This window comes from Nocardioides sp. NBC_00368, from assembly GCF_036090055.1.
GTDB lineage: Bacteria > Actinomycetota > Actinomycetes > Propionibacteriales > Nocardioidaceae > Nocardioides.
In genome coordinates this window covers 4139581-4253550 of the sequence record NZ_CP107970.1, presented here as the reverse complement: position 1 = coordinate 4253550, position 113970 = coordinate 4139581, and the positions used below count along the sequence as shown (strand labels likewise).

The following is a 113970-nucleotide window of genomic DNA, read 5'->3' as shown; positions in this document are numbered from 1 at the left end:
GCCGTGCTCGGCCGGCTCGAGCTTGTCGAGGTCGTGGAGGAGGTTGTCGATGGTCTCCTTGGCGTCGGACTTGGTGTGGCCGATGAGGCCGACCGGTCCGCGCTTGATCCACCCGGTGACGTACGTCCCGTTGATGTGCTCGCCGTTGATGCCGAGGACGCGGCCGCCATCGTTGGGGATGACGCCGTTCTCGCCGTCGAAGGGCACGTCGGGGAGCGCCTCGGAGAGGTAGCCGACGGCGCGGTAGACGGCCTGGACCGGGGTGTCGGTGAACTCGCCGGTGCCGGAGACGGTGCCGTCGCCGTTGTATTCGGTCTTCTCGCTGCGCAGCGCGACCACCTGACCGTCCTCGCCGAGGATCTCGACGGGGTTCTGCATCATGTGGATGACGATCTTGTGCGGCTTGCCGGCGCTGGGGGCCTCCATGTACTTCAGGAGGATGTCGGCCACGAGCTTGGTCGCCTTGTGGCTCTGGATCGCCTTCTCGCCGGCCTCGTCGATCTCGAAGCCCTCCTCCTCGACGACGACCTCGACCGACGGGGAGTGGGAGAGCTCGCGCAGCTCCATCGGGCTGAACTTGATGTGGGCCGGGCCGCGGCGGGCGAAGACGTGGATCGTCTTGGCCGGGTTCTTCTTCAGGCCCTGGTAGACGTTGTCGGAGACCTCGGTGACCAGCTGCTCGTCGGCGGGCTTGGCCAGCATGCGGGCGACGTCGAGCGCGACGTTACCGGCGCCGAGGACGGCGACCTCCTCGGCCTCGAGCGGCCACTCGCGGGAGACGTCGGGGTGCCCGGCGTACCAGCTGACGAAGTCGGCCGCGCCGTAGGACTGGGGCAGGTCGATCCCCGGGATGTTGAGCTCCCGGTCGGCCATCGCGCCGGTGGCGAAGATGACGGCGTCGTAGAACCGGTGCAGGTCGTCGAGCTTGAGGTCGGTGCCGAAGTCGACGTTGCCGATGAACCGGATGCTGTCCTGGTTCAGGACACGCTTGAGCGCCTTGATGATCTCCTTGATTCGCGGGTGGTCAGGAGCCACGCCGTAGCGAACCAGGCCGTATGGGGCAGGCAGACGCTCGATGACGTCGACGCGCGCACCAGGGTGCTCCTTCGTGAGGATGTCGGCAGCGTAGATGCCGGCCGGGCCGGCACCGACGATCGCAACGCGGATGTCACGCATAAGGGAGTTCAACCTTCCGTGGAGTACTAAGGCAAGCCTAAAGGGGGTCGTGTAACCCTCCGAATCCGTTCCACCAGGTGGTTACGAGGCCGTACGCGAGTTTCACGCTCAATCCTAGAACGTGTTCTCGTTTTGGGTTGATGAGGGGGAGTGATCTCCAACACGTACGGCGCGTCGTCGAGCCTCCTTCGATGGTGTTCCGGAGATCGCCCGGAGTCAAGGCGGATGTGTCGAGCAGCCGGACCGGGCCGCTGTGAACCACAGCACATAGGACGCACACAGTCTCGCCGTAAGACCACCACAGACCCACGTCCGAACCTCGTGGACATGACCCAACTCCTTGACCCGCCGACGAGACCGGCACCCGAGCCGGCGCCCCCGACCAGCCGATGGCGCCCGACCCCTGAGCGAGCGTCGCTGATCCTTCTGCTCGCCCTGACAGCGGTCGCGTACCTGTGGACGCTGTCGGAGTCGGGCTATGCCAACCAGTACTACTCCGCGGCCGCCCAGGCCGGCGGCGAGAGCTGGAAGGCATGGTTCTTCGGAGCGCTCGACGCGAGCAGCTCGATCACGGTCGACAAGCCGCCGGCCTCGCTGTGGGTGATGGGCCTGTCCGTACGCCTCTTCGGGCTCTCCTCCTGGAGCATCCTGGTCCCGCAGGCGCTGATGGGCGTGGCCACGGTCGGCCTGGTCCACGGCCTCGTCAGGAAGGTCGCGCCGTGGCAGGCGGGGATCGCGGCGGGGGCCTTCACCGCGCTGACGCCGGCGGCGGCGCTGATGTTCCGATTCAACAATCCGGACGCGCTGCTGCTCCTGATGCTGGTCGGTGCCGGGTTCTCGACGCTGAAGGCGATCGAGACCGGCAAGGGCAGGTGGATGGTGCTGGCCGGGGTGCTGCTCGGCTTCGGCTTCCTCACCAAGATGCTGCAGGCGTTCCTGATCATCCCGGCGATCGCGGTCGTCTACCTGATCGCGGGCAAGGGCTCGTTCGGCAGGAGGTTGACCCACGGCATCGCCTGCTTCGTCGCCATGGTCGTCAGCGCCGGCTGGTACATCGCGATCGTCGAGCTCATCCCGGAGTCCTGGCGCCCCTACATCGACGGCTCGACCGGCAACTCGCTCCTCGAGCTGACGCTGGGCTACAACGGCGTCGGCCGACTCAACGGCGGCGACTACGGCGGCCTCGGCAACGCGGGCTTCTCCAGCGCCGCCGGAATCCTGCGGCTCTTCCAGGGTGTGTCCGGCGGGATGGTCTCCTGGCTGCTGCCCGCGGCGCTGCTCCTCCTGGTGACCGGCCTCGTCGTGCTGCGCAATGCGCCCCGCACCGACCTGACCCGCGCCACGCTGATGCTCAGCGGCGCCACGATGCTCGTGACCGGCCTGGTCTTCTCCTTCATGGAGGGCATCTACCACGACTACTACGTGGTCGCGCTGGCTCCGTGGATCGCGATCACCGCGGTCGTCGGCACGGTCGTCATGTGGCGCGAGCGCGACAGCCTCCTCGCCCGGATCACCCTGGCGGTCGCGATGGCCGGCAGCGCCGTGTGGGGCTGGGTGCTCCTCGGGCAGTCGGGCGAGCAGCCGTACGACGCGCTGCGCTGGCCGGTCCTGATCATCGGCCTCGGGCTCGCCGCCGCGTTCGTCCTCGCGGACAGGTTCACCCGCCGGGCCGCGGGCGCGGTGCTCGCGGCGGCAGCCGTGACGCTGGGGATCGGGCCGGCTGCGTACGCGATCCAGACGATCGGCACCGCTCACACCGGCTCGATCGTGACGGCCGGTCCCTACCAGAGCGGGATGGGTGGCATGGGAGGCCGCGGCATGCCCGGTGGTGGCCAGTTCAACGGCACTCCGCCGACCGGCACCCCGCCCAACGGCGCGCCCGGCGGGACGAACGGTCAGGCGAACGGGCAGGCGAATGGGCAGGCGAACGGGCAACCTCAGCAGCTGCCCGGCGGAGACGGCGGCATGCGCGGCGGTGGCGGAATGATGGGCGGCGGCGAGGTCGACCAGGAGCTGGCCGAGGCGGTCAGCACCAACGCCGGCAACTACACCTGGGTGGCCGCGACGATCGGCTCCCAGACCGCTGCCGGCCTCCAGCTGGAGACCGGCGAGGCCGTGATGGCGATCGGTGGCTTCAACGGCACCTCGAACAGCATCACGCTCGAGCAGTTCCAGGAGTACGTCGCCGACGGCGAGATCCACTACTTCATCTCCGGCGGCGGGATGGGCGGCATGCGTGGCGGCGGCGAGACCTCCAGCGCCTCCGAGATCAGCGCCTGGGTGGAGGAGAACTTCACCCAGACCACCATCGGCAACAGCACCGTCTACGACCTGGTCTCGACAGGCTCGACCACCGGGACCGACTCGTGACCGCGGGAACGGAGCTCTCTGACGGCGGGTCGGTCCTCGACGAGAAGCGGCTGCAGACGGCGGTCGACCTGGTGATCCCGGTCTACAACGAGGAGAAGGGCCTGGAGGGAGCCGTACGTTACCTCGACGCCTATCTCCGCCGCCTACCCTACGACGCGACGATCACCATCGCCGACAACGCGAGTAACGACGGCACCTGGCTGATCGCCGAACGGCTGGCCGACGAACTTCCCCGGGTCCGGGCGATCCACCTGGACGAGAAGGGCCGCGGTCGGGCGCTCAAGGCTGCCTGGTCCACCTCACAGGCAGAGGTCGTCGGCTACATGGACGTCGATCTCTCGACCGACCTGCGCGCCCTGGCGCCGCTGCTGGCGCCGCTGCTCTCGGGCCACTCCGACCTGGCGATCGGCACGCGGCTCGCGCACGGCAGCCGGATCCAGCGCGGCCCGAAGCGGGACCTCCTGTCCAAGGGCTACAACCTGCTCCTGCATACGGTGCTGGCGGCGCGGTTCACCGACGCCCAGTGCGGCTTCAAGGCGATCCGCCGCGATGTCGCCGAGCAGCTGCTCCCACTCGTCGAGGACGACAGCTGGTTCTTCGACACCGAGCTGCTCGTGCTCGCCTCCGAGGCCGGGCTGCGCATCCACGAGGTCCCGGTCGACTGGGTCGACGACCCGGACTCCCGGGTCGACATCGCTGCGACGGTCAAGGAGGACGTACGCGGCGTCGCCCGGCTCCTCAGGGGACTCGTCTCCGGGCGGATCGACCTGCGCGAGGTGGTCTCGACAGGCTCGCCGACGGCAGTGCCGGAGGCCCGGAAGAAGGGTCTGCCGGAGCAGCTGGTGACGTTCGCGGCGATCGGGGTGATGAGCACGCTCGCCTATCTGGTGCTCTATCTCCTGCTTCGCGTCTCGGTCGGCGCTCAGGCCGCCAACCTGGTCGCGCTGCTGGTCACCGCGGTCGCCAACACCGCCGCCAACCGCCGGCTCACCTTCGGGATCTCGAGACGCCAGGGCATCGTCAAGCACCACGCCGCCGGCCTGATCGCCTTCGGGCTCGGTCTCGGGCTCACCTCCGGTTCGCTCGCCGCCCTGCACGCGGCGGCTCCGGGCGCTGCTCACACGACCGAGCTGGTCGTCCTCTTCGCGGCCAACGCGACCGCCACGCTGCTGAGGTTCGTCATCCTGCGCTGGGTGATGCACTTCCGGGGATAGGCCCGATCTCGATCAGCTGAACGCCTGAGTCCCGATGACGCCGAGCAGCTCGAGCTTCTCCGCGGCATCGGTGCCCTCAGCGGGAAAGTGGGCGAGCAGCTGGACCTCGTGACCCTCGGTCACGAGCACCTCGCAGCGGACGGTCACCGCGCCGACCCGAGGATGCAGGAACGTCTTCCGGTCGGTGCGGCGTACGCCCACCTCGTGCCGCTCCCAGAGCCGTCGGAACTCCTCGCTGGCGGCGAGCAGGTCCTCGACGAGGGAGGTGACGTCGGTGTCGCCGGAGCGGCGGGCGTACGTCGCGCGCAGATCGCTCACGTGGGCCGCGGAGATGCGTGGCCAGTCCTCCTCCGGCATCGCGCGGAACGCCCGGTCGGTGAACCAGCGCCAGACCATGTTGCTCCCGCGCTCGCCCTCCCCGACGAGATGAGCCAGGAGCAGCTCGGCGAGCGGGTTGAAGAAGACGACCTCACCGAGGTCGGTGCAGATCACGACCGGCAGGTCGGTCAGCCGGTTGGCGAGCGCGATCAGCCCGGGACGTACGTGGCCTCGACGCGGAGGCGGAGTCATCCCGGCCAGGTAGTAGAGGTGGTCGCGCTGGTCCTCGTCGCACTGCAGCGCGCGGGCGATCGCCTTCACCACCTGCGCCGACGGCGCCGAGCCGCGGGCCTGCTCGAGTCGGGTGTAGTGGTCGGTGGAGACGCCGGCGAGGATGGCGACCTCCTCCCGCCGGAGGCCGGGCGTGCGCCGCCGCACCCCGTCGGGCAGGCCGACATCGGCCGGGCGGACGAGCGCCCGGCGCCGGCGGAGGAAGTCGGCGAGGCCGTCGCGGTCGATCACGTCTCCCAGTATCAGGGGGTGGTCGAGCCCCAGCCAGGGAGCGCGAGTCCCTGGATGTGCCCGGCCTGCCGTACGCCCCGATCCGCCCGCACGCTGGAGACATGACGACTTCCAACCTCATGTTCAGCAACAGGCGGCTCGGTGCGACCGGGCCCATGGTGACCTCGCCCGCGCTCGGCGGGATGAGCCTGTCCGGTGCGTACGGTGCCGTGGACGACGCCGACGGCGTCGCCGTGATCCATGCCTATCTCGACGCCGGCGGGACCCTCATCGACACCGGGGACTTCTACGGCGCCGGTCACAACGAGATGCTCATCGCTCGGGCGCTGCGCGAGCGCAGCCGCGACGACGTGGTGCTCTCGGTGAAGTTCGGCGCCCTGCTCACCCCGGTCGGGCTGCCGGTCGGATTCGACGGCCGTCCCGAGGCGGTGAAGTCGTTCCTGACCTACTCGCTGCAGCGGCTCGGGACCGATCACATCGACATCTACCGCCCCGCCCGCCTGGACCCGCAGGTGCCGATCGAGGAGACCGTGGGTGCGGTCCACGAGCTGGTGGAGGCGGGCTACGTACGCCACATCGGGCTCAGCGAGGTCAGCGCCGACACCCTGCGGCGGGCCGCCGCGGTGGCCCCGATCAGCGACCTGCAGATCGAGTACTCCCTGCTCAGCCGTGAGATCGAGACCAACGGCATCCTCGACACCTGCAACGAGCTGGGCATCGGCATCACCGCCTACAGCGTCCTCGGCCGCGGCCTGATCGGCGGCAGTGGCGCGCTCGGCGGTGCCCTCGCGCACATGCCGCGCTTCCAGGGCGACAACCTCGACCACAACCGCGCCCTGCTGGTCACCCTGGAGGAGATCGCCGCGGCCAAGGGAGTCACCCTGGCGCAGCTGGCGATCGCCTGGGTCGCGGCCCGCGGCGAGCACATCGTCCCGGTCATCGGCTCGCGTCGGGTGAGCCAGGTCGAGTCCATGGCCGGGGCGAACGCCGTCGAGCTCGACGAGGCCGACCTCGCCCGCATCGACGCCGCGGTGCCCGTCGGTGCCGCGCGCGGCGATCGCTACCCCGCCCAGTTCATGGACCAGCTCGACAGCGAGCGGCCGGCCGCGGGCTGATGCGCGGGTCAGGCGGTGGGATCGGTCGCGCGCCAGCGCAGCGGATCCTCCGCGGACTCCTCGACGACGTGCGCCGCGAGGCCGACCGTACGGCCCACCTGAAAGAACACCTCCGCCGCGGCGTCGGGCAGATCGCAGGTGAGGATCAGCGCGGCGAGGGCTCCGTCGATGTTGGGGCGGCGATCGGTGCGCGCGGCGATCGCGTCCAGGTGCGCCAGGATCGGCGCGGAGCCGTCGACGAGCGCGAGCCGAGCGAGGATCGCATCGGCCCGCGGATCACCCTCGGGATGGCGCCAGTGCCCGAAGCCGGGCACGGGGCTGCTCGGGTCGGCCGGCGGGCCGTCCCGCAGCGCGGCGAGAGCCGACCGGCCGATGCCACCGTGCAGCTGACCGGAGAGCGTGGCGTACCCGGCGACCAGGCAGTCGTACGCCGAGGCTCGCGCCGAGGCCGCGACCCGGGCCGCGACCACCGAGGCGGCCAGGCCGTGGTCGACGAGCGCGACCAGCGTGGTGTTGAGCGTGGCGACCTCCCGAGGGCCTCCCGGACGCCCGGCGACGGCGGCGAAGATCGTCTCGGGCGTCGGTCGGTCCCGGTCGGCGCGGCCGCGGAGCGCGAGCGGTGCCGCCCGGAGCAGGCCCTTGGCGACGCCGGCAGCCGCGGCCGGCCCGACCCACTCGCCGTGGGACCCCGCCCACTGCGCCAGTGCGGGGAGCCGGCGGTCGAGCGGCAGCGCAGCCAGGTGGGCGGGGACCTCGACGGCCACCGAGGGGGTTGGGCCCAGGACGAGATCGGCCACCTCGTCCAACCGGCTCGTCGGCGAGATCGGCGAGGGGCACTCCGCGCAGGAACAGCTCGCCCTCGCGTACCTCGCTCACGTTCGAGCGGACCGAGCGCATCGGCAGCACGCCGAGCGGGGAGCCGGGATGGTGACGGGTGCTGGCCAGCGCGTCGATCTCGGCGCGGTCGAACAGGCTCTCGCCGCCGCTGCGTCGCCGGGTGAGCAGTTGCCGGCTGACATAGGTGTAGAGCGTCGTGCGCTTCACCCCGAGGCGCTGAGCCGCCTCCCGCGTCGTGATCCACTCCGTCACGACCACACTCTCGCCCACGGAACGGCTCCGGCGCCATGTCGACTCGATCGACATCGCGCCACCCGGTCCTGCGGCGGCACGGTGAGCTCTCGACCCGTCCGAGGAGGAGGCGCCATGCTGCCGCTGAACGACCTGACCGACATCCGAGCGAGCTACCTGCTCCACGCCGCCGAGATGTCCACCTCGCCCTGCTATCTCGCCTGGGCGAGCAGCGTCGCCGACGACCCGGAGGTGCTCCGGGTGCTGAGCGACCTGCCGACGCTGAAGCAGCAGGCCAACCTCGTCTTCGCCGCGGCTCGGTGGCACGGCCTGGAGCCCGGGCCCTACGACGACCTGCGGGCGATGCTCCTCGGACCCGAGTGGCCGGCGGTACGCGCGACGATCCTCTCCCGGCGTACGCAGACCAACGAGGTCGCCCGGCTGACTGCGCTGATCCCGGCGCTCGGCATGCTCGGAAACGGTCCGGTCGCCCTCGTCGAGCTCGGCGCCAGCGCCGGGCTCTGCCTCTATCCCGACCGCTACGACTACCGCTGGGACGGCGCGGGCGAGCTCCGCGGCTCGGGCGGGCCGATGCTCCGGATCCCGTCGCTCGGGCCGGTCCCGGTCCCGGTCGCGCATCCGCGTATCACCGCCCGCGTCGGGATCGACCTCAACCCGCTCGACGTCACCGACGAGGAGGACATGAGCTGGCTGCTCACCCTGATCTGGCCGGGTCACGACGAGCGCCGCGACCGTCTGGCCGCGGCGATCGAGGTGACCCGGGCCGAGCCGCCCCGGCTCCTCGCCGGCGACATGCTCGACCGGCTGGACGACGCGCTGGAGATCGCCGCCGCCTCGGGCGGCACCCCGGTGGTCCATCACAGCGCAGCCGCGGCCTACCTGGACGAGCACGATCGAGCCGAGCTCGAGACCCGCATGCGTACGCTCGTGGCGGCCGGCCGCTGCCACTGGATCAGCCTGGAGGGTCCCCGGGTGATTCCGTCCCTCGCCGCCGGGGCGCCCAACCCACCCGACGCGGACCATCACTTCTGTCTCGCGGTCGACGGACGGGCGGTCGGCTGGTTCCGGGGCCACGGTGCGGCCCTCCGCTGGGACTCGAGACCCACCAGCGGGTAAGTACCGCAGTAAATAGTGGGTACTCCCGCATCCGCCGGTGGGTCGCCACGATGGATGCGTAGCGCTCGAGCAGCGGCGGGACCCAGCCGTGAGACCGTGAGGAAGACCACAGGTCTTGGACCGATACAAACGGCCAACCCTGGTGTCCACCTGCTGATCTGCCCTACCGTTACCGGCCGGTAACCAGCACGGTGGGGTTCCGGTCCGGTGCCGGTCATCCATCGGTCACACGCAGATCGGCTGACCGGGATCCCGCCATGCTGGAGACTGAAGACACTGCGCAGCTAGACCCAAGGAGTCGAGGATGCTCATCGGAGTGACCCGAGAGACGAAGCCCGGGGAGACCCGGGTCGCGGCCACCCCCGCGACCGTCAAACAGCTGACCGGTCTGGGCTATGACGTCGTCATCGAGGGTGGCGCCGGGGAGGCGTCCAGCTTCAAGGACGAGGCGTACGCCGAGGCCGGCGCCCGCATCGGCACGGCCGCCGACGCGTGGGGTGCCGACCTGGTCTTCCGGGTCAACGCCCCCTCCGTCGGCGAGGTCGAGCTGCTGAAGAGCGGCGCCACGCTGGTCGCCCCGCTCGCGCCGGCGCAGAGCGGTGAGCTGCTCGACGCCCTGGCCGCCCGCAAGGTCGACGCGTTCGCGATGGACGCGGTGCCGCGTATCTCGCGGGCGCAGTCCATGGACATCCTCTCCAGCCAGGCCAACATCGCCGGCTACCGCGCCGTCGTCGAGGCCGCCCACCACTTCGGCCGCTTCTTCACCGGCCAGGTGACCGCGGCGGGCAAGGTGCCGCCGGCGAAGGTTCTCGTGGCCGGTGCCGGTGTGGCCGGTCTGGCTGCCATCGGCGCCGCGAGCTCGCTGGGTGCGATCGTGCGCGCGACCGACCCCCGTCCGGAGGTCGCCGACCAGGTCAAGTCGCTCGGTGGCGAATACCTGAAGGTCGAGGTCGAGGTCGAGAAGTCGACCGACGGCTACGCCAAGGCAACCTCGGAGGCCTACGACCAGCGCGCCGCGGAGATCTACTCCGAGCAGGCCGAGGACGTCGACATCATCGTCACCACCGCGCTGATCCCGGGACGCCCGGCGCCCCGACTGATCACCGCCGCGGACGTGGCGTCCATGAAGCCCGGCTCGGTCATCGTCGACATGGCGGCTGCGATGGGCGGCAACGTCGAGGGCACGATCAAGGACGAGGTCGTCACCACGCCCAACGGCGTCACGATCATCGGCTACACCGACCTGCCCGCACGCCTTCCCGCGCAGTCCAGCCAGCTCTACGGCACCAACCTGGTGAACCTGATGAAGCTGGTCACGCCCGAGAAGGACGGCGTGCTCGCCCTCGATCTCGAGGACCAGGTCCAGCGCGGCCTGACCGTCGTGCACGACGGCGGCGTGCTCTGGCCGCCCCCGCCGGTCCAGGTCTCGGCGGCCCCCGCGACCGCCGCCCCGGCTGAGGTCGCGGTCAAGGAGGAGAAGAAGCCCCTCTCCGCCGGCGCGAAGCTCGCGCTCGTCGGCACCGGTGCGCTCGCGCTCTTCCTGCTCAACGCGGTCGCCCCGGCCGAGATCACCCGGCACTTCACCGTACTGACGCTCTCGGTGGTGATCGGGTTCTACGTGATCGGCCACGTACACCACGCGCTGCACACCCCGCTGATGTCGGTGACCAACGCGATCTCCGGGATCGTCGTGGTCGGCGCCCTGCTGCAGCTGACCGTCTCGGACAACGTGGTGCTGGTCCTGGCGGGTGTCGCCACCCTGCTGGCGAGCATCAACATCTTCGGTGGCTTCGCCGTGACCCGCCGCATGCTCTCGATGTTCCGGAAGGCCTGAGGTAACACGTCATGGATATCTTCTCGATCGCCGGCGCCGCCTACCTCGTCGCCGCCCTCCTCTTCATCCTGTCGCTGGCAGGTCTGTCCAAGCACGAGACCGCCTCGCAGGGCTGGCTCTACGGCGTCGCCGGCATGGCGCTGGCGCTCATCGCGACCGTCATCCAGGTCGTCGACGCCGGCACCACGACCGCGATCCTGGTTCTGGCCGGCGCCGTCGCCGTCGGCGCGGTCATCGGCCTGTGGCGCGCCAAGGTCGTCGAGATGACCGGCATGCCCGAGCTGATCGCGCTGCTCCACTCCTTCGTGGGTCTGGCCGCCGTCCTGATCGGCTGGAACGGCCACCTCGAGGCAGCCGCCGGCCACATCCACGGTGGCGCCATCCACTCCGCCGAGGTCTTCATCGGCGTCTTCATCGGTGCGGTGACGTTCACCGGCTCGATCGTCGCGTTCCTGAAGCTCTCGGCGCGGATGAAGTCGGCGCCGCTGATGCTGCCCGGCAAGAACGTGATCAACATCGGCGCGCTCGTCGTCTTCGTGATCCTGACCGTCGTCTACGTCATCAACCCGACGCTCCCGCTGCTGATCGCCGTCACGGTCGTCGCGCTGGCGCTCGGGTGGCACCTGGTCGCCTCCATCGGTGGCGGCGACATGCCGGTCGTGGTCTCCATGCTCAACAGCTACTCCGGGTGGGCCGCGGCCGCCTCGGGCTTCCTCCTGAGCAACGACCTGCTGATCGTCACCGGTGCCCTGGTCGGGTCGAGCGGTGCGTACCTCTCCTACATCATGTGCAAGGCGATGAACCGCTCGTTCATCTCGGTCATCGCCGGTGGGTTCGGCATCGAGGCCGGGCCGTCCGGTGACGTCGACTACGGCGAGCACCGCGAGATCAACGCCGAGGACACCGCCGAGCTCCTCGCCGGCGCCTCCTCCGTGGTCATCACCCCGGGCTACGGCATGGCCGTCGCCCAGGCGCAGTACCCGGTCGCCGAGCTCACCCGCATCCTGCGGGACAAGGGCGTGGACGTACGTTTCGGCATCCACCCGGTCGCCGGCCGCCTGCCGGGCCACATGAACGTCCTGCTGGCCGAGGCGAAGGTGCCCTACGACATCGTCCTGGAGATGGACGAGATCAACGACGACCTGGCCGAGACCGACGTCGTCCTGGTCATCGGTGCCAACGACACCGTCAACCCGGCCGCCGCCGAGGACCCGAGCAGCCCGATCGCCGGCATGCCGGTCCTGCGGGTCTGGGAGGCCAAGAACGTCGTCGTCTTCAAGCGGTCGATGGCCGCGGGCTATGCCGGTGTGCAGAACCCGCTCTTCTTCCGGGACAACTCGCAGATGCTCTTCGGCGACGCCAAGACCAAGGTCGACGAGATCGTCGGCGCCCTCGCGCGGGTGCCTGCCTGACCTGGACAAACATGGTCTGACCAGCGGAAACGTGACGCAAGTCTCGCCCTGGTGAATTCTGCCCGGCTCGGGCACGGCACACAGAATGAGTGTCGTGTCCGAGCCGTTCGCAGATTCCCTCGAGTCGATCCGCGTCCCCCACACCCTGCTGGAGGACGCGCTCGGCTACGTGACCAGCATCGTGGTGACCTCGCTGGGTCTCTACCTGATCCAGTCGGTCGGGTCGGTCACCGGCGGCACCGCCGGCCTGAGCCTGTTGGCCAGCTACTGGACCGGGCTGCCGTTCGAGGTGCTGTTCGTTCTGGTCAACCTGCCGTTCTTCGGCCTCGCGCTCTCCAAGAAGGGCACCTGGTTCACGGTCCGGTCGCTGGGCTGCGTCATCGCGGTCTCGGCGATGACGCGGGTCCATGCCGACCTGCTCCCGCTCGACGGCCTCGACACGATCTACGGCGTCGTCGCCGGCAACCTGCTCGTCGGCCTCGGGCTCCTGGTGATCTTCCGTCACGGCGCCTCGCTGGGCGGGTTCAACATCCTCGCCCTGGTGCTCCAGGAGCGGCTCAACCTGCGCGCCGGGTACGTCCAGATGGGCCTCGACCTCGGCGTCATCCTGCTCGCGCTCGTCGTCGTCTCGCCCGCGACCGTGCTGCTCTCCGCCCTCGGTGCGGTCGTCCTCAACATCATCCTGGCGTTCAACCACCGCCCCGGCCGCTACCTCGCCTGACCCACGCGCCGGGTGGCTGTCACAGGCTCAACTTGACGTATGCGCAGACAGGCTTGAGTAATTCCACGAGGCGTTCAGCGCTGTAGCTGATGATGGGCGACATAGCTGGTAGTTGCGTCACCCGTCGGCCGGTCCGGGCAACTCGAAGAGGCCCGGATCCTCGCGACGAGCGCCGGGCCGTGTCGCCGGGTCCACAGGTGCACTGATGCTTGTGATCCGAGCGTCGTAGAGCCAGGAAAGATTGCCCTCCTTCTCCAGGTTCCCTACGACGTGGACGATCTGGCCCTCATCATGAGCCAGCACCGCACGGTGGTAGTCGTTGCCCTGTAACTGCACGCGGACCTTATTAGCCGGATGGCCAGTGAGAGTTGTGATTCCGATGACGCCTGGTCCACTCTCTTCCGCGCGGGTGAGGAGATGGACAGTCCCTTCGGCTGGTGTCTCTGGATGCGGCTCGGGTCTCATCAATCTGACGGCCGCTTGTGCCAGAACGGGCGCCGCATCTGGACTGAACTCAAACGCCCATGTCTGTGCCGGTGTTTCGGGGGCATCCGGCTCCCACGAGACTCGAACGGCCGACTCGTCAGCGTTCGAGGCGATCGCTTGTAGCGCGCGCACAGCCTCGTAAGAAATGGGGTAGTCACCCTCCGTGAACGCTGCGAAGGACTCAGTCGCGCGAAAGTAGTCGAGCGCGTCCGTTGCGGCTTCGAGCGTGGAGAGGAGGGTTTGGGACACGTCGCGTCCGATGACGGAATCGGTCCCCGGGAACAGAGCCGCCTCTTCGACTGGGACGCCTCCGTGGATAGGAACGACTGTCGATGTCGGGACGTACGCTCGCACGACGTAGCTGCCAACCGCTGTCTGCCCCATCATGACCTCGCCGAGGAACCGCTTCGCGAACTGGCCGTAACGATTGCCAAAGTACTTCGCGGGCTCGCGAGCCGACTTGGCGCCGGAAGCAAGGAAGGCGCGCGCGGACTCCAAGAGACTCATTCCGTCGTCCCACCGGATCCAGCCGGGCGGTGCAGCGGTCTCCTTGGCGAAGGAAAATTCATCCGTAGGTGTTGTGAGGATCCGATTCACGACGTCGGTCCCGTCATCGTCGGTTCGGATCGCCTTGATCGCATCTATCGCTTCGACGAGCACCATCTGGTAGTCAGGGGCTTCGGGATTCAACGGTATGACCACGCTGTGCCCAAGTTGGCCGTTCTCGGCTTGGCGCGCGGCGAAACGTGCGTAGAGCCCGGATCGTCCGCCGGTCTGAACCCAATCGGAATCAGTCAGTAGCCGGATGACGCGCTGAGGCGTGACATCGCTCAGATCGAGACCCGTTTCGAACTCACTCATGGCTTCTGTCCCTGCTCGATCCGGTCAAGGATCGCTGTCACGGACGAAGCGTCGAAGACGTTGGACCGTGGGACCTCAACCACAGGCTGCTTCGGAACGTCTGGAGCAACCTGTCCTTCTAGGTTGATCCAGTAGCAGCAATGGCGCAAGGACAAGACGTCGTGAGAAGCCTCGGTCCACGCGCGCTGGTCGGCGCCGACGACCATCACAACGAGGATGTGCTTGATGGTGTCTCGTGGCATCGCAAGCGAGTTGAAGTCCTCGCGTGTTTTGAAACGGAACTTGATGTGGGTCTCGTGCGGTTGGGGGCGGATCGTCGTGGTGCTCTTGAGTTGTAGACGTACGGCAACCTCTTCGAATCCGACGTCCGGTTGTCTCGATAGTTCGACGTCGTACTTGTGCATGTCTCGTTTTCGAAACTCGGCGATTGCGCCCGCCGTGGCTGCAACTGAGGCGACGTACCCTTCCTGCAACTGCTCCATCGCATCGGTGTGGGTTCGCTTGACAACCTTGTATAGATCCGACAATGGCCCACCTCCCGACCCTTAGCAAGGTTAGGGGGCCAGGTGTTTTGTTCGCGGCCTTTTGCAAAGGATTCTTGGACGGGGTACGTCCGCGCGACGTAGGTCTGAGCCCTACCTTTGCGGCCTGAATCCAGATGCGGCGCGACGTCTTCGGCGGCGATGAGGGCTGACGGATCGAGTCTGGTGCGTCGCTCCGGTGGGCCGCCGTGCTCCGGCACGCGAGACATGAGCGAGGTCATGATCCGACAGTAGGCGTGAGCACCGACACTCCTCGCACAAGCGGGCGCTGCGCCGTCTGATGGTCTGGCGGATGGAAGTACACCAGAATTGTGCAGAATGGATGCATGACTGTCGCGAAGCGCGCGCCCCAGCCCGGCGCCGAGGACCTGACCGAGCACCTGCGTGACCGCTGGTCGGTGAGTGTCTTCGACCCGGCCCACGAGCTCGCCGAGGCCGAGATCAGGCTGCTGCTGGAGGCGGTTCGGTGGGCGCCGAGTGCGGGCAACAGCCAGCCGTGGTCCTTCCTGGTCCTGCCCCGCGGGTCGGCCGGGCACCAGACCTTCGTGCCCCACCTCTCCCGCGGCAACTCCGGCTGGGTGCCGCGAGCCTCGGCCGTCGTCGTCGCCATCGCCCAGGTCGGCGCGGACCCGGACGGCAACGGCCCGAAGTGGGCCGACTACTCCTACTACGACCTCGGTCAGGCTGCCGCACACCTCACGGTCCAGGCCGCCTCCCTGGGTCTCTCCTCGCATCAGTTCGCCGGGTTCGATCACGATGCCGTGGCAGCGGCCTTCGGCGTACCGGACTGGTGGAAGGTGATGACCGGCATCGCGGTGGGCCTCCACGGCGATCCCGCCGAGGTCGACCCGCGCGACGCCGAGCGCGAGCGGCGCGAGCGCGTCCGGCGTCCGCTCGAGGAGATCGCGTACGCCGACAAGTGGGGCACGCCCTGGGTGTGATGCCCGCGTGGCCGTCCGGGGAGCGGTCCAAAAAGGTCGTACCCGGCGGGGCATCGTTCTAAGGTTCCGGGGTGGAGAGCGGTCAGTTGGCAGGTCGGCTCCGGCGCGTGGCAGCGGGTCTGCTCGTGCTGGGGCTGCTGGGTGCTGGGCTGATGATGACCGCGCCGACAGCGGTCGCAGCGCCCGACGACGGCGTCGGCGAGTCCTCGCGCACCCGCTATGTGCTCGACGAGAAGGCCAGGACCGTCAAGGTGAAGGCCGAGGTCACGGTCACCAACCAACAGCCGAGCACCGCCACGACCTACTACTTCCTGACCGGTCACGCGATCCCGATCCCGGCGGGCGCGAAGAAGGTCAGGGCGACCAGCAACGGGGCGAACCTGCCGGTGAGCACCGAGAAGGTCAAGGGCACCGGTCTCGAGGTGGTGACGGTGTCCTTCCCGAACCTCTACTACGGCAAGTCGCGCACGATCACCTGGACCTACGAGCTGAAGGGTGCGCCGATCCGGGCGAAGAAGAACCACATCCGGATCGGTGACGGCTACGCCGTCTTCCCCGTGATCGGCCTCGGTGACGACGGGCAGGTGACCGTCGACGTGGTGCTGCCGAAGTCGATGACGTTCACCGCCTCCTCGGGCGACTTCACCAAGCAGACCAAGGGCACGACGACGACCTGGCACTCCGAAGGCGACTTCGTCGACGCCGGTGTCTCGGCCCGCGACCCGAAGGCCTTCGACGAGAAGAAGATCAAGATCGGCGACACGAAGCTGTCGCTGCAGAGCTTCCCGGAGGACAAGGAGTGGCTCGACTTCGTCGAGAAGCGCGTCACCGAAGGCATGCCGGTGCTGGAGGAGCTGACCGGCAACGAGTGGCCCGGGGGTCTGGAGACGATCCGTGAGGACGGCTCGGCGGAGGCGGTCGGCTACGCCTGGTTCGACTCCGACGCCGATGAGATCGTCGTCTCCGAGGACCTGGACACCGCGATCCTCTACCACGAGATGACCCACGCCTGGATCAATCCCGACATCGTCAACGGCCGCTGGCTGAGCGAGGGCCTGACCGAGGTCATCGCACAGCGTGCGACGAAGAACGTCGGCGCCAAGGGGCAGAAGTACGACAAGGTGAAGCGCCGCAGCCAGGCCGCGTTCCCTCTTCTGGCCTGGGACGCCGAGGGGTGGAGCCAGGAGAACGATGCGTACGGCTATCCGGCCGCCTACACCGCGGTCTCGGCCATGCTCGCGGACCTCTCCGACGAGCAGCTCACCCGGGTGATCGACGACGTCTACGACGGCCGCAGCGGCTACGACGCCGCCGCCGACGAGATCACCCGAGGCCGGGTCGACTGGCGCTTCTTCCTCGACATCGTGCAGAGGTACGACACCGACGCCTCTGCGGAGAAGCCGCTGAAGACCTGGGTGCTCACCCGCAACGAGGCCAAGCAGCTCGAGCCCAGGGCCGAGGCCCGCAAGACGTACGCCGAGATCGACCGTGTCAACGGCGAGTGGCTGCCGCCGCAGGGACTCCGCGAGGTCATGGCCGAGTGGACCTTCGAGGACGTGGACGACGTCGTGGGTCTGATCGGTGAGGCGAACGCCGATGCCGCCGCAGTCCAGGAGGCTGCCGAGAAGGCCGATCTGCCGGTGCCCGCAGCGGCCAGGGAGGCCTACGAGGGGGCCAACGAGGAAGCCCTCTACCGTGAGCTCTCCACGACGCTTCCCCGCACCGCCGAGGTGATCACCGAGGTCGGGGAGGCGACGGCCGACGTCGAGGGCATGCAGAACCCGCTCACCGAGCTCGGCGAGCTGGTGCTGTTGCTCGACGTGGGCGCGGCCAGCGCCCGGACCGACCTGAACAACGGCTATCTCGAGGACGCCTCGACCACCGCGGCCGGCGTCCGCGCCCGGGCCGACTGGGCGCTGGTCACCGGACTGGTCGCCCTGCTCGTGCTCGTGGCCGGGGCGTACGCGGTGTTCCGGGTGTTCTGGAACCCGAGGGCGCGGCGTCGGCGGGCGGAGCGCAGGGCCTTCCTCGCGCAGGCGAAGCAGACCCGGAGGGCCGGGGCTCCCTGGGAGCACCAGCCGCCGCCGCAGGCCCTACCGCCTCAGGGGTTCCCGCCGCAGGTCCCACCGCCGCACAGTCCACCGCCGCACAGTCCGCCGCCGCACAGTCCGCCGCCGCACAGTCCGCCGCAGGCGCCGCCGCCGTCAGTCGGTGGCGAGCTCTTCGGCGTACAGCGCGGCCCCCACGGCCCCGGCGGTGTTGAGCAGCTTCGCCGGGATGATCTCGGTGTCCAGTTCGAGCAGCGGCAGGAACTCCGCCGCTTCCTTCGACACCCCTCCGCCGACCAGGAATAGGTCGGGCGAGAAGAGCATCTCCAGGTGGCGGTAGTACTTCTGCAGCCGCTTGGCCCAGTGCTTCCAGGAGAGCTCCTCGCGCTTGCGGGCGACGTTGGAGGCGCGGGTCTCGGCGTCGTGGCCGTCGAGCTCGAGGTGGCCGAGCTCGGAGTTGGGCACGAGCACGCCGTCGTAGAGGAGCGCCGAGCCGATGCCGGTGCCGAGCGTGGTCATGATGACCAGCCCGCGCCGGCCCTTGGCAGCGCCGTAGCGGACCTCGGCCAGTCCGGCCGCGTCGGCGTCGTTGACCACGTGCACGTCGCGCCCGGTGGCCGCGGTGAAGATCGCGTCCGCGTCGGCGCCGATCCACGACTTGTCGATGTTGGCCGCCGAGTGGACCACCCCGTGGCGTACGACGCCGGGGACGGTCACGCCGACCTTCCCGTCGTAGTCCGGGAACTGCGCGAGCAGGTCCACGAAGATCTCGGCGATGGCGTCGGGAGTGGAGTGTTCGGGGGTCGGGATGCGTACGCGTTCCTCGGCGAACTCGCCGGTCGCGAGGTCGATCGGGGCACCCTTGATGCCCGTGCCGCCGAAGTCGATGCCGAAGGGCAGGCTCGTCGTCATGCGGCCATCCTATTTACAACCACCGACGTGACGTACGACACTTGACAGATCATCCTGAATTGTCAAGGGGGCCGACGATGGAGACCGCCAACAGCACAGTGCCGGACGGTTCGACCGAGCAGTGGCGCGACAAGAAGCGCTATCTGTGGCTGCTGGGCCTGGTCGTCCCGATTCTCGGGTTCATCGCGATCGGGGGCTGGCATCTCACCGACATCGGCGCGTTCCTGTGGACCGGACCGATCATCATCCTCATCGTGGTGCCGGCGATCGACCTGTTCGCGGGGCTCGACCAGTCCAATCCGCCCGACGACATGATCGAGGCGCTGGAGAACGACCGCTACTACCGCTGGATCGTCTACTCCTACCTCCCGCTGCAGTACGCCGTCTTCATCGGCGGCATGGCCATCGCCGCCCATGGCGCCCTCGACGGTCACACCTTGAGCATGGTCGACCGGGTCGGGCTCGCGATCTCGGTCGGCTGCGTCGGCGGCATCGGCATCAACACCGCCCACGAGCTCGGTCACAAGCGCGAGGACGTGGAGCGCTGGCTGTCCAAGATCGCGCTCGCGCAGAGCTTCTACGGCCACTTCTACATCGAGCACAACCGCGGCCACCACGTCCGCGTCGCGACCCCCGAGGACCCGGCCTCCTCGAAGGTCGGCGAGTCCTTCTACGCCTTCTGGCCGCGCACGGTCTCCGGCTCGCTGAAGAGCGCCTGGCGGCTGGAGAAGAAGAGGTACGCCCGCCGGGACCAGCATCCGTTCCGGATCGGCAACGACGTACTCAACGCCTGGCTGATGTCCGCGGTGCTCTGGGGTGCGCTGATCGTGTGGCTCGGGCCGGTGGTGATCCCGTTCCTGCTGATCCAGGCAGTGGTCGGGTTCTCGCTGCTCGAGGTGATCAACTACATGGAGCACTACGGGATGCTGCGGCAGAAGACCGGCCGGCGCTACGAGCGCGTCGACCCCAGCCACTCGTGGAACTCCAACAACATCGCGACCAACGTGCTGCTCTACCACCTGCAGCGCCACAGCGACCACCACGCCAATCCCGTACGCCGCTACCAGACCCTGCGCGACTACAAGGAGTCTCCGGTGCTGCCGACCGGCTACGCCGGGATGATCCTGCTCGCGATCCTGCCGCCGGTCTGGCGCCGGGTGATGGATCCACGGGTGCTCGCGCACTTCGACGGCGACATGTCGCGGGCCAACATCCTGCCGCGCAAGCGCGAGAAGATCCTGGCGAAGTATCCGCCGCCCGCCGCCGACCGGGCCGAGGCCGGTGACGACACCGTCGCCCAGGTCATCGCGGCCGAGGTGCTGGCCGCGCGCTGCCCCGGCTGCGGCTACACCTACCGCGTCGAGGAGGGCAACGAGTCCGAGGGTTTCGCCGCCGGGACCGCCTGGGCGGACGTCCCCGACGACTGGTGCTGTCCGGACTGCGGTGTCCGGGAGAAGGTCGACTTCGTTCCGCTGGCGTCGGACTCGGTCGAGTCCTAGGGGCCGGGCGCACTAGACTCTGGCCCCATGGCGGCCGGAGTACCTGAAACCACCCGTCAGCGGATCCTCGACGCTGCCGTCGAGATGACGACCGAGACCGGGTGGGCGAGCGTGACGATGTCGCGCATCGCCGAGCGCTGCGGCGTCAGCAGGCAGACCGTCTACAACGACATCGGCGCCAAACCGGCCCTGGCCAAGTCGCTGATCCTGCGTGAGCTGGAGCAGTTCCTCGCCGTCGTGAGCGCGGCCTTCGACGAGGAGGACGACTTCCTCGGGGCGATCCGGCAGGCGACGTACGGCGTGCTCGACCGTGCCCAGGACAACAAGCTGCTGCACGCGGTCGTCTCGGCCACCCACGGCGCCGACACCGAGCTGCTGCCCTACCTGACCAGTCACAGCGAGGGGCTGCTCGGCTACGCGATCGAGATCATCCACCAGCACATCGACAAGTTCGACCATGGGCTCAGCGACCATCAGGCCGATGTCGCCATCGAGATGGTCGTGCGGGTCGTGCTGAGCCACGTCATGCAGCCCACCAAGTCGCCCGACGAGACGGCCGACGACATCGCCTGGCTGGCTTCGCGGGTCCTCGGCTGAGTTGGGTCGTCACCAACCCTCGCCTAACCTTCCTGCGGGGAGGTGACTGGATGCGACAGGTCTCGTTGAGAGCGGCCGCGGCGATCGGGGCGGTCCTCGTGGTGACCCTGGCAGCCTGTGCGGGCGAGCCGGCGAAGCCGGCCACCCCGAGCGGCAGCGCGAGCGCGAGCGGGGCCACGAAGGACGAGAGCCCTGTCGCCGACCCCTCGCACGCCGTGGAGATGCCCGGCAAGCGTGAGGGCACGCTGCACTCCACCGACCTGCTGATCCTCTCCGAGGACACCCTCTCGTCCGGCGACGTCAAGAAGATCCGGTCTCTCGACGGTGTGTCCGGGGTCGAGCAGATCTCGATGGCCCAGGTCAGTGTCGAGGGACGGCTGGTGAAGGTGGTCGCGGTCGACCCGTCGACCTACCGCAACTTCGCCCCCTTCCAGAGCGCCGACTCCGACGAGGTCTGGCAGCGCGTCGCCGGTGGTGAGGTGGCGATCGACCCCGAGCGCCAGGACGAGCTCCCGGCCGACAAGGACGGGTTCGTCCAGCTGGGGTCGAAGAAGGACGCGACCAAGGTCCACGTCGGTGCGTACGCTCCCCAGCCCCCGGGCCTCGCCGCCGCCGTGGTCAACCACAAGTGGGGCGAGGAGATGGGCATGGAGAAGGGCAACGCGCTCATCGTCTCCACCGCCGCCATCGCCCCCAACCGGGTCGTCGCCCCGATCCAGAAGGTCGTCGGCTCGGACGCCTCGGTCCAGCGCCTCGACGTCGTCGCCCGCGCCGGCCTCGACCCCAACGCTCCCCAGAAGGCCTACGTCGTCGGCACCGTCGCCGAGGCCGTCGGCAACTACACCTACCGCGCCAACGGCGACGGCACCATCACCCCCGCCTCGAGCTGGGTGAGCTCCCACATCGTGACCGCCCAGGTGCCGATCCTCGGCTCGGTGACCTGCAACAAGGTGATGATCCCGCAGCTGCGTGCGGCACTGCAGGAGGTCGTCGACCGCGGCCTGGCCAAGAAGATCATCCCGTCGCAGTACGCCGGCTGCTACTACCCCCGCTTCATCGCCAACACCACCCAGCTCTCCAACCACGCGTTCGGCACCGCCGTCGACCTCAACACCGCCGGCAACCAGCGCGGCACCGTCGGCGAGATGGACCGCACCGTCGTCTCCATCTTCGAGCGCTGGGGCTTCACCTGGGGCGGCAACTGGAAGTGGACCGACCCGATGCACTTCGAGATGAACCGGATCGTCAAACCTGGCTAACCCCGGGGTAGTTGCCCACCCGCTTGGGACGCCGCATCTACGCTGGGGCCTGTGACGATTCTTGATGACGCCCGCCCGGGCATGGACGACAGCATCCGGCCGCAGGACGACCTGTTCGGGTTCGTCAACGGCACCTGGCTCCGAGAGGTCGAGATCCCGGCCGACCGGTCCAGCTGGGGGCCGTTCGTGATGCTCGCCGACCAGGCCGAGAAGGACGTGCGCGCGATCATCGAGGAGCTCGCGGCGTCCGGCGGCGAGCCGGGCAGCGACGCCCAGAAGATCGGCGACCTCTTCGCGAGCTTCATGGACGAGGCGGCGGTGGCGGAGCGCGGCGTACGGCCGCTGGATGGCCTGAGGGCTGCCGTCGACGGGCTCCGCGACGCGGACGACCTGGCAGCCTTCCTGGGCGAGGTCGAGCGGATCGGTGGCCACGGCCTGTTCGGGTCCTACGTCGACAACGACGACAAGCAGTCCGACCGCTACATCTTCAACCTGCTCCAGGGTGGCCTCGGGCTGCCCGACAAGGACTACTACTTCGACGAGAAGTTCGCCGAGGTGCTGGGGAAGTACGCCGGCTACCTCGAGCGGCTCTATGCGCTCGCCGAGCACCCCGACCCGCGTGCGGCCGCCGAGACGATCATCCGGATCGACACCCGCCTGGCCGAGGGTCACTGGGCGCGCGAGGAGACCCGTGACAAGCAGAAGACCTACAACCTGCTGACCCTCGCCGAGCTGCGCGAGCTGGCCCCCAACTTCAACTGGGACGCCTACATCCGCAACCTCTCCGGCTCGAAGCTGACCACCGAGGCGGTGCTCGGCGAGGTGGTCGTGCGGCAGCCGTCCTACTTCGCCCACCTCTCCACCGTGCTCGGCGAGGTCGACATCGACGACTGGAAGCTGTGGCTCTACTTCCACGTGCTGCGCTGGGCCGCGCCCTACCTGACCGACGACTTCGTCGAGACCAACTTCGACTTCTACGGGCGCACCCTCAACGGCACCCCTGAGCTCCGGGAGCGCTGGAAGCGCGGGGTGGCGATCGTGGAGGGCGCGATCGGCGAGGCGGTCGGCAAGGAGTACGCCGCGCGGCACTTCCCGCCCGAGGCGAAGGCCCAGATGGACGAGCTCGTCCACAACCTCCTGGAGGCCTACCGCAAGTCGATCTCCGAGCTCGACTGGATGGGCGAGGAGACCAAGGAGAAGGCCTACGAGAAGCTCGACAAGTTCACGCCGAAGATCGGCTACCCGAACAAGTGGCGCGACTACTCGGCGCTGCAGATCAGCAAGGACGACCTGATCGGCAACGTCTCCGCGGCGAGCATCTTCGAGACCGACCGGCAGCTCGGCAAGCTCGGCGGCCCGGTCGACCGTGACGAGTGGTTCATGCTGCCGCAGACGGTCAACGCCTACTACAACCCCGGCACCAACGAGATCTGCTTCCCGGCCGGCATCCTGCAGCGGCCCTTCTTCGACAAGGACGCGCACCCGGCGGAGAACTACGGCGGCATCGGCGCCGTGATCGGTCACGAGGTCGGCCACGGGTTCGACGACCAGGGCGCGCAGTTCGACGGCGACGGCAACATGCAGGACTGGTGGTCGCCGGAGGACAAGGCGGCCTTCGAGGTGAAGACCAAGGCGCTGATCGAGCAGTACTCCAAGCTCTCCCCGCGGGACCTGCCCGGCGAGTTCGTCAACGGTGCCCTCACCGTCGGCGAGAACATCGGCGACCTGGGCGGCCTGACGATCGCCCACACCGCCTACATGCTGGCGACCGGTGGCTCGGCGGAGATCGGCGACCGGCAGCGGCTCTTCCTCAACTGGGCCTACGTGTGGCGTACGGTGCGCCGCAAGGAGCAGGCGCAGCAGTACCTCACCATCGACCCGCACAGCCCGCCCGAGTTCCGCGCCAACATCGCGCGCAACCTCGACGAGTTCCACGAGGTCTTCGGCACCGCTCCGGGCGACGGTCTCTGGCTCGATCCGGAGGAGCGCGTTCGGATCTGGTGACCCGTGCGGGTAGGGGTATTGGTCAATATTCGATAACAACGTAAAGGAGTTACGCGGGAAGGCGGCTTCATAAATCCGCATTGCAGGAAATTGTTTCTCCGCGCTATCGATTCCGGTGCAAGGATTCCCCCAATCCTGGTCCCCACAATCGAGGAGAACCCCCACGATGCGTATCGTTCGAGTAGCGGGAGCGGCGACCGCTGTCGCTGTTGCAGGAACTGCCTTCATCGCCTCTTTCGGGAGTCCGGCCGGCGCCACCCCTGCCGGCTCCGCCTCCACCGTCACGCCGACGAGCGTCACGGCGACCGGCCTGGCTGCCCAGCAGGTCATCGACGACGAGTCGATCGCGGACAAGGCCATCAGGGCGCTGAGCAGCAAGCCGTCGACCTGGAAGGTCGGCGCGGGCCAGGAGCTCGAGCCGGTGGTGACCCTGAAGGACACCACCGGCGCCACCCACGTACGGATGAACCGCACCTACGAGGGGCTCGAGGTCGTCGGCGGCGATCTGGTCGCCCACCAGAACAGGTCCGGTGCGGTGACCTCGGTCTCCCAGGGGCTGGCGACGATGCTCGACCTCTCGGTGAAGCCGACCGTCACCTCGTCCGCGGCGACGCGGGCCGCGCTGACTCTGGACGCGGTCACCAAGACGATCACCGATCTTGCGGTCGAAAAGAAGTACGCCCCCGAGCTCGTCGTCGACGCGGTCGACGGCTCGCCGACGCTGGCCTGGCGGGTGACCACCAAGGGCAAGCAGGCCGACGGCACCCCCTCCCGCCTGGCGACCTATGTCGACGCGGGCACCGGCACCGTGGTGCGCCGGGTCGAGGGCATCCACACCATCGACGGTGAGGGCAACACCCTCTACTCCGGGACCGTCCCGCTCCAGGTGAAGCAGAACGGCTCGACGTACGAGCTGCGTGACGAGACCCGTGGCGGCACCTACACGACCGACATGAAGAACGCCGAGGACAGCCTGCTGTGCCAGCTTCTCGGGTTCGGGTGCGCGGCGGGCACCGTGGTCACGAGCCCCACGACCACCTTCGGCAACGGCTCCAACGCCGACCGGGCGACGGCGGCGGCGGACGCGCAGTACGGCACCAACGTCACCTGGGACTACTTCAAGAACGTCCACGCCCGCGACGGCATCTTCGGCGACGGCTCGGGCTCCTACAACCGGGTCCACTACGGCAAGAACTACGTCAACGCCTTCTGGGACGGCGAGAAGATGACGTACGGCGACGGCGACGGTGTCGGCTACGGACCGCTGGTGTCGCTCGACGTCGCCGGCCACGAGATGACGCACGGCGTCACCGAGAACACCTCCGGCCTGGAGTACTCCGGTGAGTCCGGCGGCCTCAACGAGTCGACCTCGGACATCTTCGGCACGGCGGTCGAGTTCTACGCGAACAACGCCGAGGACAAGGGCGACTACCTGATCGGCGAGTCCTTCATCCTCGACGGCGGCGACCCGCTGCGCCGGATGGACAACCCGTCCTCCGACGGCAACTCGGTCAACTGCTGGTCGTCCTCGACCGGCAACCTCGACGTCCACTACTCCAGCGGCGTCGGCAACCACTTCTTCTACCTGCTCTCCGAGGGGTCGGGTACGAAGACGATCGGTGGCGTCGAGCACTCGAGCACGACCTGCGACGGCTCGACGATCACCGGCATCGGTCGCGACAAGGCCGAGAAGATCTGGTTCCGTGCCAACTCGACCTACTTCACCTCGACCACCGACTACGCCGGGGCGCGCGACGCGACGGTGAAGGCGGCGTCCGACCTCTACGGCGCCTCCAGCGCCGAGGTCACGGCCGTCGAGGCGGCGTGGACCGCGGTGTCCGTGAGCTGACCTCCCAACAGAACCGGTCTCGACGGCGCCGTCCCATCCAAAGACGGCGTCGTCGACCGCTTTTGGTAACTAAAGTACGAATTCGGGCGTGTGGTTATGCCGGTGCGGCGATTGGACGCATACTGGAGACGCCGGGCCGGTTCTGCGGGTCCCCGTGGGGGAGGACCAACAGCGCCGGCTCGGCGTTATTTCCATCGCCCGGTGAATAACGGTTCGCGTGGACGGTTCGTCCCTGTCTACCCTGGAGACATGTACTCCGGTATCGCCTACATGCGCCTGCGCTCCGTCGCCTGACGGCGGCGCTGCGAGGCATACTCACGCCGCTGTCCGGCCATAGCCGGGTAGCTGCTTCTCGCTTCCCGGCTCCCGTACGCGAGCTGGAAGTTCATTTTCGTGTCTGTACAGACCCATCACACCTCTGCCCATCTGCGCGCCGAGGACATCTCGGTCACCCGGGGCGGTCGCCCCGTCCTGCGCGACGTCTCCCTGACCGTCTCCGCCGCCAACCGGTCCCGGCTGGCCGTCGTCGGTGAGAACGGCCGTGGCAAGACCACACTGCTCCATGTCCTGGCCGGACTGCTCGTCCCCGACTCGGGGCGGGTTCAGCGACACGGCAGTCTCGGGATCGCCCATCAAGCGCTGGACGTACGTCCTGGGGACACCGTCGGCACCCTCACCTCCGCCGCTCTGGCGGAGTCCTACGAAGCGCTCCGGATGCTCGATGTGGCTGCCGAGGCGCTCGCCGAGGACCCGACGGACTCCGCGGGGACGTACGCCGCCGCGCTGGAGCGCGCGACCGCGCTGGACGCCTGGGACGCCGAGCGCCGGGTGCAGATCGCGCTGGAGGCACTCGGCGCGTGCACCGATCACGGGCGGGAGCTGGTGACGCTGTCGGTCGGGCAGCGCTATCGGGTGCGGCTGGCCTGCCTGCTCGGGGCGCACCATGACCTGCTCGTGCTCGACGAGCCGACCAACCATCTCGACGCCTCGGGGCTGGCGTTCCTCACCGAGCGGATCCGGACCCATGCCGGCGGGGTCGTCCTCGTCTCCCACGACCGCCTGCTCCTCCGCGACGTCGGCGTCGAGTTCCTCGACCTGGATCCGAGCGAGGACGGCCGGGCCCGGACGTACGCCGGGGGATATCAGGGCTGGCAGGAGGGCCGGCGGCGCGAACGTGAGCGCTGGGAGCAGGACTTCGCGGCGCAGCAGGAGGAGCACCGACGGTTGCAGGACTCGGTGTCGGCGGCCCGGGACCGGCTGAGCACCGGCTGGCGCCCGCCCAAGGGGACCGGGAAGCATCAACGACAGACCCGCGCTCCCGGGTTGGTGCGCTCCTTCAACCGCGACCTCGCGGCACTCGAGGCGCACCGCATCTCGGTGCCGGAGCCGCCGGTGTCGCTGCGGTTTCCGTCGCTCCCGTCGGATGTCGGGGGCACGCTGCTGCGGGCTGATGACATCAAGGTGTTCGGTCGGCTGTCCGCGCCCGTCTCGCTTGCGCTCGACGCCGGCGAGCGGCTCCTCGTCACCGGCCCGAACGGGGCGGGCAAGTCGACCCTGCTGCAGGTGCTGGGCGGCGAGCTGGTGCCTTCGGCCGGGTCGCTGTGGGTCTCGCCGGGGGCGCGAGTGGCACTGGTCGGTCAGGAGGAACCGGACTGGACACCGGGGCTGACCGCGGCCGAGATCTATACGGAGCACTGCGGACGGCTGGTCGCCGCCGGGGTGGTGCCCGAGCGGGCGGTCGTCTCGCTCCGGTCGACGGGGCTGATGGACGCGGAGGCGCGGCGTACGCCTGCGGCGCGGTTGTCCCAGGGGCAGCAGCGACGGCTCGAGCTGGCGCTGCGGCTGGCCTCGCGCCCGCACCTGCTGATCCTGGACGAGCCGACGAACCACCTGTCGTCCGGGCTGGTGGACGAGCTCACGGTTGCACTGCGGGCCACGTCGGCAGCGGTCGTCGTGGCCACGCACGACCGGCAGATGCTGGCCGATCTCGCCGACTGGCCGACGTTGGCGCTGGGAAGGTAGTCGGTGGTCCCTGGTAGACCTGGGTGCATGACTGATCCCGCCAGTGACGTACGTGCTCGTGCCGAGGCGCATCTGCGTGCCCTGGTGGGCCGCGATGACGCCACGCTGCGTGAGGACCAGTGGTCGGCGATCTCGGCGCTCGCCGTCGAGCGTCGCCGGACGCTGGTCGTGCAGAAGACCGGGTGGGGGAAGTCGGCGGTCTACTTCGTGGCGACGCTGCTGCTCCGTGAGGCCGGTCTCGGGCCGACCGTGATCGTCTCGCCGCTGCTCGCGCTGATGCGCAACCAGATCGCGGCGGCGCAGCGGGCCGGGATCCGGGCGGTGACGATCAACTCGACCAACCCCGAGGACTGGGTCTCGATCGAGGAGGCCATCCACGCCGGCGAGGTGGACGTCCTGCTGGTCTCACCCGAGCGGCTCAACAACCCGAAGTTCCGCGACGCGGTGCTGCCGCGGCTGGCCGCCGAGTGCGGCTTGCTGGTGGTCGACGAGGCCCACTGCATCTCCGACTGGGGGCACGACTTCCGGCCCGACTACCGCCGGATCCGTACGCTGCTGGCCGACCTTCCGACCGGGATCCCGGTGCTCGCGACGACCGCCACCGCCAACTCCCGGGTGACCGAGGACGTCGCCGAGCAGATGGGTTCGGGGGTTCTCGTGCTCCGGGGGTCGCTGGACCGGGAGTCGCTGCGGCTCGGGGTGGTCTCGCTGAAGACCCCGGAGCAGCGGCTCGCCTGGCTCTCCGACCACCTCTCCGAGCAGCCCGGATCGGGCATCGTCTACTGCCTGACCGTGGCCGCGACCGAGGAGATCGCCGACTATCTGCGCTCGCGCGGTCACGACGTGGCCGCCTACTCGGGACGTACGGAGGCGGCCGAGCGGGCCGAGCTGGAGGAGTCGCTGGCGGCCGGGAAGGTCAAGGCGCTGGTCGCGACCTCGGCGCTCGGGATGGGCTTCGACGCGACCCTCGGGTTCGTCGTCAACATGGGCGCGCCCTCCTCCCCGGTCTCCTACTACCAGCAGGTCGGCCGCGCCGGCCGCGGCACCTCCGACGCCTCGGTCGTGCTCCTCCCCGGTGTCGAGGACCGCGACATCTGGGCCTACTTCGCCTCGCTCGCCTTTCCGCGCGAGGAGCAGGTGCGCCAGACCCTCGGGGTCCTGTCGGAGGCGGGACGGGCGCTGTCGACGCAGGCACTGGAGACCTACGTCGACCTGTCCCGCTCACGCCTCGAGCAGATGCTCAAGGTGCTCGACGTGGACGGCGCCGCGCGTCGGGTCGGTGGTGGCTGGGAGGCGACCGGTGTCCCGTGGGACTACGACGCCGAGCGCTATGCGCGGGTCGCGGAGGCTCGGCGCCGCGAGCAGGACGCGATGCTCGCCTACATCTCGACCGACCAGTGCCGGATGCGGTTCCTGCGCGAGCAGCTCGACGACCCCGGCGCCGTGGACTGCGGGCGGTGCGACAACTGTGGTGGCTTCGCGGTGACCTCGGCGGTCTCCGAGGGAGCGGTCCAGGAGGCGTCGGCCCGGCTGTCGCGGCCCGGGGTGGTCGTGGAGCCGAAGAAGATGTGGCCCACCGGTCTCGACCGGCTCGGCATCTCGCTCAAGGGCAAGATCAAAGAGGGTCCGCTCGAAGGGCGCGCGGTCGCGCGGCTGACCGATCTCGGCTACGGCCAGGCGTTGCGCGACCTCTTCCGCGAGCCCGCCCAGGACGGCCCGGTGCCGGTGCCGCTGGTGAAGGCGGTCGTCGAGGTCCTGGGCGACTGGAAGCCTCGCGTGGGCGGCATCGTCTACGTCGAGTCGGCGACCCGCCCGACCCTGACCCGGGACTTCGCCGACGGTCTCTCGCGCTACCTCCGCGTCCCCGTTCTCGGCTCCTGGGCCATCGTCGACCCCGATGTCGGACCCGGCCAAGGTGCCTCCAACTCCGCCCAGCGCGTCGCCGCCGTCGGCCGCCGCTTCTCGCTCCATGCCGAGGTTCCACCGGGTGTCGACGTACTGCTCGTCGACGATCGCGTCGCGACCGGCTGGACCATCACCCTCGCCGCCCGTGCTCTCCTCGACGCCGGCGCCGGCTCGGTGAGCCCGTTGGTGCTGGCGACGACGACGTAGGGCGCGCCGCCTCAGGTCGCCGGCCGGACGATCCCGTGGTCGTACGCGAAGACGATGGCGGCCGCGCGGTCGCGGAGGTCGAGCTTGGCGAAGATGCGGCCGATGTGGGACTTGACGGTGAGCTCGGAGATGACGAGCCGCTCGGCGATCTCGGAGTTGGTCCAGCCGGAGGCGAGGCCGCGGAGCACCTCGAGCTCGCGGTCGGTGAGTTCGGAGACCTCGACGGTGCTGCTCCCGGAGGGAGCGACCGCGGAGCGGTAGGTGGCCAGGACCCGGCCGGTGATGGCGGGGTCGAGCCAGGCGTCGCCGAGCGCGACGGAGCGTACGGCCATGACCAGCTCCTCGGCGGGCGAGTCCTTGAGGATGAAGCCGGCGGCCCCGGCGCGGAGGGCCCCGGAGACGAGCTCGTCCTCGTCGAACGTGGTCAGCACCAGAACCGGCGGAGCCTCCGGCAGCGCCCGTACCAGGCCGGTAGCGGTGATCCCGTCGACCTGCCGCATCCGCAGGTCCATGACGACGACGTCGGCCGGGTTGGCCTCGAGCGCCGCGACCACCTCCGACCCGTCCCCGCACTCGGCGACGATCTCCAGCCCGTCGCGCCGTCGCAGGATGCGCCGCAGGCCGCTGCGTACGAGTTCCTGGTCGTCGACCACGATCACCCGGATCGGCGCCGAGCCGCTGACCGGCGTCATGCCAGAGCCTTGCGTACGAGACAGTGCGGCGGGATCACCAGGTCAACCTTCCACATCGACTCCTCGGCTCCGGCCGACAGCCGGCCGCGAAGCTGTTCGGCGCGGGCGGCCATCCCGGCCAGCCCGGACCCCTCGCCGACCCCGCGCCGGGTCCCGACGATCGGGTTCTGCACGGAGAGACGTACGCCGTCGGCGACCGCCAACGAGACCGAGACGGGTGCGCCGGGGGCGTGCCGGATGGCGTTGGCGAGGGACTCCTGCAGGATCCGGTAGATGCCCAGGCCGACGCCGGCGTCGATGCGGGACAGGTCGCCGGAGGACGAGAACGTGATCGTCTGCCCCGCACTGCGGCCCTCCTCGACGAGCCGGACCACGTCCGCGGCCCCGGGCAGCGGCGCCGTCCCGGCGCCGGAGGTCGACAGCACCCCGATCGTACGGCGGATCTCGGCCATCGCCCGACGCCCGACGGCCTCTGCCTCGGTGAGCGCGGACACCGCTTCGTCCGGGTCGTCGCCCTCGGCGACGGAGCGTCGCGCCGCGGTCAGATGGAGCAGGGTGATCGAGAGCGAGTGCCCGACGAGATCGTGGATCTCGCGGGCGATCCGGGTGCGCTCGGCCTCCGTCGCGCGGGCGTGCTCCTGCGACCGGGCCTGCCGCTCGGCGCGCAGTGCCCGCATCTGGGCGAGCATGAGCAGCCCGAGGATCCAGCCGACGAAGAGCAGCAGGTAGTGGACCCCGATGCCGCTGGGTGTGTCCGTGGCGAAGACCCCCATCGTCACCGCCGAGGCGATCGCATAGAGGGTTCCGGTCCGGAAACCTTCGCGGATGACCATCTCGAGAGTGAGCGGCACCAGCACCGCGGGCGCGAAGTCGTGCTGCGGCCAGAACGCGGAGGCGGGCTGCGACATCAGCCAGGCCGACCCGGCCAGGGTCGGCACGAGGTCGACGACCCACATGTGGGTCTTGAGCCACTCGCCGCTGGTCGGGATGAAGAAGATGCTCAGCGACGGGACGACGATGACCAGGCCCGCGACGACCATGTCGCCGGCGACGTCGCGCTGGAGCACCGCCACCGTGACCATCGCGACGAGACCGAACGCCGACAGCAGCGGGGCCCACCAGGGGATGTCGAGATTCTTGCTACGGCAGCGCCGTTCCAGGAAGTCACGCACGTCGCGAGCGGAGTCCTGGACACTCATGCCGTTCAGTCTAGAAACGCGTGAGTCGTGTCGCATCCGACCGTGGCAGGCGGCCGCTCTCCTACCACGGTAGGAACACAGGTACCTGCCAGCGTGCGATGTGCCCGGGGTCCTCTGGTCAATAGCGTCGAACCATCATCTCAACGACGACGAAGACGGTGAGGACGATGACCTGGAGCCAGACCCATGAGCGCTACCGGCTGCTGAACGAGACGGAGGCGGAGCTGCGCGCCGGCCTCGCGCGCGAGCTGCCGTGGTCGCCGGCCCATGCGGAGGCGTTCGGCACCCCGGAGCGCTTGGCGCAAGCCCTGCGCCACCGGTGGCGGATCCGGTTCCAGGCGCAGCTCGACCCGGCGCTGTCGCAGGAGGACTACGAGGCGACCTTCGCCGACCTGCTGGCCGACCTGGCCCCGCTGATGGGCCGGATCGGCATCCACGAGTTCAGCGAGGAGCTCGCCGATGCCTCGGCGTGATCTGCCACCGATCGAGCGAGGGAGGTCGTACGCCCGCTGGGCCCTCTCCCAGGGCATCAACCGAGCGGTGCTGAGCCTCGCGTCGAGGCGCGGCGACCCGCTCGCCGAGCTGATGTGGTCGCGAGAGATGCCGGACTACGGGCGTCTGCGAGCGCGGGGCCCGATCCACGTCAACCCGTTCATGGCCGGCACCGTGTCGTACGCCGCCGCCAACGAGATCCTGCGCAGCAGCGACTTCGGCGTCGGCGACGGCCAGGGCGAGCTCCCGGTGCCGCTGCGGTGGCTGCTCGGCAAGGTGAGCGCGCCCGACGCGCTGGGCCCGGTCGACCCGCCGTCGATGCTTGCGGTCGACCCGCCGCTGCACACCCGCTACCGCAAGCACGTCTCGAAGGCGTTCACCGCTCGCCGGATCAGCTCGATGGCCGAGATGGTCACCGCTGTCGCCGGCGACCTGCTCGACGAGATCGACCCGCGCGAGGGGCGGGTCGACATCATCGAGGAGTACGCGGCGAAGCTCCCGATCGCCGTCATCGCCGAGCTGCTCGGGGTGCCCGCTGCGGATCGCGCCGACATCCTGCGGTGGGGCGACCAGGCCGCCGCGATCCTCGATCCGGGCTTGTCGTGGCGGGACTATTCGCAGGTCGAGACCGCGATGCGCTCGCTCCATCACTGGTTCGAGGACCACGTACGCCGCCTCCGCGCCGACCCCGCCGACGACCTCCTCAGCGCCCTGGTGATCGCCGGCGACCTCGACGACATCGAGCTCCACGCCCTCGGGTTGTTGTTGCTGGCAGCCGGGTTCGAGACCACCGTCAACCTGATCGGCAATGCCGTCGCTGCCCTCGACGCCCACCCTGAGCAGCGTTCCCTTCTGCTCTCGGACCCGTCCATCGTCGACGGTGTCGTCGAAGAGACTCTGCGCTGGGACCCGCCGGTCATGGCCACCGTCCGCGAGGCCTACGCGGATACGCGCGTCGGGGGCACGGACGTCGCCAAAGGCACCGCCGTCGCCGTGGTCATCGGCGGAGCCAACCGCGACCCCTCGGTGTTCGAGGAGCCCGACACGTACGACATCGCCCGGGCCAACGCCGACCAGCACCTCTCCTTCTCCGCCGGCGCCCACTTCTGCCTCGGCGCCAGCCTCGCCCGCCTCGAAGCCCGCGTAGGCCTCCGCATGCTCTTCGAGCGCTTCCCCACCCTCCGCGTCGACGGCGAAGCCACACGCCGCCCCACCCGCATCCTCCGCGGCTACGCATCCCTGCCCGTCGCCCTGTGAGCCGTGGTGTACTACTCCTACTGAGGCACCCGCCGGGGGTGCGATCGGAAGCCTCGGGAGGGCGGACCATGGGTGACAAGGGTCAGGTCAGCGTCGATGCGGTCAGGTTGGACAATGCTCGACAAGCACTGGATGACGAGCGTCAGCTCGTGATCTCAGAGCGAAAGGCTCTTGTCGATCCCGTTGCCGGGATGTTCGGTGGATCAGCCCGTGGTGAGTGGCTCGCGGGCGTCGTTGCCAAAGGCCACCAGAACATCGATCGGTCTCTTGGCGACACCGCGGAGGGACTGAAGTCGACCAGCGATGGCATTCATGAGGCGATGGTTGCGCTCGAAGGCGCTGACGTCGATGCTGCGATCACCGCGCAGAAGTTTGCTTCGGCGCTTGCCCTGATGAGCAACCCGCTCGTGATCTTCGACAAGGCGGGCCCGGGCAAGTACTTCGCAGTCTGACTGCGTCGGGCAGACGTCAGAGCAGTTCGAATGTCGGCATGACCTCGGCGATGAGAGCGTCCGCACCCTTCCGGTCGATGTCGCTCTTGTTGAAATCCCAGTTGACGGTGATCTGCTGACGGCCGTCCTCGGTCACCGTGGCGTAGCTGTCGTTCCAGGTCCGATCTTTCTCGTACTGAAAGTGATAGAAGAGGGCACCGTTGAGCGTCACGTCGGGAAGGCGCTTCAGGTTCGTGGATCCAGCAGTCGTCAGTCGCTCCTTCTCGTACCCAGCGAGGGTCTCGACGTTGGACGCCATGTCGCCGCCACCCGCGAGGTTGCTGGACAGGAGGTTTCCGAATCCGGGTGAGTAGCCGAGATCGTCCTTCGGAGCGACCATCGACACCGTCTCCGCGCCTCCAGGCTCGACAGCCCAGTTCGGCGGGATGTGGAGTTGGGCCGAGTCGACCGACACTTCTTGCCAATCACTGGGAATGGAGGATGACGTCGGAGAGGTGCTGGCAGCGGCGCTCTCGCTTGGAGTGCTCGGTGCATCCGGGCCGCTTCCGGCGGACGACGCACAACTGGTTCCGGTGAGGGCAGTAGTCAGGATCAGCGCGGTGGCCGCGATCGTCCGAGAGGTCGGCATGGGAAGACTGTAGAGCAATCGAATGGGCAGGCATGATGCCGCGTGCGCCCCATATCGTTTACGTTGTGAAGGGGCTGTCCGGTGCCCCAACTGAAGTCCTCGGGAGGGACGATGACGGTCAAGGGTCCATGGATGGAACGCCTCGGCACGTACGTGCGCGGCAGCGATCCGAGCGCAATCGAGGCGATGATCAGAAGTTGGGAACGCGCCACGGACCGGTTCGATGCAGCGGGCAACGCCATGATCAGCAACGCTGCGCGGGTCGAGGACGGCTTTTCGGACACGTCGTTGTCGGGTCCCGCAGCTCGGCGTGACATGGAGACGTCGGGCAAGGAGACCAACGAGAAGCGCGACGTTCTCGAGGAGGCGACTGCAGCGTTGTGGGTTGTTCGAGACCGGATGAAGGATGCCCAGGAAGCCCACAAGGCGCTTGAGGCGACACTTCCCGCCTCTCACGATCCGGTGCCGCCGGAGTCAACCTTCAAGACGACGCCGGGTGGCGGCACGTCAGTTGCTCAGGCTGAGCTGAACAAGAAGGAGTACACCGAAGCCAAAAACGCCTACGCCGAGCGTGAGGCCGCCATCGCTGACGCCGAGCGCGTCGCTGCGGAAAAGGTCCAGGCCGTCGACGTCTCCGTCGAAGAGGCGGAGCCGAAGGTACGCGCCTTGTACGACGACGGCAGTGACTCCAACGCTTTGCCCCCGGGCACGGCGTCACAGCCGGGTTCGGCGAGCCAGGTCGCCGCGTCCCAGGCGCGGATGTCGAAGTACAACTCCGGGACGCTTTACCCCGACGGGTGGGGTCATGAGCTGATCGCTCAGGAGAAGGCCAACATCGAGGCGCACAAGGCGGAGAACAAGCCCGAGTGGAACGGCACCGAGTGGATCAACGCCGACGGCACGCCCGCGCCCTCGACCTCGTATGCGATGGTCGAGACGGCTGACGGCCTCGCACCCCTGGCTGGCGGCACAGGCGGCATGTCCGCTCTCGCGATCGCCGGTGGCGGCGCCCTCCTCGGCGCCGGCGTGGCCAAGGCCATCGCCAGCAGGTTCGCCGCCGGAGCGTCCGCGAAGGCAGCGACCGCTGGAGCCACCTCCCGGTCGGCCGCGGCCAGGTCCGCAGTTGGTAGGGCTGGCGCAGCGGGTGCCCGTGCGGGAGCCGGCGCTGGCGCTGGGGCCCGCGGTGCGGGCGCGCGTGGCGCGGGAGCCGGTGCGCGAGGCACCGGTGCCGGCGGACGTGGGGCCGGACGCGGCGGTACGGCCGGTCGCGGTGGAGCCGGTGCCGCCGGTGGCCGCGGCAGCAAGAAGAGGGACCAGAACGGCAGCCAGAACCAAGAGTGGGAAGCCGACTACACCGACGACTGGACCGAAACCGCAAGCGACGTCCTCGACCCCAACGCATCCCGCGGGTGGGTTCCGAATGCAACGCAAGGCGACGACATAAGCGACGGCAAGAACCGCCGCAGCTAAAACGCAAAGTTCCGCGCTGTCCACGGCGATCGCCCGACGCCCGTTCGTCGAGCTGGCGCCACGGACAGCGTCAGTGGCATGAGATTGGCGTTGACTGCGACGCTGTGATCGTGCCAACTTTAACTTGGGCCTCGAAGGCTCCTGTTTCCTCGGGTAGACAGGTTTTTCTTGTGTTGGATGTGTTTGAACTGCTGACTTCTGGGGAAGAAGACGAGTAGGAACCACACCGCACGGGGGATTTGCGATGAACGGGTACGAAGTCACGGTCGACGACTTACGACGCACAGCGGGCAAGTACGACGAACTGCGCCAGGACCTTGGCTCATCCAAAATGCCGGACTCGCCCCTGGGGCCGGACCTTGTTGGCCACATCGAGGTCGCTTCCTGGGTGAAGGAGGTGTTGTCGCAAGCCAGGGACGCTCGGCGAGAACTGGGTAAGGGTCTGGGGTCGCTGTCCGAGTACCTCCTCGACAAGGCTCGCCACTATGAGCAAGCCGACCTCGACAGTGCAGATCTGATGCGACCGGGGTCTTGGGCGGAGGGCGGCGGAAGCAGCAAGTTGACGCCGCTGCCGTACCTTCATGGCCGATCACCTGGGAATGTGCAGCCGCTGCCAAACATCTACGGTCAAGACGGTGCGCAGTTCTCACCGTTGACCCCTCCGCCATCGACTGCGCCGAGGGCCGACTGATGGCGCTCCCGAAGGGCGCCGAACTTGGCGCAACCGATGATCCGAAGGCGTTGATCGTTGGTGACGTGGCGGCCGTGGCTGAACAAGCCACGGCGATCCTCGACGAGCAGAGGCGTATCGGGAATCTACTCGACAGGATAGAGGGCCTCGCGGTTCCGACTTGGGAAGGCGGTCTCGGCAAGGCCGGGTACATCTACGAGAAGGCGAGCGAAACCCAGAAGTTCGAGACTTACCGCGAAAGCCTCAAGAGCGTGGGCACGCGCCTGAACACCTACGCGGATGCTCTTGGCCGTGCACAGGACCGCGCGCAAAGCGCGATCGACAAGTGGAACGAGGGCGAAGCGGCAACCAAGAAGGCTTTGGCTGAGCACAATGCGGCCGTCGACGGCTATAACCGCCAGGTCGCTGAGCACAACGCCGCGATCAGGAGCGGCCAGTCGATTCCCTTGATCGGTTTCGCTCACCCGGGACCGTTCGTTGACCCAGGAGAGCCTCTTCGAAAGGATGCTAAAGAGATTCTTGAGGATGCACGAGAAGCTCTCGATCGGGCAGGCGCGTCTGCGACGGAGACCGCACAAGCCAAGGCGGATCTAAAACGTCGAGGCTTCCGAAGCCTGAGGGACGACCTCCGCAAAAAGTTCAAGGAGGCAGGCATTCCTGGCGACCTTCTCGGCGGCAATGGCGAGATACAAGGGTATAAGGTCGACGGCGATACTCTCCAGTTGATCCACGCCAACGGGGAGATCTACGCCTTCCAACTTGAAGAAAAGTGGGAAGAAGGCGTCGGGGAAGTCAAGGTCGCCGGAGAGGGAAAATATACGCTCTACGGTGTTGGCGGCGAAGTCGTAGGAACCTTTAGCAAGGATGGAATCAAGCTAGAAGCCAACGCGCATATTCAAATTGCGCAGGGTGAGCGTGAGTTCAACGTTGAACATGGATACTGGAATGGGAGTGGCAATGCCCAGGGGTCGATCGGAACGGAGTTCAACAACTCCCTGTCGGTCGATAACGGCGGCGTCGATGCGGGGGTCGAGGCTTTTGCTGGCGGCAAAGCGGGTGGAGGGGGTGACGTCACCTTTGGTGGTTTTGGACTCGGTCTAGACGCCGAGGCATGGGCTGGTGCGGGATACGTGGCCGACCTGAACATGTCTTGGGATGGAGGTCGATTCTCTTTGGAGCCGGAGGCGGGCTTCGCGCTCGGGCTCGGGGGAACCGTGAAGCCGAACATCGTCGTCGACTTTCCGGAGATCGCCGCGACAGGAAAGGATATGATTCAAAACCCCAGCGACATCTACGACAAGGTCACTCTGGACTCGGGAGAGTATCTCGATATTGCGCGCGACCCAGAAGACCTCTTGCGCGTCGTGGATAAGTTGCAATATGACCCGATAGAAATGGTCGATACTGGAAAGTCGGTTGTAAAGGCGATCGGAGGGCTTCTCTGATGGGGGTGGGATTGCCGATACCTATAGACGTTGCGCTGCCGAATAAGCGATGGCACTCGGTGGATTCGAAAGAGGTTGGTGCAGGTGACGCGGCTTTCACGGCTGTCCGTGTGGATCCGAACGACCTGAGTTACACACCCGTTCTGAGCGTCAGAGGATCCTTTCGAGTCGATGCCTCTACGCTCGGCATGGTCGCGGACGAGACTTTGCAGTCGATGCGCCAGACTTTGTTGGCCGTTGACTTGGTGAAGCGTACTGAAATTGAATCGGATGGCGCGCCTGCGATTGTGCAGTTGATCGAAATGGACGCAACGATAGATGGATCTCGGTTTGACCTGTATCAGGCGCAGGTTTTTCAGGCGATCGTGGACAGCGAGTTCCCATGGAAGCGGATCATTTTGGTATTCGCTGTCACCTGCAAGTTTGCGCAATGGCCGGTCGTCGGATCCGAGTTCCGCGACTTTTTGGCGGAGGCAAGGATTGTCCCGGGCGCCGAGGAGATGCTCGCTGCGGCGCGAGACTGACCAGGGCTACTTCTCGTCAACCTGGATCTCGTACTTCGCGTCGGTTCCGTCTACGGATGTGACGGTTACGGTGAGGCCGATCTCTTCTCCGCCGGCAGTGAGTGTGCACCGGATGTCGGCGCCCACTTCAGCCTTCAGGTCGCCGGGACAATCAACTTCATCCGGCCGTTGCCCCGCCATTTCTTCAAGTTGATCAGCTACGTTCTTCTCCAAGCTGCGTTCCTGGATGCTGCCGCCGCACGCGGACGATCCAAACAGCACGATGATGGCCAGCGGGAAGGATGCCACTCTTCTTCCGAGCATAGGTGGTCCTTAGGTTAGTTAGACGACGATGGCGCTACTTTGGTCCGAGTCTGGACCTGCGACCCATTAGATCAGAAGCTACCCAAGTTTGGGAGACCAGTGTGTGGCTGCGTGGGATCGACGGGCCGCCCAAGCACCCGTGTCGCTGGCCAACCGGTCCATTCCGAGGTAGAAAGTAGACATGCCGACGCCACTCGCTCAAATGTTGCCGGAGATCGTGACGCTGAATGTCGAGAGTCAACCTTTCAGCTTCTTCGCCCAAGGCACTCAGATCCTTGGCTGGTGGGACGTGGCCAAAGCCACCAGTCTGTATCGCACTGAGGTAACTCACATTGACGAGTCATATCGCCTGATAGTCACCCTGAATGAGCGAAACGGCACGTTCGACTACCAGGATCACAGTTCGGAGACCGAGGCTCACGCAGGCTTCACAGGCGACGGGTTCAGCTTCGGGGCGGAACAGAGTTGGTCATCAGGGAAGATGGTCAAGAAGAAGTGGCATTTTGAGTTCGGCGGCGTCAACCGCTCCACGACTAATGACGGTGATGACACGGTTGGTTTCCAACCTGTCGCGTACTCATTCGAGACGAGTCGGATCAAGGAGCCGCTCTTTAGGTGGCTCGAGTCTCACGGATGGCAGCACGGAAGCGTGCTTGGGAAGCTCTTTGCCCGCTGATCATGCAGCGAGTAGACCGTTGGCGGTCGAGCCCTAGCACGCCTCGTAGACGTACGCCGGATCGTCCTGCCCGACGAGGTCGCGGTCGCGGAGGATGGTGAGCGGGGCGCGGTGGGGGTCGGCGCAGACATCAGCGAAGGCGTGGCCGGCCTCGGCGAGGGAGTCGGGGTACTCGATCTGGAGCACGTGGGAGCCGTAGACGTCGGTGTAGGCGGCACATTCGTGGTAGGCGCCGCATTCTTCGACGACGGCGAAGTCGAAGCCGAGGTCGTCGTGAGCCGGCCGGGCGGCTTCGGCGGCGTTCTTCTGGGCGATCGCGAGGCCGAGGTCGTGAGCGGTGGTCACGTACGCTGAGGCCAGGGCTAAGGCGCCTTCCCGGGAGATCGAGTCGAAGCGGGTCCAAGTGTCGAGGTTGTCGATCTCGACGGCGTCGAAGCCCGACTCCGCGCAGCTCTCGATGACCGGACCGACCATCTCGACGATCGCCGAACGCGCTGAGGCGGTGGAGGGGTCGAGGATGAGCTCATCGGGCCAGTCGGGGTCGCGTACGGGATCGCCGGAGGCGTCGCGGAGCAGCGCTGATGGGTGCTCGGACCAGTCGGCGCCGGGCTGGGTCTGGAAGCCGTTGACGTAGCAGACGTTGTAGGCGCTATCGAGGGGCCCGGCCGTGGCGTCGCGGGCAACCACGTCGATCGGGGTGCCGTCGGACAGTTGATCGGCGATGCCACCGAGCTGGTAGTCGAAGACGCCGTCGGTGGGTGGGAGATCGGGCGCCGTGTCGGCAAACGGCGCCGCGGCGGACCCGCAGGCCACCAAGGCGAACGACCCGACAAGTGCGACGAGGGCCGGGCTGCCAGCGGCAGCCCGGCCCTGCGTACGTGCGCGTGAGCCGATCAGTGGAGCACCGTCGGAGCGGCGGCTCCGTGCTCGGCCTTGCTCTTGGGCAGGAACCACGCCGGGATGAGCGTGGCGAGCACCAGGATCGCGGCGATCACGAAGGTGGTCGAGAAGGCCTCGGCCATCTCGACCGGGATCGCCTTGAAGACCTCCGGCAGCTTGGCCGGGTCGAGACCCAGCGAAGCAGCGGCTTCTCCGACCTTCTGCTGGTTGGCGGGGTCCGCCAGGAACTTCTCCAGACCGCCGGCCGGGACACCGAGCTTGTCGGCGAGGTCGTCCGCGGCGGAGATCGACTCCTTGCCCGACAGGGCGTTCGTGAGCAGCACCGAGAAGAGCGCGGTGCCGGCGGAGGCGGCGACCTGCTGGACGATGTTCACAAGGGTCGTACCGCGCGCGATGGTGTGCTCGCGCAGCGTCGCCTGGGCGGCCGCGAAGGTCGGCATCATCGTCGCGCCCATGCCGAGGCCCATGATGAACAGGGACACGAGGAGGTACCAGTAGGGCGTGGCGTCGTCGAGCCGCGAGAACATGAACATGCCCACCGCGATCGTGGTGAGGCCGCTGAGGACGATCTTGCCCGGGCCGGTGCGGTCGGCGAGCATGCCGGCGAGCGGCATCGTGACCATCGCGCCCAGACCCTGCGGAGCCAGCAGCAGACCGGCGTGGAGGGCGTCCTCGCCGCGTACCTGCTGGTAGTAGAGCGGGAAGAGCAGCGAGGCACCGAAGAACGCCATCGCGAAGATCGACAGGGTGATCACCGCGACGGTGAGCTCCTTGTTGCCGAAGAGGCGTACGTCGATCAGCGGGTGGTCGTTGCGGGACGACAGCGCCCACGGGATGAACGCGGCGATCAGCACCAGGCCCGCGACCATGAAGGAGAGCACCTTGGTGTCCAGGATCGTGCCGGCCTCGGGGATCGAGGAGACGCCGTAGAGGAACAGCGCCAGCCCCGGGGACAGCAGCACCATGCCGAGGAAGTCGAAGGACTGCGACGGCTCGACGTGGTCCTTGGGCAGCGCCCGCCAGGCGTAGACGATGGCGATGACGCCGATCGGGATGTTGATCAGGAAGATCCAGTGCCACGAGGCCGAGTCGATCAGCGCGCCACCGATGATCGGGCCGAGGATCGGGCCGAGGAGCATGGGTACGCCGAGGATCGCCATCACGCGACCGACCCGCTCGGGGCCGGCGGCGCGGGTCAGGATCGTCATGCCGAGCGGCATCAGCATGCCGCCGCCGAGGCCCTGGAGGACCCGGAAGCCGACCAGCATGGGCAGCGTGGTGGCCAGGGCGCACAGCGCCGAGCCGAGCGCGAAGAGCACGATCGCGGTCATGTAGAGGCGTTTGGTGCCGAACCGGTCGGCGGCCCAACCGGTCAGCGGGATCACCGTCGCCAGGGCGAGGGTGTAGCCGGTCATCGTCCAGGCGACCTCGGCAGAGGTGGCGTCGAACTCGCGCTGGAAGGTCTCCAGTGCGACGGAGACAACGGTGATGTCGAGGATCGACATGATCGATCCGAGCACGACGACGCCCGCGACGATGAGCACGCTCTTGTCGAGGTGATCGTCTGGCGCCTTCTCAGGCTTGGCAGAAATGTCTGTCACGGGTTGACAGCCTACGTGTGGGTTGATAGGTCCCCTAGCCATTATTTACTTTTGAATGGTGACCTGACTCACTGCGTCGAGCGGCCGCGGAGAGCATGAACGCCTTGATCACCCGGTAGATCGGCCGGATCAGCCAGCCGGGCAGCGTGCCGTGGCGCTCCTCCTCCCAGACTCGCGCCCGCGGGTGGGACTGCAGCAGCCGGTCGAGCAGCGCCGGGGAGTCTGCCGTCGGAGTGGCGGCGAGCACGTCGATGCGGCACACGTGCTTGATGTTGGCGTACCCGTACTGCGCGGGGTTGACCAGTCGCAACGGCGCCCCGTGATCGCCGTCGAGCGGCCGGCCGTCGAGCCGGTCGGCGAGCAGCACGTCGTCGGCCAGGAGGTCGTCGAGCCGGCCTACGAAGTGCTCGCCGTCGAGGCCGCGGACCAGCACGTGGGTGACGGTCGTGCCGGGTCGGACGGCCGGGGCGACGTACCGCTGATAGACGTCGGCGAAGGCGACGCCCTCCCAGGAGAGGTCGGTCACCGACCAGCCGGCAACGCAGTGGAAGTCGGCGTGGAGCTCGCGACGATCGGCGCCGGTCAGCTCGTCCAGGGCGATCTCGACCGGCGCGGTGAGCGCTCCGCCGAAGACCACCGTCGGATGTGCGGGCACGGTCGGTGGGGGCTGGGCGACGCGTCGCCCGAAGCGCGGGAAGAAGTCGATGCGCCGCTGGCCTGGCGGGAGGACGGCGTGCGGATGGATGGTCTCGGTCATGTCAGCCACCGTGGCAGGGCCTTGGCATGCGGCGCCTCAACCTCTGGGGTCGGCTCCCTCATCCTCGAGGATGAGAAACCCTGTCGGTGGGGACGGCTACGGTCGTGTCCATGTCCTTCGTACCCGTCACCGGCCGCGCCGTCTTCCGGCCCGCGCGGCCGCCGCGGGACTCGGCCGTGGAGTTCGTGGACTCCCGGCGGTCGGTGTCGTTGCCGATGCGGGCGGCGCTGCCGGTCCTGAAGAAGGCGTACGCAGCCTCCGACCTGCATCCCTCGGTCGCTCTGGTCGCGTCGGCAGCACATCTCGGGCTCCGTTTCGTGGCCGCGGGACAGCTGGAACCCGCCGATGGTTCGTGGGCGGTCCGCTACACGCCGGAGGACGAAGAGCGGGTGCGGCTGCTGGCCGAGTCACGAGCCTATGAGGACCTCGACGGCGAGGCCGCCGAGCTGATGGTGCGGGACATCGTGGCCGCGGTGGCGGACGCGGTGCCGACCTCGGCACCGAAGGCGTCCGGGGCGGGTGCGTTCCGGGAGTCGCTGCAGACCCGGCTGGCGCGCTATCGGACCGACGAGGGTCCGGTGACGGCTTCGCTGCCGTCCCTGGTGCGGCTCTCGTTCCGGGTCGAGGCACCGGAGGAGGACCTGCTCGCCGGGTCGCTGACGTTGGTGCCGCAGGTGCACGACGAGGCCGATCCGCTGCACGTGGCCGATGCCGCCCGTCTGTGGGACGAGGCCGACGATCACGGGTTCGGTCCGCGGGCGCGTACGCATGCGCAGGTCGCTCTCCGCGGCGCCGCGGAGGCGTGGCCGGTGCTCGACCAGCTGCTCGACCTGCCGGTGCCCTCGTCGCTGACCCTGTCGAGCGACGAGGTCGTGGACCTGCTCGAGGACGGGGTCGGGTGGCTCAAGGAGCGCGGTGTCGACGTGCTCTGGCCGCGGTCGCTGTCGCGAGACCTGACGACGTCGGTGGCGGTCGACCGGGCGCCGTCGACCTCCACCCGTGCGCGGGAGGACCTGATGCGCGAGTCGCCGCTCGGGAAGAAGGGCCTCTTCGCCTTCCAGTGGCAGGTGGCGCTCGGCGGTGAGCCGCTCGATGCCGCCGAGATGGACGCCCTGGCGGCGGCCGCGGGTCCGATCCTGCGGCTGCGAGGGGCCTGGGCGGTCGTCCATCCCTCGGTGCTCCGTCGTGCGCGCAAGCGGCTGCTCAAGCGGATCACCGGCGGCGAGGCGCTGGCCGTCGCCCTGACCGGTCAGGTGCCGGCGGAGGTCGCCGAGGCGGCGCCGGGCGAGAAGGTGATCATCGGGGCCTCGATCGCGCGGCTGCGTGACGAGGTGATCGCGGCGACCTCGGGTCCTGCCGTCGACGTGCCACCAGAGCTGCAGGCGACGCTGCGCGGCTATCAGGTCGAGGGGCTGACCTGGCTGGCCGGGATCACCTCGCTCGGGCTGGGCGGGTGCCTGGCCGACGACATGGGTCTCGGCAAGACGCTGATGACGATCGCGCTCCACCTGCATCGCCAAGGGATCTCGACAAGCTCGACCACCGGGGGGCCGACGTTGGTGGTGTGCCCGGCGAGCCTGCTGGGCAACTGGGAGGCCGAGCTCGCCCGGTTCGCGCCCGAGGTGGAGGTGCGGCGCCATCACGGATCCGAGCGCGACGTCGAGGGTGCGAGCGGGGTGGTGCTGACGACGTACGGGACGATGCGGCGCGACGTCGAGCTGCTCTCCGCGGTGTCGTGGGGGCTCGTCGTCGCCGACGAGGCGCAGCACGTGAAGAACGCCGCGTCCGCGACCGCGAAGGCGCTGCGCGAGATCCCGTCGCACGCCCGGGTGGCGCTGACCGGCACCCCGGTGGAGAACAACCTGACCGAGCTGTGGGCCCTGCTCGACTGGTGCGTGCCGGGGCTGCTCGGCAGCCGCCTCGCCTTCCGGAGGGCCTGGGCGAGCCAGATCGAGGCCGGTGCGGACGTCGGGAAGGCGAAGGAGTTCGCGGCGCTGGTCGGCCCGTTCCTGCTGCGTCGCCGCAAGTCGGACCCGGGGGTGGCTCCCGAGCTGCCGCCCAAGACCGAGACCGACCATCTGCTCTCGCTGACGCGGGAGCAGGCCGTGCTCTACGAGGCCTACGTGCGCGACGCGATGGCGCGGATCGAGCGGCTCGACGCCGACGACCCGCAGCGGCGCGGGCTGGTCCTGAGCCTGCTCACCGGCCTCAAGCAGATCTGCAACCACCCGGCGCAGTTCCTCAAGCAGGAGTCCGGCCGGATCACGGGCAGGTCGCAGAAGATCGAACTCCTCGACGAGCTGGTCTCGACCGTGCTGGCGGAGTCGGGGGCGGTGCTCGTCTTCACGCAGTACGTCGCGATGGCCCGCCTCCTCGAGGCCCACTGGGCCGCCTCCGGTGTGCAGCACCAGTTCCTCCATGGCGGCACCCCGGTCGCGGAGCGGTCGCGGATGGTCGAGCGCTTCCAGGAGGGCGAGGTGCCGGTCTTCCTGCTCTCGCTCAAGGCCGGCGGGGTCGGGCTCAACCTGACCCGTGCCGACCACGTGATCCACGTCGACCGGTGGTGGAATCCGGCGGTCGAGGACCAGGCGACCGACCGCGCCCACCGCATCGGCCAGACGCGTACGGTCCAGGTGCACCGGCTCATCACCCAGGGCACCGTCGAGGAGCGCGTCGCCGAGCTGCTGCAGCGCAAGCGGGTCCTCGCCGACGCCGTCCTCGGGGCCGGCGAGGCCGCCTTCACCGAGCTGTCCAACGCCGAGCTCCGTGAGCTCGTCAAGCTCGGTCCCCAGAAGCGCCGGAAACGCCGCCGGATCGCGTCATGAGTCTGGCGCTGACCTTCGCTCGCGAGCCGCACCGGCGTGGGATGGTGCGGGTCGAGTCCTGGTGGGGGCGAGCGTTCCTGCGGGCGGTCGAGGAGCTGGCCTACGACGACAACCAGCTCTCCGGAGCCCGCTCGCTGGCCCGCTCGGGGCGGATCGGAGGGCTGGTCGTCGAGGCCGGCCGGTTCGCGGCCGCGGTGGATGACGAGCGCGGGCTGTGGACGGTGACCGGCACGGTTCCGGTGCTGAGTGCAGACGACGTCGCCGCGCTCTCGGAGGTCCTCGGTGCCTCGGCCGAGCGGGCGGAGGCCCTCCTCGTCGGCGAGCTTCCGCTGGACGTGGCCGAGCATGCCGAGGAGGCCGGGGTCGAGCTGGTCCCCTACGGCGACGAGCTCGCGGTGACCTGCACCTGCGGGCACTGGCATGCGGTGTGCGGCCACTCGCTGGCGGTGCTCCACCAGCTTTGCTGGACGGTCGACCGCGACGCCACTGTGCTGCTTCACCTACGTGGCGCGGAGCGCGAGGAGCTGATCGGGCGTCTGCGTCCGGGACCGGAGATCGTCCGAGCGGCTCCGGTCGGCGAGGCGACGCGCGACCAGGTCGATGACGTCGAGATCGCACTCGACGCGGTGCTTCGGGCGCGTCACATGCTGGAGGAGTGACTCGAACGGGTGAATAGCGGCTAACCTGGCGGAATGACCTCGGCTCCGACGAAGACCAGGCGCGAGCAGATCCTGGACACCGCGGCCGAGCTCTTCGCGGCCCGCGGTTTCCACGGAGTGTCCGTCTCCGAGCTCGGTGCAGCCTGCGGCATCTCCGGCCCGGCGCTCTACAAGCATTTTCCGAGCAAGGACGCGATGCTCGCCGAGATGCTCGTCTCGATCTCCCAGGAGCTGCTCCGCGAGGGCCGCGCTCGGGTGAAGGGCGCCTCGAGCACCACCGAGGCCATCGAGGCGCTGATCGACTGGCACGTCGACTTCGCGCTGCGCGACCGGGCCCTCATCGTCGTCCAGGAGCGCGACTGGCAGTCGCTCCCGCACGAGGCGCGGGATCAGGTGCGCACCCTGCAGCGGAAGTACGTCGACCTCTGGGCCGACCAGCTCCGCGACCGCAACCCGTCGCTGGCCCTCGACAGCGCCCGCGCGATGGCCCACGCCGTCTTCGGTCTGATCAACTCCACGCCGCACAACCGGGTCCTCCCCGAGGAGTCCACGCGCGCCGTGCTCACCAAGATGGCCCGCGCCGCCCTCGCCGAGTAGGGGCGACTTCGGAGTGGGACTTGTCACACGAGGTTAATGAACGTTAACCTCGTGCCATGGCGTCCAATCTGCGCGAGCTGACCCTCGAGCTGCGTGAGCGGCTCGAGCGGGTCCGGCAAGGGGGGAGCGAACGCTCCCGGCAACGGCACACCGACCGCGGGAAGCTGCTCCCACGAGACCGGGTGGACGGGCTCCTCGACCCCGGGTCACCGTTCCTGGAGGTGGCTCCGCTGGCGGCGTACGGGATGTACGACGACGGCGACGAGTGGGCGGTGCCGTCGGCGGGAGTGATCGCCGGCATCGGGCTGGTCGCCGGACGCAAGTGCATGATCGTCGCGAACGACGCGACGGTGAAGGGCGGCACCTATTACCCGCTGACCGTCAAGAAGCACCTGCGGGCGCAGACGATCGCGGCGGAGAACAACCTGCCGTGCATCTACCTGGTCGACTCCGGCGGCGCGTTCCTGCCGAAGCAGGACGAGGTCTTCCCTGACCGTGAGCACTTCGGCCGGATCTTCTTCAACCAGGCCAACATGTCCGCCAAGGGCATCCCGCAGATCGCCTCTGTCATGGGCTCGTGCACGGCCGGCGGTGCCTACGTACCGGCGATGAGCGACGAGACCGTGATCGTGCGCGACCAGGGGACGATCTTCCTCGGTGGACCGCCGCTGGTGAAGGCAGCCACGGGCGAGGAGGTCACCGCCGAGGAGCTCGGCGGCGGCCTGGTGCACGCGACGAAGTCCGGCGTCGTGGACCATCTCGCCGACGACGACAAGCACGCCCTCGAGATCGTCCGTGGCATCGTCTCGACGCTCCCTGAGCAGGAGACGCGGACGAGGACGTACGACGAGCCCGTCGAGTCCCCCGAGACCCTCGCCGACGTGGTGCCCGCCGACACCAGGACCCCCTATGACGTACGCGAGGTGATCCGCCGCATCGTCGACGGGTCGAAGCTGCAGGAGTTCAAGCAGCTCTACGGCGAGACGCTGGTCTGCGGCTTCGCCCACATCGAGGGGCAGCCGGTCGGCATCGTCGCCAACAACGGCATCCTCTTCTCCGAGTCGGCGCTCAAGGGCGCCCACTTCGTGGAGCTGTGCAACCAGCGTGGCATCCCGCTGGTGTTCCTGCAGAACATCACCGGGTTCATGGTCGGCAAGGAGTACGAGAACAAGGGCATCGCCCGTGACGGCGCCAAGCTCGTCACTGCGGTCGCCTGCTCCGTGGTCCCGAAGTTCACCGTCGTCATCGGCGGCTCCTACGGCGCCGGCAACTACGGCATGTGCGGCCGCGCCTACGACCCGCGGTTCCTGTGGATGTGGCCCAACGCGCGCATCTCGGTCATGGGCGGCGAGCAGGCCGCCTCGGTCCTCGCGACCGTCGCCGGCAAGCCGGACGACGAAGAGTTCAAGGCGCCGATCCGGGACCAGTACGAGACCCAGGGCTCTCCCTACTACGCCACCGCGCGGCTGTGGGACGACGGCATCATCGACCCCGCCGACACCCGCCGGGTGCTGGCGATGGGGCTCGCGGTCGCGGCCAACGCGCCCACACCCGAGCCCAACTACGGAATCTTCAGGATGTGATGGCCGTGTTCGAGAGTGTTCTGGTCGCCAACCGGGGCGAGATCGCGCGCCGCGTCTTCCGGACCTGCCGCGAGCTCGGCATCCGGACGATCGCGATCTACACCGCGCTCGACGCGGACGCACCCCACGTACGTGACGCCGACGAAGCCGTCGAGGTGGCCTCCTACCTCGACGCCGACGTCGTGGTCGCCGCCGCTGCCGAGGCCGGTGCCGAGGCCATCCACCCGGGCTACGGCTTCCTCTCCGAGCGGGCAGAGTTCGCCCGGGCGGTCACGAAGGCCGGGCTGACCTGGGTCGGTCCGACGCCCGAGGTCATCGAGCAGATGGGCCGCAAGGACGCGGCCCGCGAGATCGCGGTCGCTGCCGGCGTACCCGTGGTTCCGCGCGGTGAGGACAGCCCCTACCCGCTCCTGGTCAAGGCCGCCGCGGGCGGTGGCGGCAAGGGCATGCGGATCGTGCGCTCGCCGGAGGAACTGGACGAGGCGCGGGCCGCCGCCGCCCGCGAGGCGCTGAGCGCGTTCGGCGACGAGACCCTCCTGATCGAGAAGTACGTCGAGCGTGGCCGCCACATCGAGGTCCAGGTCTTCGGCGACACCCATGGGAACGTCATCCACCTCTTCGAGCGCGACTGCTCGACCCAGCGCCGCCACCAGAAGGTGATCGAGGAGGCCCCGGCCCCGACGCTCACCGACGAGCAGCGGAACCTGGTCCTGACCAGCGCCGTCGCGCTCGCGAAGCAGGTCGGCTACACCGGTGCCGGGACCGTCGAGTTCCTGCTCGACGACGCCACCGGCGACGCCTACTTCCTGGAGATGAACACCCGCCTCCAGGTCGAGCACCCCGTGACCGAGGAGATCACCGGTGTCGACCTGGTCGCGCTCCAGCTCCGGGTCGCGGCGGGTGATCCGCTCGGCATCACCCAGGACGACGTACGCGTCGACGGCCACGCCATCGAGGTCCGGGTCTACGCCGAGGACGCCTTCGAGGGCTTCCTACCGCAGGCCGGACGGACCTCGATCGTGCGCTGGCCCGAGAACGCTCGGGTGGAGCACGCCCTGGAGAGCGAGCAGGTGGTCAGCACCGCCTACGACCCGATGCTCGCCAAGGTCATCGTCCACGGCGCCGACCGCGAGGAGGCCCGGGCCGCGCTGATCAAGGCGCTCGACGCGACCGCCGTCCTCGGGCTGACCACCAACACCGGCTTCCTCCGCGTGCTGGCCGCCTCCGACGCCTTCCGCGACGCCGAGATCGACACGGCCTGGCTCGACCGCAACGAGGTGCCCGTTCCGGACTCCGACGTGCCGCGCACCCTCGTCGCCTGGGTGAGCGCGATGCTCGCCGCGGTCTCGGACACCACGACCCCGTTCCGTGCCGACGGCTGGCGCCTCGCCGGATCCCCGGCGCCGACCATCGTCGACCTCGACCGGAGCGTCACCGTCGACCGCCCCTCCGGCCGCGTCGACGACCATCTCGTCCGGCAGATCAGCGCGGCCGACCACGTCCTCGTGGCCGTCGTCGACGGCGTACGCCACCGGGCGGTCGTCAACGTCCAGCCCGGTCTCGCCGAGATCGTCCACCAGGGACACCGCTTCGACTTCACCCCTCCCGACCGCGTCGCCGGGGCCGCCACCCACCACAGCGACGGTGCGGTCGAGGCCAAGATGCCCGGCACGGTCATCGACGTACGCGTCCAGGTCGGCGACCTGGTCGAGGAGGGCCAGGTCCTCGGCGTCCTGGAGGCGATGAAGATGGAGGTCTCCCTCAAGGCCCCGTTCGCCGGCACGGTCACCGTCGTCGGTGCCGCTCCTGGCTCGCAGGTGCCGCTCGGGGCGGAACTTTTCGTGGTGGAGCCGACCGATGTCTGACCGCAGCGCGGGTAACACGTCGTTCGTAGGACCGTCCGGTCGTTCCCAGAGGGCGAGTAGTCCTACGAACAGCGTGTTACACGTGGAACCAACCCAGCAGGAGCCGACTCCATGACCACCCTCCCCGCCGTCGTACGCCACGACGACCTGCCCAGCAGGATCACGATCTACGAGGTCGGTGCGCGTGACGGCCTCCAGAACGAGAAGACGGCGATCGACACCGGCGTCAAGGCGGACCTGATCACCCGGCTGCTCGACGCCGGGCTGAGCCCGGTGGAGGCGACGAGCTTCGTGCACCCGAAGTGGGTGCCGCAGCTGGCCGACGCCAAGGAGCTGATGACGGAGCTGGTCGATCGGCTCGGCGACAGGGCGCGAGAGCTCCCCGTGCTGGTCCCCAACGAGAAGGGTCTCGACCGTGCGCTCGAGCTCGGGCTGAGGCACATCGCGATCTTCGGCAGCGCGACGGAGACGTTCGCCAACAAGAACCTCAACCAGACCTTCGACGGCCAGTGGGCGATGTTCGAGCCGACGATGAACCGGGCCAAGGACGCGAACATGACCGTCCGCGGCTACCTCAGCATGTGCTTCGGCGACCCGTGGGAGGGGCAGGTCGAGATCGCGAAGGTGGTCGAGGCCGGAAAGCGGCTCCTCGATCTCGGCGCCGACGAGCTCAGCCTCGGCGACACGATCGGCGTCGCGACGGCCGGCCACGTGAAGGCGCTGATCAGCGCCTTCGCACAGGAGGGCGTCACGACCGACCGGCTCGCGCTGCACTTCCACGACACGTACGGTCAGGCGCTGGCCAACACCCTCGCCGGGCTGCAGTGCGGCGTGACCACCTACGACGCCAGCGCCGGCGGTCTGGGCGGTTGCCCCTACGCCAAGAGCGCGACCGGCAACCTGGCCACCGAGGATCTGCTCTGGATGCTCGACGGTCTGGGGATCGAGCACGGGGTCGACCTCGACAAGGTCGCCGACACCAGCCGATGGCTCGCCGACCATCTCGGTAGGCCGAGTCCCTCGGCCGTCGTACGCGCCCTGCGCTCGTAGCTGGCAACACGCCCTAGACTGCACCCAAGAGTGACGGCCGGGTGACAAAAGACGGACCGCCGCGACAATCTCTACTAACTTGGTGCAGAATAGCGGGACCATGGCGCGCAAAGTCTTTCTCCACGTCGGCGCTCCGAAGACGGGCACGACGTACCTCCAGGACAGGTTGTTCCACAACCGGGTGTCCCTGGAGAAGCATGGTGTCTTCTACCCGGTCGGCAGCCAGCCCGACTTCTTCCGGCCGGCGCTCGACCTGATCGACCGTCCCTGGGGCGGGATGAGGAAGACCGTCCACGGCGAGTGGGACGCGCTGGTCAAGCGCGTGCGCCGCCACGAGTCCGAGACGATCCTGATCAGCCACCACCTCTTCGCCGGCGCCAGGCCCGACCGGGTGGAGAAGGCGATGACCGACCTCGGCGAGGGCGGTCGCACCGAGGTGCACATCGTCTACACCGCCCGCGATGTCGCGCGCGTGCTGGCCGCGGAGTGGCAGGACCAGGTGCAGCGCGAGCGCAAGGTGACCTTCGCGCGCTATCTCGAGCGGATGCAGACCGCGAAGCAGTCCCGTTCGGCCGCCTGGTTCTGGCGTACGCACGGCCTGCCCGACGTGCTCAGCCGGTGGGGCCGCAACCTGCCGCCGGAGCGGGTTCACCTCGTCACCGTGCCGCACGACGGAGCGCCGAGCGAGGTGCTCTGGCGCCGGTTCTGCGAGGTCGTCGGCATCGAGGAGGCCTGGACCCCGGTCGACAGCGACCGCCACAACCAGTCGCTCGGCCGTGCCGAGGCGACGCTGCTGCGCCGGCTCAACGCGCGGCTCGAGTCGCAGGAGCTGCCCCGCGAGGACTACCGCCATCTGGTCACCGAGGTGATCGCCAAGCACACCCTCGCCCACCGCGAGGGCCGCGAGCGGGTCACCCTGCCGCCCTCTGCCTTCGACTGGGCCGACCAGGTCGCCGAGTCGTGGATCGAGTGGGCCGAGCTGGCCAAGGTCGACGTCGCCGGCGACCTCGACGACCTCCGCCCGCAGCGGCCCGAGGCCGACGTGGAGTGGGTCGACCCGGACGCGCCGCGCACCAAGGACGTCGCCGACGCCGCGATCGACGCCCTGGTCGCGGTCGTGGTCGAGGCTGCCCGCACCGACCCGCCCCAGCGCCCGGTCGCGTCTCGTGCCGCCCGGGTCATGCGCCGGGTCCGGGGGCGACGCTCCTGATGCCGACACCCACGAGGGGTTGGGGTTGGGCCGCACACCTGCGCGAGGGTGGGACGACCCCGTGGTCATCCTGGTCAGAGCCCGCCGTGCCCTTCACGACCGACCACCTGCCGGGTGCCGAGATGCTCGAGCTGCTGCGGCAGCTCAACGAGACGGGACCGTCCGAGCCCTCCCGGGTCGACGCCCTGCTGCGTACGAGCCCGCCGGGCCGCGGTCGTCGTGACCTGCCGCTGCTCGGCGACACCGAGACGAGGACGTACGGTCCGCTGCCGGTGGACCCGGAGACGCTGTCGCCGCGCGAGCTGCTGAGGGCGGCGAGCGTGCGGCTTGCCGAGGATCTGCTGGACACCGTGGACCCGACGCCCGCGCCGCGCCCGCGACGGTGGCCGCGTCGGCGTAAGAAGACCGAGCCTGAGCAGCAGCGATTCCCCTATCGGCTGGTCGGCTCCCCATGGCTCACGCTGCCCATCCGCGAGGAGCTGGAGCGGCAGGGGAGGCTGCCCGGCGGCGACGGCTTCACGGTCTACGTCCTCGGCGGGCCGCTGGACGAGATCGCTGCCGCCGCGTGGAGGTTCCGCACCTTCACCAACCGGGTCAACCCCTGGCACATCTGGATGCGCGACGCCCAGTGGCGCGGTTGGTTCGGCCCGCGTGCCGACCTGCCCCGGATCGCCCGCTGGTGGGCCGGACGGGTCGGGAAGCACCGCGTCGAGATCGTCACCGACCGGGCTCTGTTGCCCGGCCTGTTCGGCGTCGACATCCTGCCCGGGCCCTGGTCGATCTCGGCCGAGGGCCACGAGGTCGCCCGCGTGATCGGGCAGGTGCTCAGCGTACGCACCGACCTGGAGACCCAGCGCAAGCTGCTGATCGACCAGCTGCGACCCCGGTTGGAGAAGCTCGAACCGCTCCTTCCGGGCGCCCGGGAGGTCGGCGTACCCGAGGAAAGTTTGGATTGGGTCGAAACACAGGCGCGGGCCCAACGTGATGCATTGGTGGAAGCCGGATACGCTCTCCACGGAGACCCTGACCGGCTCCTCCCCTCGGGGAGGGCGACGCAGGGTCCCGATGAGCGCCGGGCGCTGGCGCTCGCGTTGTCATTGCTGGCGGGGCGTTCCTAGAGGAGTAGAACGTTGGAGACTGGGCGGCGCGTGCTGCTTCATGTCGGCACCCCGAAGACGGGCACTTCCTATCTTCAAGACGTCCTCTTCCACAATCGGGAGTCCCTCGCCGAGCAGGGGGTCCACTACTTCGCCGAGCGCTTCGACGCCCACTTCCTGGCGGCCCTCGACCTGATGGACCTGCCCTGGGGCGGCATCGAGGAGGAGGCGACCGGCGCCTGGGACGCCCTTGCGGAGAAGGTGCGCGAGGTCGAGAACGGCACCGTGATCATCTCCCACGAGATCCTGGCGAGCGCGTCGTGGCAGCAGGCCAAGCACGCGCTGGACTCGCTGGGCGACGCCGAGATCCACATCATGCTCTCCGCGCGCGACCTCGCCCGGCAGATCCCCGCCGAGTGGCAGGAGAACGTCAAGCACCGCTCGGTCGTGACCTACGCCGAGTTCCTCGACGAGATCCGTGACCCGGCCCGCGAGGGGCGCATCGGGTCGTGGTTCTGGGGCGTCCAGGAGCTGCCCGACATCCTCGACCGCTGGACCCAGGGCATCCCGCCCGAGCGCGTCCACCTGATCACCGTCCCGCCGCCGGGATCGCCGTCGACGCTGCTGTGGGAGCGGTTCTCGACCGCCTTCGGTCTCGACGACCTGACCATCGACTTCGAGGGGATCGACCGCGGCAACCCGTCGCTCGGCGTGCCCGAGGCCGCTCTGCTCCGCGAGATCAACCTGACCGTCGTGCCGGTGCTCGAGCCGGCCGACTACCGGCCTTTCGTACGTGAGTTCCTGGCCCACCGCACGCTGGCCAAGCGCCGCGACTCCGCCCGTCTGGCGCTCTCCCCCTCGATCCTGCCCTGGGTCGAGTCGCTCTCCGAGGGCTGGGTCAAGGCGCTGTCGGGACGCGGCTACGACGTGGTCGGCGGGCTCGAGGAGCTCCTCGTTCCCGACGACCTGGCGGACAAGCCGTTCGTCGACCCCGACACCGTCTCCCCACGCGAGGTCCTCGACGCCGGCGTCGCCACGATCGACGCGCTCCTCCAGGAGGCCATCCGGCTGCGCACGTCGGAGGCTCGGCTGGAGGACGAGGTCGCCGAGCTGCGCGCCGAGCTGGAGCACACCCGGTCGCTGATCCCGAAGCAGCGTGCGCGCGAGGGTCTCCAGCGGCGCTGGTGGGGCCGGGCCGTGCTGAAGGTCTATCGCCTCGTCCGGCGCTAACCGTCAGCTGCTCAGAGGAGCGTCTCGAGCGCTCCCGCGGCGCGGGCCCGGTCGAGGACGTGGACCCGGTCCCAGGAGCCGTCGGCGTCGCCGAACGTGGCTGCGGTGAGGAGCCGCGGCTGGTCGTCGAGCCAGCGGTGCCAGTGACGGTCGAAGGACTCCGAACGGACCAGCCGCCCGCGTGCGTACTGGCCGTCGATCGCGGCCACTCGTGGCACGTCGATCATGACCAGCGACGTACGCCAGCCGCGGGCGCGGGCGATCCGGCCGAGCAGCTCACGCCGGCCGGGCCGGGTGGCCGGGTCGTGGACGAGGAGCGTGCGGTGCCCGGCCGTCGGGCCGAGCACGACGAGGACCAGGGTCGCGATCGCGTGCCACAGGTGCACCAGTGGCCGGTAGAGGCGGTAGGGCACCTCCGGCAGCCGCGCCGCGAACCATCGCGTCGCCGTCTCCGGGTCGAGGGTGCGTACGTCGTGGTGCCGGTCGGCCACCTGACGGATCAGGGTGCTCTTGCCGGCGCCGGGTACGCCGCCCAGGAGGAGCAGATGCGGCCGCTCGTCGACCCCGGCAGCGCGGGCCGGGCTGATCGGGGCGAGAGTCGTGTCGAGGGTCATCTGCTGCTCCTCCCAAGCGGACACCAACAGTGTGGAGTCCTGTGCTCAGAGGAACGTCGGACGGACCTGTGAAGTTCCTGTGAGCCGGAGGGTCAGCGGTTGTCGGCGGGGCGCGGCAGCAGCTCCCGCGAGGCGTAGCGACCGATCTGGTAGGTCATCCAGCCGTCGGTGCCGGCGCCGACGACACCGCCGACCAGCGGCACCCGCTTGGCCACCATCGAGACCATCCGCTTGCCGGCGACGCGGCCGATCAGCTCCTGGGCCACCTCGGCGGCGACGAGGTCGTCGACCGCGCGGTCGTAGGCCGGTGCCGTCGCTACGGCCATCGGTGGAGCGGGGATCTTCCTGTCCCGGATCTGCTTGCTGACCTTCTCCTCGCTCAGGAGGGTGAGCAGGATGGCGTTGCGGACGCGCGGATCGGTCAGGTCGTAGCCCCGCAGATGCGCGATCGCGGCCACCATGCGGCACTGGATGATCGCCATCCCGGTGATGTTGGCCGGGAGGGTCAGCGCCTGGGTGACCAGACCGCCGATGTTGGTCGCGAAGCCACCCACGCCGGCGAGTCGCACGTGGTTGTCGATGATGTGCTTCACCGCGAGCTCGACGTCGTTGTCATGGTCTTTGAGGTGCTTCTCGGCGGCCGCAGCAGCAGCCGGGAGCGGACCGACCCCGACGATCGCGTGGTGCAGCGCCTGTCGGACCACGTTCGTGGTGACGCCCGGCGCGGACTGGATGACCTTGGGTGCGAGCCGGCCAGCCGCACTGGTGAGCACTGACTTGGGACCGATCATGAGGCAAATCTTAAGTGTGTGGTGGTTGCGGCCGTACGGGGCGATAACGTTTCGTCGTGGCGAATCTTGGGGGTCCGATCGAACCGGAGCCGTCGCCGTGGGCCTTCGCCGACCTTCGGGACCCAGGCGCCGGCCACGGTGGGGCTGATCTGGACGATCTGGTGGGCATGGGCGCGGACGTCGCGCCCGGGACACTCCTGGCCGCGTACCGGCACGGGATCTTCCCGATGCCCGGGGAGTCCCCGCGTGACCCGATGATGTGGTTCTCGCCGGTCAAGCGGGGCGTACTGCCGCTGGACGGGCTCGTCGTCTCTCGATCCTTGCGCCGGTCGGTGCGGGACTTCGAGATCAGGATCGACACCAGCTTCGACGAGGTGGTGGCATCCTGCGCCGACCCGCGACGGCCGCACGGCTGGATCGACAGGCGGATCCGGCGGGCCTACGGCAACCTGCATCGGCTCGGCTGGGCGCACTCGGTCGAGGCCTGGCAGGACGGCCGTCTGGTCGGCGGTCTCTACGGGGTCGCCATCGGCGGTCTCTTCGCCGGGGAGTCGATGTTCCACCGGGTGCGCGACGCGTCCAAGGTCGCCCTGGTGGGGTTGGTCACCGCGCTGCAGGAGGCGGGGTCGATCGACCAGCGGATCCTGGACGTGCAGTGGCGCACCGACCATCTCGCCTCGCTCGGCGTCATCGAGATGGACCGCAACGACTACCTCGACCGCCTGGAGAAGGCGCTCAGACTGCCGCTGCCGGAGGCGTTCGGCGGTCCCTCGCTGGACGGGTCCTAGAGGACGTACGCCTCGGCGCCGGTCTCGCTGACCATCGGTCGCCCGGCGGCGGCCCAGTCGAGCATGCCACCGGCGAGGTTGACGACCTCGAAGCCCTGCTGGGCGAGGTAGTTGACCGCCTGGGCGCTGCGTCCGCCGACCTTGCAGACCACCAGGGTCTGGCCCTCGGGAAGGTCACCGAGGCGCGCCGGGAGCTGCTGGAGCGGGATGTGGGTCGCACCCTCGATGTGTCCGGCGGCCCACTCGTCGTCCTCGCGGACGTCGAGGACTGCCACGGGCAGGGGATCGGGCACGCCGGCGATCTCGACGGTGGGGATGGTCACTCGTGAATCCTACTTGAGAAGGCGGGACATCCGCCGATCGGCGAGCGGCTTCCCGCCGGTCTGGCACGTGGGGCAGTACTGCAGGCTCGAGTCGGCGAAGCTCACCTCGAGGATCGTGGAACCGCAGGCCGGACACTTCTTGCCCGCCTTGCCGTGCACGGCGAGGTTGGACTTCTTCTCGCCCTTGAGCTCGCTCATCGCCAGGCCGGAGTCGCGCTCGACGGCTTCCTCGAGGGTCGTCCGCAGGGCGTTGTAGAGACTCTCCGACTCCTCGTCGGTCATCTCGGCGGGTTTGAAGGGCGACATCTTCGCCGCCCACAGGATCTCGTCGGAGTAGGCGTTGCCGATGCCCGCGATGATCGACTGCATCCGCAGCACGCCCTTGATCTGCTTACGGCCCTGGCCCGCGAGGATCTCGCGGAAGCGGGCCAGGGTGAAGTCGTCGGCGAGCGGGTCGGGACCCAACGAGGCGACTCCGGGGACGTCCTGCGGGTCGTGGACGACGTAGAGCGCCAGACGCTTCTTGGTGCCGCCCTCGGTGATGTCCAGCCCGGTGTCGTCGTCGAGCACGACCCGGATCGCCAGCCCCGACTTCGACCCCGGTCGTGGTGGCGTCGCCGGGACCTCGTCGCGCCATCGGATCCAGCCCCCGCGAGCGAGGTGGAGCACCAGGTGGATGCCGCTGGCCTCGATGTCGATGAACTTGCCGTGGCGGGTCACGTTGTCGACGAGCGTGCCCTCGACCGCGGTCAGCGGCGGATCGTAGGTCTTCAGTGCGCTGAACTGCGCGACGTGCACCTTCGTGATCGCACGGTCCTCGAGGCGCCCGCGCAGGTCCTCGGCGAGTGCTTCCACCTCGGGGAGTTCCGGCATGTCCGCGAGTCTAGATCGTCACGCTTGCGCACGGGGAGGAAATCCGACTATCATCGAACACACGTTCGACGCCAGCGATCGATGTAGGAGTCTGCGCCTTTCTAAGATTGATCCTAGAAAGGCGAATAGAGACCTACGCTCGCAAATGATGTGCCTCGCTAGCGAAATCTAAGACGCGCCCTATATATGCGGATACCGTCTGATCATGGACCCCATCCGCAATCCGTACGCTCCCGGCGCCGGCCAGCGGCCCCCGGAGCTCGCTGGTCGTAACGAGCAGCTCGGGCAGTTCGACGTGGTGCTGGAGCGGGTGGCGCGCGGCCGCCCGGAGCGGTCGCTGGTGCTCACCGGGCTGCGCGGCGTCGGCAAGACGGTCCTGCTCAACACCCTGCGCTCCGCGGCGGTCCGCAAGGGCTGGGGCACCGGGAAGATGGAGGCGCGACCCGACCAGTCGCTGCGCCGGCCGCTGTCGAGCGCGCTTCATCAGGCGGTGCGCGAGCTGGGCCATCCGAACTCCGACGACGTCGACCATGTGCTCGGCGTGATCCGGAGCTTCGCCCAGCGGGAAGCGGGTCCCAACGCGAAGCTGCGCGAGCAGTGGTCGCCGGGCATCGAGGCGCCGGCGGTGCGGGGCCGGGCCGACTCCGGTGACATAGAGATCGATCTGGTCGAGCTGCTCACCGACGTCGGTGGGCTCGCCGCCGACGTCGGCAAGGGCGTCGGGGTCTTCATCGACGAGATGCAGGACCTCGGTCCGGACGACGTCTCCGCGATGTGTGCGGCCTGCCACGAGATCAGCCAGTCGGGGCTGCCGGTGATCGTCGTCGGCGCCGGGCTTCCGCACCTGCCGGCCGTGCTCTCGGCGAGCAAGTCCTACTCCGAGCGGCTCTTCTCCTACCAGCGCATCGACCGCCTCGAGCGGGAGGCCGCCGACCGGGCCCTCGCCGCGCCCGCGGGCGAGGAGGAGGCCGAGTTCGAGGCCGACGCCCTCGCGGAGATGTACGCCGCCACCGGCGGTTACCCCTACTTCATCCAGGCCTACGGCAAGACCGTGTGGGACCAGGCACCTCGCTCCCCGATCACGGCCGAGGACGTGAAGGTCGCGGCTCCCGAGGCCGAGCGCGAGCTGGCGGTCGGCTTCTTCGGGTCCCGCTACGAGCGCGCCACCCCCGCCGAGCGGGACTACCTGCGCGCGATGGCCGACGCTGCCGTCGAGCTCGGTGCCGACGACATCGGCACCGTCGCGACCGCCGACGTCGCTGCCTTCCTCAACAAGAAGCCGCAGTCGCTCTCCCCTGCGCGTGACGCGTTGATGAAGAAGGGACTGATCTACTCCGGTGAACGCGGCCGGATCGCCTTCACCGTCCCTCACTTCGGTCGCTACCTGCGCCAGCAGGGCTGAGGATGATCGGGTCATCGGTCACGTTCGCGAAGGCCGTATGACCCTCCCCGCAGCCTGGCGAAATGCCGCAGCGTGGTGACACCATCACCTGCGAAGGGAAGTCCGATGGCGCACTCCGAGACCCTTGCCGTCGGCGACATCGACCCCGGCGCATCCCGTTCGACGCATCCCGCGCTGGTGTTCCTCGGGGCATCCGGCACGGTGACCGGAAGCCGGTTCCTGGTCACGGACGGCTCCGATCGGCTGCTGGTCGATGCCGGCCTCTACCAGGGGTTGCGCGAGCTGCGGCGGCTCAACTGGGCTCCGTTCCCGGTGCCGCCCGCGGAGATCGACGCCGTCGTGCTGACCCACGCCCACCTCGACCACACCGGCTACCTGCCACGGCTGGTGAGCGACGGCTTCTCCGGTGAGGTGCTGTGCACGCCGGGCACCGCCTCGCTCACCGCCATCGTGCTCCGCGACAGCGCCCACCTCCAGGAGGAGGATGCGCGCTATGCCAACGAGGGCGGCTGGACGAAGCACGACCCGGCCCTGCCGCTCTACACCTCGGCAGACGTGGAACGGACGCTGGAGCGCCTGCACCCGGTGGCGTTCGGAGAGCCTCGGCCGGTCGACGGGATGACCGTGACGCTGCAGCGCGCCGGCCACATCCTGGGCTCTTCGGTGGCGGTGGTCGACGTCGGTGGTGAGCGGGTGGTGTTCAGCGGTGACCTGGGCCGCCCGGGTCACCCGATCCTGCGGTCACCCGCCACACCTCCCGCAGCCTCGGCGATGGTGCTCGAGTCGACCTACGGCGATCGACGGCATCCGCCGGCCGACCCCGATGCTCTCGCCGACACCGTACGCCGCACGGTGGACCGGGGTGGTGTCGTGCTGATCCCGGCGTTCGCGGTGGACCGGACCGAGCTGGTGCTGCTCGAGCTGCTCCGGCTCCGCCGTGCGGGCCTGATCCCGCAGGTCCCGATCTTCGTCGACAGCCCGATGGCCCTGGCCGCGCTGGACGTGTACCGGGCGGCGCTGAGTGCGCACAGCGACGAGCTCAACAGCAAGCGTGCGGCGCCGCTGCAGGACCTCGAGCATCTCGAGGTCTACCGGATCCGGGACGCCGCCGCCTCCGAGCAGCTCAATCGCCCCAAGAGTCCGTGCATCATCATCTCCGCCTCCGGCATGGCCACCGGCGGCCGCGTCGTCCACCACCTGCTCCGCCAGCTCCCCGATCCCCGCAACAGCGTCGTGCTCACGGGCTATCAGGCGCAGGGCACCCGCGGCAGGCAGCTGATCGAGGGTGCCCGGGCGGTCAAGATGCACGGCCGGTACGTCCCGGTCCGGGCGGAAGTGGTCGCGATCTCGGACTTCAGCGTGCACGCCGACGCCGACGAGCTGGTCGCATGGGTCGCCTCGGCGCCCGAGCTTCCCCAGACCGTCTACGTCGTGCACGGCGAGCCCCCGTCGTCCCGGGCTCTGGCGGACCGGATCCAGGACGAGCTCGGGATCGTGGCCGTGGTTCCCCGTCTGGGTGAGCGAGTGCTCCTGGGGTCGTGAGGCCCGGTCGGTCTCACCGGTGCTGTTGCGGCCCGGCCTCGTGCTCGAAATGCTCCACGAAGGCGTCCGAGCCCGGGAACACCAACGCCTCATGGCCGTTGTCGGACCAACGTACGACGTAGGGCGGGCTGCCGTCGTCGTGGCGGACTTCGAGGATCTCGGCGTCTCGCACGGGCTCGCCGACGTTGTGGCCACGGACCACCAGTCGGTCACCGACTGCTGCGTACATCATCTCGGGTCTCCATCCTTCTTCAGTTGCGCTTGCGCAGCCGGTTCATCTGGCGCGCGATGCTGGCCTCGCTCGGATCGCCCGCCAGGTACACGTCCCAGACGTTCATCACGAGGCCGATCCCCCACAGGAGCAGGACGATCAGCGGCCAGAAGAACGAGTCCGGCGTGAGGATCGCCCAGATTCCCGCGAGCGCCCCGTTCACCAGGACGTACACGAGAAAGTGACCAGCCAGGTCCCGGCGCTTCTTCAGGCGCTTGACGGCGGCGAGGCGCAACTCCTCCTCCGACGCGATCGCCGGCGGTTCGGTCCGCTCCTCAGCCGAGGTGTTCCAGTCATCCATGGTGACGTCCCCCTTCGGTCGGTTGTCCCACGTTCGTCCTCGACGCTAGGAGCCGGCCATGCCCGGAGCAGCGGTCCAAAGGCCCCCTTCGGTGAGTCCTCGGACCCGGCGGCCCGGCGTGACGCGCCGGCTCCGCCTCCGGATCGGGGACCACCGTCCCCCGGTCCGGGAAGTTCGTCCCTCCACGGTGGGATGTGGCAGCCCCTAGCGTCGACGGCAAACGCAGTCGTGGACGTACCGGGAAAGGTGGGATCGCCATGACGATCATCTGGTTCATCGTCTGGTTCATCGCGAACATCGTGGGGGCCCACGAGCCCCTCCAGCTGGACCCGGTCAACGTCTGGACCGGCACCCTGATCCTTGCGATCGCTCTGGACCTGGGCGGGTCGCATGCGGGAACCGTGTCGTCGAGGCGAGAGCGATGAGCGCAACGGGCGCCGGTGTGATCGCGCCGGCGCCCGCGTGGCGACGTACGGTGGGGGTCGTCTCCGCGTTGACCGGTGCGGCCGCGGCGGTCGGATCGGTGCAGCTGGTCACGGGCACCTTCACCCCGCCGGTCAGCGACCTACGGCCGCTCGGGCTGGAGTCGTGGGTGCTGCCCGGTCTGTGGCTGGCGGCAAGCGTTGCGGTCCCATGCCTCGGCACCGCCGTCCTGGCGTGGCGGCGATCGACTCGGATGGGTCCGGCGGCGGTCGGAGCCGGCGTGCTGCTCATCGTGGAGCTGGCGGTCCAGATGCCCTTCGTCGGCCTCGATCCCCTTCAGGGAGTCATGGGGACGGTTGCGGTCTCGTTGGTGGGCCTGGGGTGGTCGAGCGCCCGGCGGTCGGGGACCAAGGACCAGCCCTAGCGGCACTTCGTCTCTGGGGAAGCCCCGTCGTCGCGTCGGATGCTCGACCGAGACAAGAGGAGACAGTCATGGCACATCCTGTGGTGCACTTCGAGATCGCCGGCCCGGACGGGGAGCGACTCATCGAGTTCTATCGAGACCTGTTCGGCTGGGAGATCCAGGGGGCCGGCCCCGACTACTGGCTCGTGACGGCCGGTAAGGAGGGAATCGGTGGCGGCGTGATGCAGACCCGCGACGAGATGCCCTCCTACGTCACCGTGTACGTCGCGACCGACGACCTCGAGGCCAGCCTCCGTCGCGCCGGGGAGCTGGGTGGCGAGACCGTCGTGCCGCCCATGGAGATCCCCGGTACCGGGTCCTTCGCCATGTTCCGCGACCCCAGCGGCAACACCATCGGCCTGTTCCGTGAGTGACGGGCCCGGACGCCAGAGAGAGGTTCGACCGATGACGAGTGAACGAGCCGCGGAGTCTCTCCCGGACCGACCGCGCTGGACTGCTGGGCGGGTCATCGCCGTCGTGGCGGGCAGTGTCCTCCTGCTGATCGCGTTCGGTCTCATCGCCGGTGGCGGCGCCCTGGCCGTGGCCTCGGCCCAGCGAGACGCAGACGGCTACCTGATGACCGACGAGACGACGATCTCAGCCCCCGGCTACGCGATCACCACGGAGAAGATCACCATCGAGACCGACGCCGGAGTCGACGTTCCCGGTCGGCTGATCGGCGACACCAAGCTGGTCGTCACCTCGGCCGAGGAGGGACCGCTGTTCGTCGGCCTCGCTCCCTCGGCAGAGGTGGACGCCTTCCTCGCCGACGTCGGACATTCGACGATCGACGGCTTCGACGGCCGACGCCCGACGTACGACGTCGTGGACGGCGGTTCGCCCGCGATGCTTCCCGCGGAAGCCGGCTTCTGGACCGCCTCGACGGCCGGCGCCGGGACCCGGACGCTGACCTGGGAGGTCGAGTCGGGCGACTGGACCCTCGTCGTGATGAACGCCGACGGGCATGCTCCGGTGACCGCTGAGGCGGCCGTCGGCGCCACCCTGCCGGCGCTCGGCACGGCGATCGGTGTGCTGCTCGGGTCCGGTGGCGTACTCCTGCTGGTGGCGCTCGCCCTGCTGCTCGGGGGAGTGCTGTCGGCGAGTCGCGTGGAACATCGGACGCCGGCGCCGGCCGGGTGACGTGTTCCTCACGCGTGAATAGGGTCGCCGACGACCGGGCGTTCCCGGCCGGTGACTGCCGCAACGAGCTCGGGCTGACCGAGGTCACCGACAGGCGTTCCGTTACATCACCGACCCCGGGGTCGACGAGTCCGGCTTCTGGGTGCGCAACATCGCCGTGGGCGGCACCGCGCTGCCCAGCCACACGCTGGACGGCTGGCAGTCGATGTCGCAGGTCAACCCGACACCGGTCGAGGGCTGGACGGTCCAGCTGGTGGCGTACGGCCCGGCGGGCTCGCCCGCGTGGGTGCACACCCTCGCGCTGGACGAGTCGTTCGACGGCAGCCTCGGTGGTGCCGCGCTCGACGCCGTGATCGGTGACACCGCCGAGACCGTGGCGGCGATCGTGATGTTCGACGACCCGACGGAGAGCGCGTCCGACCCGGCGCGCTACACCCTGACGGTCAACGGAGTCACCCAACCGGGCGGCTGAGCAGCCGACCGATGAGCGGGCCGCGGCCGTCGATGACGACGGCCGCGGCCCGCCCCTGCTCTAGCGGTCGCGCCCCGCGGTCTCGAGCAGGCGGAGCCAGATCTCGCTGACGGTCGGGTAGGCGGGGACCGCGTGCCAGAGCCGGTCGAGGGGGACCTCGCCGACGACCGCGATCGTGGCGGCGTGCAGGAGCTCCGCGGTGTCGGGTCCGACGGCGGTGAAGCCGACCAGGGTCTTGCGCTGCTCGTCGATGACCATCCGCGCCTTGCCGCGGTAGCCGTCGGCGTGCAGTGATGCACCGGCGACCGAGCCGAGGTCGTAGTCGACGACGCCGACCTCGATGCCGGCCGCCTCGGCCGACTCGGCGGAGTGTCCGACGGCGACGACCTCGGGGTCGGTGAAGATCACCTGGGTCGTGGCGCGCTCGTCGGCGGTGGCGGCGTGACGCCCCCACGTTGTCAGGTCGGGCTCCTCGCCGCGGGCCTTGGCCGCGATCAGGTCGCCGAGGGCGCGGGCCTGGTACTTCCCGTGGTGGGTCAGCAGCGCCCGATGGTTGACGTCACCGGCGGCGTAGAGCCAGCCGCCCTCGATCGGCCCATCGTCGTCGACCACGGCCAGGGCCTCGTCGACATCGAGCCAGCTGCCTGGCTCGAGGCCGACGTGCTCCAGACCGAGGTCCTTGGTGTTCGGGACCCGACCGGTCGCGACGAGGACCTCGTCCGCCGTGACCTCGGTCCCGTCCGAGAGTGTCAGGTGCACCTCACCGGCGTCGTCGCGTCGGACCTCGTCCGCGCCCGCGTCCAGATGCAGCGTGACCCCGTACGTCCGGAGCGCATCGGCCACCTGCTCACCCGCGAACTTCTCGACTCCCGGCAGGAGCCGGGTGCGCGAGATGAGGGTGACCTGCGACCCGAGCGCGCTGAAGGCCGTCGCCATCTCGGCGCCGACCACACCGCCGCCGATGATCGCCAGGCGGCCGGGGACGGACGTGGCCCCGGCGGCCTCGCGGTTGGTCCAGGGTGAGGCGTCGGCGAGCCCTGGGATCGGCGGGATGAGGGCGGAGCTGCCGGTGGCGATCACCACCGCGTGACGGGCCTGGAGGTCGGTGGTGGTGCCGTCGGCGGCGGTGACCGTGACGGCACGGGGACCGGTGATCCGCCCGTGCCCGCGCACCAGCGTGATCCCGGCGCCGGTCAGCCACTCGACCTGGCCCGAGTCGTCCCAGTTGGCTGCGAACTCGTCGCGCCGGGCGAACACGGCGGCCGGGTCGAGCGTGCCGGTGACCGCCTTGCCGGCGGCCGGAAGCGCCTGGGCGGCGCGCAGCGCCGCCGCGTCCCGGAGCAGCGCCTTCGTCGGCATGCAGGCCCAGTAGGAGCACTCGCCGCCGACGAGCTCGCTCTCGACGATGGCAGCGGTCAGGCCGCCCTGCACCACGCGGTCGGCAACGTTCTCGCCCGTGGGCCCGGCGCCGACGACGATGACGTCGACGGTGAGGTTTCGGCTGGTGCTCGTCATGTCAGTCGACCTTACCGGCGCGCCGGCGCAGGCGAACGGCAGAGATGAGGAAGAAGATGCCGCCCAGCGTGGCATATCCGGCCAGGCCGGTGAGCGACGCGTCGGGGCCGGCGGCCATCAAGATGAATCCGGTCCCGGCGAAGGTCGAGATGCCGCCGCTGAGGATCATCGCCCACTGGCCACCGAGCCGGTAGCGCCGCACCGCGACGAACAGCTGGACAAGGCCGGCGGTGATGGCCCAGGCGCCCCACACGCGGAGGATGCCCGGGATGCCTGAGGTGGCCGCGACGGCGACGCCGACGGCGGTGAGCAGGCTGAGCGCCATGTTGACGTAGAGCAGGACGCGCGGACCGCTGGCGCCCGAGGTGCGGAAGTCGACCACGGCTGCCGCCACGTCGAAGAGCGGATAGATCACCAGGAGCGCGATGCTCACCGGGCCGAGCGTCGACGCGGTGAGGGCGATCAGCACCGCCCACACGATCGCGAACCCGAAGCGGACGAGGTAGAGCTTCGGCAGTCCGCCGGACGGGGTGTTCAGTGTGCCGGAACGGCCGGCCTCTACGGAGGTGGACATCGGATCCCTTTCTCGGACCAGTGCAAGACAGAACGGTCGTTCTACCTGGTTCGACAGTCTGGCACGGCCCGTTCCGACAATGCAAGACCGATCGTTCTGTCTGCTACCGTCGAGGCAACGAGAGAGAGGGATGACGGATGTCTGAGGCCCGGGATCGACTGCTGAGCACGGCGAGTCGGCTCTTCTACACCGAGGGTCTGCACTCGGTCGGAGTCGATCGCGTGATCGCCGAGGCGAGCGTCACGCGGGCGACGCTCTACCGCCACTTCCGGAGCAAGGACGAGCTCGTCGTGGCGTACCTGACGCAGGCCGACGAGGCGATCCGGGCGCGCGTGGACGCGGCCCGTGCGGAGGTGACGGACCCTGACGACCTCATCCGGACCGTAGGCCGGTCGATCACGGACGACATCCGGAGCGAGGGGTTCAGGGGCTGCGCGTTCCTCAACGCCGCGGCCGAGTATCCGGACCCGGAGCACGTGGTTCATCAGGCGGTGCTCCGACACCGGGAGTGGTTCCTGGGCACGATCACCGAGCTCTTCTCCAAGACGGGGAAGCCCGACTCGGAGTTCGCCGGCCGCCACTTCGTGATGCTGCGTGACGGAGCCATGGCCGCCGGATGCCTGACCGATCCGGCGCCGGTCTGCGAGACCTTCCTGCGCGGCCTCGAAGGACTGCTCGCCTACCGCAGCGGACTGAGGTAGGCGAGCAGAAGGGTCAGTTGACGCCGTTGTCGGCGAGGAACTCCTTGGCGACCGTGGCCGGGTCGGCCTTGTCGACCTGGACCTTCGCGAGGGCCTCGGTGAGGTTGTCGGTGGTCAGAGCCTCCGAGACAGCGTTGAGTGCGCTCTCGGCGTCGTCGCTGAGCGCCTCGGAGCGGATCAGCGGGACGATGTTCTGGGCGAGGAAGAGGTTCTTCGGGTCCTCCAGGACGACCCAGTCGTTGGTCGGGATCGCCGAGTCGGTCGTGAACACGTTGGCGACGTCGACGGAGCCCTTCTTCAGGGCCGCGATGGTCAGCGGGCCGCCGGGGTCGGTCGGGGTGACGGACTTGAAGGTGACGCCGTAGACCTTCTCCAGGCCGGGGATGCCCTGGGGACGCTCCTCGAACTCCGGGCTGGCACCGAGGGTGAGGTCCTTGGCCACCGGAGCGAGGTCCTCGATGCTGGTCAGCGAGTACTTCTCGGCGGTCTCCTTGGTCACCGTCAGCGAGTCCTTGTCCTCTGCGGCCGACTGCGGCAGCGTCTGGCTGCCCTCCGGGAGCACGTCCTGGAGTGCGGTGTAGACGTCGTCGGGGGCGGAGACGTTCTCCGGCAGGTTGCCCTCGGTCAGGTAGGACAGCAGGCCGCCGTTGTACTCCGGCAGCAGGTCGATGTCACCGCTCTTGAAGGCCTCCATGTAGACCTCGCGGGAACCGATGTTGGGCTTGGTCTCGACCTCGACGCCCTCGGCCTCGAGAGCCTGGGCGTACATCTCCATCAGCAGCTCGCTCTCGGGGAAGTTGGCAGAGCCGACGACGACCTTGTCGTCGCCCGAATCGGAGTCGGATCCGGAGTCGAGCGGGTCACCGCCGCAGGCGGTCAGAGTGCCTGCCACGGCGAGCGTCGCGAACAGGTACGCGGTGGTGCGGATTCGGCGGGACATGGAGATACCTCTCGGGTTGCTGGGGTTGATCAGCCGGCGGGTTCGCCAGCGGGTTGGCCGGCTGGGCGGACGGTGGTGGGGCGGTTGCCGGCGCCGCGGCCGTTCACGCCAGGGGACACCAGGAGGCGTTGCGTCCCCGCGAACGCGAGGTCGATCCCGACGGCGAGCACGGCGAGCACGATCGCGCCGGCGACCACCTGGTCGTACTTGAGCGTGGCCAAGCCGTCGAAGAGATAGCGGCCGAGGCCGCCGAGACCTGCGTACGCGGCGATGGTCGCGGTCGAGACCACCTGGAGCGACGCGTTGCGGAGGCCGCCGATGATGATCGGCAGCGCGATCGGGACCTCGACCCGCCAGGCGATCTGGGTCTCGGTCATGCCCACACCTCGCGCCGCGTCGACGGTCGTGTCGGCGACGGCGCGGACGCCGGCGTACGTGGTGGCGAGGATGGGCGGGATGGCGAGTACGACCAGGGCGATCGTGACCGGGACCAGGCCGATCCCGACGAGCGCGAGCGCGAGCATGAGCACGCCGAGGGTCGGCAGCGCGCGGCCGGCGTTGCCGAGGTTGACGGCGATCAGCGCGCCGCGTCCGGTGTGGCCGATCAGCAGGCCGATCGGAAAGGCGATCGCGGTCGCGATCGCCAGCGCGAGGAAGGTGTAGCCGAGATGTTCGAGGATGCGCTGAGGGAAGCCGTCGGGGCTGGTCAGCGACCAGTTGGCGGCGTCGAGCAGGTAGTCGAGCGTCATCGCGCACCTGCCCGCGACCACGGGGTGAGCCCGCGCTGGAGGGCGACGATGAGGACATCGGCGATGACCGCGAGCGTGACCGAGAGGACCAGTCCGATCACGATCGGCGGCAGGTAGAAGCCCAGCTGGAACCCTCGGGTGAAGAGCTGTCCCAGGCCGCCGATGCCGACCAGCGCCGCGATGCTGACCATGCTCACGTTGGCCACGGTCGCCACCCGCAGGCCGGTCATGATCACCGGCATCGCGAGCGGGAGCTGGACCGCGAACCAGCGGCGTACGGGTCGATAGCCCATCGCGGTGGCGGCCTGCAGGACGGTGGGGTCGACCGCGTCGAGACCGTCAGCGGTGGTGCGGACGAGCAGGGCGAGCGAGTAGAGCGTCAGCGCGACGACCACGTTGAGCGGGTCGAGGACGCTGGTGCCGAGGAGACCCGGGAGCAGCAGGAGCAGGGCCAGCGACGGGACCGTGTAGACCACGCTGCCGGTGGTGAGCGCGATGTGGCGCACCGGGACGTAGCGGTGGACCAGGGCGCCCAGGGGCAGCGAGAGCACGAAGGCGATCGCCACCGGCAGCAGGGCGAGCCAGATGTGCTGGACGAGCGCGGTGAGAACGTCGTCGCCGTTGGTGGCGAGGTAGCTCCAGAGACCGCTCACCCTGCCTCCCCCGACGAGGCCGGCACAGCTGACGAAGCGGACGAGGCCAGGGCCGCCAGGCGCTCCCGCTGCTGGGAACGTACGTTGCCCGCCAGGTCCTCCAGCAGGAGGAGGCCGTCGGCGCGACCTTCGGCATCGACCCGCACCGCGGCGCCCGCGGGCGAGAGGATGGCCAGATCCGCGACCGTACGCAGGTTCGCACCGTCGCGGAAGGTGCCCTCGGTCGGGAGGAGGCCGTCCGGCCCCCGCCAGCCCAGCGGCCTGCCGTCGGCGTCGACCTCGAGCGTGAGCCCGTCGACGCCGTGGTCGATGGTCTTGAGCGCGATCTCGTTCCCGTCGGCGAACGAGAGGCCGCGGAAGCCACGGTCGCGGCCGACGAGCGAGGCCACGAAGTCGTCGGCGGGCGAGGCGAGGATGTCGGCCGGAGGGGCGAACTGGGCGGGTCGGGCGCCGTTCGCGAGGACGGCGACCTTGTCACCGAGCCGGATCGCCTCGTCGATGTCATGGGTGACCAGCACGATCGTCTTGCCGAGCTCGCCCTGGAGCCTGAGCAGCTCCTGCTGGAGGCCGTCGCGTACGACCGGGTCGACCGCAGAGAACGGCTCGTCCATGAGCAGCACCGGCGGGTCGGCCGCGAGCGCCCGGGCCACGCCGACACGCTGCTGCTGGCCGCCGGAGAGCTGGGCGGGGTAGCGCTTGCCGAGGTCGGACGAGAGCCCGACCCGCTCGAGCAGTTCGAGCGCGCTCGTGCGTGCGTCCCGGCGGGAGACGCCCTGCAGGATCGGGACGGTGGCTACGTTGTCGAGGACCGTGCGGTGCGGAAAGAGCCCGGCGCCCTGGATCACGTAGCCGATCTCCCGGCGCAGCTGCGCCTCCGGGCGGGTGGTGATGTCGTCACCGTCGATCAGGATCCGGCCGGATGTCGGCTCGATCATCCGGTTGATCATCCGCAGCGCGGTGGTCTTGCCGCATCCCGACGGCCCGACGAACACGGTGATCTGACCGGTCTCCACCGTCAGGGTGAGGTCGTTCACGGCAACTGTGCCGTCCGGATAGCGTTTGGTGACGCCCTCGAACTCGATCACAGCCACCGCTCCTGTCTGTCACTCGCCGTCTGCGGACGCCGTTGCACAAGATCTTCACCCTGCCAGATCATCGAAAGGAACAGAAGGTATTAAACGGATAGTCAAACTGCGGTTTGCCTGGCCGTACGACCCTCGGTCCTCGATGCTTGAAATGTGCCACAGATGCCCCGCTTCGTCCGCCACCGGGACACGACGCCCCAGATGTCGCCGCATCCGTCTTCGATCGCAACGACGTCGACGTACGCCGCATTCCGGATGATCGCGATCGACCGGGAATCGGTTCAGTCCTCCAGCGGACGCAGCTCGTCGGCGTAGGAGACCGAGACACGGCGCATGACGCCGTCGTCGCTGATCGCGTACTGCCCCATCCGCCACAGCGGGGGCGAGTAGGCGTGGATCGAGGTCGAGCCGTCGATCGCGCCGCTCATCCGGTGGATGTGGTCGGGGCCGAAGCCGAAGCTGCGCCCCGCGCCGATCTCCCGCTGCGCGGGCTCGCCGCCGAACCTCGGCTGCTGCTCGACGACCGCTCCGTGCGTCACCGCGACCGCGCCCGAGGAGATGTCGTGGTCGTGCCAGCCGGTGTCGTCGACGGTGTTCCAGCACAGCAGCCAGACGTCGATGTCCTTGTCACGGTAGAGCGAGACGTAGTGGCGCCCACCGGTGTCGTGGCGCACCAGGTGCTCCCACAGCTCGGGGCGCGCGGCGAGCTCGTCCACCCAGGCGCGGAGCTCGCCGGGGGTGAGGGCCCGGCCCGGCAGAGCGGGCAGGTCCGCGGCGCTCAGCACCGTGTCGACGGTCGGTTCGGTGACGGTCATCGGTCTCCTCCGGTGAGCAGGTGGTGCGGGTTGGCGACGAAGATCGCCCGGCTCAGGGCCTCGCCGAGGCCGGGCTCGAGCGCGGGGTCGATCGGCTCGGCGTACGGTCGGTCCGAGCCGTTGACCAGCGGGTCGACTCCGACGACACGTGACATCGCGTCGATCGCCTGGGTGCCGTAGGACGAGGTCTCGTAGTAGACGTGCCGGTCGATCGCGCCGAAGCTCCCGCCGCGCTGAGCGAGGCGCTCGTGGTGGAGCGGCGCGAGTCCGGCCAGCGCCACGAAAGCGATCCGCAGCTTCGGGAGCAGCGACCTGCCGGCGACGTGCCAGGAGTGCCACGCCGCGCTCTGCTGAGCGACGTACGAGGTCAGCGCGGGCCACCAGCCGGGCAGCTCGACGTGGCCGGTCGTGGCGTCGGCGGGTCCGGGATGCACGAGGACGGGCAGGTCGGCCTGCTCGGCAGTGGCGAGCACCGACGCGAGGGCCTCGAGCGCGGAGGGGGTCGCCAGGGCCGTCGCCGGCACCTGGAGGCCGTGGACGCGGTCGTTCTTCAGGACCGTCGCGAGATCGTCGAGGTCCGGCTCGACGAGCCCGGGCGCCGCCCAGAGCCCGTAGTCGGCGGGGAGGTCGTCGGCGAAGCCGTGCCAGGCGTCCAGCAGCCGGCGGGACTGGTCCGGCACGAGCGACTCGATCCCCAGCGGGCTGGAGAGCGACAGCAGCACCAGCCCGTCCTCCCGCGCCGCACGACCGGCGAGGTCATGATCCGCGGGATCGACAGGGTAGGGCGGCTCGCCGTCGAGATGCAGCACCCAGCCGTCGAGATAGGGAGGCCGCCGTCGGCGGCGCAGCTCCTCGACCAGTGCCGGCGACCACAGGTGCTGGTGGACGTCGACCGAGCGATTCATGAGTTAAGTCAATAAGATTAATCGTGATTAAGCAAGCCTGCCCGCCGGTGAGGCACCATGGCCGGATGACCGACATGAACACCCAGATCCTGCTCCGCGCCCGCCCGGTCGGCGAGCCCACCGCCGACGACTTCTCGATCGTCACCTCCGAGGTCCCGACGCCGACGGAGGGAGAGGTGCTGCTGCGTACGAAATTCCTCTCGCTCGACCCCTACATGCGCGGACGGATGAGCGATGCGCCCTCGTACGCCGAGCCGACCGCGCTCGGTGACGTCCTGCCGGGGGCGACGGTCGCCGAGGTCGTCGAGTCGCGGGACCCGTCGCGGCAGGTGGGCGACCTGGTGCTGGCGTACGGAGGCTGGCAGTCGTTCTCGGTCGCGCCGGCCAGGCACACCCGCCGCCTCGACCCGTCCGCCGCGCCGGTCTCCACCGCACTGGGGGTCCTGGGGATGCCGGGGTTCACGGCGTACGCGGGGCTGACCCAGATCGGGCGGCCCAAGCCCGGCGAGACCGTCGTCGTCGCGGCGGCGACCGGCCCGGTGGGCGCCACGGTCGGGCAGATCGCCAAGATCCTCGGCTGCCGGGCGGCGGGGATCGCCGGCGGGCCGGAGAAGGTGGCGCACCTGACCGAGCTCGGCTTCGACGCGGCGCTGGACCATCGTGCGCCCGACTTCAAGGACCAGCTGAAGGCGGCCGTCCCGGACGGCATCGACGTCTACTTCGAGAACGTCGGCGGGCACGTCTGGGACGCGGTGCTGCCGCGGCTCAACAAGTTCGCCCGGGTGCCGGTCTGCGGTCTGATCGCCCACTACAACGACACCGCCGCGCCGGAGGGGCCCGACCGGGCGCCCGGGCTGATGCGGCACGTGCTCAACAAGTCGCTGCTGATCAGGGGTTTCATCCAGACCGAGTTCGTCCGTGACCACGAGGAGCGGTTCCTCGCCGAGGCGACCGCATGGCTGGCCGAGGGCAGGCTCCGCTACCGCGAGGACATCACCGAAGGACTCGAGAACGCGCCCGCCGCGTTCAACCGGATGCTTCGTGGTCAGAACTTCGGCAAGACGGTGATCAAGGTCTGACCGAGCTCAGGCCGTCGGCGCAGCGTCGCCGTCGGTGGTCTCCGGCGCGGTCGTCGCTCGGCTGGCGATCTCCTCCTCGGTGGCGCCCGGCTGGAGGGTCTCGTAGCCAGTGGTGCCCGCCAGGCTGCGTACGAACTCCCGCAGCGCCAGGTCGGTCGGCATCGCCGCGTCGTCCTCGAACTCGGCGATGCAGTCGTCGATGATCTGCTCCTGCATGCTCGCCTCGAGCGTGGTGCCGTAGACGTCCTCCATCGCCTTGCGGCTGGGCGCGGTCAGGGTCTCGGCCGTGGTCACGTCGACGGGGTCCGGAGTCGGAGTCGGCGTCGGTGTGGGAGTCGGGGTCGGGGTGGGCTCGCTGGTCTCCCCGTCGCCGGGGTCCGTGCCGTCGGTGGGCTCGGTGGTGGGGTCGCCGCTGGGCTCGGTGGTGGGCTCCGTCGAAGGGTCGGGCTCGTTGTCGCCGGAGCCGCTGTCGGACTCCACCGGCTCGGCCGGCACCGGGGTCTTGTCGGCGCCGTCGGTGTCGGCGTCGGGCTTCGTGACGTTGTTCGAGGTGCGCGGGAGTGCGGACACGTTCGGCTTCATCGTGGAGGGCGATCCGCCGTCCACGCTCGGCGATCCCGGGAACTCCCCGTTGCGGTACTGGTCGGCGATCTTCAGCACCGCCTCGACGTACGTGTCGCTCTGGTTGTAGCGGTAGACCGCGGCGTTGGCGCCGGAGTCGGTGCTGACGTCCTCGGTGCCGGCACACAGGAAGGCCGCCGTGGCGACGGCGGCATCGTCGATGTCCTGGGGGTCGCGGCGGTTGTCGCCGTCGCCGTCGGTGCCGGCGAAGGTCCAGGTCGAGGGGATGAACTGCATCGGGCCGACCGCGTGGTCGTAGACGGTGTCGTGGTCGTAGAGACCGTTGTCGGTGTCGCGGACCGCCGCGTAGTTGCCGGCGCCGTTGAGCTGTGGGCCGATGATCGCGGGGAGGGCGAGGCCGTTGGAGTTCAGCTCGCTGCCGCCGAAGCGGCCGTGGTTGCTCTCGACCATGCCGATCGCGGCGATCAGCGCCCAGTCGATGCGGCAGGAGGCGTCGGCGTCGTTGAGCACGGTGGCCGCGCGCTGGTAGGCGGCCAGGGCGACCGGCGGGATGGACAGCTCCTCGGCGTTGGAGGCCAGCCTCACCGCGTCGGTCGGGGTCAGGTTCTTCACGCCGCCCAGGCCGTTGGCGATGCCCAGCGGGTCCTGGAGCGCGCCCGGGTCGGGCAGCTCGGGCCGCTGATGACCGGTGTCGAGGCTGCCCTCGTCGGGGGCCATGACGGCGAACGCAGCGGTCAGCGCGACGGCAGCCACGGCCCGAGGCCCGAGGCTGGTCAGCGCAGCTGTGCTGATGCTTCTGGCCCAGAACTTTCGGGGTGCTTTGGTCATGCCGGTCTCACCTCATCCACGCGTGGGGGACGTGTACGTCTCCTGAGCCTACCCAGGTATTCCACTTCGGCGCCTGGCAATAAGAAATCCACCCTTTATGGTGATGAATCGCAACGGTCGTGCCACCTGACGTTGGGCTGGTGTTCCACGGCTCGCCGCCTGGTCTCACCTTCGGGCTGTCACGGTGTAGGGCATGACTGAACGGACGCGTCTGTGGATGGTTCCGCTGGTCGCGGCCGCGGGTTGGGGCGTCGGATTCCTGCCCCAGCTCGTCCAGCCGCAGCCGCTCCTGCTCGCCCCGATGGTCGCCGAGCTGGTGTCGTTCACCCTGCTCGCCGCCGCGCTGGGCGGGCTCGCCGCCGGGCTGCGCCCGGACCGCCGGCTGCTCAGCGCCACCCTGGCCGGGGCCGGTGTCGCAGCTGCGGCACTGCTGGGGCTGACGCTCGCCGCGGGGCCGGCGGCGACCAACCCGAGGATGCTGACCCACCTGGTCGTCGTCGCCGCGGTCACGACGGTCGCGGGTCTCGCCGCCGGGATCGCGGCGAGCCTCGGGCCCTGCGTGCTGCGGGCTCCGATGCTGGCCGCACCGGCCGTCTGTGTACCGCTCTGGCTGGACGGCATGCTCCCCGGCGAGCTGCCGTCGTCGGTGATCGACGCGCTCCTGGCGGCCGCGTTGGTGACCGTCCTGGTGACGTCCGTACGCCGCGCCGTCGACGTCGTCGCCTGGGTGCCGGCGTGGATCCTGGGCTGGGCGATGCAGACGCTGCTGACGGTGCTGGTCGCCATCGGCGTACTCATCCAGGAGGGCCGCTCGCTCGACGCCGGGCTGCTCTCCTCACACCTGGTCTACTTCCACGAGCGCTGGAACGAGCCCGCCGTGCACTACCCGGCCGGGTGGGCGCTCGCCGGTGTCCTGGCACTGGCGCTGGTGGCGTGGCGGCTGCGTGACACCCTTCGGGTGTGAAACGGACGCTCATCACCGGAGGCACCCGCGGCATCGGTGCCGCCATCGCTCATCGCCTGGCCGCTGACGGCCACTCGCTCGTGCTCGGCTACCTGTCCGACGAGGCATCCGCCGAGGCGACGCGGGACGAGATCCGGGCGCTCGGGGTCGCCTGCGAGATCGTGGGCGCCGACATCACCGCCGACGCCGGGATCGCCGCGCTCTTCGAGGCCGCCGGGCCGATCACCGGCGTGGTCAACAACGCCGGCGCGACCTACCGCTACGCGCCTCTCGTCGACACACCTGCGGACGAGATCCGGAAGACGTACGACGTCAATCTGGTCGGACCCACGCTGGTCGCCCGGGCGGCGGTGTCCGCGCTGGCCGAGGGTGGCGTGATCGTCAACATCTCCTCCGGCGCCGCGACCCTGGGATCGCCGGGAGAGTACGTCCACTACGCCGCTGCCAAGGCCGGGATCGACGCGCTCACCAAGGGCCTCGGGCTCGAGGTCGCCGCGCTCGGTATCCGGGTCGTCGCGGTCGCCCCCGGACTCACCGAGACCGACCTGCACGCCGCCACCGGTGACCCCGGCCGGATCGAGCGGATGGCGCCCCAGATCCCGATCGGCCGCGCGTCCTCACCCGACGAGGTCGCCGAGGCGGTCGCCTGGCTGATGAGCGACAAGGCTTCGTACGTCACCGCGACCACGCTGCGGGTGGCCGGCGGGCGGTGACGTCACCGGCTCGAGGTCGTGCCCGTTCTCGGCAGTCCCGCTGCGGGTACGAGCGGACGTGACCACCGATCGCGTCATTGGTTACATCTCGCTCGTGTCGCGCGACGGGGCTTGCCGAATGGCCCACAATCTCCTCATGAGGCCCCAGGTGGTCGCGCATCGCGGCGCCAGTCATGAGATCGCGGAGCACACCCTGGCTGCGTACGTCGCGGCCCTGGATGCGGGTGCGGACGCCTTGGAGTGCGACGTACGCCTGACGATGGACGGCCATCTCGTCTGCGTCCACGACCGGCACCTGCGCCGGATCGGCGCGCGTGGGCTGGTCTCGGAGATGACCCTCGCCGAGCTGCAGGCGATCGACTTCGCGGCCTGGAAGAACGGGTTCTGGGACGGCGAGGACGAGGCGCCGGACCGGGACATGCGCGGCGTGCTCACGCTGCACCGGCTGCTGAAGGTGGTGCGGGACTACCCCCGGCACGTCGAGATGGCGATCGAGACCAAGCACCCGACGCGCTACGGCGGGCTCACCGAGGGGCGGCTGGTCGACGTGCTCAACGACTTCGGCTGGGCGGGCCCGGGCAGCCCGGTGCGGGTGATGAGCTTCTCCTTCACGGCGCTGCAGCGGGTGGAGCGGCTGGCCCCGGGTGTGCCCCTGGTCCAGCTCATCGACCGTGCCGCCAACTGGTCGCTCCTTCGGCACGCGATCGGTCCCGACTGGTGGCTGGGCGCCGGGATCGAGATGCTCACCGCCCACCCCAAGCTCGCCCGGCGGCTGGCGTCGAAGGGTCGCAACCTCCACGTCTACACCGTCAACACCGAGGAGCAGCTCAAGCTCTGCCTCGACCTCGGGGTCAACGCGGTCATCACCGACCGTCCGGGGTTCATGCTGGAGCTGCTCGGCCGCTGATCCTCGTGTAACACGCTGTTCGTAGGTCTATCCGGTCGTTCTGAACGGGCGACCAGTCCCACGAACGACGTGTTACATGAGGCAGGGGCCCGGCAGGTTAGGGTTTGGCCGTGGCCAAGAAGTCCCGAGTCAAGAACCGTCAGGCGGCTGCGGCCCCGACGGACGGTCCCAACCCGCGCGCGGCGTGCCCGTGCGGGTCCGGCAAGCGTTACAAGGCGTGCCACGGTGCCGCCGGCGGCGCGTTCGTGGGGCGCCCGTTCGAGGGCCTGCCGGGTGAGTGCGACCTGGTCGCGCTGCGCGAGCTGGTGCCCTCGGCGACGGTGTCGCTGTCTGTGAAGGGCTATGAGTCGACCCCGGTCACGCTCGGCACCCTGCTGCCGGGCGCCGCGCCGGCGATGTCGCGTGACTCGGGCGAGGTCTGGGCCGGGCTGCAGGTGCAGCACAACTACGGCGACGTGTCGCGTGATGTGGCCGCGGCGCTGCTCCAGGCGCTGGAGAGCCGCACCGCGGGCGAGTCCGGCATCTTCGGTCTCACCTCCGCGCCGGGCGCCGGCCCGCGGTTGCAGGACATCGTCACCAACGAGTCCCTGGACGTCACCGTCCACGAGGGCTTCGACTGGTGGCTCGGCGACGTCGAGGACAAGGGCGACTTCGAGCACGCGCTCGAGCACGCCAACGAGTCGGTGATGCCGACCGAGCGGCTGACCTCGGTCGAGGCTGCGTACTGGACCTCGGTGGGCTCCAAGGAGCACCTGCGCTGGGTCATGCCCGAGCCCGAGGACGCCCTGCTCACCGCGCTCGCGCGGCTGCACGTGGCCGGTGACGACGTGATCGTCCCCGACGCCCGTTTCGTCGGCATGTTCCGCGCCCATGGTCTGCTCGCCCCCGTCTGGGACCTGCCGGTCGGCACCGGTGCCGAGGCGCTCGAGGAGCCGGCGGTCGCCTTCAAGAAGCTGCTCGACGAGGCGCTCGCCGACGACTCCGAGATCACCCCCGAGGTGCGTTCGGCTCGCGCCGGGCTCGCCAATCGTCAGGTCACGATCCGCTGATGTGTGGATGCTGACCGAGGTACCTCGGTCAGCACTCACCTCCTTCGTGGAGTTCCGCGAGGGCAGCGACCGTTCACCGAGTTACCTCGGTGAACATTCACCGCTCGACCGGCAACCACAGCTCGCAGGACGCGTACGTCTCGGTGAGCTCGAGGTAGCGCAGGACGGAGGGGCCGGGACGGAGCCGCCACGGGTTCGACGGGAACCAGTCGGTCGCGGTCGCCGCCCAGAGCTGCTGCAGCGTCTCCGGGTGCGGGCCGCTGGCGGCGAAGACCGCCCAGGAGCCGGCCGGCACCGTGATGCCGTCGAGCCCCTCGGGCACGGTCGCCGACGGGGTGACGGCGACCCCGTGCAGGTAGGTGATCATCGTCCCCTCCGGCGCATCGGGCGACGGGGAGTCGGTGACCGCGAGGATGCCGCGCGGGTCGGTGTCGTTGAGCTCCTTGAGCCGAACGTGCTCCGCCGGCTCGAGAGAGGCGATGTGTGCCTGGATGTGGGGGTTCACGCCCTCGTAGATCAGCGGAACCTTGGCGGCGTGGCCGACGAGCCGCAGCTCGGGCATGTCGTTGATGGTGACGTCCATCGGGGTGCTCCCTTCGACGCTCAGGCGGAACCTGAGCGTGGGTTGTGTGCGTAGCGGACCACCGGAACGGCGTACGTCGGCGGGAGCCGTTCCGTGCACCGCACGGAACGCGCGCCCGAACGCCTCGGTCGAGCCGTAGCCGTAGCGCACCGCCACCTCCAGGAGGTCGGGGGCGCCGGCGACCAGGTCGGCCGCGGCCAGGGTCATCCGGCGGCGGCGTACGTACTCGGACAACGGCATCCCGGCCAGGGCCGAGAACATCCGGCGCAGGTGGTATTCGGTGGTGCCGTGGTCGCGTGCGACCCGAGCCACGTCCACCTCGCCGGCGAGCCCGTCGTCGAGCTCTGCCTCGACCAGGTCGACCAGGGTGTTGAGCGTGCCGATCATGTGGTCCTCCTTTCGCCGTCAAGCCTGGCTCGGGAGCACCCCTCCGGGCCCGACTTTCCTGGCCCGGTTCAGTCGGGCGGGTTCAATCGGATGAGGACCGTAGCCGGAACGCCTGCAGGCGGGAGTAGCCCTTGACGCTCGTACGCCGCATCTTCTCGACCTGGAAGCCCTCGACGCCCTCGAGCGCGGCCGCCGCGTTCTCGTCGATGACCACCGACGAGGGCCGGGCGACCGTCGTGAGGCGTGCGGCGATGTTGACCGTCGGGCCGAACACGTCGCCGAGCCTGAGGACCACGTCGCCGTAGGAGATGCCGGCCCTGACGTGAGGAAACGCGCTCTCCTTGGCTTCCCCGAGGGCCGCCAGCTCCAGCGCCGTCCGGGCGGCGGAGGCGACGTCCTCGAAGGTGAAGAACACGCCGTCGCCGAGATACTTGATCACCCGGCCGCCGTGCTCGACGACGACGTCGGAGCAGGTGTCCTCGAACTCCTCGACCCAGTCGACCAGCTCCTTGTCGCTGAGCCGCTTGGAGCGGGCGGTGTAGCCGACGATGTCGAGAAACCCGACCGCCAGCGGCACCGCGGACGCGTCCGCGACGGTGAGCATCCGTCGCGCCGCGCTGACCAGGTGGCGCCGCCAGACGTAGTCCTGCAGCGACTCGACCAGCGGCAGCACCTGCGCGGTCAGCGCGACCAGGTCCTCGACCTCGTCGCCGCCCCGCTCGCGGGCGACCTCGGCCAGCAGCGACGTCTGCCACTCGGCCAGGCGGGCGTAGGAACGCCCCCAGGTCCGCACGAGGGCGGCCTGCCGGTCCTCGCTGAGCACCCCGAGACGTACGAGCTCCTGCGTCATCCGCAGCGCCTCGACATCGGCCTCGGTGAAGGCGATCTCGTCGTCGCCCGCGTGCGGGAAGCCGAGGTGGTGCCAGAGGTCCTCGGCGACCTCCATGGGCACGCCGACCGCACCCGCGACGTCGGCGCGGGTCAGCGTGGGCGTCTGGCCGAGGACGAAGGACTCGACCACGGCCAGCGCTTCGGCCAGCTCGATGTCGGCCTCACGGCTGCGGCCCTGGTCGAGGCCCTCGTCGGTCTGGTCGTCGAGCGTCAGGAGCCGAACCTGTCCTTGGCGACCTTGTCCAGCGCCCTCGCGAACGACGGCATCTCCACGGAGAGCTGCTGCAGCTTGTCGGCGCTGAGGTGGATCAGGTCGAGCGGCGTGAGGGCGACGATGGAGGCCGTGCGCAGCGAACCGCGCATGATCGCCGCCTCACCGATGATGTCACCGGGACCGCACTGGGCGATCTCCTCCTTGTCCCGGCGGACCGAGACGGTGCCGTCGAGGATGATGTAGGCCTTGTCCGGCGGGGTGTCCTCCCAGATCGGCGACCAGCCCTCCGGCAGATGCACGCGGGTGCCGGTGGCGCTGATGTGCGCGATCTCCTTGGGCGTGAACATGGAGAAGAACGACTCGGTCACGAGGTTTTCCTTCGGTCGGCTGTGGGGACGGTCACATGGACAACGACTTTCCTACTGGCGAGTTACCCCCGGTGGGTCATCCCAGCGGGTCGCGGGCGATCGGGCAGCTCATGCATCGCGGACCGCCCCGGCCGGAGCCCAGCTCGGAGCCGGCGATCGCGATGACCTCGATCCCGGCGGCCTCCAGCGCCTCGTTGGTCTGCGTGTTGCGCTCGTAGCCGACGACCACACCCGGCGCCAGTGCCAGAGTGTTGTTGCCGTCGTCCCACTGCTCGCGCTCGGCAGCGACCGGGTCGAGGCCGGTGTCGACGTGGTGGAGCTTGTCGATACCCATCGCCTCGGCCGCGACCTCGAGGAACGGACGCGGGGCCGCGATGTCGACCTGGTCGGTCTCGCCGGCCGGCGTGACGGCGTACGCCACCAGCGAGTCGACCGCGTTCGGGTAGATCACCATCTTGTCGGTGTTCACCAGCGTGGCGATCGTGTCGAGGTGCATCGTCGCGCGCTCCTGCGCGATCGGCACCGCGAGCACGGTGTGGGCGAGGCCCTCCGCGAAGACCTGGCGCGCCAGCCGCTCGGCGCCTGCCGGGGTCGTACGCTCGCCGACACCGACGGCGACGACGCCGGGAGCGAGCAGGAGCACGTCGCCACCCTCGACGTGCTCGAGGTGGGAGCCGTGCAGCCGGGGGCTGGAGCGGAACCGCGGGTGGAACTGGTAGATCAGCTCGGTGAGCGCGGTCTCGCGCTTCCGGGCCGGCATCGCCAGGCTCGTGACGGTCGCGCGGTCACGGATCCAGACCGACGAGTCGCGGGTGAAGAGCAGGTTCGGGAGCGGGTCGATCAGGAAGTCGTCGTGGGCGAGGAGGCTGGTGACCAGGCCGTGGCCGCCGCGCACCTCGTCGTTGCGGATGCCCGCGGTCAGGTGGTCGGTGAGCTCGGCCGGTCCCGCGTCGGCGAGGGCGCCGCTGAGGTAGTCGCGCAGGGTGTCGCCCAGGGTGAGCGAGCCCAGCACGTTGTCGAGCGCCAGCTTGCGGGCCTCGGGCACCTCGAGGGTCTCGGTGAGCAGGTCGGTCAGGTAGAGCACCTCGACGTCGCGATCCCGCAGCGCCGCCGCGAAGGCGTCGTGCTCGTCCTGTGCCCGCTTCACCCACGGAATGCCGTCGAAGAGCAGCTTGTCGTTGTTGCGCGGTGTCAGCCGGGTCAGCTCCCGCCCGGGTCGGTGGAGCATTACCGTACGCAGCCGTCCGACCTCGCTGTCGGCGCCAAGTTCAACCATGTCGGCAGCCTAGGCGACGGCCTCTCAGGCGAACACCTCGACCAGCGTCAGGATGCCCAGGACGAGGCACACGAGGGCTCCGACGTAGTGCAGGACGTGCAGCTTGATGAACCGGAGCAGCGTACGTCCCAGCAGCACCGCGAGCCCCGACACCGTCAGCAGCGCGGCCCAGGAGCCGATGAAGACCGAGACCGGCTCGTGGTAGCGGGCCACCAGCGAGACGCTCAGCAGCTGGGAGAGGTCGCCCCACTCGGCCGCGAAGAGGACCATGAAGCTGGCCAGGACCTGACGGAAGCCGCGTACGTCCTTCGCCTTCTCGGCGAACTCGCTGCCGTCCTCCTCGCTCGCGGTGCCGTGGTGGCGGCGCCCCTCGATGAGCAGGAGCACGGCCCCGGCGAGGAACAGCAGGGCCGCGACGACGTGGATCACGTTGGTAGGCAGGAGTGTCGCCACGCCGCCGATCGCCACCGCGATGAGCGTCTGTACCGCAAACGCGGCGCCCACACCGAGCCACACGAAGATCGGCCGGTACTTCGTCGACAGCACCAGCGTCGCCAGGAACGTCTTGTCCGGCAGCTCGACGACGAAGATCGCGGCGAAGGCCAGCGCGATGACGGTGATGTCCACGGGGTCATGGTCGCACTCGGCGGGGCGGGGATGTTCGTCTAGGTATGCAGGCGAACAGTCGCTCCCCTGGTGGAACTCCACGAGGGATGCGGATGCCCGGCTACATACCTAGACGAACCGCCAGCGCCTTGGCCGCCGCCAGCACGTCGATCGCCGGTCGATCGAGCGCAGCGGCGGCGCGGGCGACGTCGTCCCACTCGGGCTGCAGGTTGACGATCTCGCCGTCGAGACGGGCGGCCTTGACGGCGACCGGGTGTCCGCCGACGGTCACGGTCAGCATCTCGCGGGGCAGGGCGTGCTTGACGACCTCGTGCTCGCGTACGCCGATCGTCGAGGTCTCCCGGAAGAACACCCTCCGGACCGCGTCGGCGGCGTCGGGACGGGTGAGAGCGTGGAGCGTGTAGGCGGGGCGGCCCTTCTTCATCAGGATCGGGGTGGCCCAGGCGTCGCGTGCGCCGGCCGCCAGCAGCGCGTCGATGGCGCCGGGCATCAGCCGCGGCTCGAGGTCGTCGATATTCGCCTCGATGACGAGCTCGGTCGGCGCACTTTCCCGCCATGGCGGGAAGATGCCGCCTCCGGCCGCCGGATCCGCCCGCACATCCCCGCCATGGCGGGATTCTGCCCCCGCCCGCACCGCCGCCTCCCCGACCAGCAGCCGGATCGCGTTCGACCAACCCTCCGGGTCGCGGCCGCCGGCGCCGACCCCGACGGCGCGGGTCACCATCGGCGGCTGGTCGCCCCACGAGGTGGCGAGGGTGGTGAGCAGCGCCGCCCCGGTCGGGGTGCACATCTCCATCGACGGATGCCCGGGAGGCCCCGCGAAGGAAGGTACGCCGGTGAGCAGCCGTGCCACCGCCGGCGGCGGCACCGAGAGGGTGCCGTGAGCGGCCCGGACGGAGCCCGACCCGACCGCGACCGGAGAGACCACGACGTCGGTGGCACCCAGGTGCACGAAGCCGGCACAGACCCCGACCACGTCGGCGATCGCGTCCAGCGCCCCGACCTCGTGGAAGTGGACCTCCTCGGGGGAGATCCCGTGGACGGCCCCCTCGGCGACGGCGAGGCGCTCGAAGACCCGTAGCGCCAGGTCGCGCACCGCACCGTCCAGCGAGGCGTCGGTGAGCAGCGTCCGGACGTCGGTCCAGGTGCGGTGATGGACCGAGTCCGCGATCGAGACATGACACCGGGTCGCGGCCAGGGCGCCACGGCTCACCTGTTCAGCAGCGAGATCCACCGGCTCGGGAGCCACCGCATCCACCGCGGAGGCGATCACGGGCAGCGGCACGCCGGCGCCGAGCAGCGCCCCGAGGAGCATGTCCCCAGAAGCCCCGGACGACGCGTCGACCCAGACGACGCTCATCCAGCCCGCCGGGCGATCCGCGCCGCCGCGACGCCGGCCCCGTAGCCGTTGTCGATGTTCACCACGGTCACGCCGGGAGCACACGAGTTGAGCATCGCCAGCAGCGCGGCCAGCCCGCCGAAGGAGGCGCCGTAGCCGACGGACGTCGGCACCCCGATCATCGGCACCCCCACCAGACCGCCGACGACCGAAGGCAGCGCGCCCTCCATCCCCGCGACAACGATCAGGCAGTCGGCGTCGTCGAGCCGGTCGCGTACGGCCATCAGGCGGTGGATCCCGGCGACTCCGACATCGGTGATCCGCGAGACCCCGGCGCCGTGGACGCGCGCAGTCAGCGCCGCCTCGGCCGCTACTGGCCCGTCAGAGGTCCCGGCGGCCACGACGCAGACCCGGCCCTGCGGGGTCGGAAGCGGCCCGAGCGTGACGGCACGGGCCTCGGCGTCGTGGACCGCCGACGGCAGCTCGGCCGCGACGAGAGCAGCGGCCTCGGCGGAGACCCGGGTGGCCAGGACCGCGCGCGTGGGGTGGGCACGGTGCAGCCGGGCGAGGATCGCGACGACCTGCTCGGGGGTCTTGCCATCGGCGTACACGACCTCCGGGTCACCCGTGCGCCGCTCACGGTCGAGGTCGACACGGGCGAACCCGAGGTCCGCGGTCGTCTCCTGGTCGGGCATCGCTCAGAACCGCGCCGGGTCGGCGGGGTAGACGCCCAGCAGCTTCACGTCGGTGGTGAAGAACGCCAGCTCCTCCAGGGCCCGCTTCAGCCCCGGCTGGTCGGGGTGGCCGTCGACCTCGGCGAGGAACTGGGTGGCGGTGAACTTCCCGTCCACCATGTAGGACTCCAGCTTGGTCATGTTGACGCCGTTGGTCGCGAAGCCGCCGAGCGCCTTGTAGAGGGCCGCCGGGAGGTTGCGTACGTTGAAGATGAACGAGGTCACCACCGGACCCTGGTCGGCGGGTGCCTGGATGAAGTCGGGCGAGAGCACCACGAAGCGGGTGGTGTTGTGGTCGGCGTCCTCGATGTCGGTGGCGAGCACGTCCAGCCCGTAGATCGAGGCGGCCAGCGGCGGGGAGATCGCGGCCATCGTCGGGTCGCCGGCCTCGACGACCTCGCGCGCGGCACCGGCCGTGTCGCCGGAGACGACCGGCGTGAACCCGTGCTCCCGGATGATGTTGCGGCACTGGCCCAGCGCGTGGACGTGGGAGTGGACCGTACGGATGTCGTCGAGGTGAGCGCCCGGGAGTCCGAGCAGGTGGAACCGGATCCGCAGGTAGTGCTCGGCGATGATGTGCAGGTTGGACTCGGGGAGGAAGTGGTGGATGTCGGCCACCCGTCCGGCGAGGGAGTTGTCGATCGGGATCATCGCCAGCGACGCCTCACCAGCCTCGACGGTCGCAAAGACGTCCTCGAAAGAGGCGCACGGCACCGACTCCAGCTCGGGGTAGTGGCGCTGACACACCATGTGTGAGTTGGACCCTGGTTCGCCCTGATAGGCGATGCGATGTGGCTCGGACACAGCGACAGTCTAGATTCGCCCGTTGTGCTCGCTCTTGCCATTCTCAGTCTGCTGACAGCAATCGCCTCCCTGGTGCTCGCCGGGGCGGCCTGGCAGAAGACGAAGGACGTACGCCGCCCCGACCCCGCCGCCGTCGAGTCGCTGCCGACCGACGTCGCCGGTCTGCGTGCCGAGGTCGCGGCCCTGCGGGCCGAGTCGGCGATGAACCTGCGCCACCTCGCGGTGGTGCGCTTCGACGCGTTCGGGGATGCCGGTGGACACCTGAGCTGGTGCCTTGCCCTGCTCGACGACAACGGCGACGGCGTCGTGCTCACCTCGATCCACGGCCGCACCGAGGCGAGGTCGTACGCGAAGAGCATCAGCGGTTGGACGTCGTCCCAGCTGATGTCGCCCGAGGAGACCGAAGCGGTCCAGCAGGCGAAGCCCAAGAGCTGATCCGGAGCTGATCCAGGGCGGCTGATCCGGCCGAAAACGACACCGGCACGCTCGGGCGTGGCGGGGGAACCGTTCCGAGCGTGCCGGTTTTCAAACCCGGGCTGCGGGTGGGACGGCCCGGGAGTCGAACACTGGTCGCGGGGGATTTCCGACCAGTGTGTGGGTCTTGCACGTCGCCGGCCGGAGTCAGGCTGAGCCCGATCGGGGACGCCGACTGGGCTCACGCCGAGTCGTGTCAGACACCTTATGAACATTTACTGATCAACAAGACATCGCTGTCGGCGCGTCGGGTCGGATCGGCACGAAAATCGATGCCAGACACGCTGAAAAAGCGCTTGATCCGGGACTTTGTACCCGGATTCCCGGGACTTTTGCCCTGCTGGCGTGTCGTTCAGAATCGGGACCGAATCGGGACCGCGTTTCAGCGTGGCACGCGAACGAGCAGACGCCCGGGCAGGCACTGCATGCGCAGCTCGCGACCCTCGGAGATGGTGTCGCCGTCGAGCTGGCGGGGCTGGTCGTGGTTGGTCCGGATCACGACGGTGGCGCCGGTCATCCGGTTGACCAGGTTGTCGGTGCGCGGCCGCTTGCTCAGCACCCGGAACGCGAGCGGGAGCCAGGACCAGAACCGCTGCGGATAGAGCAGCACCACGTCGACGAGCCCGTCGTCGAGCGCGGCCGCCGGCAGCAGCGGCATGTTCGCCTGGAGGTAGCCGACGTTGCCGACCACGACGGTGCGCGCCCGGTGCCGGGTGAACTCGCCGCCGTCGACGGAGATCTCCAGCCGCATCGCCGGGAACATCAGGCTCTTGAAGGCGGAGAGGACGTACGCCATCCAGCCGATCTTCTTCTTGATGTCCTCGTTGACGCCGCTCATGATCGCGGCGTCGAAGCCCATCCCGGCCATCACCAGGAAGTTGGTGTCCTCGAGGTTGTCGCCGGATACCTCGACCAGGTCGATGGCCTGGTCCTGCCCGGTGAGCGCGACGTCGATCGCGGCGCGGATGTAGAGCGGGATCGACAGGTTGCGGGCGAGCAGGTTGCCGGTGCCGCCGGGGACGATCCCCACCGCGATCCCGGTTCCTGCCAGGGTGGAGCACACCTCGCGTACGGTGCCGTCGCCGCCGCACACGAGCACCAGGTCGGCGCCCTCCTCCTGGGCGGCACGAGCCATCCCCTTGCCGGGGTCGTCGACCGTGGTCAGGTGCCAGGTCGGCGTCTTCCAGCCGGATTCCTTGGCCATCGTGGTGACCATGGTCTTGAACTGCTCGACGGACTCGACCTTGATCGGGTTGAGGACGACCGCGATCTTCCGGTTGCCCCGCACCGAGTCAACCAGCGGCCGCCGCCCCAGTGCGTGCGAAGCAGGAAGCGGCGTATAGAGCGCCATGCCGAGGAAGACCGCGCCGGCGGCGAAGGCGATCCCGCCGAGCACGTCGGAGGGGTAGTGGCGGCCGAGGAAGACCCGATCCGCCGCGACGAGCACGACCAGCAGCGTGAGGCCCGTGTAGGCGAGACGGCGGATGCCGCGGCGGCGTACGAACATCGTCACGACGACCGTGATCACGCCTGCCAGGACCGCCATCCCGGTCGTGTGACCAGAGGGGTACGCAGGCGACTCGTGCAGCCACGAGGCCAGCTGCCACTCCGGCCGGTCCCGGTCCACGAGCTGCACCACCCCGCGGCGTACGACCAGGGTGACCACGACGACCCCGAACACGTAGACCGCGGCGCGCACGTACTTGCGGAACAGCCCGGCGGCGACCAGGAAGGCGACCCCGACCGGCAGGTACCACTCGGTGACCACCTCGACGATGTGCCAGAAGTCGAGCATCCAGCCGTGCTCCGCCGTCACCGCCGCGGCGTCGCGGCCGAGCGCGTCGAACGTCGAGACCGGCGGCCATGCGTTGATCGCCGCGATCCCGATCAGGGCGCACAGGGCGAACAGCGAAGCCGCCCAGAGCAGCAGGGCACGGCGCGAGAGGTCAAGCACGATGAGTCAGTATGCGCGAAACGGCTTCCACACAGTGAATGAACGGACTGGTCAAAAGCCGAGGCAGCACCCGGTTGTCAGCGCTAACCTTCGCTATCCGCGCGTGATTCGGGTCGGCGTCGGCATCCCTCGGTCCTTCATCGTTGTGAGGTCTCTCTCATGCGCTCTCGCGTGTCCTCGTACGCCCTTCTCGGGCTCTTGTCCGTCCCCGCCGTCGCCCTCGGCGTCGGTGGCCTCCTCGCCGGCTCGGCTGCTGCGACGGAGGGTGAGTGCGGCGGCAAGCCCGTCACCGTCGACCTCGCCGTCGAGGGTCAGGTCGCGACCGATGGTGACGATGTGATCTCAGTGCCGGCAGGTATGGCCGTCGATGCGCTGGCGGGCAACGACACGGTCTGCGTCCAGGGCGAGGGCACTGCAAACATCGTCGGGGGGTCGGGCGACGACACGATTCACCCCCGCTACGGCAACCGGGTGGACGCAGGTGCCGGCAACGACACGATCAGCGGCGACTTCTACACGCTCTCCGCGGGTCCTGGAAATGACGTCATCCACGCCGGCAGGCAGCCAGGGCTCGGCTTCCTCGCCGCCAAGGGAGGTGACGGCGACGATATGTTCTATGCGGGGTCCACGCGCAGCGCCTTCAGCGGCCAGGACGGCGCTGACACGTTCTTCGGTGGCCCCGCCGACGACTACGCAGCCGGCGGTGCCGGAGACGATCGGCTCTACGGCGCGGACGATGACGACATCCTCGAGGGTGGCGGGGGAGTCGACCTCGTCGAGGGCGGTGCCGGTGACGACTACCTGAAGGGCGGGGCGGACGCTGACACTCTGCTCGGCGGTGGAGGTGCGGACTACATCATCGTGAAGGACTTGGACGCCGCTGGGGATGCCATCGACGCTGGTTCCGCTGACATGGCGGTGGACGAACTCGACCTCGGTCCTGATATCGACTTCACCTCGTCGGCGACAGGCATCGAGCTCGACATGGCGTCCGGCGCTACCAGCTGGGGAGCCAGCATGGTCGGATTCGAGTCCGTGGTCGGCACGGATCACGCCGACCGGATCAGCGGCACCGAAGGTGACGACACGATCAAGGCCAGCAACGGTGACGACCGTGTTGACGCGGGCGCGGGAGACGACATCATCGATGGCGGCGCCGGCAATGATGCGGTCGGCGGCGGCGCCGGCAACGACACGCTGAGCGATGGTGACGGAGAAGACGTCGTTCACGGCGATGCCGGAGACGACACGATCAAGCCGAGTGGGAACGGCTCGAACGACTACGATCAGCTGTTCGGGGACGGCGGACACGACAACATCACTGGTGGCGATCGGGACCTCGACATCATCCAGGGCGGTGACGGCAACGACACCCTCAGCAACGGGGACGGAGCGGCCAGCATCCTCGGGGGTGCCGGCGACGACGCGATCACGCTCGGCGGGAGGTCCTCCTCGGTCGCTCACGGCAACGACGGCAACGATGTTCTTCGCGTGGGTGACATCGGCGGCTCCGTCTATGGAGATGGCGGCAACGACACCATCTACGGCGGCCCGACCTCGCTCGATGCCGAAGGCGGAGCGGGAGACGACAAGATCTACGGCGCCGCTGCCTGGAACCGAATCAACGGCGGCCCCGGGAACGACCTCATCGAAGGTGGGGCGGGCAATGACACCCTTGTCGGCGCCGATGGCCGGGACACGATCCGTGGCAGGGGAGGCGCTGACCGGATCTACGGTGACCACGACTACTGGAGCCCAGAGGTCGGCGGCGATGACGTCATCGACGGCGGTGACGGAAGCGACCGGATCACGGCAGGCTTCGGGAACGACACCATTTCCGGTGGCGCCGGGAACGATGTCGTCGACGGCGAGCTGGGCAACGACACGATCAGCGGCGTCGACGGTGACGACACCCTCACCGGATCCACCGGAAGCGATCGGATCACAGGTGGCAGCGGCAACGACCGGCTCAACGGCAACTACGGCAACGACCGGATGGACGGCGGCAGTGGCAACGACACCCTCTCGCCTGGCGACAGCAGCGACACGGTCATCGGTGGGACCGGCACGGACACGATCAGCTATCAGGGTTCGATCAACGTACGCCTGAGCCTGGCCACGACCGCCGCGCAGAGCACCGGCGGCTCCGGGACCGAGACGGTCACCCAGGTCGAGAACATCATCGGCAGCTCGTATGCCGACCGCCTGGTCGGCACCTCCGGCCGCAACGTCATCAGCGGCGGTGGCGGCAACGACACGATCTTCCCCGGGCATGGCGACGACACCGTCAACGGAGGGTCGGGATCGGACACGATCAGCTATGCCAACGTGGGCGTCGGCGTACGTGTCTCGCTCGCCACCGCGCTTGCGCAGAGCACGGGTGCCGGCAAGGAGCGGATCTCGTACGTGGAGAAGCTCGTCGGCACGTCGCGGGCCGACGTGCTCAGGGGCAACGCTTCGGCGAACACGATCACCGGTGGTGGCGGGGCTGATGTCATCTACGGCGGCGCGGGCGGAGACAAGCTCTACGGTGGCGACGGGCCGGACAAGCTCTACGGCGGGGACGGCGCCGATCGCCTCTACGGTGGCCCCGGCCGTGACTACACCTCCGGCGGCCCCGGGCGCGACTACATCTCCAGCTGACTCTGACTGTTCACCGCGACAGCTCGATACCGAAGTGATCGGAGGGCTCGAGTCGACTAGCCTTGCCGCATGATCGACCCGCGCATCCTCCGCGAAGACCCCGACCGCGTACGTGCCTCGCAGGAGCGCCGCGGCGCGTCCTCCGACGTGGTGGACCGGGCGCTGTCCGCGGACAGCGCTCGCCGGGCGGCGATCGCGGACTTCGAGGCCAAGCGGGCCGAGCAGAAGCAGATGGGCAAGAAGGTCGCTCAGGCCAAGGGTGAGGAGAAGCAGGAGCTCCTGGCTCAGGTGAAGGACCTCGCGGTCGCGGTGAAGGAGGCCGAGGCGGCGCAGAACGTTGCCGAGGAGGAGTGGAAGAAGGCCCTCAAGGGCATTCCCAACCTCGCCGACGACGCCCCGGCCGGCGGTGAGGACGACTTCGTCGTGATCGAGACGGTCGGCAAGCCGCGCGACTTCGAGGCCGAGGGCTTCGAGCCGCGCGACCACGTCGAGCTCGGCAAGATGCTCGGCGCGATCGACCTCGAGCGTGGCGCCAAGGTCTCGGGCAGCCGCTTCTACTTCCTGACCGGCGTGGGCGCCGAGCTGGAGTTCGCGCTGATCAACCTGGCGATGGAGCAGGCCCGCGAGGCCGGGTTCACCCAGGTCATCGCGCCTGCGCTGGTGCGCCCGGAGGCGATGGAGGGCACCGGCTTCCTCGACCAGGTCGACGACGGCGTCTACAAGATCGAGGACGACGACCTCTACCTCGTCGGCACCTCCGAGGTGCCGATGGCGGCCTACCACGCCGACGAGATCCTCGACCCCGAGACCCTGCCGCGCCGCTACGCCGCCTTCTCGTCGTGCTTCCGCAAGGAGGCCGGCTCGGCGGGCAAGGACACCAAGGGCATCATCCGGGTCCACCAGTTCGAGAAGGTGGAGATGTTCGTCTACACCACCGTCGAGGAGTCGTACGCAGAGCACCAGCGTCTCCTCGAGTGGGAGAAGGCGTTCCTGGACAAGCTGGAGCTGGCCTATCAGGTCATCGACGTCGCCGCGGGCGACCTCGGTCCGAGCGCGCTGCGGAAGTTCGACTGCGAGGCGTGGATCCCCACGCAGGGGAAGTACCGCGAGCTCACCTCGGCGTCCAACTGCACCACCTTCCAGGCACGCCGCCTCGACATCCGGGCGCGTACCGAGAGCGGCACCACCCCGGTCGCCACCCTCAACGGCACGCTGACCGCGATCACCCGCGCCATCGTCGCCGTCCTGGAGACCCACCAGCAGGCCGACGGGTCGGTGCGGGTGCCGAAGGCGCTGCAGAAGTGGCTCGGGCGCGAGGTCCTGGAGCCGATCCAGAAGTGAGCACGACCGAGAGCAGCACCGCGCGGCCGGGCGAGGCCGCCTGGCACCCGAAGCTCGTCGCGCTCGACATCGACGGCACCCTGCTGCGCTGGATCGAGGGCACCGGCACGACCTCCGAGGCACTCTCGGACAAGGTGCGCGACGCGGTCCGCCGGGCGTACGACGCCGGGGCGCACGTGGTGCTCTCCTCGGGCCGCTCGGCCCACTCGATGACCGGGATCGCCGACCTGCTCGGGCTTCCGGACGAGGGTGCGGAGCGCTTGTGGATCGTCGCGTCCAACGGTGCGGTGGTGCTCCGCTACCCGCCGGTGGACGTGGTGCACGAGGAGACCTTCGACGCTCGCGCCGCGGTCGAGAAGATCATGGAACGACGTCCGAACGTCCTGGTCGCGGTGGAGAACCGAGGCCTGGGCTACCGGTTCAACCGGCCGTTCCCCGAGGGTGAGCTCGACGGCGCCCACCTGATCGCCCCGATCGAGGAGATGGTCGCCGAGCCGGTCTCCCGCGTGATCATCCGCGACCCCGACGCAACGCCTGAGGACTTCCTCGCCCTCGGCCGCGAGCTCGGTCTGCACGGCATCGACTACGTCGTCGGCTACACCGCCTGGCTCGACCTCACCCCGGTCGGCGTCTCCAAGGCATCGGGCCTCTCCTACGTCTGCGACCAGCTCGACCTCGAGCCCGCCGACGTACTCGCCATCGGCGACGGACGCAACGACGTCGAGATGCTCGAGTGGGCCGGCCGCGGAGTGGCCATGGGCAACGCTCCCGATGTCGTCCAGGAGATCGCCGACGCGGTGACCGCCCACGTCGCCGACGACGGCGCGGCGCTGGAACTCTCCCGCTGGTTCTGAGATTGCTGTTCTGAGAGTCTTGGCGCTCGTGACTCTTCCCACCACCATCCTCACCGAGCGGCTGGCGCTGCCGCTGTGGAACCGCGCCGACGTCGATGCCATCCGTGACACGAACGGCGACCTCGGCCGCCCGCAGTGCTGGCACCCGCAGTTCCCGCGCGTGGACGATCGCGACGCGGCGACCATGTGGGTCGAGGGCGACCCGTGGAGCTCCCGCTACATCGTGCGCAACGGCACCGTGCTCGGCTCGATCGGCTTCTTCGGACCGCCCGACGCCGCGTCCGACGGCACCCCGGAGACCGAGGTCGGCTACGGCCTGGTCGAGGAGGCCCGCGGCTGGGGTTTCGCGACCGAGGCGCTCAGGGGGCTGCTCGCGTGCGCCGACGAGCAGGGCGTACGCATCCGGGCCTCTGTCGAACCCACCAACGCGGCCAGCCTCCGTGTGCTCGCCAAGTGCGGGTTCACCGAGCTCCGTGGCGCCGACGAGGACGGGCATCTGGTGATGGCCCGGCCGGTGCCCGGTGGCAGAATGAAGGAATGAGTACGCCGAAGCTCGTCGCCACCGACCTGGACGGCACGTTGGTCAGAGCGGACGGCTCGGTCTCGGACTTCACCCGTGACGTACTCGTGAAGCTCGAGGAGATCGGCGTGCCGGTCATCTTCGTGACCGGCCGGCCGCTGCGCTGGACCCGTGAGCTCTTCGAGCACATCGGCAGCGTCGGCCTGGCGATCGTGTCCAACGGTGCGCTGGTCTGGGACGTCGCCACCGATCAGCCGCGGCTCACCCGTCTGATCGAGCCCGCCCTGACCGCCGAGGTGGCGGCGACGCTGGCCGCCGACCTGCCCGGCCTCGTCTTCGCGACCGAGTCGCTCGAGGGCTGGTCGTGCGAGCCGGCGTTCGCGACCCACACCTCCGACGCCCTCCGGCCCGCCAGGCGGGTCGCACCGATCGAGGAGCTCGCCGACGAGCCGCTGATCAAGCTGCTGGCCCGGCGCCACGACGACGATGACGCCGACGAGCTGCTCGCGGCCGCGGTGGCAGCCGTCGGTGACCGGGTCAACGTCACCCACTCCTCGTTCCCGCTGCTCGAGATCAGCGCTCCCGGGGTCACCAAGGCCTCGACGCTGGAGCTGGTCTGCACCGAGCTCGGGATCTCCGCGACCGACGTGATCGCCTTCGGCGACATGCCCAACGACCTGCCGATGCTGACCTGGGCAGGGACGTCGTACGCCATGGCGGACGCCCACCCGAGCGTGGTCGAGTGCGCGTCACATCTCGCGCCCGGGCACGAAGATGACGGTGTCGCGCTGGTCCTGGCTGGAGTCTTCGGCCTGTGACTGGTTTGATCTTCGCCATGCGCCGCGTCCCCCAGTTCCTCGCTGCCCTCGCTCTTGCGGTGACAGCCGTGGTCACGACGAGCCCAGCCCCCGCCTCCGCGGCCCCGGTGACGGCCCCCGCGAAGTGCCCCGCGTTCAAGCTCAGCGACGCGGTCAAGGAGCCGCTGGTCTTCCACGCGCGGGTGACCGGCCCCGGCAAGGCCACCCGGAAGGGCGGCCCGGTCGTCTACCCCGTGACCGTCGTCAAGGCGCTCAAGGGCGTCATCAGCGGCAGCAACCTGCAGGTCACCCTCAACACCGGGCCGTGCCAGCGGAAGTCGCTGACCGCCAACGAGGACTACTACTTCTTCGTGCAGCAGAAGGGCGACACGATCCTCGCCGCCGGCAGCTCGCCGCGTGTCGAGGAATACACCGACAAGCTCCAGGCCGAGATCGCCAAGGAGTTCCCGGAGGCGATCGCCCCCGAGCCTCAGCAGGTGAGCTTCAGCGAGCCGGCGTCCCCCGAGGGCGCGAAGCTCGTCGAGGTCGCCGCCCCGGGGGTCGTGCTCGTCGTCGTCGGCCTGCTCGGCCTGATCATCGTGATGATTCTGGGGCGACGCCGGTCGGCCTGACGGCCTGGATGTTCGTCTAGGTATGCAGCCGAACCGTCACATCCCTAGCGGAGCTCCACTAGGGATGTGAAGACTGATCTGCATACCTTGACGAACATTCGCGCTCCGGCGTCCACCCCGGCGGCCGGAACACATAGCTCAGCTTGAGCCGCCAGCCGTCGGCGCTGCGTACGTCGTTCCAGAGCTCACGGAACGCGCCGTACTCCAGGCGGAGAAGGTTGTAGGTGTCGACCTTGTAGGTCAGGCCGTACGTCGGGCGCTGGACCTCCGGCTGGAACGTGCCGAAGAGGCGGTCCCAGATGATCAGGATCCCGGCGTAGTTCTTGTCCAGGTACTCCGGGTCGGAGCCGTGGTGGACGCGGTGGTGCGACGGGGTGTTGAGCACGAGCTCCAGCGGTCGCCAGAGGCGGCCGATCGTCTCGGTGTGCACGAAGAACTGGTAGATCAGGTTGATCGAGAAGGCGATGTAGATCGCCGCCGGTGAGATGCCCAGGAACGGCAGCGGCAGGAAGAAGAAGAACTCGAACCACGGGTTCCACTTCTGCCGCAGCGCGGTCGCGAACGTCATGTACTCGCTCGAGTGGTGCGCCTGGTGCGCCGCCCAGCCGACGCGCGTCCGGTGCACGAAGCGGTGGTTCCAGTAGTAGGCGAGATCGACGACGACGATCGAGATCGCCAGGCCCCACCACGTCTCCGGGATCTGCCACAGCGACGCGTAGGCGAAGATCGCCGCGTAGACCGCGAACGTCAGCACCTTGAAGACGGTCATCGACACGATCGATCCCGCGCCCATCAGGATCGAGGTGCGAGCGTCCTTGAAGACGTAACCGGCCAGGTTGTCGTCGTGGTCGAGCCATTTCAGTGCTGCCAGCTCGATGAGGATCGAGAGCGCGAAGAACGGGATGGCGTACGTCAACGGGTTCTTGAGCGGGTCGAGCATGTCGTTCATGGGGGACCTCCCAGGGATATGACCTTGGAGTAAGTTACCTCAAGGTCATATGCCGCCGCTAGACTCTTGGGCATGTCACGGGCCAACGCAGGAACCAAGGGCGTCCCACGCGCCGACCGCGAGCTGCAGATCGTGCTAGCCGCCTGCCAGGCCTTCGGCACCGTCGGGTTCGCCAAGGCGTCCGTCGCCGCGATCGCCGCCGACGCCGGCATCTCGAAGCCGCTGGTCTACCAGTACTTCGGTTCCAAGGAGGGCCTCTTCCTGGCCAGCTTCAACTACGGTGCCGAGACGCTCGCCGCCGAGATGGAGCGGGTCGCCGCCGACGACTCCGTCGGCCTCGAGCGCGGCCTCCGCACGCTCGACGGCCTCTTCCGGACCCTCGAGCCGCAGCCGTGGGTGTGGCGGCTCCTCTTCGACCCGTCGGCGCCCGACGACGGTGAGGTGGCGGCCGCTCGCGCCGTCTACACCGACCGGATCACCCGTCTCGCCGTCGAGGGCGTCGGCGAGCTGATGCGGCTCGTGGGCGATGACGACCCCCTCGACGCCTCCGCGCTGACCGCGGTCTGGATGAGTGCGGTCGATGCGCTGATCACCTGGTGGCTCGATCACCCCGGGGTGACCCCTGCGGAGATGACCGAGCGCTGCCACCGGCTGATCACCGCCCTCTCCGGCGCCGCGCTGCCGCCGCACCTCGCAGCCGAGCTCAGCGCCGGCTGAGTCGAGAGGGAGGTACGACGGGGAGTTCTGCAGGGGTTACCCGCGCGTAACCCCTGCAGAACTCCCCGTCGTACATCCGGGCCGGTGACCGGCAGAACCCAGTAACCTACGCGGCGTGAGCATCGGCAGAGACCTGCAGTCCGCGATCTTCCGCAAGGGCCTGTTCGGCCACCGTCCCGTGGTGCCGACCGAGCCCTCGGTGCTGGCCGACGCTGCCCGCCGGGCGATGAGCAAGGAGGCCTGGGCCTACGTCGCCGGTGGCGCCGGGCAGCAGCGCACCGTCGCCGCCAACACCTCGGCCTTCGACCACTTCCGGCTGGTGCCCCGCATGCTCGCCAACGTGGAGAACCGCGACCTGCGCACCACGCTGTTCGGCGTGGACATGCCGGCGCCGCTGATGCTCGCCCCTGTCGGGGTGCTCGAGCTCGCCCATCCGCGCGCCGAGCACGAGGTCGCCGCGGCGGCCCGCGCGACGGGCATCCCGATGGTGATCTCCACCCAGGCGTCCGTCCCGATGGAGGAGGTCGTTGAGGACCTCGGCGACACCCCGCGGCTCTACCAGCTCTACTGGTCGAAGGACGAGTCGATCGTCGAGTCCTTCGTACGCCGCGCCGAGGCCATCGGCTCCCACGCGCTGGTCGTCACGCTCGACACGCACATGCTGGGGTGGCGTACGCGTGATCTCGATCTGGGCTACCTGCCCTTCGCGAGGGGACTCGGGATCGCGCAGTACACCTCCGACCCGGCCTTCCGCGCCCTCGTCGAGGAGCGCATCGCTGCGGGCTCCGGAACGAGCGTGCGACCCGGGCTCCGGGAGATCCCCTCGGCGCTCACCGCCGTCGCCTCGATGGCCCAGCACCACCCCGGCAAGCTCGTGGACAATCTCCGCTCCGGTCACGCGCGTGCCGCGGTCGAGACCTTCCTCGACGTCTTCTCCCGCTCCGACCTGATCTGGGACGACCTGGACCGGCTGCGCGAGATGACCGACCTGCCGATCGTGCTGAAGGGGCTCCAGGCGCCCGAGGACGCCCGGCGCGCGCTCGAGCACGGCGTCGACGGGATCATCGTCTCCAACCACGGGGGCCGCCAGGTCGACGGCGCGATCGCCTCGATCGACGCGCTGCCGAGCATCGTCGACGAGGTCGACGGCCGCATCCCGGTGCTCTTCGACTCCGGCATCCGCTCCGGCGCCGACGTCCTCAAGGCGCTCGCGCTGGGTGCCGATGCGGTCCTCCTCGGCCGTCCCTACGTCTACGGCCTCGCCCTCGCCGGCGCGGCCGGCGTCCAGGCCGTCCTGGAGCACATGCTCGCCGAGCTCGACCTCTCCCTCGGTCTCGTCGGTTGCCGCTCGGTCGAGGAGATCGGCCGCGAGCTCCTCGGCTGAGGACAGCGAGTGAGAGCAGGGACACGCCTGGGCGGCGCCAAGTTCATACTTTATGAGGGGGCGCGATCCGAGGACCCCACCTACGATGCAGGTGATGAACCCGCACATACCGCCAGATATCGTCGTGATCGGCGGCTCCAACATGGATCTCCACGCTCGTGCGCACGAGCAGGTGGTGATGGGTTCGAGCATGTCCGGATCCGCCGGCCTCTCGCCCGGCGGCGTCGGCCGGAACGTGGCCGAGAACCTGGCCCGGCTGGGTGACTCGGTGGCGCTGGTCTCGGTCGTCGGCGACGATCCGATCGGTGACGAGGTGATCAGCTACACCGAGGACGTCGGCGTCGACTGCACCTACGTCCGCCGCCGGGCAGACGTACGCACCGGCACCTACAACGCCGTGCTCGACTCCTCCGGTGAGCTGGTGGTCGCCGTGGCCGACATGGCCGCGACCGACGAGTTCTCCCCGCTGGTCGTGGAGGCGGCCCGCGACCTGATCAAGAATGCTCGCGGGGTGCTCGTCGAGGGCAACATCCCGGTCCGCACGGCTGAGGTGGCGATCGACCTCGCCCACGAGTTCGACGTGCCTGTCGGCTTCGACCCGGTCTCGGTGCCGAAGGCGAGGCGGGCGCGCGACCTGATCCGCGCCGACCGCGAGCTCTACCTGGTCACGCCCAACCAGGCGGAGCTGGCCGCGCTGACCGATCTGCCCGCCGGCACGGACGCGGAGATCGAGAAGGCTGTCCACGCCCTGCACGACCGCGGTGTCGGCGTGGTCTGGGTGCGTCTGGGCGCTCGTGGGTCGGTGATCAGCTACAACGACGTCTACCAGGAGCTCGCCGCGGTGCCGACCGACGTCGTCGACGTGACCGGTGCGGGCGACGCGATGCTCGCCGCGTTCACCCACGAGCTGCTCCGCGACGTCGACCTGGTCGAGGCGGCGCGGTTCGGGCACGCCGCGGCCGCGCTCACCTGCGGCACCCACGACACCGTCCGGATGGATCTCAACGAGAGCCTCGTGCGGGAGCTGGCGTGAAGGTCCGGCTCACCGAGGAGGTCGGGGTCGCGCTCGCCGAGGGCCGCCCGGTCGTCGCGCTGGAGTCGACGATCATCAGCCACGGCATGCCCTATCCCGACAACGTCAAGATGGCCACCGAGGTCGAGCAGATCGTGCGCGACAACGGCGCCGTGCCGGCGACGATCGCCCTGCTCGACGGCGTTCCCCGCGCCGGCCTGTCCCACGACGACCTCGAGCTGCTCGCCTCCGACCCCGACGTGACCAAGGTCAGCGTTCGCGACCTTCCCTACGTCGTGGCCCGCGGTCTGCACGGTGCGACCACGGTCGCGGCTACCATGCGCCTGGCGGCCATGGTCGGGATCCGGACGTTCGTGACCGGTGGGCTCGGTGGCGTACACCGAGGTGCGTCGACGTCCTTCGACATCTCCGCAGACCTGACCGAGCTCGCCCGCACCCAGGTCGCGGTGGTGAGCGCCGGCGTGAAGTCGATCCTCGACATCGGCCTCACCCTCGAGACGCTGGAGACGTACGGGGTGCCCGTCCTGGTCAACGGCAGCGACGAGTTCCCGGCCTTCTACTCCCGCAGCTCCGGCTTCGCAGCCCCGCTGCGCATCGACGGTCCCGACGAGGCCGCCGCGGTCATGAAGGCCACCTGGGACCTGGGTCTTCCCAGCGGGCTGGTCGTCGCCAACCCGGTCCCGGTCGCCGACGAGATCCCCGCCGAGGTGATCGGGAAGCACATCGACCAGGCCCTCGCCGACGCCGAGGCGCGCGACATCCACGGCAAGGACATCACCCCGTTCCTGCTGGCCCGGATCGTCGAGCTGACCGGCGGCGACTCGCTGGCGACCAACGTCGCGCTCGTACGCGACAACGCAGCCTTCGGTGCGCAAATGGCGGCAACCTACGCCGCGAGTGTCTAACTTCTCACCACTCGTTCACCCTGGAGACACCGCAGGCGGCCTAACGTCTCGTCTACCTATGCGTTGATCCTCCCGTGACCGTCAGCCCCCACTCCGGCCCCACACGCATCGGCCCGTCCCGGCGCACTCTGCTCAAGACCGGCCTGATCGGTGGAGCCGGTGTCGTCGCCGGCCCGATGCTGTGGACCCAGGCTGCCAGGTCGGCCGCACCGGCCACCGGCGTACATCTGTCCTACGGTGCCAACCCGGTCAGGCAGATGAACGTCTCCTGGTCGACCGCCGGTTCGGTGCAGGCGCCGCGACTCGACCTCGGCGTCACGCCCGACTACGGCCTCACGCTCCGGCCCGAGTCGCTCTCCTCGATCCGCGTCGACAGCGTCTACCACCACGTCGACCTCAGCGACCTGAAGCCAGGCACGCGCTACTACTACCGCCTCAGCCACGACGGGGGTACGCCGACCAGGGGCTCGTTCACCACCGCCCCGAAGGGCCGGGAGAGCTTCCGCTTCGCCGCCTTCGGCGACATGGGTGTGGCCGAGGACGCCGCCCGCAACGTGAACCTCATCCGCCAGCAGGGTGCCGAGTTCGCGTTCGTCGTCGGCGACATCGCCTACGCCGACACCGGCGGCCAGGGCAAGAGCGGCGAGCTGCAGCAGGACTTCGGGGTCTGGGACGAGTTCCTGACCCAGATCCAGCCCAGCGCCAACGCGATCCCGTGGATGACCGTCGTCGGCAACCACGAGATGGAGAACGGCAACGGCGAGCTCGGCTACGACGGCTACCGGGCCCGTTTCCGTCACCCCGGCAACGGTGCCGACGGCGGAAAGGAGACCTACTCCTTCGTCCGCGGCAACGTCGCCTTCATCGCCCTCGACGGCAACGACGCGACGTACGAGTACACCCGGAACGCGGGCTACCTCGGCGAGACCCTGGACAGCTGGCTGGAGCAGCGGCTGGCCGACTTCCGGACCCGTGACGACATCGATTTCATCCTGGTCGGCTTCCACCAGTGCGCCTACTGCACCAACATCGCGCACGCCTCCGACGGCGGCATCCGCGACCGCTGGGAGGCGCTCTTCGACCGCTACCAGGTCGACGTGGTGATCAACGGTCACAACCACTGCTACGAGCGCACCCACCTGATGCGCGGCGGCAAGCCCGTCCAGGAGGCGCCGCGCGGCTCCAGGGTCAGCACCAACGACGGGACCGTCTACATCACCGCCGGCGGCGGTGGCGGCTCGACCTACCCCGACGTCCTGCCGGTGCTCTCCTACTACACGGACAAGAACGGCCTGAAGATCCCTGAGCCGACCACCTACCGCGCCGTCGGCGACGCGACCCACTCGGTCGCCTTCTTCGATGCGCACCCGCGCGACGCCCACGGGCAGGCGAGACTGGACCTCGAAGTCATCGCCACCGACGGGTCCGAGGTCGACACGCTCACCATCGCTAGGTCGCGTTGATGCAGACCCAATTAGAGTTGATGCGCGTGGGGGGATTCAGAAGGAGGAAGCCGAGGCTGCTCAGCGTCGTCGTGCCTGTCTACAACGTGGCCGACTACGTCGCCGAGAGCCTCGACAGCATCCTTCGTCAGCCGCTGCGTGAGGTCTGTGCCATCGAGGTGGTCGTCGTCGACGACGGCTCGACCGACGGCTCGACCGAGATCGTCAAGGACATCGCGGCCCAGGACCACCGGGTCACGCTGATCACCCAGCCCAACTCCGGTGTCTCCATCGCCCGTCACACCGGGATCGAGGCCGCCACCGGTGACCTGCTCACCTTCGTCGACCCCGATGACATCCTGCCCCGCGACGCGTGGAGCTCGATGATCAAGACGCTGCGGCGTACCGGCTCCGACTTCGCGGTCGGCTCCGCCGAGCGCCTCACCGTCGTGAACGGCGAGGAGCGGAGGTACGTCACCCCGCTGATGCGCCGCAACCACACCCGCACGCGCCTCAGGTGCCGGATCGAGGACGCGCCGCTGATGCTCGCGGACGTGTTCGTGTGGAACAAGATCTTCCGGACCTCCTTCTGGACCGACAACGACATCACCTTCCCCGAGCGCACCCGCTACCAGGATCAGGTGGCCCTGACCCAGGCGTTCCTGGCCGCCCGGGCCTTCGACGTCCTCACCGACGTCGTCTACGACTGGCGGGTCCGCTCCGACCTGTCCTCCGCCACCCAGAAGCGCGCCCAGATCGCCAACCTGCTCGAGCGGATCACCACGAAGCGGCAGACCGTCGAGCTCGTGGCGGCGTCGGGCTCGGAGAGGCTGATGCGGACGCTGCGTGCCGAGATCCTCCCGATCGACATGTGGGAGCACTTCCGCGCGGCGGTCAACCCCACCACCGAGGACCCCGACCGCTACTGGTCGCTGCTGCGCGACGTCGTCCTCGAGCTCTGGTACGACGCGGGTGTCCCGTTCGAGGAGACCACCGTCCCGCGTGGCCAGCGACTGATGGCCTGGTTGGTCGCGCGCGACCGCCGCGACGACCTCGCCGACCTCATCGAGATGATCGACGAGCGGGGTCCGGCCAAGGCGATCGAGGCGTTCGCCGCCGCCGAGGACCTTCCCGTGGGGCTCTGAGCACCCCGGCGCCACCCGAAACCCATGGGTGTATCACTCGGCCCTAGTGGCTCAGGGACTTAAGACCCCCGATATACCCAGATGCGCCAGGAATTGGGCGATTCCCGTTGCACGGGGGTTCCCCGGGGGGCAAGGTGTGGGCACCCCACGTCATTGCTTCGAGGAGCCCACTGAATGCCCAGCGTCCAGCTGTCGGCCGGTCCGATCGATTTCGACGATACCGGCGGTGACGGCCCTGTCCTCGTACTCCTCCACGGAGTGCCGATGGACGGCCGTCTGTGGCGTCGTTCGATGTCCTATCTCGGTGGGTTCCGGGTGATCCGGCCGACGCTGCCGCTCGGTGGCCACCGTAAGCCGATGAACCCCGACGCCGACCTCAGCCAGGTCGGCGTGGCCAACATCCTCGGTGACTTCCTCGACGCGCTCGACCTCCACGACGTCACCCTGGTCCTCAACGACTGGGGCGGTGGTCAGTTCCTCATCAACGAGGGCCGCACCGACCGCATCGCGCGGCTGGCGCTGGTGGCGTGCGAGGCCTTCGACAACTACCCGCCCAAGGCGGCCAGGCCGCTGGCGGTGCTCTCCAAGATGCCGCCGCTGTTCACCGCGGGGCTGCAGCTGTTCCGCATGCAGAGCTTCCGGCAGGCGAGCTGGGGCTACGGCGGGATGTCGGTCGACAAGGACTACCACCTCTACGACGACCTCGTGCACGGTTGGTTCGCCCCGGCGCTGACCGACAAGGCCATCCGCCGCGACTTCATCAAGTTCGCCGGCGGCGCGCCCGGACGCGACGAGCTGCTCGAGCTGGCCGAGGGTCAGCAGAAGTTCACCAAGCCCGTGCTCGTGGTCTGGGCCGACCAGGACACCCTGATGCCGGCCGAGCACGGTCCACGCCTGGCCGCGCACTATCCCGACGCACGCCTGGAGATCGTCAAGGACTCCTCCACGCTGGTGCCGATCGACCAGCCCGAGCTCCTCGCCGGGCTACTTCGAGAGTTCGTGCTCGGCGGGCGCGGGCCGGGTGACCCGGTAGGCGAGGAAGCTCGGGACGAGTAGCGCGCACAGCGCGATTCCGAGGAGGTTCAGCAGGCCGCCACCGGTGGTCGCGATCGCGGTGCCGACCACGGCCGCCGCGCCTCCGTGCAGGACGTCGGCCACTCGCGGGCCACCCGCGACGACGACCGTGAAGACCCCCTGCAGTCGGCCGCGTACGTTGTCGTCGGCCGACGACTGCAGGATCGACATCCGGATGGCCGCCGAGGCCACGTCGGCGGCGCCGGCGACCATCATGAAGAGCACGCCGAGCCCCAGCATGAGAGTCGTGAAGTGGTCGGCGAACGTGACGGTGAGCCCGAACAGGGTGATTCCGAGGGCCCACACGGCGATGCACCAGATGACCACGCGCCCCTGGGCCTCGATGCGGGAGACCCAGCCGGAGAAGATGCCCCCGATCACGGCGCCGGCCGGGATGGCGGCGAAGAGCAGGGCGAACGCGATGCCGCCCTCCGAGGGCCCGCCGAAGGACTCGTGCGCGATCTGCGGGAACAGCGCCCTCGGCATCGCGAAGACCATCGCGATCAGGTCGACCACGAAGCTCATCAACAGCACCGGCTGGTGGCGCAGGTAGGCGAAGCCGTCCCACACCGACCGCAGTCCGGGCACCTTCGAGCCGGCACCCTCGACGGGGATCTTCGGCAGCAGCACGACCGCGTAGAGGGTCGCGAAGAGGGTGACCGTGTCGATGGCGTACAGCCAGGTGAACCCGGTGAACGGGAGCATCACCCCGGCGACCAGCGGGCCGGCGATCGCGCCGGCCTGGAAGACCGTCATGTTCAGCGAGTTGGCGGCCGGGAGCAGGTGCGTGGGCAGGATCTTCGGGAGCAGCGAGTTCCGGGTCGGCTGGTTGACCGCGAAGAAGGCCTGCTGCACCGAGAAGAGACACAGCAGCGCCCACACGTTGGTGTTGCCGAGCGCCGACTGGAGCCAGAAGAGCGCGCTGGTCGCGATCAGCCCGGTGGTCGAGACCATCAGGATCGTACGCCGGTCGAAGTGGTCCGCGAGCGCGCCGCCGTAGAGGCCGAAGACGATCAGCGGGACCAGTCCGAAGACGCCCGTCAGCCCGACGTACGCCGAGGAGCCGGTGTCCGCGTAGATCTGGGCCGGCACCGCGACCACGGTCAGCTGGGCGCCGATCATGGTGATGATCCCGGCGATCCACAGGCGCCGGAAGTGCGGCTCCTGGAGGGGGCGGGTGTCTGCGACAGCACCCCTGAGCTTGCCGGCGATACTCACTTCTGCGGGGCCTTCAACATGGTTACTGATGCTAAGCGAATGAATTTACCTGGAGAAATTCTGATGAGGGGTGTCGGATCGGGGGGTAGACGTTCGTAGCAAGGGTGAGAGGCGGCCACCGAGGCCGTCCGACACGGAGGAGTGAGCACCATGGCCAAGTACCTGATGTCCGTCTGGGGTCCCGACTCGGACTACGAGAAGGAGAACTACGGCTACGCCTCGCAAGAGGAGATGATGGCCTCGTTCGAGGCGACCGGGAAGTTCAACGACAAGCTCCAGCAGGAGGGCTACTTCGTCTTCGCCGACGGCCTCGACGCCGCGAAGACGGCGACCGTCGTCGACGGCCAGGGCGAGAAGCCGATCATCACCGACGGCCCCTATGCAGAGGCCAAGGAGTACATGGCGGGCTTCTGGATCATCGACGTCCCCGACCTCGATGTCGCGCTCAAGCTGGCCGCCGAGGCCTCGGCGGCGTGCCTCGGCAAGGTCGAGGTGCGACCGATGCAGACCGGCCCCGAGGCGTGACCCGCCGTTGATCGAGGTCGACGAGGCGATCACCCGGGCCCACCACGAGGAGTGGGCCCGGGTGGTCGCCAGCCTCGCCAAGCGCTTCGGCGACCTCGACATCGCCGAGGATGCCGCGGCCGAGGCGTTCACGGTCGCTGTCGAGCGCTGGCCGCACGACGGCGTACCTCCCAACCCCGGCGCCTGGCTCACCACCACCGCCAACCGCCGCGCGATCGACCGGATCCGCCGCGAGTCCAAGCGTGACGACAAGCAGAAGGAGGCCGTCGCGATGCACGATGACACCCCGCACGAGCCTCTCGGAGCGATCGAGGACGACCGCCTCCGGCTGCTGTTCACCTGCTGCCATCCCGCGCTCGCGCCCGAGGCCCGGGTGGCGCTGACGCTGCGTATGGTCGGCGGGCTGACGGTTCCTGAGATCGCCAACGCCTTCCTGGTCCAGGAGACCACGATGGGCCAGCGGATCACCCGCGCGAAGAACAAGATCAAGGCCGCCCACATCCCCTACCGCGTCCCGGAGACGGCCGATCTCCCCGAGCGGGTCTCTGGCGTTCTGGCGGTCCTCTTCCTGGTCTTCAACGAGGGCTATCTCTCCTCCGGCGACCACGAGAACGCCGTACGCGGCGACCTGACCGCCGAGGCGATCCGGCTGACCCGGCTGGTCCGTGCCCTGCTTCCCGACGACGGCGAGGTCGTCGGTCTGCTGGCCCTGATGCTTCTCATCGAGGCGCGGCGTACGGCTCGGGTCTCGGCGACCGGCGAGCTGGTCCGGCTCGACGAGCAGGATCGCGGCTCCTGGGATCTCGCGCTGATCGCCGAGGGACACGCGCTGGTGCGCGAGCGGCTCGCGGTCGTCGCCAACGGGGGCCCGCGGCCCGGGCGCTACCAGATCCTGGCCGCCATCAACGCCGTCCACACCTCGGTGCGGGACGCCCGCGACACCGACTGGTCCCAGATCGTCGCGCTCTACGACCAGATGCTCCGAGTCGACCCCTCACCGATCGTCCGGCTCAACCGCGCGATCGCGGTCGCCGAGCTGGACGGCCCCGAGGTCGCGCTCGCCGAGATCGACCGGCTCGACCTGGAGGACTACCACGCCTTCCACGCCACCCGGGCCGACCTGCTGCGCCGACTCGGCCGCAGCGGCGAGTCCCGTGCGGCGTACGACATGGCCATCGAGCTCGCCGAGAACGCTGCCGAGGTCGCGCTGCTGACCAGGCGGCGGGACCAGCTCGGACGCACTTGACGGAATTCCGTCCGTCGCTGTCGGATCGGGGCAGGTGCGTTCGTAGCAGGAGTGAGTGGCGGTCACCGGACCGTCCCGGAGGCGAGGAGACGATACGCATGCCCGAATACCTGATCGCGTTCAACGACGAGTGGGTTCCCGAGCACACGACGGAGGAGCTCGAGCACAAGAGCAAGACCTCGATGGCCGTGATCGAGGAGATGAAGTCCGCCGGTGTCTTCGTCTACGGCAACGGAGCCATCGACGCCTCGACCGCGCTCTTCAGCGTCGAGGCCAGCAACGGCAAGCCGGTCTTCACCGACGGCCCCTACGTCGAGACCAAGGAGCACCTCGGCGGCTTCTGCGTCATCGATGTCCCCGACGAGGACACCGCGCGCTACTGGGCAGGTCGGCTGGCGGTCGTGCTCGACTGGCCGCAAGAGGTCCACCGGTTCCCGGATCTGTTCGGCTCGGAGGAGTGAGCCCAGAACCTGGAACGCTTCGTCGGATCTCGGCGGCGAAGCGTTTCAGGTCGTGGCAGGCTTGCTGGCATGACACTGGACCCCATGCGTTCGGCGCAGCCGCTCGTCCTGCCCGAGACCGACGCCGCGGAAGCCTGGGTCAAGGAGCGTACGTCCCAGACGCTGACCCACGTACGCGAGCTCGCTGACCAGCTGCGGACCGCCCCGCCGAGCGAGGCGATCGAGGTGCTGAAGGCCTGGGACCAGCTCTCCCTCGAGCTCGGCTCGCTCGGCGGGATGGCCGGTCTGCTCGCCAACGTGCACCCCGTCGAGGCGGTCCGCACCGCGTGCGAGGACACCGAGGTCGAGGTCGACCGGCTGCGCACCGAGCTCACCCAGGACCAGGCGCTCTACCAGGTCTTCGCCCAGCTCTCCCCGGAACGGACCGAGGGGCTCGACCCGCTGGCCAAGCGGCTCCTGGAGAAGACGCTGCAGGACTTCACCCGTGCCGGCGTCGACCGCGACGAGGCCACCCGTGCCCGGCTCACCGAGATCAACGAGCGTCTCACCGACCTCAACCTCGAGTTCTCCCGCGTGACCAGGGACGACGTACGCATCACCACGGCCACGCCCGAGCAGCTGGACGGGATGCCGGCCGACTGGCTCGAGGCGCATCCGGTCAACGACAAGGGGCTCGTGGAGATCACCACCGACTACCCCGACGCACTTCCGGTGCGGATGTTCGTGAAGGACCCGGCGATCCGTCGAGCCGTCACGGTGGCCGGGCTCGAGCGAGGCTGGCCGCACAACGACTCGGTCCTCAAGGAGATGTTCGCGCTGCGCCACGAGCTGGCCAACCTGGTCGGCTACGAGGACTGGCCCGCCTTCGACGCCGCGGTGAAGATGATCGGCGAGGGTCCGGCGATCCCCGAGTTCATCGACAAGATCGCCGGCGCCGCCGAGGGACGGATGAAGCGCGACCTCGAGGTGCTCCTCGACCGCTATGAGCGCGACGTCCCGGGAGCCAGCGCGGTGTCCGCGGCCGACGCGCTCTACTACGAGGAGCTGGTGCGGCAGGAGAAGTACGACGTCGACAGCCAGGTGGTGCGCACCTACTTCGACTTCGCCAAGGTGCACCAGGGCCTGCTGGATGTCACCGGACGGCTCTTCGGGCTGCGCTACGAGCCGGTCTCCGACGTCGTCACCTGGCACGAGGACGTGAGCGTCTTCGACGTCTATCCGCACGACGGCGCCGAGCGTCTCGGCCGGATCTATCTCGACCTCCACCCCCGCGAGGGCAAGTACAAGCACGCCGCACAGTTCGACCTGGCCCCCGGTGTGAAGGGCCGGCAGCTGCCCGAGGGCGTGCTGGTCTGCAACTTCTCCCGCGGCCTGATGGAGCACGACCACGTGGTGACCCTCTTCCACGAGTTCGGCCACCTGATCCACCACGTCCTCGGTGGGCAGGGCGAGTGGGCGCGGTTCTCCGGCGTCGCGACCGAGTGGGACTTCGTCGAGGCGCCCAGCCAGATGCTCGAGGAGTGGGCCTGGGACGCCGACGTGCTGCAGACCTTCGCGACCAACGAGGCCGGCGAGCCGATCCCGGCCGACCTGGTGGCGCGGATGCGGGCCGCGGACGACTTCGGCAAGGGCTACCACGCGCGGCAGCAGATGTTCTACGCCGCGATCTCCTACTGGTTCCACAAGGAACAGCCCGAGGACCTCACCAAGCGATTGCAGGAGCTGCAGGCGGCGTACTCTCCCTATCCCTATCTCGAAGGCACCCATTTCTTCGCCAACTTCGGCCATCTGGGCGGCTACTCCTCGGGGTATTACACGTACATGTGGTCACTGGTGATCGCCAAGGATCTCTTCAGCGCTTTCGACCCGGACGACCTGTTCGATCCCGAGGTGGCCGGGCGTTATCGCGATCTCGTGCTGGCTCGTGGTGGCGAAGCGGATGCGGCCGATCTGGTGGCCGATTTCCTCGGCCGTCCCTACGGTTTCGACGCCTACGCCGCCTGGCTGGTCGCCTGACGCCTGGCATAAGCAACGGCAAATACGGGTACGTCCGCTGCGGAGATGTAGCAGGCTCGGGGTGTTGGGTTTTCGTAAAGGTTGATGCATTTTGCGTCCGTTGGAGCGGCAAACTTGCGTCTTGAGCCTCGCTGGGTAAACGTCTCTAGAGCAGAGGTGCCTGTTGCGTGCGCCACTCGGGACTGCGCGTCGATTCCCAGGCACCCTGAATCCAATACCCGTATAGGGGGAGAGATACATGGATGCCTTGAAGGACATCGATTGGGTGGCTCTCGGCGGCAAGGTACTTGCCGCAATCGCCATCCTCGTCGTCACGTGGATCATCGCCAAGATCGTCGCGTGGGCGTTCAAGAAGCTGACCTCGAAGATCGGAGTGCTCCAGAGGGCCGGCTCGGACGGCGACAGCATCGGCGCCAGTCTCGGCTCGGTGGCAGCCCTTCTCGTCTGGCTGTTCGGCCTGATTGCGCTGCTGCAGCTCTTTGGGCTATCCCAGGTGCTCGCACCGATCCAGGGTCTGCTCGACGGGATCCTCGGGTTCCTGCCGAACCTCATCGGGGCCATCTTCGTGTTCATCGTCGGTGCGCTGCTCGCCAAGGTGGTGCGCCAGCTCGTCGAGACCGCTCTCGGGGCGCTGCCGTGGGACCGCTGGCTCGGTGACGGCGCTCGCACGGCGAGCGACAGGATGGACGCCACGGTCGGGGTCGACCCGAACCGCACCCGAGTGTCGGGTGAGGCGCCGGGGACCGCTCCGCCGGGATCCGCGGCTACCACGGGCGCCTCGCAGGGTCACCAGATCGTCAAGGTCATCGGCCTGGTCCTCTACTCGATGATCATGATCGTGGTCGCGATCGCCGCCCTGCAGATCCTCGGCATCTCGTCGATCTCCGACCCGGCCACCGACATGCTCGACATGATCCTGGCGGCCATCCCGAAGATCATCGCCGCGGGCATCCTGCTCGCGATCGGCGTCTTCATCGCCCGCTTCGCCGCCGATCTGATCGGTGGCATCGTCGACGGCGTCGGCTTGGACCGTTCGCTGCACTCGATGGACGTGCTCCCCGCCGACAAGAGCGCCACCCCGGCGATCACCAAGATCGTGCAGATCGGCATCGTGCTGTTCTTCGCCGTGATGGCTGCGCAGATGCTCGATTTCCCGCAGATCACCGCCTTCATCAGCGAGGTGCTCGAGCTGGGTGGCAAGGTCATCTTCGGTGCGGCGATCATCGCTGCCGGCTTCTTCATCGCGACGACGATCGCCAAGCTGGTCTCCGGTGCGGCGTCGCAGATCCTGAAGTACGCCACGATCGCGCTGTTCGTCGCCATCGGGCTGAAGTTCATGGGTCTGGCCGACTCGATCATCAACCTCGGCTTCGGTGCCGTGGTCGTCGGTGGTGCCGCTGCCGCGGCGCTCGCCTTCGGCCTGGGTGGTCGCGACGCTGCCGCCCGTCAGCTGGATCGGCTCCAGGCGGAGGGTGGTGCGCGCGCGGCCACCACGCCGACCACGCCCCAGACCCCGCCGACGACCCCGCCGCCGCCCCAGACGCCTGGCGTCTGATCGCAGCGCCGACCGTCAGGGTCTGACTCAGGGAGCCCCCGGATTTCCGGGGGCTCCCTTCCATTTCGCTTGAACGGGTCGGAGGAGCGGCGTAAGATCACGATATATCGCGAAGGAACGCGATCTAGTCTTCCGAATGAGAGTGAAACTGATGAGCTACAACAACAACCCTTGGGGTGAGTGGATCGACCAGATGGGTCGAGAGTTCGGCAAGGGCGGCCCGCGCCGCTCCCATGGCTGGCAGGGTGGTCCCGGCTGGGGCGGTCCGGGATGGGGTGGCCCCGGTTGGCAGGGCGGGCACCACGGTCGCGGTCGTGGACCGGCTGGTCCCCCGCCGTGGATCGCGGCACTGCTCGGCTTCGACAACCAGCCCCCGCAGCGGCCCGGTCCTCGGGTCCGTCGTGGTGACGTACGGTCCGCGATCATCTACGTGATGGCCGAAGCGGCCGAGCAGGGCCAGGTCATCAACGGCTACCAGGTGATCCAGCAGATCTCCGAGCGCAGCTCGGGTGAGTGGCGGCCGAGCCCCGGCTCGGTCTACCCGACCATCCAGCAGCTCGAGGACGAGGGTCTCGTGGAGTCCGACGACGAGCACGGCCGCCGCGCGATCCGGCTGACCGAGGCCGGAAAGACCTACGCCGCCGAGCACAAGGACGAGCTGGCCGGCGTGTGGAAGCCGTTCGACAAGGCCGTCGACAACGCCCGTGCCGGTGGTCGTGGTGGTCGCGGCGGGCAGGGAGTCGGCGACCTCGCCGGCTTCGGGATCCTCGGCGGCGAGCTCGCCCAGGTGCTCCCGGCCGTGTGGCAGCTCGCCACCTCCGGCACCGACGCCCAGCGCCAGGCCGCGGCCGACATCCTCGCCGACACCCGCCGCAAGCTCTACGGCCTCCTCGCGGCCGGCGACGACGAGACCGTTCCAGGTGAGGGGGCAGTGACCGCCGAGCAGATCGACGAGGTCGAGGAGACGGAGGACGGCGACCCCGGCCCCGAGCCGAAGGCCTGATGTCCCACTCGTGGGGAACTATCCGCGGGTCGGGTCAGAGTGCGTCGAGGTGGGCGACCAGGTGCCGGTGCCCGACGGCCTCGTAACCGACGATGGTGACCACCGGCGCCAGCGCGACGACGATGAGACACCACGCCACCGGCACGCCCGCGACCGCCATCACGACGCTCGCGACCAGCACGACTCCGGTGAGCACGACCAGGAGGATGTGGAACGGGTCGATCACGTGCATGAACGAGTTGTAGAGGACGTACAGGAGCAGGGCGTACGCCGCGACCGGGATGGCCACCGACGCGACCGTGCCGACCTCGCCCAGTTTGGAGTGATCCTGCAGCAGGTAGGCGGCGACGTGGAGGCCGGCGCCGGTGGCCGCGATCGAGGCGAAGAGCAGGATGTGCCCGTAGCCCCACAGGAACGAACGGTCGCGACGGCGGTGGAGCACTTCGGCCCACGGGATCATGAAGTAGGTCCACCACTGGCCGAAGGTCAGACCGATGCCGGCGGCGAGCAGGAGGATCGCTTCGAGGGTCCAGCCGATCTCCGGGTCGTGGACGATCACCGACAGCACCGCGACGGTGCCGATCACGCCCTCGCCCAGGGTGATGATCGTCAGCAGGCCGTAGCGCTCGGCGATGTGGTGGGCGTGCCAGGGCGTGCCACCGAAGTGGCGCTCGGCGATGAACGGGCCGACCAGCTCGATGATCAGCGGCACCAGCATCGCGGCGAACGCGGTCGCAACGTCGAGCGGCAGGATGGCGATGATGCACCACAGCACCTGTGCCGTGAGGATCGTGGTCAGGTAGACGCGGTGAGCGCTGCGGCGAGCCGGATCCTGGCGCCAGGCGCGCATCCACTGGCCGCAGAGGGCGACCCGCATCACGACGTACCCGGCGATCATGATCTCGTTGTGGAGCCGCTCGCCCTCGTGGATGCTCTCGAACATCTCCGGCAGGCCGAGCGCCATGATGATCACGCCGACCATCTGCACCATCGTGAGCAGCCGGAACGCCCAGTCGTCGGTGTCGTAGGCCGAGGCCATCCAGGAGTAGTTGATCCACGCCCAGCAGATCGCGAACGACGCGAAGCAGAACGCCACGATCCCGGCGGCGACGTGTCCCTCCGCGAGCTGGTGGGCGAGCTCGTTGCCGCTCACCCCGAACGCAACGACGAAGGTGAGATCGAAGAGCAGCTCCAAGGGTGTCGCGGCCCGATGCTCCTCGTGCGGGTCGCGTCCGGTCATCTGCCGCAGGCGGCTCGTTTCATTCACGCTGGTGAGGATAGGTCCTGACGGCGTACGTTTCGTGGCATGAGGGAGCGTCAGCGAGCGACAACAGACCTCATGCCGCCGATTTCGTATTCTTTGACCTGCAGAACGGAAGCGGTGGCATGAGCGAGATCCTGATCAAGGTGCGTGGGTCACACAGTGTCGAGGTGGCTCCGGAGCGCGGGGTGGTCTCGGCCGAGATCCGGTTCGACGGCGCCTCACCGGAGCCGGTGATGGAGCGGCTGCAGCGCGGGCTGCAGAGCGTGCGTACGGAGCTCGAGCGGCTCGAGCAGGAGGGCGCGGTCGAGCGGTTCCTGGTCCAGCGGGTGCGCACGTCGGCCGAGCGGCCCTGGCACCAGGACGGCAAGCGGCTGCCGTTGGTGCACCATGCGTCCGTGGGCCTCACGGTCGAGTTCATCGACTTCACGGCGCTGGCGACCTGGGTCGGCCGCACGGCCGGCGACGAAGGGCTCCAGGTCCACGACGTCTCCTGGCGGCTCACCAAGGACAGCCGGTTGAAGGTCGAGCGTGACGTACGTCAGGAGGCGGTGCGCCAGGCCAAGGTGCGGGCGCAGGACTACGCCGATGCCCTCGACCTCGGCCCGGTCGCGGTCCGGAGCATCAACGACGTCGGTGTCAGCCGCGAGGTGGCGTACGAGTCGGCGGCCATGGCCATGCCGGCCGCCGGCAAGTTCGCGGACGCCGGGTCGGCGGCCCCCGACCTGGCCTTCGACCCCGACGACATCTCGGTCTACGCCGAGGTCGAGGCCGCCTTCACGGTCGCGATCTCCTGACCGTCGCGCCGTCCGGCGAGAGGGCTACTTCGCAGCAGCGCCCAGGTGGGCGTCGAGGCGCTCGGGAGAGAGCAGGTGGTTGATGGCCACCGCGGCGCAGCCGACCATGCCGGTCGA

At 69.2% G+C, this 113970-nt stretch carries 107 protein-coding genes and 2 pseudogenes (2 of these 109 cut by a window edge); 67 read left to right on the top strand and 42 right to left on the bottom strand.

The window, feature by feature from the left end; all coding sequences use genetic code 11:
• Positions 1–1176: the 5' portion of an FAD-dependent oxidoreductase gene (locus OG984_RS20235; RefSeq protein ID WP_328527991.1), read on the bottom strand. 174 nt of this gene lie to the left of the window's left edge; only the first 1176 of its 1350 coding nucleotides appear in the window; the start codon lies at positions 1174–1176; its stop codon lies off the left edge, out of view.
• A gap of 327 nt (positions 1177–1503) precedes the next feature.
• Here OG984_RS20235 and OG984_RS20230 point away from each other — a divergent pair, with 327 nt between their 5' ends.
• Both OG984_RS20230 and OG984_RS20225 read left to right on the top strand, forming a co-directional pair.
• Positions 1504–3546, top strand: a complete 2043-nt coding sequence (locus tag OG984_RS20230) for an ArnT family glycosyltransferase (protein WP_328527990.1) — start codon at positions 1504–1506, stop codon at positions 3544–3546.
• Positions 3543–4760: a glycosyltransferase gene (locus tag OG984_RS20225; protein WP_328527989.1), complete on the top strand. Its 1218-nt coding sequence runs from the start codon at positions 3543–3545 to the stop codon at positions 4758–4760. Before OG984_RS20230 ends, OG984_RS20225 begins: the two co-directional genes overlap by 4 nt.
• A 12-nt stretch (positions 4761–4772) precedes the next feature.
• Here the strand turns inward: OG984_RS20225 and OG984_RS20220 are convergent, their stop codons facing one another.
• Positions 4773–5600 (bottom strand): helix-turn-helix transcriptional regulator, encoded by an 828-nt coding sequence (locus OG984_RS20220; protein ID WP_328527988.1) that lies wholly within the window; start codon positions 5598–5600, stop codon positions 4773–4775.
• Positions 5601–5701: 101 nt separating this feature from the next.
• Between OG984_RS20220 and OG984_RS20215 the strand changes: the two genes are divergently transcribed.
• Positions 5702–6715 carry an aldo/keto reductase gene (locus OG984_RS20215; protein ID WP_328527987.1) on the top strand — a complete coding sequence of 338 codons (1014 nt, stop codon included), beginning with the start codon at positions 5702–5704 and terminating at the stop codon, positions 6713–6715.
• Between the two features lie 8 nt (positions 6716–6723).
• Here the strand turns inward: OG984_RS20215 and OG984_RS20210 are convergent, their stop codons facing one another.
• Positions 6724–7512: a citrate/2-methylcitrate synthase gene (locus OG984_RS20210; protein WP_328527986.1), complete on the bottom strand. Its 789-nt coding sequence runs from the start codon at positions 7510–7512 to the stop codon at positions 6724–6726.
• A gap of 148 nt (positions 7513–7660) precedes the next feature.
• Positions 7661–7858 (bottom strand): annotated as a pseudogene (locus tag OG984_RS29545) (helix-turn-helix domain-containing protein); the annotation flags it as partial.
• Positions 7859–7918: 60 nt separating this feature from the next.
• Here OG984_RS29545 and OG984_RS20205 point away from each other — a divergent pair.
• From OG984_RS20205 to OG984_RS20190, 4 genes are all read left to right on the top strand, one after another.
• Positions 7919–8920, top strand: a complete 1002-nt coding sequence (locus tag OG984_RS20205; RefSeq protein WP_328527985.1) for a DUF2332 domain-containing protein — start codon at positions 7919–7921, stop codon at positions 8918–8920.
• A gap of 304 nt (positions 8921–9224) precedes the next feature.
• Positions 9225–10754, top strand: a complete 1530-nt coding sequence (locus OG984_RS20200; RefSeq protein ID WP_328527984.1) for a Re/Si-specific NAD(P)(+) transhydrogenase subunit alpha — start codon at positions 9225–9227, stop codon at positions 10752–10754.
• An 11-nt stretch (positions 10755–10765) separates the two neighbouring features.
• Positions 10766–12166 carry a Re/Si-specific NAD(P)(+) transhydrogenase subunit beta gene (pntB, locus tag OG984_RS20195; RefSeq protein WP_328527983.1) on the top strand — a complete coding sequence of 467 codons (1401 nt, stop codon included), beginning with the start codon at positions 10766–10768 and terminating at the stop codon, positions 12164–12166.
• 85 nt (positions 12167–12251) lie between these two features.
• On the top strand, positions 12252–12887 hold the full coding sequence (locus OG984_RS20190) for a YitT family protein (protein WP_328527982.1): 636 nt from the start codon (positions 12252–12254) through the stop codon (positions 12885–12887).
• Between the two features lie 117 nt (positions 12888–13004).
• Here OG984_RS20190 and OG984_RS20185 read toward each other — a convergent pair whose 3' ends face one another.
• Both OG984_RS20185 and OG984_RS20180 read right to left on the bottom strand, forming a co-directional pair.
• A complete protein-coding gene (locus OG984_RS20185) occupies positions 13005–14234 on the bottom strand; it encodes a hypothetical protein (RefSeq protein WP_328527981.1) in 1230 nt (409 codons plus the stop codon).
• Positions 14231–14716 carry a DUF4365 domain-containing protein gene (locus OG984_RS20180; protein WP_328527980.1) on the bottom strand — a complete coding sequence of 162 codons (486 nt, stop codon included), beginning with the start codon at positions 14714–14716 and terminating at the stop codon, positions 14231–14233. The genes OG984_RS20185 and OG984_RS20180 overlap by 4 nt, the downstream gene beginning before the upstream one ends.
• Positions 14717–15102: 386 nt before the next feature.
• On the opposite strand from OG984_RS20180, the gene OG984_RS20175 reads away from it, so the two are divergent.
• Positions 15103–15717 (top strand): nitroreductase family protein, encoded by a 615-nt coding sequence (locus tag OG984_RS20175; RefSeq protein ID WP_328527979.1) that lies wholly within the window; start codon positions 15103–15105, stop codon positions 15715–15717.
• 2204 nt (positions 15718–17921) lie between these two features.
• Here the strand turns inward: OG984_RS20175 and ppgK are convergent.
• A complete protein-coding gene (ppgK, locus tag OG984_RS20170; RefSeq protein ID WP_328527978.1) occupies positions 17922–18677 on the bottom strand; it encodes a polyphosphate--glucose phosphotransferase in 756 nt (251 codons plus the stop codon).
• Between the two features lie 77 nt (positions 18678–18754).
• Between ppgK and OG984_RS20165 the strand changes: the two genes are divergently transcribed.
• From OG984_RS20165 to OG984_RS20130, 7 genes are all read left to right on the top strand, one after another.
• A complete protein-coding gene (locus OG984_RS20165) occupies positions 18755–20176 on the top strand; it encodes a fatty acid desaturase (RefSeq protein WP_442940909.1) in 1422 nt (473 codons plus the stop codon).
• A gap of 27 nt (positions 20177–20203) precedes the next feature.
• The gene (locus OG984_RS20155; RefSeq protein WP_008355812.1) at positions 20204–20773 is read left to right on the top strand and encodes a TetR family transcriptional regulator; all 570 of its coding nucleotides are present in this window, start codon (positions 20204–20206) and stop codon (positions 20771–20773) included.
• A 50-nt stretch (positions 20774–20823) separates the two neighbouring features.
• Positions 20824–22032 carry a M15 family metallopeptidase gene (locus OG984_RS20150; RefSeq protein WP_328527977.1) on the top strand — a complete coding sequence of 403 codons (1209 nt, stop codon included), beginning with the start codon at positions 20824–20826 and terminating at the stop codon, positions 22030–22032.
• Between the two features lie 51 nt (positions 22033–22083).
• Positions 22084–24036, top strand: a complete 1953-nt coding sequence (locus OG984_RS20145) for a M13 family metallopeptidase (protein WP_328527976.1) — start codon at positions 22084–22086, stop codon at positions 24034–24036.
• A gap of 166 nt (positions 24037–24202) precedes the next feature.
• Positions 24203–25885, top strand: a complete 1683-nt coding sequence (locus OG984_RS20140) for a M4 family metallopeptidase (protein ID WP_328527975.1) — start codon at positions 24203–24205, stop codon at positions 25883–25885.
• 393 nt (positions 25886–26278) lie between these two features.
• Positions 26279–27907 carry an ABC-F family ATP-binding cassette domain-containing protein gene (locus OG984_RS20135; protein WP_328527974.1) on the top strand — a complete coding sequence of 543 codons (1629 nt, stop codon included), beginning with the start codon at positions 26279–26281 and terminating at the stop codon, positions 27905–27907.
• A 27-nt stretch (positions 27908–27934) separates the two neighbouring features.
• A complete protein-coding gene (locus OG984_RS20130) occupies positions 27935–30019 on the top strand; it encodes a RecQ family ATP-dependent DNA helicase (protein WP_328527973.1) in 2085 nt (694 codons plus the stop codon).
• 11 nt (positions 30020–30030) lie between these two features.
• Here OG984_RS20130 and OG984_RS20125 read toward each other — a convergent pair whose 3' ends face one another.
• Together OG984_RS20125 and OG984_RS20120 are read right to left on the bottom strand one after the other, a co-directional pair.
• Positions 30031–30711 (bottom strand): response regulator transcription factor, encoded by a 681-nt coding sequence (locus tag OG984_RS20125; protein ID WP_328527972.1) that lies wholly within the window; start codon positions 30709–30711, stop codon positions 30031–30033.
• Entirely contained in the window at positions 30708–31910 is a 1203-nt protein-coding gene (locus tag OG984_RS20120) for a sensor histidine kinase (protein WP_328527971.1), read from the bottom strand. Before OG984_RS20120 ends, OG984_RS20125 begins: the two co-directional genes overlap by 4 nt.
• 167 nt (positions 31911–32077) lie before the next feature.
• Here OG984_RS20120 and OG984_RS20115 point away from each other — a divergent pair, with 167 nt between their 5' ends.
• From OG984_RS20115 to OG984_RS20105, 3 genes are all read left to right on the top strand, one after another.
• Entirely contained in the window at positions 32078–32383 is a 306-nt protein-coding gene (locus OG984_RS20115; RefSeq protein WP_328527970.1) for a hypothetical protein, read from the top strand.
• Positions 32370–33659 carry a cytochrome P450 gene (locus tag OG984_RS20110; RefSeq protein ID WP_328527969.1) on the top strand — a complete coding sequence of 430 codons (1290 nt, stop codon included), beginning with the start codon at positions 32370–32372 and terminating at the stop codon, positions 33657–33659. Before OG984_RS20115 ends, OG984_RS20110 begins: the two co-directional genes overlap by 14 nt.
• A gap of 68 nt (positions 33660–33727) precedes the next feature.
• Positions 33728–34111 carry a hypothetical protein gene (locus tag OG984_RS20105; protein WP_328527968.1) on the top strand — a complete coding sequence of 128 codons (384 nt, stop codon included), beginning with the start codon at positions 33728–33730 and terminating at the stop codon, positions 34109–34111.
• A gap of 16 nt (positions 34112–34127) precedes the next feature.
• On the opposite strand, the gene OG984_RS20100 is transcribed toward OG984_RS20105, so the two are convergent.
• The gene (locus tag OG984_RS20100) at positions 34128–34739 is read right to left on the bottom strand and encodes a hypothetical protein (protein WP_328527967.1); all 612 of its coding nucleotides are present in this window, start codon (positions 34737–34739) and stop codon (positions 34128–34130) included.
• Between the two features lie 132 nt (positions 34740–34871).
• Between OG984_RS20100 and OG984_RS20095 the strand changes: the two genes are divergently transcribed.
• The 4 genes from OG984_RS20095 to OG984_RS20080 all read left to right on the top strand — a co-directional run bounded on the left by OG984_RS20095 (position 34872) and on the right by OG984_RS20080 (position 38869).
• On the top strand, positions 34872–36209 hold the full coding sequence (locus OG984_RS20095) for a hypothetical protein (RefSeq protein ID WP_328527966.1): 1338 nt from the start codon (positions 34872–34874) through the stop codon (positions 36207–36209).
• Between the two features lie 244 nt (positions 36210–36453).
• Entirely contained in the window at positions 36454–36900 is a 447-nt protein-coding gene (locus OG984_RS20090; protein ID WP_328527965.1) for a hypothetical protein, read from the top strand.
• A complete protein-coding gene (locus OG984_RS20085) occupies positions 36900–38345 on the top strand; it encodes a putative T7SS-secreted protein (protein WP_328527964.1) in 1446 nt (481 codons plus the stop codon). The genes OG984_RS20090 and OG984_RS20085 overlap by 1 nt, the downstream gene beginning before the upstream one ends.
• Positions 38345–38869 (top strand): hypothetical protein, encoded by a 525-nt coding sequence (locus OG984_RS20080; protein ID WP_328527963.1) that lies wholly within the window; start codon positions 38345–38347, stop codon positions 38867–38869. The genes OG984_RS20085 and OG984_RS20080 overlap by 1 nt, the downstream gene beginning before the upstream one ends.
• A 6-nt stretch (positions 38870–38875) precedes the next feature.
• Here the strand turns inward: OG984_RS20080 and OG984_RS20075 are convergent, their stop codons facing one another.
• Positions 38876–39157, bottom strand: coding sequence for a DUF4333 domain-containing protein (locus tag OG984_RS20075; protein ID WP_196875985.1), 282 nt, complete (start codon positions 39155–39157; stop codon positions 38876–38878).
• Positions 39158–39353: 196 nt separating this feature from the next.
• Here OG984_RS20075 and OG984_RS20070 point away from each other — a divergent pair, with 196 nt between their 5' ends.
• A complete protein-coding gene (locus tag OG984_RS20070) occupies positions 39354–39848 on the top strand; it encodes a hypothetical protein (RefSeq protein ID WP_328527962.1) in 495 nt (164 codons plus the stop codon).
• A 33-nt stretch (positions 39849–39881) separates the two neighbouring features.
• Here the strand turns inward: OG984_RS20070 and OG984_RS20065 are convergent, their stop codons facing one another.
• The 3 genes from OG984_RS20065 to OG984_RS20055 form a co-directional block, all read right to left on the bottom strand.
• Positions 39882–40661, bottom strand: coding sequence for an endo alpha-1,4 polygalactosaminidase (locus OG984_RS20065; RefSeq protein ID WP_328527961.1), 780 nt, complete (start codon positions 40659–40661; stop codon positions 39882–39884).
• An 80-nt stretch (positions 40662–40741) separates the two neighbouring features.
• On the bottom strand, positions 40742–42349 hold the full coding sequence (locus OG984_RS20060; protein ID WP_328527960.1) for a DHA2 family efflux MFS transporter permease subunit: 1608 nt from the start codon (positions 42347–42349) through the stop codon (positions 40742–40744).
• A gap of 34 nt (positions 42350–42383) precedes the next feature.
• Positions 42384–43106: a molybdopterin-dependent oxidoreductase gene (locus OG984_RS20055; protein WP_328527959.1), complete on the bottom strand. Its 723-nt coding sequence runs from the start codon at positions 43104–43106 to the stop codon at positions 42384–42386.
• A 110-nt stretch (positions 43107–43216) separates the two neighbouring features.
• On the opposite strand from OG984_RS20055, the gene OG984_RS20050 reads away from it, so the two are divergent.
• From OG984_RS20050 to OG984_RS20010, 9 genes are all read left to right on the top strand, one after another.
• Positions 43217–45931, top strand: a complete 2715-nt coding sequence (locus OG984_RS20050) for a DEAD/DEAH box helicase (RefSeq protein WP_328527958.1) — start codon at positions 43217–43219, stop codon at positions 45929–45931.
• Complete coding sequence (locus tag OG984_RS20045; RefSeq protein ID WP_328527957.1) at positions 45928–46590, top strand: SWIM zinc finger family protein; 663 nt, start codon at positions 45928–45930, stop codon at positions 46588–46590. The genes OG984_RS20050 and OG984_RS20045 overlap by 4 nt, the downstream gene beginning before the upstream one ends.
• A 33-nt stretch (positions 46591–46623) precedes the next feature.
• The gene (locus tag OG984_RS20040; RefSeq protein WP_008355856.1) at positions 46624–47187 is read left to right on the top strand and encodes an SACE_7040 family transcriptional regulator; all 564 of its coding nucleotides are present in this window, start codon (positions 46624–46626) and stop codon (positions 47185–47187) included.
• Between the two features lie 56 nt (positions 47188–47243).
• Complete coding sequence (locus tag OG984_RS20035) at positions 47244–48770, top strand: carboxyl transferase domain-containing protein (protein ID WP_328527956.1); 1527 nt, start codon at positions 47244–47246, stop codon at positions 48768–48770.
• Positions 48770–50635, top strand: a complete 1866-nt coding sequence (locus tag OG984_RS20030) for an acetyl/propionyl/methylcrotonyl-CoA carboxylase subunit alpha (protein ID WP_328527955.1) — start codon at positions 48770–48772, stop codon at positions 50633–50635. Before OG984_RS20035 ends, OG984_RS20030 begins: the two co-directional genes overlap by 1 nt.
• Before the next feature lie 111 nt (positions 50636–50746).
• Positions 50747–51685, top strand: coding sequence for a hydroxymethylglutaryl-CoA lyase (locus OG984_RS20025; protein WP_328527954.1), 939 nt, complete (start codon positions 50747–50749; stop codon positions 51683–51685).
• 100 nt (positions 51686–51785) lie between these two features.
• Positions 51786–52895: a hypothetical protein gene (locus tag OG984_RS20020; RefSeq protein ID WP_328527953.1), complete on the top strand. Its 1110-nt coding sequence runs from the start codon at positions 51786–51788 to the stop codon at positions 52893–52895.
• An 86-nt stretch (positions 52896–52981) separates the two neighbouring features.
• Entirely contained in the window at positions 52982–54013 is a 1032-nt protein-coding gene (locus tag OG984_RS20015) for a hypothetical protein (RefSeq protein ID WP_328527952.1), read from the top strand.
• A 12-nt stretch (positions 54014–54025) separates the two neighbouring features.
• The gene (locus tag OG984_RS20010; protein ID WP_328527951.1) at positions 54026–55222 is read left to right on the top strand and encodes a hypothetical protein; all 1197 of its coding nucleotides are present in this window, start codon (positions 54026–54028) and stop codon (positions 55220–55222) included.
• An 11-nt stretch (positions 55223–55233) separates the two neighbouring features.
• Here the strand turns inward: OG984_RS20010 and OG984_RS20005 are convergent, their stop codons facing one another.
• Together OG984_RS20005 and OG984_RS20000 are read right to left on the bottom strand one after the other, a co-directional pair.
• Entirely contained in the window at positions 55234–55836 is a 603-nt protein-coding gene (locus tag OG984_RS20005) for an AAA family ATPase (RefSeq protein WP_328527950.1), read from the bottom strand.
• 92 nt (positions 55837–55928) lie between these two features.
• Entirely contained in the window at positions 55929–56627 is a 699-nt protein-coding gene (locus tag OG984_RS20000) for an EcsC family protein (RefSeq protein WP_328527949.1), read from the bottom strand.
• Between the two features lie 56 nt (positions 56628–56683).
• Here OG984_RS20000 and aat point away from each other — a divergent pair, with 56 nt between their 5' ends.
• Positions 56684–57415 carry a leucyl/phenylalanyl-tRNA--protein transferase gene (gene aat, locus OG984_RS19995; RefSeq protein ID WP_328527948.1) on the top strand — a complete coding sequence of 244 codons (732 nt, stop codon included), beginning with the start codon at positions 56684–56686 and terminating at the stop codon, positions 57413–57415.
• Here the strand turns inward: aat and OG984_RS19990 are convergent.
• Positions 57412–57738 carry a rhodanese-like domain-containing protein gene (locus tag OG984_RS19990; RefSeq protein ID WP_141802158.1) on the bottom strand — a complete coding sequence of 109 codons (327 nt, stop codon included), beginning with the start codon at positions 57736–57738 and terminating at the stop codon, positions 57412–57414. The two genes, aat and OG984_RS19990, sit on opposite strands and share 4 nt — an antisense overlap.
• Positions 57739–57747: 9 nt before the next feature.
• Complete coding sequence (locus tag OG984_RS19985; RefSeq protein WP_328527947.1) at positions 57748–58611, bottom strand: Fpg/Nei family DNA glycosylase; 864 nt, start codon at positions 58609–58611, stop codon at positions 57748–57750.
• Between the two features lie 205 nt (positions 58612–58816).
• On the opposite strand from OG984_RS19985, the gene OG984_RS19980 reads away from it, so the two are divergent.
• Complete coding sequence (locus tag OG984_RS19980; RefSeq protein ID WP_328527946.1) at positions 58817–60013, top strand: ATP-binding protein; 1197 nt, start codon at positions 58817–58819, stop codon at positions 60011–60013.
• A 105-nt stretch (positions 60014–60118) separates the two neighbouring features.
• Positions 60119–61555, top strand: coding sequence for an MBL fold metallo-hydrolase (locus OG984_RS19975; RefSeq protein WP_328527945.1), 1437 nt, complete (start codon positions 60119–60121; stop codon positions 61553–61555).
• 13 nt (positions 61556–61568) lie between these two features.
• On the opposite strand, the gene OG984_RS19970 is transcribed toward OG984_RS19975, so the two are convergent.
• Both OG984_RS19970 and OG984_RS19965 read right to left on the bottom strand, forming a co-directional pair.
• Positions 61569–61787, bottom strand: a complete 219-nt coding sequence (locus OG984_RS19970; protein WP_328527944.1) for a DUF1918 domain-containing protein — start codon at positions 61785–61787, stop codon at positions 61569–61571.
• Positions 61788–61806: 19 nt separating this feature from the next.
• Positions 61807–62127, bottom strand: coding sequence for a 2TM domain-containing protein (locus tag OG984_RS19965; protein ID WP_328527943.1), 321 nt, complete (start codon positions 62125–62127; stop codon positions 61807–61809).
• Positions 62128–62384: 257 nt separating this feature from the next.
• On the opposite strand from OG984_RS19965, the gene OG984_RS19960 reads away from it, so the two are divergent.
• The 5 genes from OG984_RS19960 (at position 62385) to OG984_RS19940 (ending at position 64625) form a co-directional block, all read left to right on the top strand.
• A complete protein-coding gene (locus OG984_RS19960) occupies positions 62385–62552 on the top strand; it encodes a hypothetical protein (protein WP_008355889.1) in 168 nt (55 codons plus the stop codon).
• Positions 62549–62974 carry a hypothetical protein gene (locus tag OG984_RS19955; RefSeq protein ID WP_328527942.1) on the top strand — a complete coding sequence of 142 codons (426 nt, stop codon included), beginning with the start codon at positions 62549–62551 and terminating at the stop codon, positions 62972–62974. The genes OG984_RS19960 and OG984_RS19955 overlap by 4 nt, the downstream gene beginning before the upstream one ends.
• A 68-nt stretch (positions 62975–63042) precedes the next feature.
• Positions 63043–63387, top strand: a complete 345-nt coding sequence (locus tag OG984_RS19950; protein ID WP_328527941.1) for a VOC family protein — start codon at positions 63043–63045, stop codon at positions 63385–63387.
• A gap of 31 nt (positions 63388–63418) precedes the next feature.
• The gene (locus OG984_RS19945) at positions 63419–64153 is read left to right on the top strand and encodes a hypothetical protein (protein WP_328527940.1); all 735 of its coding nucleotides are present in this window, start codon (positions 63419–63421) and stop codon (positions 64151–64153) included.
• A 142-nt stretch (positions 64154–64295) separates the two neighbouring features.
• Positions 64296–64625 carry a hypothetical protein gene (locus OG984_RS19940; RefSeq protein WP_328527939.1) on the top strand — a complete coding sequence of 110 codons (330 nt, stop codon included), beginning with the start codon at positions 64296–64298 and terminating at the stop codon, positions 64623–64625.
• A 60-nt stretch (positions 64626–64685) separates the two neighbouring features.
• On the opposite strand, the gene OG984_RS19935 is transcribed toward OG984_RS19940, so the two are convergent.
• Both OG984_RS19935 and OG984_RS19930 read right to left on the bottom strand, forming a co-directional pair.
• Entirely contained in the window at positions 64686–66140 is a 1455-nt protein-coding gene (locus OG984_RS19935; RefSeq protein WP_328527938.1) for a dihydrolipoyl dehydrogenase family protein, read from the bottom strand.
• A 1-nt stretch (position 66141) separates the two neighbouring features.
• A complete protein-coding gene (locus tag OG984_RS19930) occupies positions 66142–66714 on the bottom strand; it encodes a hypothetical protein (protein ID WP_328527937.1) in 573 nt (190 codons plus the stop codon).
• A gap of 137 nt (positions 66715–66851) precedes the next feature.
• On the opposite strand from OG984_RS19930, the gene OG984_RS19925 reads away from it, so the two are divergent.
• Complete coding sequence (locus OG984_RS19925; RefSeq protein ID WP_328527936.1) at positions 66852–67415, top strand: TetR/AcrR family transcriptional regulator; 564 nt, start codon at positions 66852–66854, stop codon at positions 67413–67415.
• Between the two features lie 13 nt (positions 67416–67428).
• On the opposite strand, the gene OG984_RS19920 is transcribed toward OG984_RS19925, so the two are convergent.
• From OG984_RS19920 to OG984_RS19895, 6 genes and pseudogenes are all read right to left on the bottom strand, one after another.
• Positions 67429–68355 (bottom strand): ABC transporter substrate-binding protein, encoded by a 927-nt coding sequence (locus OG984_RS19920; RefSeq protein ID WP_328527935.1) that lies wholly within the window; start codon positions 68353–68355, stop codon positions 67429–67431.
• A gap of 29 nt (positions 68356–68384) precedes the next feature.
• The gene (locus OG984_RS19915; protein ID WP_328527934.1) at positions 68385–69104 is read right to left on the bottom strand and encodes an ABC transporter permease; all 720 of its coding nucleotides are present in this window, start codon (positions 69102–69104) and stop codon (positions 68385–68387) included.
• On the bottom strand, positions 69101–69757 hold the full coding sequence (locus tag OG984_RS19910; RefSeq protein WP_328527933.1) for an ABC transporter permease: 657 nt from the start codon (positions 69755–69757) through the stop codon (positions 69101–69103). The genes OG984_RS19915 and OG984_RS19910 overlap by 4 nt, the downstream gene beginning before the upstream one ends.
• Positions 69758–70119: 362 nt before the next feature.
• Positions 70120–70842 (bottom strand): annotated as a pseudogene (locus OG984_RS19905) (ABC transporter ATP-binding protein); the annotation flags it as partial.
• 281 nt (positions 70843–71123) lie between these two features.
• Complete coding sequence (locus OG984_RS19900; protein WP_328527931.1) at positions 71124–71657, bottom strand: cysteine dioxygenase; 534 nt, start codon at positions 71655–71657, stop codon at positions 71124–71126.
• Positions 71654–72562, bottom strand: coding sequence for an amidohydrolase (locus OG984_RS19895; RefSeq protein WP_328527930.1), 909 nt, complete (start codon positions 72560–72562; stop codon positions 71654–71656). Before OG984_RS19895 ends, OG984_RS19900 begins: the two co-directional genes overlap by 4 nt.
• A gap of 65 nt (positions 72563–72627) precedes the next feature.
• Here OG984_RS19895 and OG984_RS19890 point away from each other — a divergent pair, with 65 nt between their 5' ends.
• Entirely contained in the window at positions 72628–73641 is a 1014-nt protein-coding gene (locus OG984_RS19890; RefSeq protein WP_328527929.1) for an NADP-dependent oxidoreductase, read from the top strand.
• A 6-nt stretch (positions 73642–73647) separates the two neighbouring features.
• Here OG984_RS19890 and OG984_RS19885 read toward each other — a convergent pair whose 3' ends face one another.
• Positions 73648–75051 (bottom strand): lytic transglycosylase domain-containing protein, encoded by a 1404-nt coding sequence (locus OG984_RS19885; RefSeq protein ID WP_328527928.1) that lies wholly within the window; start codon positions 75049–75051, stop codon positions 73648–73650.
• Between the two features lie 193 nt (positions 75052–75244).
• On the opposite strand from OG984_RS19885, the gene OG984_RS19880 reads away from it, so the two are divergent.
• The 4 genes from OG984_RS19880 to OG984_RS19865 all read left to right on the top strand — a co-directional run bounded on the left by OG984_RS19880 (position 75245) and on the right by OG984_RS19865 (position 78684).
• Positions 75245–76015 carry a hypothetical protein gene (locus OG984_RS19880; RefSeq protein WP_328527927.1) on the top strand — a complete coding sequence of 257 codons (771 nt, stop codon included), beginning with the start codon at positions 75245–75247 and terminating at the stop codon, positions 76013–76015.
• On the top strand, positions 76012–76728 hold the full coding sequence (locus OG984_RS19875) for an SDR family NAD(P)-dependent oxidoreductase (protein ID WP_328527926.1): 717 nt from the start codon (positions 76012–76014) through the stop codon (positions 76726–76728). Before OG984_RS19880 ends, OG984_RS19875 begins: the two co-directional genes overlap by 4 nt.
• A 136-nt stretch (positions 76729–76864) precedes the next feature.
• The gene (locus tag OG984_RS19870; protein WP_328527925.1) at positions 76865–77635 is read left to right on the top strand and encodes a glycerophosphodiester phosphodiesterase; all 771 of its coding nucleotides are present in this window, start codon (positions 76865–76867) and stop codon (positions 77633–77635) included.
• A 110-nt stretch (positions 77636–77745) separates the two neighbouring features.
• Positions 77746–78684, top strand: coding sequence for a DUF5926 family protein (locus OG984_RS19865; protein ID WP_328527924.1), 939 nt, complete (start codon positions 77746–77748; stop codon positions 78682–78684).
• 97 nt (positions 78685–78781) lie between these two features.
• On the opposite strand, the gene OG984_RS19860 is transcribed toward OG984_RS19865, so the two are convergent.
• The 8 genes from OG984_RS19860 to OG984_RS19825 all read right to left on the bottom strand — a co-directional run bounded on the left by OG984_RS19860 (position 78782) and on the right by OG984_RS19825 (position 85907).
• Positions 78782–79654, bottom strand: coding sequence for an AraC family transcriptional regulator (locus OG984_RS19860; RefSeq protein WP_328527923.1), 873 nt, complete (start codon positions 79652–79654; stop codon positions 78782–78784).
• Between the two features lie 82 nt (positions 79655–79736).
• Entirely contained in the window at positions 79737–80675 is a 939-nt protein-coding gene (locus OG984_RS19855; protein WP_328527922.1) for an adenylate/guanylate cyclase domain-containing protein, read from the bottom strand.
• 80 nt (positions 80676–80755) lie between these two features.
• Positions 80756–81127: a cyclic nucleotide-binding domain-containing protein gene (locus tag OG984_RS19850; protein WP_008355922.1), complete on the bottom strand. Its 372-nt coding sequence runs from the start codon at positions 81125–81127 to the stop codon at positions 80756–80758.
• Positions 81128–81203: 76 nt separating this feature from the next.
• Positions 81204–82403 (bottom strand): arginine deiminase, encoded by a 1200-nt coding sequence (locus OG984_RS19845; protein ID WP_328527921.1) that lies wholly within the window; start codon positions 82401–82403, stop codon positions 81204–81206.
• A gap of 24 nt (positions 82404–82427) precedes the next feature.
• A complete protein-coding gene (locus tag OG984_RS19840) occupies positions 82428–83030 on the bottom strand; it encodes a TMEM165/GDT1 family protein (RefSeq protein ID WP_328527920.1) in 603 nt (200 codons plus the stop codon).
• 100 nt (positions 83031–83130) lie between these two features.
• Positions 83131–84390: a nickel pincer cofactor biosynthesis protein LarC gene (gene larC / locus OG984_RS19835; RefSeq protein WP_328527919.1), complete on the bottom strand. Its 1260-nt coding sequence runs from the start codon at positions 84388–84390 to the stop codon at positions 83131–83133.
• Positions 84387–85064 carry a nickel pincer cofactor biosynthesis protein LarB gene (gene larB / locus OG984_RS19830; protein WP_328527918.1) on the bottom strand — a complete coding sequence of 226 codons (678 nt, stop codon included), beginning with the start codon at positions 85062–85064 and terminating at the stop codon, positions 84387–84389. Before larB ends, larC begins: the two co-directional genes overlap by 4 nt.
• 3 nt (positions 85065–85067) lie before the next feature.
• Entirely contained in the window at positions 85068–85907 is an 840-nt protein-coding gene (locus tag OG984_RS19825) for a prephenate dehydratase (protein ID WP_165110078.1), read from the bottom strand.
• 24 nt (positions 85908–85931) lie between these two features.
• On the opposite strand from OG984_RS19825, the gene OG984_RS19820 reads away from it, so the two are divergent.
• Complete coding sequence (locus tag OG984_RS19820; RefSeq protein WP_328527917.1) at positions 85932–86342, top strand: DUF4446 family protein; 411 nt, start codon at positions 85932–85934, stop codon at positions 86340–86342.
• A 421-nt stretch (positions 86343–86763) separates the two neighbouring features.
• Here the strand turns inward: OG984_RS19820 and OG984_RS19815 are convergent, their stop codons facing one another.
• A complete protein-coding gene (locus OG984_RS19815; protein WP_328527916.1) occupies positions 86764–88335 on the bottom strand; it encodes a diacylglycerol kinase family protein in 1572 nt (523 codons plus the stop codon).
• Positions 88336–88494: 159 nt separating this feature from the next.
• Between OG984_RS19815 and OG984_RS19810 the strand changes: the two genes are divergently transcribed.
• The 6 genes from OG984_RS19810 (at position 88495) to OG984_RS19785 (ending at position 95122) form a co-directional block, all read left to right on the top strand.
• Entirely contained in the window at positions 88495–90978 is a 2484-nt protein-coding gene (locus tag OG984_RS19810; RefSeq protein ID WP_328527915.1) for a calcium-binding protein, read from the top strand.
• 69 nt (positions 90979–91047) lie between these two features.
• The gene (serS, locus tag OG984_RS19805) at positions 91048–92319 is read left to right on the top strand and encodes a serine--tRNA ligase (protein WP_328527914.1); all 1272 of its coding nucleotides are present in this window, start codon (positions 91048–91050) and stop codon (positions 92317–92319) included.
• A complete protein-coding gene (locus tag OG984_RS19800) occupies positions 92316–93173 on the top strand; it encodes an HAD family hydrolase (protein ID WP_328527913.1) in 858 nt (285 codons plus the stop codon). Before serS ends, OG984_RS19800 begins: the two co-directional genes overlap by 4 nt.
• A gap of 28 nt (positions 93174–93201) precedes the next feature.
• A complete protein-coding gene (locus OG984_RS19795; RefSeq protein ID WP_328527912.1) occupies positions 93202–93714 on the top strand; it encodes a GNAT family N-acetyltransferase in 513 nt (170 codons plus the stop codon).
• A complete protein-coding gene (locus OG984_RS19790) occupies positions 93711–94511 on the top strand; it encodes an HAD family hydrolase (RefSeq protein ID WP_328527911.1) in 801 nt (266 codons plus the stop codon). The genes OG984_RS19795 and OG984_RS19790 overlap by 4 nt, the downstream gene beginning before the upstream one ends.
• The gene (locus tag OG984_RS19785; protein ID WP_328527910.1) at positions 94508–95122 is read left to right on the top strand and encodes a hypothetical protein; all 615 of its coding nucleotides are present in this window, start codon (positions 94508–94510) and stop codon (positions 95120–95122) included. The genes OG984_RS19790 and OG984_RS19785 overlap by 4 nt, the downstream gene beginning before the upstream one ends.
• Positions 95123–95180: 58 nt before the next feature.
• Here OG984_RS19785 and OG984_RS19780 read toward each other — a convergent pair whose 3' ends face one another.
• Positions 95181–96071 (bottom strand): sterol desaturase family protein, encoded by an 891-nt coding sequence (locus tag OG984_RS19780; RefSeq protein WP_328527909.1) that lies wholly within the window; start codon positions 96069–96071, stop codon positions 95181–95183.
• A 72-nt stretch (positions 96072–96143) separates the two neighbouring features.
• Here OG984_RS19780 and OG984_RS19775 point away from each other — a divergent pair, with 72 nt between their 5' ends.
• The 7 genes from OG984_RS19775 (at position 96144) to OG984_RS19745 (ending at position 103753) form a co-directional block, all read left to right on the top strand.
• Positions 96144–96788: a TetR/AcrR family transcriptional regulator gene (locus OG984_RS19775; RefSeq protein WP_328527908.1), complete on the top strand. Its 645-nt coding sequence runs from the start codon at positions 96144–96146 to the stop codon at positions 96786–96788.
• A gap of 115 nt (positions 96789–96903) precedes the next feature.
• Positions 96904–98172: an alpha-hydroxy-acid oxidizing protein gene (locus OG984_RS19770; RefSeq protein WP_328527907.1), complete on the top strand. Its 1269-nt coding sequence runs from the start codon at positions 96904–96906 to the stop codon at positions 98170–98172.
• Positions 98173–98266: 94 nt separating this feature from the next.
• Positions 98267–99205 carry a carbohydrate kinase family protein gene (locus OG984_RS19765; protein ID WP_328527906.1) on the top strand — a complete coding sequence of 313 codons (939 nt, stop codon included), beginning with the start codon at positions 98267–98269 and terminating at the stop codon, positions 99203–99205.
• Positions 99202–100110 (top strand): pseudouridine-5'-phosphate glycosidase, encoded by a 909-nt coding sequence (locus OG984_RS19760; protein ID WP_328527905.1) that lies wholly within the window; start codon positions 99202–99204, stop codon positions 100108–100110. The genes OG984_RS19765 and OG984_RS19760 overlap by 4 nt, the downstream gene beginning before the upstream one ends.
• A 74-nt stretch (positions 100111–100184) precedes the next feature.
• Positions 100185–101573, top strand: a complete 1389-nt coding sequence (locus OG984_RS19755) for a purple acid phosphatase family protein (RefSeq protein ID WP_328527904.1) — start codon at positions 100185–100187, stop codon at positions 101571–101573.
• A 20-nt stretch (positions 101574–101593) separates the two neighbouring features.
• Positions 101594–102697 (top strand): glycosyltransferase family 2 protein, encoded by a 1104-nt coding sequence (locus OG984_RS19750; protein WP_328527903.1) that lies wholly within the window; start codon positions 101594–101596, stop codon positions 102695–102697.
• A gap of 174 nt (positions 102698–102871) precedes the next feature.
• Positions 102872–103753, top strand: a complete 882-nt coding sequence (locus tag OG984_RS19745; RefSeq protein WP_328527902.1) for an alpha/beta fold hydrolase — start codon at positions 102872–102874, stop codon at positions 103751–103753.
• Here OG984_RS19745 and OG984_RS19740 read toward each other — a convergent pair.
• Complete coding sequence (locus tag OG984_RS19740) at positions 103682–104989, bottom strand: MFS transporter (protein WP_328527901.1); 1308 nt, start codon at positions 104987–104989, stop codon at positions 103682–103684. The two genes, OG984_RS19745 and OG984_RS19740, sit on opposite strands and share 72 nt — an antisense overlap.
• 150 nt (positions 104990–105139) lie before the next feature.
• On the opposite strand from OG984_RS19740, the gene OG984_RS19735 reads away from it, so the two are divergent.
• The 6 genes from OG984_RS19735 (at position 105140) to OG984_RS19710 (ending at position 111795) form a co-directional block, all read left to right on the top strand.
• A complete protein-coding gene (locus OG984_RS19735) occupies positions 105140–105514 on the top strand; it encodes a YciI family protein (RefSeq protein WP_328527900.1) in 375 nt (124 codons plus the stop codon).
• A 7-nt stretch (positions 105515–105521) separates the two neighbouring features.
• Positions 105522–106760, top strand: coding sequence for an RNA polymerase sigma factor (locus tag OG984_RS19730; RefSeq protein WP_328527899.1), 1239 nt, complete (start codon positions 105522–105524; stop codon positions 106758–106760).
• Positions 106761–106858: 98 nt separating this feature from the next.
• Positions 106859–107221 (top strand): YciI family protein, encoded by a 363-nt coding sequence (locus OG984_RS19725; protein ID WP_328527898.1) that lies wholly within the window; start codon positions 106859–106861, stop codon positions 107219–107221.
• 69 nt (positions 107222–107290) lie between these two features.
• The gene (locus OG984_RS19720; RefSeq protein ID WP_328527897.1) at positions 107291–109237 is read left to right on the top strand and encodes a M3 family metallopeptidase; all 1947 of its coding nucleotides are present in this window, start codon (positions 107291–107293) and stop codon (positions 109235–109237) included.
• 238 nt (positions 109238–109475) lie between these two features.
• On the top strand, positions 109476–110792 hold the full coding sequence (locus tag OG984_RS19715; RefSeq protein WP_328527896.1) for a mechanosensitive ion channel: 1317 nt from the start codon (positions 109476–109478) through the stop codon (positions 110790–110792).
• 151 nt (positions 110793–110943) lie between these two features.
• On the top strand, positions 110944–111795 hold the full coding sequence (locus OG984_RS19710; protein WP_328527895.1) for a PadR family transcriptional regulator: 852 nt from the start codon (positions 110944–110946) through the stop codon (positions 111793–111795).
• A gap of 34 nt (positions 111796–111829) precedes the next feature.
• On the opposite strand, the gene OG984_RS19705 is transcribed toward OG984_RS19710, so the two are convergent.
• Complete coding sequence (locus tag OG984_RS19705; protein ID WP_328527894.1) at positions 111830–113062, bottom strand: low temperature requirement protein A; 1233 nt, start codon at positions 113060–113062, stop codon at positions 111830–111832.
• A 119-nt stretch (positions 113063–113181) separates the two neighbouring features.
• Between OG984_RS19705 and OG984_RS19700 the strand changes: the two genes are divergently transcribed.
• Positions 113182–113853: an SIMPL domain-containing protein gene (locus tag OG984_RS19700; RefSeq protein WP_328527893.1), complete on the top strand. Its 672-nt coding sequence runs from the start codon at positions 113182–113184 to the stop codon at positions 113851–113853.
• A 24-nt stretch (positions 113854–113877) separates the two neighbouring features.
• Here OG984_RS19700 and OG984_RS19695 read toward each other — a convergent pair whose 3' ends face one another.
• On the bottom strand, positions 113878–113970 hold the 3' portion of the coding sequence (locus tag OG984_RS19695) for an ROK family transcriptional regulator (RefSeq protein ID WP_328527892.1). Its footprint extends 1071 nt past the window's final position; the window shows 93 of its 1164 coding nt (coding positions 1072–1164); its start codon lies beyond the right edge, outside the window — the gene reads right to left on this strand; it ends in the stop codon at positions 113878–113880.

Excerpts from the sequence above, each read along its gene's own strand:
- ppgK (WP_328527978.1), bottom strand. The coding sequence starts at position 18,677 with ATGACGACGAGCCTGCCCTTCGGCATCGACTTCGGCGGCACGGGCATC.
- OG984_RS20020 (WP_328527953.1), top strand. The coding sequence starts at position 51,786 with ATGGCGCGCAAAGTCTTTCTCCACGTCGGCGCTCCGAAGACGGGCACG.
- OG984_RS19985 (WP_328527947.1), bottom strand. The coding sequence starts at position 58,611 with ATGCCGGAACTCCCCGAGGTGGAAGCACTCGCCGAGGACCTGCGCGGG.
- OG984_RS19810 (WP_328527915.1), top strand. The coding sequence starts at position 88,495 with ATGCGCTCTCGCGTGTCCTCGTACGCCCTTCTCGGGCTCTTGTCCGTC.
- OG984_RS19750 (WP_328527903.1), top strand. The coding sequence starts at position 101,594 with ATGCGCGTGGGGGGATTCAGAAGGAGGAAGCCGAGGCTGCTCAGCGTC.
- OG984_RS20050 (WP_328527958.1), top strand. The coding sequence starts at position 43,217 with ATGTCCTTCGTACCCGTCACCGGCCGCGCCGTCTTCCGGCCCGCGCGG.
- OG984_RS19930 (WP_328527937.1), bottom strand. The coding sequence starts at position 66,714 with ATGTCCACCTCCGTAGAGGCCGGCCGTTCCGGCACACTGAACACCCCG.
- OG984_RS20190 (WP_328527982.1), top strand. The coding sequence starts at position 12,252 with ATGAGTGTCGTGTCCGAGCCGTTCGCAGATTCCCTCGAGTCGATCCGC.
- OG984_RS19935 (WP_328527938.1), bottom strand. The coding sequence starts at position 66,140 with ATGACGAGCACCAGCCGAAACCTCACCGTCGACGTCATCGTCGTCGGC.
- OG984_RS20095 (WP_328527966.1), top strand. The coding sequence starts at position 34,872 with ATGGAACGCCTCGGCACGTACGTGCGCGGCAGCGATCCGAGCGCAATC.
- OG984_RS20055 (WP_328527959.1), bottom strand. The coding sequence starts at position 43,106 with ATGACCGAGACCATCCATCCGCACGCCGTCCTCCCGCCAGGCCAGCGG.
- OG984_RS19780 (WP_328527909.1), bottom strand. The coding sequence starts at position 96,071 with ATGAACGACATGCTCGACCCGCTCAAGAACCCGTTGACGTACGCCATC.
- OG984_RS20000 (WP_328527949.1), bottom strand. The coding sequence starts at position 56,627 with ATGATCGGTCCCAAGTCAGTGCTCACCAGTGCGGCTGGCCGGCTCGCA.
- OG984_RS19700 (WP_328527893.1), top strand. The coding sequence starts at position 113,182 with ATGAGCGAGATCCTGATCAAGGTGCGTGGGTCACACAGTGTCGAGGTG.
- OG984_RS19915 (WP_328527934.1), bottom strand. The coding sequence starts at position 69,104 with ATGACGCTCGACTACCTGCTCGACGCCGCCAACTGGTCGCTGACCAGC.
- serS (WP_328527914.1), top strand. The coding sequence starts at position 91,048 with ATGATCGACCCGCGCATCCTCCGCGAAGACCCCGACCGCGTACGTGCC.
- OG984_RS20205 (WP_328527985.1), top strand. The coding sequence starts at position 7,919 with ATGCTGCCGCTGAACGACCTGACCGACATCCGAGCGAGCTACCTGCTC.
- OG984_RS19950 (WP_328527941.1), top strand. The coding sequence starts at position 63,043 with ATGGCACATCCTGTGGTGCACTTCGAGATCGCCGGCCCGGACGGGGAG.
- OG984_RS19715 (WP_328527896.1), top strand. The coding sequence starts at position 109,476 with ATGGATGCCTTGAAGGACATCGATTGGGTGGCTCTCGGCGGCAAGGTA.
- OG984_RS20070 (WP_328527962.1), top strand. The coding sequence starts at position 39,354 with ATGCCGACGCCACTCGCTCAAATGTTGCCGGAGATCGTGACGCTGAAT.
- OG984_RS20130 (WP_328527973.1), top strand. The coding sequence starts at position 27,935 with ATGACTGATCCCGCCAGTGACGTACGTGCTCGTGCCGAGGCGCATCTG.
- OG984_RS20045 (WP_328527957.1), top strand. The coding sequence starts at position 45,928 with ATGAGTCTGGCGCTGACCTTCGCTCGCGAGCCGCACCGGCGTGGGATG.
- OG984_RS19710 (WP_328527895.1), top strand. The coding sequence starts at position 110,944 with ATGAGCTACAACAACAACCCTTGGGGTGAGTGGATCGACCAGATGGGT.
- OG984_RS19980 (WP_328527946.1), top strand. The coding sequence starts at position 58,817 with ATGGACCCCATCCGCAATCCGTACGCTCCCGGCGCCGGCCAGCGGCCC.
- pntB (WP_328527983.1), top strand. The coding sequence starts at position 10,766 with ATGGATATCTTCTCGATCGCCGGCGCCGCCTACCTCGTCGCCGCCCTC.
- OG984_RS19965 (WP_328527943.1), bottom strand. The coding sequence starts at position 62,127 with ATGGATGACTGGAACACCTCGGCTGAGGAGCGGACCGAACCGCCGGCG.
- OG984_RS19790 (WP_328527911.1), top strand. The coding sequence starts at position 93,711 with ATGAGTACGCCGAAGCTCGTCGCCACCGACCTGGACGGCACGTTGGTC.
- OG984_RS20085 (WP_328527964.1), top strand. The coding sequence starts at position 36,900 with ATGGCGCTCCCGAAGGGCGCCGAACTTGGCGCAACCGATGATCCGAAG.
- OG984_RS19720 (WP_328527897.1), top strand. The coding sequence starts at position 107,291 with ATGACACTGGACCCCATGCGTTCGGCGCAGCCGCTCGTCCTGCCCGAG.
- OG984_RS20005 (WP_328527950.1), bottom strand. The coding sequence starts at position 55,836 with ATGACCCTCGACACGACTCTCGCCCCGATCAGCCCGGCCCGCGCTGCC.
- OG984_RS20125 (WP_328527972.1), bottom strand. The coding sequence starts at position 30,711 with ATGACGCCGGTCAGCGGCTCGGCGCCGATCCGGGTGATCGTGGTCGAC.
- larB (WP_328527918.1), bottom strand. The coding sequence starts at position 85,064 with ATGCCCGACCAGGAGACGACCGCGGACCTCGGGTTCGCCCGTGTCGAC.
- OG984_RS19900 (WP_328527931.1), bottom strand. The coding sequence starts at position 71,657 with ATGACCGTCACCGAACCGACCGTCGACACGGTGCTGAGCGCCGCGGAC.
- OG984_RS19775 (WP_328527908.1), top strand. The coding sequence starts at position 96,144 with ATGTCACGGGCCAACGCAGGAACCAAGGGCGTCCCACGCGCCGACCGC.
- OG984_RS19765 (WP_328527906.1), top strand. The coding sequence starts at position 98,267 with ATGAACCCGCACATACCGCCAGATATCGTCGTGATCGGCGGCTCCAAC.
- OG984_RS20185 (WP_328527981.1), bottom strand. The coding sequence starts at position 14,234 with ATGAGTGAGTTCGAAACGGGTCTCGATCTGAGCGATGTCACGCCTCAG.
- OG984_RS19735 (WP_328527900.1), top strand. The coding sequence starts at position 105,140 with ATGGCCAAGTACCTGATGTCCGTCTGGGGTCCCGACTCGGACTACGAG.
- OG984_RS19845 (WP_328527921.1), bottom strand. The coding sequence starts at position 82,403 with ATGGTTGAACTTGGCGCCGACAGCGAGGTCGGACGGCTGCGTACGGTA.
- OG984_RS20040 (WP_008355856.1), top strand. The coding sequence starts at position 46,624 with ATGACCTCGGCTCCGACGAAGACCAGGCGCGAGCAGATCCTGGACACC.
- OG984_RS19975 (WP_328527945.1), top strand. The coding sequence starts at position 60,119 with ATGGCGCACTCCGAGACCCTTGCCGTCGGCGACATCGACCCCGGCGCA.
- OG984_RS20140 (WP_328527975.1), top strand. The coding sequence starts at position 24,203 with ATGCGTATCGTTCGAGTAGCGGGAGCGGCGACCGCTGTCGCTGTTGCA.
- OG984_RS19970 (WP_328527944.1), bottom strand. The coding sequence starts at position 61,787 with ATGATGTACGCAGCAGTCGGTGACCGACTGGTGGTCCGTGGCCACAAC.
- OG984_RS20025 (WP_328527954.1), top strand. The coding sequence starts at position 50,747 with ATGACCACCCTCCCCGCCGTCGTACGCCACGACGACCTGCCCAGCAGG.
- OG984_RS19955 (WP_328527942.1), top strand. The coding sequence starts at position 62,549 with ATGAGCGCAACGGGCGCCGGTGTGATCGCGCCGGCGCCCGCGTGGCGA.
- OG984_RS20215 (WP_328527987.1), top strand. The coding sequence starts at position 5,702 with ATGACGACTTCCAACCTCATGTTCAGCAACAGGCGGCTCGGTGCGACC.
- OG984_RS20230 (WP_328527990.1), top strand. The coding sequence starts at position 1,504 with ATGACCCAACTCCTTGACCCGCCGACGAGACCGGCACCCGAGCCGGCG.
- OG984_RS20180 (WP_328527980.1), bottom strand. The coding sequence starts at position 14,716 with ATGGAGCAGTTGCAGGAAGGGTACGTCGCCTCAGTTGCAGCCACGGCG.
- OG984_RS20175 (WP_328527979.1), top strand. The coding sequence starts at position 15,103 with ATGACTGTCGCGAAGCGCGCGCCCCAGCCCGGCGCCGAGGACCTGACC.
- OG984_RS20030 (WP_328527955.1), top strand. The coding sequence starts at position 48,770 with ATGGCCGTGTTCGAGAGTGTTCTGGTCGCCAACCGGGGCGAGATCGCG.
- OG984_RS19880 (WP_328527927.1), top strand. The coding sequence starts at position 75,245 with ATGACTGAACGGACGCGTCTGTGGATGGTTCCGCTGGTCGCGGCCGCG.
- OG984_RS19885 (WP_328527928.1), bottom strand. The coding sequence starts at position 75,051 with ATGACCAAAGCACCCCGAAAGTTCTGGGCCAGAAGCATCAGCACAGCT.
- OG984_RS19920 (WP_328527935.1), bottom strand. The coding sequence starts at position 68,355 with ATGTCCCGCCGAATCCGCACCACCGCGTACCTGTTCGCGACGCTCGCC.
- OG984_RS20155 (WP_008355812.1), top strand. The coding sequence starts at position 20,204 with ATGGCGGCCGGAGTACCTGAAACCACCCGTCAGCGGATCCTCGACGCT.
- OG984_RS20110 (WP_328527969.1), top strand. The coding sequence starts at position 32,370 with ATGCCTCGGCGTGATCTGCCACCGATCGAGCGAGGGAGGTCGTACGCC.
- OG984_RS20115 (WP_328527970.1), top strand. The coding sequence starts at position 32,078 with ATGACCTGGAGCCAGACCCATGAGCGCTACCGGCTGCTGAACGAGACG.
- OG984_RS19890 (WP_328527929.1), top strand. The coding sequence starts at position 72,628 with ATGACCGACATGAACACCCAGATCCTGCTCCGCGCCCGCCCGGTCGGC.
- OG984_RS20035 (WP_328527956.1), top strand. The coding sequence starts at position 47,244 with ATGGCGTCCAATCTGCGCGAGCTGACCCTCGAGCTGCGTGAGCGGCTC.
- OG984_RS19925 (WP_328527936.1), top strand. The coding sequence starts at position 66,852 with ATGTCTGAGGCCCGGGATCGACTGCTGAGCACGGCGAGTCGGCTCTTC.
- OG984_RS20200 (WP_328527984.1), top strand. The coding sequence starts at position 9,225 with ATGCTCATCGGAGTGACCCGAGAGACGAAGCCCGGGGAGACCCGGGTC.
- OG984_RS20120 (WP_328527971.1), bottom strand. The coding sequence starts at position 31,910 with ATGAGTGTCCAGGACTCCGCTCGCGACGTGCGTGACTTCCTGGAACGG.
- OG984_RS20150 (WP_328527977.1), top strand. The coding sequence starts at position 20,824 with ATGCGACAGGTCTCGTTGAGAGCGGCCGCGGCGATCGGGGCGGTCCTC.
- OG984_RS19895 (WP_328527930.1), bottom strand. The coding sequence starts at position 72,562 with ATGAATCGCTCGGTCGACGTCCACCAGCACCTGTGGTCGCCGGCACTG.
- larC (WP_328527919.1), bottom strand. The coding sequence starts at position 84,390 with ATGAGCGTCGTCTGGGTCGACGCGTCGTCCGGGGCTTCTGGGGACATG.
- OG984_RS19945 (WP_328527940.1), top strand. The coding sequence starts at position 63,419 with ATGACGAGTGAACGAGCCGCGGAGTCTCTCCCGGACCGACCGCGCTGG.
- OG984_RS20100 (WP_328527967.1), bottom strand. The coding sequence starts at position 34,739 with ATGCCGACCTCTCGGACGATCGCGGCCACCGCGCTGATCCTGACTACT.
- OG984_RS20105 (WP_328527968.1), top strand. The coding sequence starts at position 33,728 with ATGGGTGACAAGGGTCAGGTCAGCGTCGATGCGGTCAGGTTGGACAAT.
- OG984_RS19960 (WP_008355889.1), top strand. The coding sequence starts at position 62,385 with ATGACGATCATCTGGTTCATCGTCTGGTTCATCGCGAACATCGTGGGG.
- OG984_RS19860 (WP_328527923.1), bottom strand. The coding sequence starts at position 79,654 with ATGATCGGCACGCTCAACACCCTGGTCGACCTGGTCGAGGCAGAGCTC.
- OG984_RS20090 (WP_328527965.1), top strand. The coding sequence starts at position 36,454 with ATGAACGGGTACGAAGTCACGGTCGACGACTTACGACGCACAGCGGGC.
- OG984_RS20080 (WP_328527963.1), top strand. The coding sequence starts at position 38,345 with ATGGGGGTGGGATTGCCGATACCTATAGACGTTGCGCTGCCGAATAAG.
- OG984_RS19725 (WP_328527898.1), top strand. The coding sequence starts at position 106,859 with ATGCCCGAATACCTGATCGCGTTCAACGACGAGTGGGTTCCCGAGCAC.
- OG984_RS19870 (WP_328527925.1), top strand. The coding sequence starts at position 76,865 with ATGAGGCCCCAGGTGGTCGCGCATCGCGGCGCCAGTCATGAGATCGCG.
- OG984_RS19745 (WP_328527902.1), top strand. The coding sequence starts at position 102,872 with ATGCCCAGCGTCCAGCTGTCGGCCGGTCCGATCGATTTCGACGATACC.
- OG984_RS20165 (WP_442940909.1), top strand. The coding sequence starts at position 18,755 with ATGGAGACCGCCAACAGCACAGTGCCGGACGGTTCGACCGAGCAGTGG.